Consider the following 111,264-nt stretch of genomic DNA (forward strand, 5'->3'; position numbering starts at 1 on the left):
TACGACCGCTGCCCGATCCTCTTCCTCTCCGCCTGCGCCCTCGCCGCGACTGTCATCTATTGGTTGTGAGTCCTGACCCTAGGGTGTAAGCCGTACTCGTCGTAATCCACTTTGGGTTGATATTGATAACTAAGCGCCAATCTGCAAACGCATGGTAGATATGGGGATCGAGGTCCAAATCCCCAGTGAACGGGGTGACCTGCCCCTCTGGTCGGTAAAGCGGCACATTCCTATTTCTGAAACGAAGGCGATCAAACGATACTATCCGGCCTACATATCCATCATGGGCAAATTCGATCTTTTCGGCAGGGTGCGCCTCCATTGGCAGATTGTCGAGAACCTTGTGGTATTGGCTCATTAACCGATTAAGACCGAAGCCAAGTTCCGACAGGTGGGTTGCTGGCTCCATGCGCACATGGCGTATCTGATATCCACGCATCACTGCGAATTCGTCCAGACGAGGCACGTTGAGGTAGGTGTACTGACTTATCACTCCTGCGGACCAACGTTGAGCTGGCGTCAATTGGCCCTCTAGCCACGAAAGAAAATCAGAGCGTATCTGCCGCAGACGTTCCACAGTGTACTCTTCTTCATTGTCGTCCACAATCTTGTGATGGTCGCGGCAAAGAAGCAGTAAGTTCTCGGGATCATTCCTGTCACCAGCAATATGCGCGCGACCTCGTGAAGCACTGAGCTTTGCGCCAACGATGTGAGCGATTTCACCAATCAGAGAGCGCCCACCAGGCTTAGATTCCCAAGCTAACTTTTTACGACAAATTGCACATCGGGCGGCAAAGAGGCCCCAGATCATTTTTTGCGTGATAACGCTTACAGTCATGGAAGACGGCACCTTAAAGGACACTCAGTGCGAGAGTGCCACTCTCCTACCAAAGAAAAAAGCCCCCGCCTTCCGGCAGGGGCTTTCATTTCGTAGGTCGGGGTTTACCCCGACTCGCCGTCAAAGACCGGTCGACACGTCGATGGTGTTACCCGCTTCGAGCGTCACATAGGCCTTCTTCTTGTCGCTCCGCTCGCCGTTGCGGCCGCGGAACTTCTTGACCTTGCCTTTGGTGATGGTGGTGTTCACCGCCTTCACCTTGACGCCAAAGACCGCCTCGACGGCTTCCTTGATCATCGGCTTGGTCGCGTCCATCGCCACCTGGAAGACAACCGCACCAGCTTCCGAGGCCATGGTGGCCTTTTCCGTGATGACCGGCTTCTTGATCAGGTCGTAGTGTTCGGGTTTCGCGCTCATTTCAGACGAGCCTCCAGGGCTTCGACACCGGCCTTCGTGATCACCAGAGTGTCACGCTTGAGGATGTCATAGACGTTGGCGCCGATGGTCGGCAGCACATCCACCCCTTCGAGGTTGCGGGCGGCCAGCGCGAAATTCGCGTCAACCACAGCACCGTCGATGATCAGGACGCGCTTCCAGCCACGTTCCTTGGCGGTCTTGGCCAGAGTGGCGGTCTTGGCTTCGTTCAGCGCAAGGCTGTCAACGATCACCAGTTCACCGGCTTTGGCCTTGGCCGACAGCGCATGGCGAAGGCCAAGCGCGCGGAACTTCTTCGGCAGGTCATGGGCGTGGCTGCGCGGGGTCGGGCCCTTCACAACACCACCGTGACGGAAGATCGGGGCCTTCTTGGAACCGTGGCGTGCGCCGCCGGTGCCTTTCTGGCGATAGATCTTCTTGGTCGAGTAGGACACTTCGCCACGGGTCAGCACCGAATGGGTGCCGGCCTGTGCCTTGGCCCGCTGCCAGCGCACCACACGGTGCAGGATGTCGGCGCGCGGGTCGAGACCGAACAGCGCTTCGTCCAGATCGATGGAACCGGCAGCGGCCCCATCCAGCGAGATCACATCAAGTTTCATGCTTCACCCCCAGCGGTCGCCACATCGGCAACCGGAGCGGCGGCACGCACGGCGGCCGGTTTCGGCGCGTCGGCATGGGCCGGTTTCTTCACGGCGTCCTTGACGGTAACCCAGCCACCCTTGGAGCCGGGCACAGCGCCCTTCACCATGATCAGGCCGCGGTCGGCGTCGGTGCGCACGATTTGCAGGTTCTGCGTGGTGGTGCGCACGGCGCCAAGATGGCCAGCCATCTTCTTGCCCTTGAACACCTTGCCCGGATCCTGGCACTGGCCGGTCGAACCGTGCGAGCGGTGCGAAACCGACACACCGTGCGAAGCCCGCAGACCGCCGAAGTTGTGCCGCTTCATCGCACCGGCAAAGCCCTTACCGATCGAGGTGCCGGCGATGTCAACGAACTGACCCGCCAGATAGTGGTCGGCGGTGATTTCCGCGCCCACTTCGATCAGGCAATCCGGCGTCACGCGGAATTCCGCGATCTTGCGCTTGGGCGCCACATTCGCCTTGGCGAAGTGGCCACGCTGGGCTGCGGTGGTCCGCTTGGCCTTGGCATTGCCCGCGCCGAGCTGGACGGCAGTATAGCCGTCCTTGTCAGCAGTGCGCTGCGCGACCACTTGCAGATTGTCGAGTTGGAGAACGGTCACCGGAACCTGGGTGCCGTTTTCGAGGAACAGCCGGGTCATGCCCAGCTTCTTTGCGATAACGCCTGAACGCATCTCTCTGTCCCCTTACACTTTGATCTCGACATCCACGCCAGCGGCGAGGTCGAGCTTCATCAGCGCGTCCACGGTCTGGGGGGTCGGATCAACGATGTCGAGAAGACGCTTGTGCGTCCGGATTTCCCACTGGTCGCGCGACTTCTTGTCGATGTGCGGACCACGCAGAACGGTGAATTTCTCGATCTTGTTCGGCAGCGGAATCGGGCCGCGCACGGTGGCGCCGGTGCGCTTTGCCGTGCTGACGATTTCCGCGGTGCTGGCGTCCAGCACCCGGTAATCGAAGGCTTTCAACCGAATGCGGATGGTTTGACCTTGCATCTGTTTTTCCTTCTGAACGTAGGGCGGGCAACAGGCCCGCCCCATAGGTTCACTGTGTTTCAAGGGTAGGCTGGGCAATTTGCCCAGCCTGTTGGTTCATTCGCTTATGCGATGATCTTCGAGACCACGCCGGCGCCGACGGTGCGGCCGCCTTCGCGGATGGCGAAGCGCAGTTTTTCTTCCATGGCGATCGGCGCGATCAGTTCGACGTTGAACTTCAGGTTGTCGCCCGGCATCACCATTTCAGTGCCTTCCGGCAGTTGCACGGTGCCCGTCACGTCCGTCGTGCGGAAGTAGAATTGCGGACGGTAGTTCGCAAAGAACGGCGTGTGACGGCCGCCTTCTTCCTTCGTCAGGATATAGGCTTCGGCTTCGAACTTGGTGTGCGGGTTCACCGACTTCGGCTTGCACAGCACCTGGCCGCGCTCAACGCCGTCACGGTCGATGCCGCGCAGCAGCACGCCGACGTTGTCGCCAGCTTCACCACGATCCAAGAGCTTGCGGAACATCTCGACGCCGGTGCAGACCGACTTCTTGGTGTCACGGATGCCGACGATTTCAACTTCGTCGCCGACGTTGATCACGCCACGCTCGATCCGGCCGGTCACAACCGTGCCGCGGCCCGAGATCGAGAACACGTCTTCGATCGGCATCAGGAACGGCTGGTCAACCGCACGCGCCGGGGTCGGGATATACGAATCGACCGCAGCCAGCAGGGCGCGGATCGAATCTTCACCGATGTCCTTGCGCTCGCCGATCATCGCCTGGTGGGCCGAGCCCTTGATGATCGGAATGTCGTCGCCGGGGTATTCGTAGGACGAGAACAGCTCGCGCAGTTCCATTTCCACCAGCTCGATCAGCTCTTCGTCATCAACAAGGTCAACCTTGTTCATGTAGCAGACCATGTAGGGAATGCCCACCTGACGGCCAAGCAGGATATGCTCGCGGGTCTGCGGCATCGGGCCGTCCGAAGCCGCGCAAACCAGGATCGCGCCGTCCATCTGCGCCGCACCCGTGATCATGTTCTTCACATAGTCGGCGTGGCCGGGGCAATCGACGTGCGCGTAGTGACGGTTCTCCGTCTCATACTCAACGTGCGCCGTCGAAATCGTGATCCCACGAGCCCGCTCTTCCGGCGCACCGTCGATCTGGTCATAGGCGCGGAATTCACCAAAATACTTGGTGATCGCTGCCGTCAGCGTCGTCTTCCCATGGTCAACGTGGCCAATCGTGCCAATGTTGACGTGCGGTTTCGTCCGTTCAAACTTTGCCTTTGCCATGATGGCCTCCTATTTCGGTAGGCGGATGGGCAAATTGCCCATCCTACGGGATGGTAGGATGGGCGATCCGCCCATCCCGCTTATGCGTATTTCTTCTGGATTTCCTGGCTGATGTTTTCCGGCACAGCGTCGTAATGGTCGAATTCCATCGAGAACACAGCCCGGCCCGAGGTCATCGAGCGCAGTTGGTTGATGTAGCCGAACATGTTCGCCAGCGGAACCATCGCGGCGATGACGTTCGCGTTGCCGCGGCTGTCCTGCCCGTTGATCATGCCCCGACGCGAGGTCAGGTCGCCGATGACGCCGCCGGTGTATTCTTCCGGGGTGACGACTTCGACTTTCATGATCGGTTCCAGAAGCTTGGCACCAGCCTTCTTCAGACCGTCGCGCATTGCGGCGCGCGAGGCGATTTCGAAGGCCAGAACCGAGGAGTCAACATCGTGGAAGGCGCCGTCGATCAGTTGCACCTTGAAGTCGATCACCGGGAAGCCTGCAAGCGGACCCGAGTCCATGACCGACTTGATGCCCTTTTCGACGCCGGGGATATATTCCTTCGGCACCGCACCGCCCACGATCTTGGATTCGAACGAATAGCCTTCGCCCGGTTCCGTCGGCGAGATGACCAGCTTCACGCGCGCAAACTGGCCGGTGCCCCCGGTCTGTTTCTTGTGCGTGTAGTCGATCTCATGCTCGCGCGAGATGGTTTCGCGGTAGGCCACCTGCGGCGCACCGATATTCGCCTCGACCTTGAACTCGCGGCGCATACGGTCCACGAGGATGTCGAGGTGAAGTTCGCCCATGCCCTTCATGATGGTCTGACCGCTTTCGAGGTCGGTCTCCACGCGGAAGGACGGGTCTTCGGCAGCCAGACGGGCAAGCGCAATGCCCATCTTTTCCTGGTCGGCCTTGGTCTTCGGTTCCACCGCGATTTCGATAACCGGGACCGGGAAGGTCATGGTTTCGAGAACGACGGGCGCCGCCGGATCACAGAGCGTGTCCCCGGTGGTGGTTTCCTTGAGGCCGCCGAGCGCGATGATGTCGCCGGCGAAGGCTTCGGTGATTTCCTCACGCTCGATGGCGTGCATCATCATCATGCGGCCAACGCGCTCGCGGCGCTGCTTAGTCGCGTTCATCATCGCATCGCCCTTGGCCAGCTTGCCCGAATAGATCCGGGTGAAGGTCAAGGAGCCGACGAAGGGGTCGTTCATGATCTTGAACGCCAGACCCGAGAAGGGCTGGGCATCATCGGCCGAACGGGCGATGTTGCGGGTTTCCGTCTCGTCGCCCGGCGCAAAGCCCATGTAGGGCGGCACGTCCAGCGGCGAAGGCAGATAGTCGATCACGGCGTTCAGAAGGGGCTGCACGCCCTTGTTCTTGAACGAAGAACCAGCCATCACCGGAACGAAGTCGATCGCCAGCGTGCCCTTGCGGATCAGGGCGCGCAGGGTTTCGGCGTCCGGCTCGTTGCCTTCGAGATAGGCTTCCATGGCGTCATCGTCCTGACCCACGGCGGTTTCGATCAGGTTCAGGCGCCATTCGTCGGCGGCATCCTTCAGATCGGCGCGGATCGGCTGACGCTTCCACGAAGCGCCCAGATCTTCGCCCTCATAGACCCATTCTTCCATGGTCACGAGGTCGATGATGCCTTCCAGCTTGTCCTCGGCGCCGATCGGCAGGACGATCGGCATGGCGTTGGCGCCAGTCCGGTCCTTGATCATCTTCACGCATTTGAAGAAGTCGGCGCCGGTCTTGTCCATCTTGTTGACGAACACGATCCGCGGAACCTTGTAGCGGTCAGCCTGACGCCACACGGTTTCGGTCTGCGGTTCCACACCTGCGTTGCCGTCCAGAAGAACGACAGCGCCATCGAGAACGGCCAGCGAACGCTCGACTTCAATGGTGAAGTCAACGTGGCCGGGGGTGTCGATGATGTTGAAACGGAACTTCTTGGACTTGTCCGAAGTGTCCGCGCCGGAATCGATCTGACGGTTCCAGAACGTGGTCGTGGCAGCCGAAGTGATGGTGATGCCGCGCTCTTGTTCTTGCTCCATCCAGTCCATCGTGGCGGCGCCGTCATGGACTTCGCCGATCTTGTGGGACTTGCCGGTGTAGTAAAGGATGCGCTCGGAGGTCGTGGTCTTGCCGGCATCAATGTGCGCAATGATGCCGAAGTTACGATAGCGGTCGAGCGGATAGTCGCGTGCCATGATGCCCTCTTACCAACGGTAGTGGCTGAATGCTTTGTTCGCATCCGCCATCTTGTGGGTATCTTCGCGTTTCTTGACAGCCGTACCACGGTTGTTGACGGCATCCGACAATTCGGCGGCCAGACGCTCTTCCATGGTGTTTTCGTTGCGCTTGCGGGCAGCGATGATCAGCCAGCGGATCGCCAGCGCCTCGCGGCGCTCGGAGCGGACTTCGACCGGAACCTGATAGGTCGCACCGCCGACGCGGCGCGAACGCACTTCAAGCGACGGCTTCACATTGTCCAGCGCCTCGTGAAAGGCTTGGACCGGCTCGCGCTTCAGGCGGGCCTGAACGCGCTCAAGCGCGCCATAGACGATGGACTCGGCGACGGATTTCTTGCCGTCGAGCATCAGGTTGTTCATGAATTTGGTGATAACGCGGTCGCCATATTTGGCGTCCGGGAGAATTTCGCGCTTCTCTGCGGCGTGACGACGGGACATGTTCCGCTACCTCTCCTGGATCACTTCGGACGCTTGGCGCCGTATTTCGAACGACGCTGACGACGATCTTTGACGCCCTGGGTATCCAGAACACCGCGCAGGATGTGGTAACGCACACCCGGAAGGTCTTTCACGCGGCCGCCGCGGATCAGAACCACCGAGTGTTCCTGAAGGTTGTGCTTTTCGCCGGGAATGTAGGAGATCACTTCGAAACCGTTGGTCAGGCGCACCTTGGCAACCTTCCGCATAGCGGAGTTCGGCTTTTTCGGAGTGGTGGTGTAGACGCGGGTGCAAACCCCACGCTTTTGCGGGCAGGATTCCAAGTGCTGCGACTTGGACTTCCGCACGTTCGCTTCCCGCGGTTTGCGGATCAGCTGTTGAATAGTCGGCATTCACGTTCCCCGTGTTGCTCTGTCAATACTCGCACCGGACCCCGGCACGCTGCTTCTCGACGTGTGCCTTGCGCGAATCGCAAAACACAACACCGCATCTGCCCGGATGACCCGAGACGACGCGGTGGAATTCCAGAGGATCGGGGTCGTTCAGGCCCGGATCTTGACCACATCAAGCATTCTGACCCCCACGGCAGAGAATCTCTGCCATGGAAGTGATCGGGGGGATAAGGGGTTCGCCCTGTGATGTCAAGGCGCCGCGCCGGGGTCGGCTTCCCGGGCACGATTGCGATGGATCAGCCACAGATTGCGCGAATAGATCACCACGCCGGGCAATTGGCCCAGGATGATCACCGGCTCAAGCTTCTTGATGCCGTAGATCAGCACGATCAGCCCGCCGATGATCGAGAAATACCAGAAGGCCACCGGCACAACCGAATTTCCCGCCCGTTCGGACGCGAGCCATTGCACCACGAAACGCGCGGTGAACATCAGTTGCCCGGCCAGACCGAAGATCAGCCAGGCCGCCTCGCCGGGGGTTTCGGCGCCGAAAGTGACCAGAAGCCAGTGCATCTATTCCTCCGCCAGCGGCTGCGCCTTTTTGCGCCGCCGGATCAGCCAGGCCACGCCCAGCAGGTCCACCGCCCCCACCGCAGCCCGTTGCAGGTTGGAATAGTTCGAGCGCCCTGCCCCGCGTGGCCGGTGGCTGACATCGACATGGGCGATCTGCCAGCCATCGCGGGCAAACAGCGCAGGAAGATAGCGGTGCATGTGATCGAAATAGGGCAGCGCCAGAAACCCCTCGCGCCGGAACGCCTTGAGCCCGCAGCCGGTGTCGCGGGTGTGGTCATCCAGCACCCAGGCCCGCAGCCGGTTGGCCGCGCGTGACGCCAGCTTCTTGGACCATGTATCCTGCCGCCCGACACGCTGCCCCGCCACCAGCCCGATCCGCCCCGATGCATCGGCCATGAGCGGCGCCACCAGCCCGGGCAGTTCCTCGGGCGGATTCTGGCCGTCACCGTCCAGCGTGCAGACCAGTGGCGCCTGCGCCGCGCGCACGCCGGAATGCACCGCCGCCGATTGCCCGCCGGAACGGTCGTGCCGGATCAGCCGCAAATGCGGCATGGTTTGCGCCCGCGCCCGCAGCACCGCCGCCGTGCTGTCGGTGGACCCGTCATCGACAACGATGATCTCGAACGCGCCGACATCGGTCAGCGCCCGGTCGATCCCCTCGACCAGCGCGACGATGTTCTCGGCCTCGTTCTTGCAGGGGATGACGACGGAAAGCTGGATCATGGGGGCGCCTTGCGCGAAAGCCGCGCCGGTCTCTATAGGGCCAAGACCGCCGCCGTGCAATTGTTCACCCGGCCGCAGCAGCGGCCGCGCGCCGCCGCGCCCGTTCCCGCGTAAGGGTATAAAGCCCTGTTGCCACCACGACCGCCGCGCCGATCAGGGTCAGCCCGTCCGGCAAGGTGCCGAACAGCGCCCAGCCCAGCACGATGGCCCAGAGGAGCGAGGTATAGCGGAACGGCGCCACGACGCCGATATCGCCCACCCGCATCACCATCACCGCCATGAGATAGCCCACCACCAGCGCCAGCGAGGCACAGCCGATTGTTGCCGCCTCGCGCAGCGACAGGGGCTGCCAGCCCTGCACCAGCACCCCCGCCAGCCCCATGCCGGTCACCGCGACCGAAGCCCAGACCGCCACCGCCGCCGAAGGCGTGGCGCGCGACAGGGTGCGCGTCGAAAGATCGCGCACCACCACACAGGCCACCGAAGCCAGCCCCATCAGAGACCAGTGGTCAAACCCCTCGGTCCCCGGACGCACAATCAGCAGGACACCTGCAAAGCCCACACCGATGGCCGACATCCGCCGCCAGCCGATCGGCTCTTTCAGCCAGAGCGCAGCACCCAGCGTCACCGCCAGCGGCAGCGCCTGCAGGATGGCCGAAAGATTGGCCAGCGGCATATGCATCAGCGCCGTCAGGAACAGCGCCGTCGCCACCACCTCGGCGACCGAGCGCAGCGCGATCACCCGGCGGTCGCGCCCGGCGGGAAACAGATTGAATCCCCCCGTCGTCATCCGCGCGATGAAAAGAAGCGCAACCGTTGCCACCAGCCCGCGCAGGGTGATGGCCTGAAACAGCGGCACGGTCTTGGTCGCGGCCTTCATGAAGCTGTCGTTGACCGTAAAGGCCAGCATCGAGCCGCACATCAACAGGATGCCGCGGGCATTGTCGGAAAGGGTCATTGCGGCTCCGTGCCTTGCGCCCGTCCAGACTTAACCGCGCCGCCCGGCAGGCGGAAGACCCCGCTTCCGCCGCAGCGCGGCAATGACAAAGGGCCGCGTGGTTTCCCACGCGGCCCCCTGACCCTGTCGCAGCGATTACTCGCCGCGGCTTTCCACGGTGTCCACCAGACCGGCATCCAGCCCGAAGTCCACCACATCGTCCATCGGCGCAGCCAGAGCGGCGGCCTGTTCGGCCTCGCTGCGGCGGGCGTCGATCACCACCTGATCGCGGTCGGTGGCAATCTTCTTGACGCGGCTGGTTGCCCCGCCGGTGCCTGCCGGGATCAGACGGCCGACGATGACGTTCTCTTTCAGACCGACCAGCTTGTCGCGCTTGCCCTGCACCGAAGCCTCGGTGAGAACCCGCGTGGTTTCCTGGAACGAGGCCGCCGAGATGAAGCTGCGGGTCTGCAGCGACGCCTTGGTGATCCCCAACAGCACCGGCTCGGCCTTGGCCTCGCGCAGGCCGCGGTTGCGGGCCTTGGCATTCTCTTCGTCCAGTTCGATCTTCTCGACCTGCTCGCCCTTCAAAAGCGTGGTGTCCCCGCTGTCGAGGATTTCCAGCTTTTGCAGCATCTGGCGAACAATCACCTCGATGTGCTTGTCGTTGATCTTCACGCCTTGCAGCCGGTAAACGTCCTGCACTTCGTCGATCATGTAGTTGGCAAGCGCCTCGATCCCCATGATCCGCAGGATGTCGTGCGGAGCCGGGTTGCCATCCATGATGTAGTCGCCCTTCTGGACGAAATCACCTTCCTGAACCGGAATGTGCTTGCCCTTGGGGATCATGTATTCCATCGGCTGGATCGTCTCATCGACGGCCTCGATGGTGATGCGGCGCTTGTTCTTGTAGTCCTTGCCGAAGCGCACATAGCCGTCGTTTTCGGCGATGATCGCGTGATCCTTCGGGCGACGGGCTTCGAACAGTTCCGCCACGCGGGGAAGACCCCCGGTGATGTCCTTGGTCTTGGCACCTTCGCGCGGAATACGCGCCACAACGTCGCCGGGCCGCAGTTCCTGACCGTCTTCGACCGACAGAATGGCGTCCACCGACATCGGATAGCTGATCGGATTGCCCGCATCGTTGCGCACGGGGTCGCCGGTCGCCGGGTCCATCACGATGACCTCCGGCTTCAGATCGCCGCCCTTCGGCGCCGAACGCCAGTCGGACACGATCTTCTGCGTCATGCCGGTTGCTTCGTCGGTGTCGTCGCGCACCGAGATACCCGAGATGAGATCCTTGAACCGGGCAACCCCCGCCTTTTCGGCGATGATCGGCAGGGTATAGGGGTCCCATTCGAACAGCTTGGTGCCGCGCTTGACCATCTGGCCTTCCTTGGCGTGAATCTTCGCACCATAGGTCAGCTTGTGGACAGCCCGTTCGCTCCCGGCCTCATCGACGATGGCGATGGACATGTTGCGGCCCACCACGATCTGCTCGCCATTGACGTTGGACAGCAGGTTCGCGTTGCGGAACTCGATCTTGCCCTCCTGGCTGGCTTCGAGGAAAGACTGCTGGCCACCCTGCGCGATACCGCCGATGTGGAAGGTCCGCATCGTCAGCTGGGTGCCGGGCTCGCCGATGGATTGGGCGGCGATGATGCCGACCGCTTCACCGCTGTTGACCAGCGTGCCGCGGGCAAGGTCACGGCCATAGCACATGGCGCAGACGCCTTCCTCGGCCTCGCAGGTCAGCGGGCTGCGGATGCGGGTCGATTGCACCGCCGCGACGTGGATCGCGTCGGCCTTGCGCTCGTCGATCAGCTCGCCCTTGGCCACCAGGATTTCCCCGGTTGCCGGTGCGATGATGTCATCCGCCGCCACCCGGCCCAGCACACGCTCGGCCAGGGTCTGCACCACTTCGCCGTCATTGACGGCGGCTTCGGCGGTGATCGCCCGCTCGGTGCCGCAATCATGCGAACGCACGATGCAGTCCTGCGCCACGTCCACCAGACGACGGGTCAGATAGCCCGAGTTCGCCGTCTTCAGCGCGGTATCCGCGAGGCCCTTCCGGGCGCCGTGGGTCGAGTTGAAGTATTCAAGAACGGTCAGACCTTCCTTGAAGTTCGAGATGATCGGCGTTTCGATGATCTCGCCCGAGGGCTTGGCCATCAGGCCGCGCATCCCGCCAAGCTGCTTCATCTGTGCAGGCGAACCCCGGGCCCCGGAGTGGGACATCATATAGACCGAGTTCGGCTCTTTCTCGGCGCCGGCGTCGTCATAACGCACGGCCGAGATTTCGGCCATCATCTCGCCCGCGACCTTGTCCGAGCATTTCGACCAGGCATCGACAACCTTGTTATACTTCTCGCCCTGAGTGATCAGGCCGTCCATATACTGCTGTTCGAATTCCTTCACCTGATCGCGGACTTCGTTAACGATGGTCCACTTGGTGTCGGGGATCAGCATGTCGTCCTTGCCGAAAGAAATCCCGGCACGGAACGCCTCGCGGAAGCCCAGACCCATGATCTGGTCACAGAAGATCACCGATTCTTTCTGACCGCAGTAGCGGTAGACGGTGTCGATGACGGTCTGCACGTCTTTCTTCCGCAGCAGGCGGTTCACCAGTTCGAACGGCGCCTTGGCATTCAGCGGCAGGAGATTGCCCAGACGCAGACGGCCGGGGGTGGTCTCAAACCGCTTCCAAACGATGTTGCCCTCGTCATCGACCTGACGCAGGCGGGCCTGAATCTTGGCATGCAGATGCACCGCACCGGCGGCCAGCGCGTGTTCGACTTCCTCGATGTCGCGGAAGATCTTGCCTTCGCCGACCATGCCCTTGCGTTCCATGGTGACGTAGTAAAGACCCAACACCATGTCCTGCGACGGCACGATGATCGGCGCACCGTTGGCGGGCGACAGCACGTTGTTGGTGGACATCATCAGCACGCGCGCCTCAAGCTGGGCTTCCAGCGAGAGGGGGACGTGAACAGCCATCTGGTCACCGTCAAAGTCGGCGTTGAAGGCCGAGCAGACCAGCGGGTGAAGCTGGATCGCCTTGCCTTCGATCAGGATCGGCTCAAACGCCTGAATGCCCAGACGGTGCAGCGTCGGCGCGCGGTTCAAAAGAACCGGGTGTTCGCGGATCACTTCGTCAAGGATATCCCAGACCTCGGGACGTTCCTTCTCGACCAGCTTCTTCGCCTGCTTGACGGTGCTGGAAAGCCCCTTGGCCTCAAGCCGCGAATAGATGAACGGCTTGAACAGCTCGAGCGCCATCTTCTTCGGCAGACCGCACTGGTGCAGCTTCAGTTCCGGCCCGGTCACGATGACCGAACGACCGGAGAAGTCCACCCGCTTGCCCAGAAGGTTCTGACGGAAGCGGCCCTGCTTGCCCTTCAGCATGTCCGACAGCGATTTCAGCGGGCGCTTGTTGGTGCCCGTGATGACGCGGCCACGACGGCCGTTGTCGAACAGGGCATCGACAGCTTCCTGCAGCATCCGCTTTTCGTTGCGCACGATGATGTCGGGCGCACGCAACTCGATCAGCCGCTTCAGACGGTTGTTGCGGTTGATGACCCGGCGATACAGGTCGTTCAGGTCGGACGTGGCAAACCGGCCGCCGTCCAGCGGGACCAGCGGGCGCAGTTCCGGCGGGATGACCGGCAGGACGGTCAGGATCATCCATTCCGGCCGGTTGCCCGACTCGAGGAAGGATTCAACGATCTTCAGCCGCTTGATGATCTTCTTCGGCTTCAGTTCGCCGGTCGCTTCCTTGAGGTCTGCGCGCAGCTGCTCGGCAGTCGCGTCCAGATCAATCGCCGCCAGCATTTCGCGGATCGCCTCAGCGCCGATATTGGCGGTGAAGGCATCGGCGCCATACTGGTCCTGCGCGTCGAGGAATTCCTCTTCGGTCATGAGCTGACCATAGGTCAGGTCGGTCAGACCCGGCTCGATCACCACATAGTTTTCAAAGTAGAGGATGCGTTCCAGATCCCGCAGCGTCATGTCCAGCATCAGGCCGATGCGCGAGGGCAGCGACTTGAGGAACCAGATATGGGCGACGGGTGCCGCCAGCTCGATATGGCCCATCCGCTCGCGCCGCACCTTTTGCAGGGTGACTTCCACACCGCATTTTTCGCAGACGACGCCGCGATATTTCATGCGCTTGTATTTGCCGCAGAGGCATTCGTAATCCTTGATCGGGCCAAAGATACGGGCGCAGAACAGACCGTCACGTTCCGGCTTGAACGTGCGGTAGTTGATGGTTTCCGGCTTCTTGATCTCGCCGAACGACCACGACAGGATCCGCTCGGGCGAAGCCAGAGAGATCTTGATCTCGTCAAAGGTCTTGACGGGCGCAACCGGGTTGAACGGGTTGGTGCTGAGTTCCTGGTTCATTTCCAAATCCTTGAAAGAGGGCGCGAGGTAGGATGGGCAATATTGCCCATCCTACGAAGGGTCATCGGACGGTTGGCCCGATCACTCTTCCTCCGCATCCAGGAGTTCCATGTTGAGGCCGAGGCCACGCACTTCCTTGACAAGGACGTTGAACGATTCCGGCACGCCGGCTTCGAAGTTGTCCTCGCCCTTGACGATGCTTTCGTAGACCTTGGTCCGGCCGGCCACGTCGTCCGACTTGACCGTCAGCATTTCCTGCAGGGTATAGGCGGCGCCGTAGGCTTCCAGAGCCCAGACTTCCATTTCCCCAAGACGCTGACCACCGAACTGCGCCTTACCACCCAGCGGCTGCTGCGTGACGAGCGAGTAAGGCCCGGTCGAACGGGCGTGCAGCTTGTCATCGACAAGGTGGTGCAGCTTGAGCATGTATTTCACGCCCACCGTCACCTTGCGCTGGAACTGCTCGCCAGTGCGGCCATCAAAGACCACCGACTGGCCCGAAGTGTCAAAGCCGGCCCGGGTCAGGGCGTCATTGACGTCCTGTTCCTTGGCGCCGTCGAACACCGGGGTCGCAATCGGCACGCCCTTGGTGACGTTGCCGGCAAGCTCCAGGAACTCGCCTTCATCGCGGTCGGCAAAGGCTTCGTCATAGGTCTCGTCGCCGTAGGCCAGACGCATCGCCTCGCGCACCGGGGTCATATCGCCCGAGCGGCGATACTCTTTCAGCGCCTCGTCGATCCGCAGGCCCAGACCGCGCGCGGCCCAGCCCATGTGGGTTTCAAGGATCTGCCCGACGTTCATCCGGCTGGGCACGCCCAGCGGGTTCAGCACGAGGTCAACGGCAGTGCCATCGGCCAGGAAGGGCATGTCTTCCACGGGCACAACCTTGGAAATAACACCCTTGTTGCCGTGACGACCGGCCATCTTGTCGCCCGGTTGCAGCTTGCGCTTCACCGCGACAAAGACCTTGACCATCTTCATCACGCCCGGAGGCAGATCGTCGCCGCGACGGACCTTTTCCACCTTGTCTTCAAAGCGATGGTCGAGCGCGCGTTTCTGCGCCTCGAACTGGTCGTGCAGGGCTTCGACATCCTTCGCCTCGGCCTCTTCGCCAAGAGCAAGCTGCCACCACTGGCCGCGCGACAGCGTGCCCAGCAGTTCGTCGTCGATGGTCGAGCCGGACTTGACGCCCTTCGGACCCTTGACGGCAACCTTGCCCATGATCAGCGTTTTCAGGCGCGAGTAGATGTTGCGCTCAAGGATCGCCAATTCGTCGTCGCGGTCACGGGCCAGACGTTCGACCTCTTCCCGCTCGATCTGCAGGGCGCGTTCGTCCTTGTCCACACCATGGCGGTTGAAGACGCGCACTTCGACGATGGTGCCATAGGCCCCCGGCGGCAGGCGCAGCGAGGTGTCCCGCACGTCCGACGCCTTTTCACCGAAGATGGCGCGCAGCAGCTTTTCTTCCGGCGTCATCGGCGATTCACCCTTGGGGGTGATCTTGCCCACCAGAATGTCGCCCGGCTGCACTTCGGCACCGATGTAAACGATGCCCGCCTCGTCGAGGTTGCGCAGCGCCTCTTCACCGACGTTCGGAATGTCGCGGGTGATTTCTTCCGGACCCAGCTTGGTATCGCGGGCGGCGACTTCGTATTCCTCGATGTGGATGGACGTAAACACGTCATCCTTGAGGATACGTTCCGAAATCAGGATCGAGTCTTCATAGTTGTAGCCGTTCCACGGCATGAAGGCCACGATCACGTTCCGGCCAAGGGCCAGTTCGCCGAAATCGGTGCAGGGGCCGTCGGCCACCACTTCGCCACGCGCCACGGTATCACCCACCTTCACCAGCGGACGCTGGTTGATGCAGGACGACTGGTTGGACCGTTTGAACTTGCGCAGACGGTAGATGTCCACGCCCGGCTCACCCGGTTCCAGCATTTCCGTCGCGCGGATAACGATCCGCTGTGCGTCCACCTGGTCGATCACGCCGGCGCGGCGGGCCATGATGGCCGCACCCGAGTCGCGCGCCACGACCGCTTCAATCCCGGTGCCCACGAAGGGGGCATCGGATTGCAGCAGTGGAACCGCCTGACGTTGCATGTTCGAGCCCATGAGGGCGCGGTTGGCGTCGTCATTTTCAAGGAACGGGATCAGCGAGGCCGCAACCGAAACCAACTGCTTCGGCGACACGTCGATCAGGTCGATGGCATCCGGCGGATTCAGCATGAATTCGCCCGCTTTCCGCGAGGAAATCAGGTCATCCTGGAACCGGCCTTCGCCGTCTTGTGCCGCGTTGGCCTGCGCAACCGTGTGGCGCATTTCTTCGGTGGCCGACATGTAGATGACGTCATCGGTCACCTTGCCGTCGATCACCTTGCGATACGGGGTCTCGATGAAGCCATACTTGTTCACGCGGGCGAAGGTCGCCAGCGAGTTGATCAGACCGATGTTCTGGCCTTCCGGCGTTTCAATCGGGCACATCCGGCCATAGTGGGTCGGGTGAACGTCGCGGACTTCAAAGCCCGCACGTTCACGGGTCAGACCGCCCGGCCCAAGGGCCGAAAGACGGCGCTTGTGGGTGACTTCGGACAGCGGGTTGGTTTGGTCCATGAACTGCGACAACTGCGACGAGCCGAAGAATTCACGCACTGCCGCCGCGGCCGGTTTGGCGTTGATCAGGTCTTGCGGCATGATCGTGTCGATTTCCACCGACGACATACGCTCTTTGATCGCGCGCTCCATGCGGAGCAGGCCGACGCGATACTGGTTCTCCATCAACTCGCCAACCGAACGCACCCGGCGGTTGCCGAGGTGGTCGATGTCGTCGATTTCGCCCTTGCCGTCGCGCAGTTCGGTCAGCGCCTTGATGCAGGCCACGATATCATCGCGGTCCAGCGTGCGCTGGGTGTCCGGCTTGCCCAGATCGAGACGCATGTTCATTTTCACCCGGCCAACAGCCGAGAGATCATAGCGTTCGCTATCAAAGAACAGCGTGTCGAAAAGCTGGCTCGCGGCTTCGACGGTCGGCGGTTCACCCGGGCGCATCACGCGGTAGATGTCCATGAGCGCGGTGTCGCGGCCCATGTTCTTGTCTGCCGCCATGGTGTTGCGGATGTAGGGACCGACGTTCACATTGTCGATGTCGAGAACCGGGATCACCGTTTCGCCCTGATCGAGCAAGAGCTTGACGGTGCCGCCCTTCGGCTCGCCGTCGCGGTCATACTCCATCGTCAGCTCGTCGCCGGCTTCGGCCCAGATCTCGCCGGTTTCCTCGTTGATGATGTCCTTGGCAACATAGCGGCCCAGGATATGATCGAACGGCACCAGAAGCTCGGTGACGGCGCCTTCGTCGCGCCATTTCTTGACCATGCGCGGCGTGGCCTTTTCGCCGGCCTTCAGGATCACTTCGCCGGTGGCGGCATCGACCAGATCATAGGACGGACGGGTGCCGGACACGCGGTTCGGGAAGAACTTGGTGATCCAGCCCTTGTTCTTCACATATTTGAAGGTGATCGTCTCGTAATAGGCATCCATGATGCCTTCCTGATCCATGCCAAGCGCATAGAGCAGCGTCGTCACCGGCAGTTTGCGGCGGCGGTCGATCCGGGCGAACACGATGTCCTTGGCGTCAAACTCGAAGTCCAGCCACGAGCCGCGATACGGGATGATGCGGCAGGCGAACAGCAGTTTGCCCGAGGAATGGGTCTTGCCCTTGTCATGGTCAAAGAACACGCCGGGCGAACGGTGCATCTGCGAAACGATCACCCGCTCGGTGCCGTTCACGATGAAGGTGCCGTTCTGCGTCATCAGGGGCATGTCGCCCATGTAGACGTCCTGTTCCTTGATGTCCTTGACCGACCGGGCGCCGGTGGTTTCATCGACATCGAACACGATCAGACGCAGCGTCACCTTCAGGGGCGCCGCATAGGTCAGGTCGCGCTGCATGCATTCGTCAACGTCATACTTCGGCTTTTCCAGCTCGTATTTCACGAACTCCAGCACGGCAGTTTCGTTGAAGTCCTTGATCGGGAAGACCGACTGGAACGTGCCCTGAATCCCCTCGCCGTCCAGCGGCTTCGGGCTGTCGCCCGAACGCAGGAAGAGATCATAGGAGGATTTCTGAACCTCGATCAGGTTCGGCAGGTCCAGAACCTCACGGATTTTGCCGAAATACCGGCGAATCCGCTTCTGGCCAACATAAGCTTGAGCCATGCTCGTCGTAACCTTTCTTTTCCGCCAACGCGGCTCCGTCGGGTCACGGAGGCGCGCCGCCTGGGCAGAGAGGGGGTGTCGGTTCCATACCTGCCCCCTGTCCCGTCAGGCGGCTCCCGAACCTTGACACCGCGCCTGGGGACGGGCTTTCGCAAAAGCCCCTTCCAAGACGCGATTGGCTGGAGACGGATTGCTCCGTCCCCAGCCTGAAATCATCGCTGCGGGCAGGCCCGCAAGCGCGATTACTTCAGCTCGACCTTGGCGCCAGCCTCTTCGAGCTTCTTCTTCAGGGTCTCGGCGTCGGCCTTGGACACGGCTTCCTTCACCTTGCCACCAGCTTCGACCAGGTCCTTGGCTTCTTTCAGGCCCAGACCGGTGATCGCGCGCACTTCCTTGATCACGTTGATCTTGTTGGCGCCGGCGTCGGTCAGGACGACGTCGAATTCGGTCTGCTCTTCAACCGGAGCAGCCGCAGCGGCCGGACCAGCAGCAACCATCACAGCGCCGCCAGCGGCGGGCTCGATGCCGTACTTGTCCTTCAGGATGGTCTTCAGTTCCTGCGCTTGCAGCAGGGTCAGACCGACGATGTCTTCGGCGAGTTTGTTCAGATCAGCCATTTTGCTCATTCCGTAAGGTTAAGATGGGTTCCAACGGCGTGGGTTCAACCACGCGGGTCCGAAGATCAGGCCGCAGCCTTCTCCTCGATGGTCTTGAGGATGCCAGCGATGTTCGCAGCAGGCGCGCCAATGGCCCCGGCGATGTTCGACGCGGGCGCACCGATGCACGACACGATCTGAGCGATAAGCTCTTCACGCGACGGCATGGAGGCCACGGTTTTCACACCGGCCTGGTCCAGAACCTCGCCGCCCATGGTCCCGCCGAGGATCACGAACTTGTCGTTCCCCTTGGCATAGGCCTCGGTGACCTTGGCCGCAGCCACAGGGTCTTCCGAGAAGGCAAGCACGGTCATGCCCGTGAGAAGGTCACCCATCTTAGAACCGGGCTTCCCTTCAAGGGCGATCTTGGCGAGCTTGTTCTTGGCAACGCGAACGGACCCGCCAACTTCGCGCATTTTCGCGCGCAGGTCCTGCATCTGTGCAACCGTCATACCCGCGTAGTGGGCAACCACTACGACGCCAGAGCTTTCGAAGATCTGGCCGAGTTCATCGACCACTTTCTCTTTCTGGGCTCTATCCACAGTTTCACTCCAAGTGTGGGGGTTTCCCCCCGGCTCATGTTTCGTGAGGGGTCTGTACCCGCCACGTCGGGTCCATGATGTAGTCCCGAGAGCCAGATCACCCGAGGAGCCTCAGGAGAAAGTCGTCTCGAACCCCATCTCAGGCAGGAGATATTAAGGCGTTTGCGCGCCACCCACCGTCTCGGACAAAGCATGCCCAACCTGCGCGACGAATCACGCGGGCGGGGCATAACGGGCTTGTTAGCCCTTTGGCGCGGGGTTTCCAAGCCCTAACGGTAACGGCGGCAGATGCCCTCAGGCCGTCAGCCGCGCCGCAGCCGCCCGGTAGCGCGTGCGCTCCGCCTCGGAAAAGACCGGCCAGTCGGCCCAGTCCTTGATCTTGGGCTTCACCGCATGATGGGGCAGCGCAGCCTGCCACAACAGGAACGGCAGCATCACCTGATCGCGCCGCGTGTGGCTGGTCAGGCTGTGGAACCACGCCTCATTCAACACATCCGTGGCGGGGCTGCCCATGTGTTGCACAAGGCAGGTATTGGCATAAAGCCCGGCCCGGCGCGGGAAACCGGCCTGCGTGAAAGTGGCCATCACATGATCGTGTTGTGCCGGCGTCATATAGCCCAGCCGCAGGCATTCATCCGCCTCGTCCCAGGCACAATCGCGGCGGCGATGGCGGAAGAAGTAACGGCCCGCCGGACGCTCGGGGAATTCCTTGCCGATCTTGTGGACGATCCGCGCGGGCGAGTGCAGCAGCCGGGCATTGTTGTCGATGTAGATCACCCAGTCGAAGCCCTCGAGAAACAGGTGCGGACAAAGCTTGGGCAACCGCGATTGCAGCGCCGGCCCCATCGGATCGGATGGCAGCAGCACGGCCCGGGTGCCAGGTGCCAGCGGCAGTCCCGGGCGGTCGGTAAAGACAAGCGCCTCCACCCCGTCTTGCGTGGTGGCGGCTGCGGCAGGGTTGAATGGCTCATGCTGCCCGAAATGGCAGGAGATCAACGCGATCTTGCCCCCGGCCTGCGGCCTCTGGCGGGCGCCGGGCGGCAGGCCACGGTCAACAAGGGAAAGCGGGGCACTCATGCGGGGGTCCGGGCTGACGATTGCGGCAAGGCTAGCGGCATCGCGCCCGCCCCGCAACGCAAACGGCCGCCCCGAAGGGCGGCCGCAAACCGTAGGATGGGCAATCTGCCCATCGCGCGATCAGGCAGTGGCCGAAGCCAGATCAACCGACACGCCCGGGCCCATGGTGGACGAGAGCGAGACCTTGCGCAGATAGGCACCCTTCGCCCCCGAGGGCTTGGCCCGCGACACGGCGTCGACGAAGGCGCGGATGTTCTGCGCCAGCTTCTCGTCAGTGAACGAGACCTTGCCGACACCGGCATGGATCACGCCGGCCTTTTCGACCTTGAACTGCACTTCGCCGCCCTTGGCGTTGGTCACGGCCGAGGCCACGTCCATCGTCACGGTGCCGACCTTGGGGTTCGGCATCAGGTTGCGCGGGCCGAGGATCTTACCCAGACGGCCGACCAGCGGCATCATGTCCGGGGTGGCAATGCAGCGATCGAAGTCGATCTTGCCCTGCTGGATCTGCTCCATCAGGTCTTCCGCACCGACGATATCTGCACCGGCGGCCTTGGCTTCGTCAGCCTTGGCATTGCGGGCAAAGACGGCGACGCGCACGGTCTTGCCGGTGCCGTTCGGCAGTTGGACCACACCGCGGACCATCTGGTCGGCGTGGCGCGGGTCAACGCCGAGGTTCATCGCAATTTCCAGCGTCTCGTCGAACTTGGCCGAAGCCGCCTTCTTGATCAGCGCCACGGCATCTTCAACCGACAGGTTGGTCTTGCCCACGAACAGCTCTTGCGCCTTGGCGACGCGCTTTGCAACTTTCGCCATGATCTTAGCCCTTCACTTCGATGCCGCAGGACTTCGCCGAACCCAGGATCACCTGCATCGCAGCTTCCACGGTGTTGGCGTTCAGATCCTTCATCTTCGTTTCGGCGATCTTGCGGACCTGTGCCACGGTGATCGTGCCGGCAACGGTGTGACCCGGCTTGACCGAACCCTTGGCGCGGTTGCGCTTGCCGACCGGCGGCAGACCGGCGGCCTGCTTGATCAGGAACGAGGCCGGAGCCGTCTTCAGCTCAAGGCTGAACGACTTGTCCTGATAGTAGGTGATGATCACGGGGGTCGGGGTGCCCGGCGCGATGTCGGCGGTCTTCGCGTTGAATTCCTTCACGAAGGCCATGATGTTCAGGCCGCGCTGACCCAGAGCCGGGCCGACGGGCGGGGACGGGTTGGCTTGACCCGCTTTGACTTGCAGCTTGAGGCTGCCGATAATCTTCTTGGCCATCTGGCCTCTCCTTTGTCACAGCGCCATCTGGCGCGGTTTAGTGGTCCGGCTTGTCACCCGTTGCCGGGCGCGCACCTCCCACGCGATACACTCAGAGCCCTTTGGAGACCTGAGTGAATTCCAGTTCGACGGGGGTCGCCCGTCCGAAGATCGAGACCGAGACCTTCAGGCGGCTGTGGCCCTCGTCCACGTCTTCGACCATGCCGTCAAAGCCCTCGAACGGGCCGTCAGTGACCTTGACCTTCTCGCCCACTTCAAAGCGGATCAGGTTGCGCGGCGCTTCCTGACCTTCTTCGACGCGGTTCAGGATGGTGTTCACCTCGGCATCGCGCATCGGCATCGGCTTGCCCTGCGGACCAAGGAAGCCGGTGACGCGGTTGATTGAGGAAATCAGGTGATAGCCGCGGCTGGTCATTTCCATGCGGACCAGAACATAGCCCGGCATGAAGCGGCGCTCGGAGGTGACCTTCTTGCCGCGGCGGACTTCGATCACTTCCTCGGTCGGCACCAGAACCTCGTCGATCTCCTCCTGGAGACCGGCCTCTTCCACCGCCGTTCTGATCTGCTCGGCAACCTTCTTCTCGAAGTTCGAGAGGACGCTCACCGAATACCACCGTTTGGCCATGCCACTTCCACCTTGTTGCCGGGCGAGGCGCCCGCAGTCTTTGTCCCGAGAACACAAAAGCTGCGCGCATCTCGAATCGAGGCGCGCCGGGTTCCGTGGGTTCGGCGCGGGATAGCCGCACCGGCCCGTGATTTCAAGTGCCTTCCGCCCGCCGGGGCACTGGCCCCGAATCCGCGCCAGAGGGCGGCAGCCCTTAGTTCGCGCCGACGATCAGTTGCAGCCCGAAACGAATGCCCAGATCGACCAGGCTGAAGAAGGTCGCGGTCAGCGCCGCCATGATGAAGACCATGATCGTGGTCAGCACCACTTCGCGCCGCGTCGGCCAGGAAACCTTGGCGACTTCCGAGCGGACCTGCTGGATGAACTGGACGGGATTGGTCTTCGTGGCCATGGGGGCTTCCGCTGAGAGGTTTGCCGGGCGGGATACGCCCTTCGGCGCGCGAATTCAAGCCGCAAGGCGCGGCGCCCCGAAGGGAACAATCGCATTCATGCGGGGATTGGCAGGAGTTGGGGGACTCGAACCCACGACCCTCGGTTTTGGAGACCGATGCTCTACCAGCTGAGCTAAACTCCTATCCTGCGGTGCGGGTTACGGCAGGGGAACGGGGAAATCAAGGGGGAAAGAAACCGTGCCGCAGAAATGGTTGCGTCACCGCGCACCATCCCCGTTCAGGCATTCACCGGACGATAGCAGCGCGGCGGGTTGGTCACCGTATCGGTCGTCGTGGTGACGGTCTCGACAAATCCCGTGCCACGGGGAACCCGCGTTGTCGTCGCGGTCGCCGCCCCCGCAACCAGAACAAGCTGCAGCCGCTGCACCGGCCCTGTTCCGGCGGGAACGTTCTGCTCCACCACCTCGACGATGCCGGACGAGATCACACGGACGACCATCGCCGAATGCTGGGGGTTGCCGCGGGTCTCGGTCGCATCGGTGGTGTTGACCGAGCCGCTGCCATCGGGGTTGGTGACATCAACCGTGATCGAGCGGGTCCAGGAATAGCCGCTGAACTGCAACACGTCGCCCGGCTGCAGCGCCGCCGGCTGCACCACCAGTCCCCAGACATACGAGGACAGGGGCCCAAAATTGGGCGTCTGGCTGCGCGAGGATTTCCCGCCGTTTCCGACAACGGCATCCTCGACCAGGGTCCAACATTCGCCGTCGCCGTAACGCCCGGTTTTTCCGGTGGCAAAGGTGACGGCAGCCGCAGCATCATAGGGCATGGCAAATCCTCGCATGAAAAGGGCAGTCGGGCTTCAATGCGGGAATGATAGCGTGTTGCAGGGCGCCGCGATAGTGGCCCGCGGGGGCAGGCCCAAAGCAAAGGGCCGCCCCGAAGGGCGGCCCAGTAGGATGGGCAATTTGCCCATCCCTTGTTTCTTTGGCTTATGCGATGATCTTCGAGACCACGCCGGCGCCGACGGTGCGGCCGCCTTCGCGGATGGCGAAGCGCAGTTTTTCTTCCATGGCGATCGGCGCGATCAGTTCGACGTTGAACTTCAGGTTGTCGCCCGGCATCACCATTTCAGTGCCTTCCGGCAGTTGCACGGTGCCCGTCACGTCCGTCGTGCGGAAGTAGAATTGCGGACGGTAGTTCGCAAAGAACGGCGTGTGACGGCCGCCTTCTTCCTTCGTCAGGATATAGGCTTCGGCTTCGAACTTGGTGTGCGGGTTCACCGACTTCGGCTTGCACAGCACCTGGCCGCGCTCAACGCCGTCACGGTCGATGCCGCGCAGCAGCACGCCGACGTTGTCGCCAGCTTCACCACGATCCAAGAGCTTGCGGAACATCTCGACGCCGGTGCAGACCGACTTCTTGGTGTCACGGATGCCGACGATTTCAACTTCGTCGCCGACGTTGATCACGCCACGCTCGATCCGGCCGGTCACAACCGTGCCGCGGCCCGAGATCGAGAACACGTCTTCGATCGGCATCAGGAACGGCTGGTCAACCGCACGCGCCGGGGTCGGGATATACGAATCGACCGCAGCCAGCAGGGCGCGGATCGAATCTTCACCGATGTCCTTGCGCTCGCCGATCATCGCCTGGTGGGCCGAGCCCTTGATGATCGGAATGTCGTCGCCGGGGTATTCGTAGGACGAGAACAGCTCGCGCAGTTCCATTTCCACCAGCTCGATCAGCTCTTCGTCATCAACAAGGTCAACCTTGTTCATGTAGCAGACCATGTAGGGAATGCCCACCTGACGGCCAAGCAGGATATGCTCGCGGGTCTGCGGCATCGGGCCGTCCGAAGCCGCGCAAACCAGGATCGCGCCGTCCATCTGCGCCGCACCCGTGATCATGTTCTTCACATAGTCGGCGTGGCCGGGGCAATCGACGTGCGCGTAGTGACGGTTCTCCGTCTCATACTCAACGTGCGCCGTCGAAATCGTGATCCCACGAGCCCGCTCTTCCGGCGCACCGTCGATCTGGTCATAGGCGCGGAATTCACCAAAATACTTGGTGATCGCTGCCGTCAGCGTCGTCTTCCCATGGTCAACGTGGCCAATCGTGCCAATGTTGACGTGCGGTTTCGTCCGTTCAAACTTTGCCTTTGCCATCGCGGGGCGCCCTCGGGTTGGGGGGCCCGGCGACGGGCCCTTCTCTACACGCGCGGCGACTTAGCCCTTGGCCCGGAAGAAATCAAGCCTCAGTTGGCAGGAGCCGGGGCCGGAACGGGTGCCGGGGCCACAGCCACCGGCGCCGCCGCAGGCGCGGGCTTGCTGACCACGGTCGGCGCCGGGGCCGGGGTGGGCCGCTTGATCGGCGGCAGGCCGAACCATTCGGGATTGGTCAGAAGCCATGCCTCGATCTGTTTGACGGCATTGTAGGACAGGATCTCCATCTGCTTTTCCGCAGATTGGGTCAGCCCCGAACCGATGAAGGTATTGGGCGAACCCTTTTCAAAGATGGTGAACTGCTTGCCCTCGGGGTTCAGCTTTGTCTGCGAGGCATCGTCCCAGATATTGGCCGTGACCACCAGAATCGACTTCGGCTTCAGCACCAGCGGCACGCCGGGCGGGGCCAGCGCATAGGCATCAATCGAGATGCCGATGTTGTAAAGCTTGCTGCCGTTATAGCGGCCAAAGCGGTCGGCGACGGCTTTTTCCATCGCCGCTTCCCACATCTCGGGCGTGGCATCGCGCGAAATCGGCACCTTCTTGACGTTCGAGGCCACCGCCACATTCAGGCCAAGCGCGAAATCGCCCATCGGCACCGGCGGCTCGGCCAGATCGTTGGTCTGGCAGGCGGTCAGGGCGGCAAGCCCGATCGTCAGCGCCAGCACCCGGGGAATCGCACGAAAGGGGAATCGCATGGGGGTATCCTTGGAATGCCACCGTTTCGGGATACAGACAGCCGCGCCGCCGCGCAACCATGCCGCCTTTGACGCCACCCCGCCCTGCCCTATCTTGGCTACAGCGCAGAAGCGGAGGGGACCATGGGCCAGCAAGACCAGAGGCAGGACCACGGGCAGGCGGCGGCGGTTCCGGTGCGGGTTCCCTTGGGTGTCCGGCCGCTGGGCGTGCTGGGCACGCTGCGGGCGGGGCAGCGCAATGTGCTGGAACTGATCCCCGAAGTGGCCACCCATGCGCCGATCCTGTCGGGGCATACCGGAAAACGCTGGCATATGCTGATGGACCCCGAGGGGCTGCGGCAGGTGCTGCGCGACCGGGTGAACGATTATCCCAAATCGCTGGTGACCAAGCTGATCCTTGGCCCGGCCATCGGGCAAAGCCTGTTCGTGGCCGAGGGGGAGGATTGGCTCTGGCAACGGCGGGCGGCGGCGCCGGTCTTTACCCACCGCAATGTGGCGGCGCTTGGCCCGGTGATGACCCATGCCGCCGAGCGGGCGGCCGAACGAATCGCCGCCGCCATGGGCCGCGCCGCGGATGTCTATGCCGAGATGGTGACGGCCACGTTTGAGGTGATCACCGATGTCACCTTTTCCGGCGGCGAGGGGTTTGACCGCGCCGCCACCCACCGCGCCATCGAAGCCTATATCGCCCAGACGGCCAAGGTCTCGCTGCTGGATATTCTGGGGGCGCCCGCCTGGGTGCCGCGCCTGCACCGGCTGCGCGGACGTGGGGGAGTGGATGAGATGAAGCGCGTCGCCGATGCCGCCATCGCCCGGCGCGGGCGCGAGGGGACGCGGGCAGTGCCCGATCTGCTGGACCTGTTGCGCCGGGCCGAAGACCCGGCCTCGGGGCGGCAGATGACGCCCGAGGAAATGCGCGACAACCTCTTGACCTTCATCGTCGCCGGGCATGAGACGACCTCGCTGGCGCTGTCCTGGGCGCTCTACCTGTGCGCCTTCGATCCCGCCGTGCAACAGGCCGCCCGGGCCGAGGCGCAGGCGGTGCTGGGCAGCCGCGCGGCAACGGCGGCGGATGTGCCCGCCCTGCCCCTGACCCGCGCCATTCTGGACGAGGCGATGCGGCTTTACCCGCCTGCCGCCTTTCTGTCGCGCACCGCGCAGGCGCCTGACACCCTCTTGGGGCGCGAGGTGCGGCGGGGCGATACCATCATTCTGCCCATCTATGCGCTGCACCGGCACCATGCGCTGTGGAAGACCCCCGACGCCTTTGACCCGTCGCGCTTTGCCGATCCCAAAGCCGTCCCGCGCTATGCCTATCTGCCCTTCGGCGACGGGCCGCGCATCTGCATCGGCGCCTCCTTTGCGCTGCAAGAGGCGGTGATCATCCTGGCCACCCTGCTGGCCCGTTTCCGTTTTGCCCGCATTCCGGGGCGCGATCCCAAGCCGGTGATGATCCTGACGCTGCGGCCCGAAGGCGGGGTCTGGTTGCAGGTTGATCCGGCCTGACCATCTGCCGGGCATTCGGTGATTGCCCCGCGCGGGTCGCCTGCTACTCTGCGACGGACACAGCAAAAGGACCATGCCCGTGACCCGTCTTGCCCTTGCCGCCACGCTTTGCCTTGCCGCCCTGCCCGCCCTTGCCGACACCCCGCGCGTGACACTGCGGATCACCTTCGATCCGGCTGCGGCCAAGGCGCTGGCCGACATGGGCGAGATGGTCACCGTTTCCAGCCATTTCTACGGCTTTCCGAAAGCAGGTGCCACGATGAAGCCCGACGAGATGGGCATGATCACGCTGGGCATCGAGGATATCACCATCCATCCCGCCGATGCCACGCTTGAGGCGGGGGGCCTTCTGATGTCGGCGCCGCTGGATCAGGTCGAAGAGCCGCTGGTGAACGTCAATGTCTACTCGGCCCGCTTCGTGAACGAGAACAACCTTCTGGACTGCAACCTGCTGCCCGAAGAGTCGCTGGCCAAACTGACCGGCCCGCAGGACATCATCTGCAAACTGCTGCCCTGAGAGCGGAGGAACCCCATGTCCAGCCCCGAAGCCCTTGCCCATCACATGGGCCTCGACATTCCCGACTTTGACCGGATCGGCTATTACGGCGCCGATTACGGCACGATGAAACCCTATCACCGGATCGGCTCGCTGCTGTTCCTGTCCGGTCATGTGGCGCAGATCGGCACGCAGATCACCCATAGGGGGCGGCTGGGCGGCAATCTGACGACGGAAGAGGGCTATCAGGCGGCGCGGCAGACCGGGCTGAACCTTCTGGGCGGCATCCGGCAGGCGGTGGGCAGCCTTGACCGGGTGAAATCCATCGTGCGGACGCTGAACTTTGTCGTCTGCACCCCGGAATATGAGGATGTCCACAAGGTCTCTTCCGGTCTGTCGGACCTGCTGGTCGAGGTGTTCGGGCGTGAAATCGGGCTTGGCGGGCGGGCCACCATCGGCGTGATGGCGCTGGCGGGGGGCGTCTGTTTCGAGACATGGGCCACCGTGGAAATTGCGGACTGAGGCGCCATGATCAAGGCTTATCAGCAGGCGGGCGAAGGCTTGGCCGAGGTTGCGGCCGATCAGGTGGCGACGGCGCAGTGGATCGACCTTCTGCAACCCACGGCGGAAGAGGTGGCCATGGTTGCGGCCCTTGGCCTGACCGTGCCACCGCTGTCGGAAATGGAAGAGATCGAGATTTCGAACCGCCTCTACCATGATGACGGCGCCGATTACATGACGCTGGTGCTGCCCGGGCAGGATGTGCAGGGCGAACAGACGGCAGGCCCGGTGACCTTCATCCTGTCGCAGGACCGGCTGATCACCGTGCGCCACCACGCCCCCCGCCCGTTTGAAACTTTCCCGCAGCGGGCGGACCGCTCCGGCCTTGGCTGCCAGACGGCGGACCGGCTATTTCTGGGCCTGTTGCAGGAAATCGTCGGGCGACTGGCCGACCATCTGGAGGGGGTGGGCCGCGCGTTGGACGGCGTGGCGCGGCAGATCTACCGCCCCGGCCCGCGCGGACATCAACCGCAGGCCCTGCAAGAGGCGCTGACCCGCGTCGGCGCCGAGGGTGAGCGGCTGGGCCGGGTGCGGCTGGCGCTGCTGACGCTGGGGCGGGCGCTGAACTATGCCGCGCCCGCCCTTGCCCGCCGCCCCGAGGGGGCCGAACTGGACGCGGCACTGAAGGCCGAACTGCGCGATGTGGACGCGCTGGAGGTTCATGCCGAATTCCTGCACAGCCGGGTGGCGCTGGCTTCGGATGCCACGCTGGGCTCGATTGATCTGGCACAGAATACCACGGTGCGGATCGTGTCGGTCGTGTCCGTGCTGTTCCTGCCGCCGACCCTGATCGCCAGCGTCTATGGCATGAACTTCGCCCGGATGCCGGAACTGGCGCAGCCCTGGGGCTATCCGGCGGCGATCGGGCTGATGCTGGCCTCGGCCCTGATCACCTGGGCGGTGTTTCGGTTGAAAGGCTGGCTCTGATGTCACCGGCGGCGCGGGAGTGAACTCCCGCGCGGGCGCGCCTCAGGCCAGAACCGCCAACAGGTCCATCGCCGTAACCTGATCAAACTGCACATGGCGCTGCATCGCCGCATCGGCACCCGCGCTGTCGCGGGCCACGATCAGCCGCGCGATTTCGCGGTGTTCGCGCGCCGAAGCCGCAATCGCCCCGGCATAGCGGTAGCGCGCGCGGTAATAGGCCAGAAGCTTGCGCGCATTGGTCTTGATCATCTCGGTCAGGAAGGGATTGCCCGCCGCGATGGCCACACTTTCATGGAAGCGCAGGTTCAACTGGTAATAGGCGTCCGGCTCGGCATCGCCATGCCGGGCGGCATGGGCCTCGCAGGCGGACACCGCCGCTTCGAGCGCCGTGGCACCGGCGCGCGACAGCCGGCGCGCGGCAAGGCCGGCCGCCTGCCCTTCAAGCCGGGCGTGAACCTCAAGGATGGCGAGGAACTCTTCCAGCGTCGGGCGGAATACCGTCGCCCCCTTGCGCGGCAGGCGGCGGATCAGGCCCACCGCCTCAAGCTGCAGGATCGCCTCGCGCACCGGGGTCCGCGACACGCCGAATTCGGCGACCAGCGCCCCCTCGTCGATCACATCGCCGGGGTTGAGGCGCCCAAGGTCGATCCATCCGAGGATCGTCGAAAGAAGGGTATCGGTCTGTCCTGCCATGCCCTGATGGAAAGCGGGAAAGCGCGCCCGCGTAAAGGGGGAACCGCCGCTTTTCCCCCGGCGCGCGCCATGCAGCGCGCCTGCAACCAGAGCGGACCCGCCGCCGCCACGCGCTGCGACCGAAGGTGGAAAACCCCGCGCCACCTGTAGCGCGAAAGACTCAATTGGGGCGGAAACCCGGGGAAAATAAGGCATAAATGCACCCTTACCATTGAAACTGCTGGATTTCGCAGCCGCATCGCCGTATCTCTGGCTGCAATCGGCCCCATAACACAGGGGCCTTACAATGAGCCCGGCAACGTCCAGGCATGAGGCGGAGTAGTAAGATGGTTACGGCAATTCAATTTGCCGTCCGCAGTTCTGCGGGCGGAACGCAACATAGCTCTGTGGCCGGCGAGGGCCAGAGCAACTTCATTCAGGTCGGATCGGGAGACAGCGTTTCGCTGAACCTCTCGCGGTCGAGCATCGTGGCCTATGAACAGCAGGGCGGCGATCTGGTGATCAAGCTGGTGGACGGTCGTTCCATCGTGCTGTCGGGCTATTTCAACGAAGCCCCGGGCGACACCAATCACCTCTATCTTTCCTCCGAAGGCGAAATTGTTGAGGTCTTCGTGCAGGAGACCGGCAATGGCGTGCTGTTCGCCGATTACGGCCCGGTTTCGGGCTGGTCGAAGTGGAGCCCGCTGGACGATCTGCGCTATACGACGGCGGATGGCGTGAGCGAGGTTCTGGTCGCCTCGAATGAACCGGCGGGCATGGCGCCGCTGGTCCCGGGTCTGTTGGGTCTGGGTGGTGTGGGCGGCGCTGCGGCCATCATCGGCGGCGCGGTTGTGGTCGGCGGCCTGCATGGCGGCGGCGGCACCAAGCGCACCCCGCCCACCGTCGATGCCCAGCCAGTCACCACGGTGACCACCAACACCGAAGACGGCTCGCTGCATGTGTCCGGCACCGGCCAGTCGGGTGAGACGGTGGCCGTCACCATCGGCACCGTGACGGTGACCACCACCATCGGCACCGATGGCAAATGGGCCGTGACCGTGCCGGAAACCGGCCTGCCGGCCGATGGCAGCTATACCGCGACCGTCGTGGTGACCCCTTCGACCGGCACGCCCGACACGCTGACCGGCCCGAATTTCATCATCGACCTGACGCCTCCGGCCGTCAGCGTCGTCGATGGCACCAAATCGACCGGCGACATTGAAAATCTTGTGGAATATCAGGATGGTGTGACCATCACCGGCCAAGGTGAGGCCGGGGCCACGATCCGGGTGCAGATCGGCACCGCCACCCAGACCACCACTGTTGCCGCCAATGGAAGCTGGTCGGTGACCTTCACCCAAAGCCAGGTTGCAGCGGGCGAATATGAGGTTCCGGTCACCGTCACCGCGACCGACCCCTTGGGCAACCGCACGGTGATCACCGATACGCTGGTGATCGACACCGTGCCGCATCCGATCGCCTTCAACCCGGTCACCGCCGACAATGCGGTGAACCTTGTCGAAAGCCAGAGCGGCCTGACCGTCACCGGCACCTCGACCGCCGGGGCCACGCTGACCGTCACCCTGCAGGGCGTGGTGCAGACCACCACCGTCGGCGCCGATGGCCGCTGGTCGGTGACCTATGCGCCGGGCACCCTGCCGGGCGGCGAATATACCGCCACCCTGACCGCCACCACGGTTGATGTGGCCGGCAACACCTCGTCGGCGACGCACAGCTTTGTCGTGGACACGCTGACCTCGGTGGCCTTCACCGGGCAGGTTGCGGGTGACAACATCGTCAACGCCACCGAAGCGGCAGGCGCCATCATCCTGACCGGCACTGCGCAGGCCGGCTCCACCGTTTCGGTGGCGTGGAACGGCACCACCCTGCCCGCCACCGTAGGCGCCAACGGCACCTGGAGCGTGTCCTTCCCCGGCGCGGCGGGCGGCACCTACAGCTCGACCGCGACCGTGACGGCGACCGATGCCTATGGCAACACCGCCACCGCGACCCGCACCATTCAGGTGGATACCGAAACCTCGGTCGCGGTGAACCCCGGGCAGGCGGGCGGCGACAACACGGTTTCGGGCAGCGAGGCGACCTCGGGCCTGCAACTGACCGGCACCGCCGAAGCGGGCGCCACCGTGCGCGTTACGTTTGAAGGGGTCACCCGCACCGTCACCGCAGGGGCGAACGGCACCTGGACGGCGAACTGGACCGCCGCCGAAGTGCGTCCGGGCAGCTATGCCTCGACCGTGCAGGTCAGCGCGAGCGATGCGGCAGGCAACACCGCCAGCACCTCGTATCAGATCAACGTCGATACCGAGGTGAACCCGTTCCAGCGCAGCACCCTTTCGACCGGCAGCGACCAGATCGTCAATGCGGTCGAGGCTGCGGCAGGTCTGACTGTGACCGGCATCGTCGAGGCAGGCTCCACCGTGATCGTGCGGTTTGGCAGCGGTCAAAGCCGCACTGCCACCGTGGGCGCCGATGGCAAATGGACGCTGACCATTCCGGCGGGCGACATTCCGGCGGGTGAGAACAACGTCACCCTGACCGCAACGGCCACCGACCGCGTCGGCAACACCTCGACCCTGACCGAAACGGTGCGGGTCGATACGACGGTGGTGAACTTTGCCATGACCTCGGGCCGGATCGGCGGCGATGGCATCCTGAACGCCAGCGAAGTTGCGGCGGGCCTGACCCTGACCGGCACGTCGGAAGTGGGGGCGACCGTGGTGGTTCGTCTGGCCAACGGTTCCAGCCGCACCGTCACCGTGGGTGCCGATGGCAACTGGAGCGCCACCTTCGCCGCAGACGACCTGCCCCGCGGCGAAGCGACAAGCGCGGTCACCGTCACGGCGACCGACATTGCCGGCAACACCTCCAGTCTGAGCCAAAACTTCGCCGTCGATACCGTTGCGCCGGCGAACCCCTGGATCACCAATGACGCGGGCACCGGCAACCAGATTTCGGGCATCGCCATCGACGCGCGGGCCGGGGATGTGGATTACTTCACCGTCGCCGCCAATGGTGCCGTGGCCGAAGTCACGCCGCAGGTCAAATTCACCTCGGACGTGAATGTCGATGGCCAGACCGTGCCCAGCGACTGGGCCTTCTTCCCGACGCCGGTGCATGACGGCACCTATCTGGTGATCCGTGATCAGGATGCGGCTGGCAACGAATCCAGCACGCTCTACATCCGCAACACCACGGGCGAAGTGACCGTTGACCTGAACCGTTCGGGGCTGGGTCAGTTCGACTTCGGCACCATCGACCTGACGGCGGCAGATGCCAACCTGACCCTGACCGAGGCGCAGATCCTGCGGCTGGCGGGGGCGGACAAGCAACTGACCATCAGCGGCGATACCGATGATCAGGTCAATCTGGTCGGCGGCACCTATACCGGCACGACGCAGGTGGTGAACGGCGAGACGCTGAAGCTCTATCTCGTCGGTTCGGCCGGGGCTTCGGTCCTGATCGACGACGATATCACCGTCAACACCTCGGGCGTCTGATCGGAGTCCGGGCCATGCCCGCAAGGCAGTCTGATGCCGCAAGGCACGGTGCGGGCGGTGATTTCCGCCCCGCCGCCGCAGCCTTGGCCGCGCTGCTTGTCCTGACCGCCTGCATGGGCGGCCCGGGTGGCGGCGTCGCCTCGAAAGGAACCCTGCGGGCCGATCAGCCCGCAGGCACCTCTGCCCTTGCCGGGCAGGGCAATCCGGCAATCGCCGCCCTTCAGGCCCGCCGGTCGGTTCTGCCGCCGGGCGGCCCCTTTGCCCGCGTGGCCGAAGCCGTGCTGCGTGCCGACAGCGGCGCGGCTGCGGCAGAGTTGCGGATGGCCCGGCTGCGCGCCACCGCCAAGGACAAGAACTGGCTGCCACGGATCGGCCCCTCTGTCACGCTTTCGGCGCTGAACGGGCTGGCCGCCGGGCTGTTGCTGGAACAGGCCATCCTTGACCATGGCCGGCGCCGCGCCGAACGCGCCTATGCCGCCACCGATGTCGAGGTGACGGCGGTCAGTCTGGCGCTGGACATCAATCAACGGGTTTACGAAGGGCTTGTCGCCCATGTGCAGGCCGAACGCGCCCGCGCGCAGGCCGCGATTTCCGCCCGTGCTGCGGCCCGGCTTGCCGAATTCGCCTCGATCATGGCGCAGCGCGTCGAAGGCGGGCTGTCGGACCGCTCGGAAGAGCAAATCATCACCCTGAAACAATCCGAGATGCAGGCCACCCTTGCCGCCGACCGGCAGGCCGAAGCCGCGGCCACCGCCGATCTGGCCGCCATGGCCGATCCTTCGGCCACCGCCGTGCGCGGCATCGACGCCCTGCCCTTGTCCGGGGCGACCGCCGAACCGCTGTCGGTCGCCAAGGCCCGCAGCGAAGGCGCCCGCGCCGTGGCCGAGGCGCAGGTGGCGCGGGCCGATCTGCTGCCCGGCCTGTCGGGCGGGGTGAATGTCGGGTCGGACAGCATCGACCCCACGATCAAACTGGGCGGAGCGGGTCTCTTGGGCCTTGGCACCGGCGACGAGGTGGCGGCCCTTGCCGAAACCGGCGAGGTGATGGCCCGCCGCACCGCCGATGCCGATGAAACCGCCCGCCGCCGCCTTGTTTCGCTGGAGGGGCAGATCGCCATCCTGCGTTCGCGTGAGGCGCAGGGGGCGGCGGTTCTGGCCTCGACCGAGGCGAACCTTTCCCTCTTCACCGAGCAATACAAGGTTGGCCGCCGCACCCTTCTGGAACTGGTCGGCCAGTATGACAGCTTTGCCCGTCTGGAACGCGAACAGGCCGCCATCCGTTATGAGGTGGCGCTGACCGAACTGGAAATCGCCCGCGACCGTGGCCTTCTGGTGGATGGAGCAAGGATGTGACCGACCGCGTTGTCGCCTTCGACATGAATGCCGCGCGGGTGCCCGCCGCTGCTCCGCTTGCGGCGCGGCCCGCGCCCGCCGCCCCTGCCACCCCGCCCCGTCACACCGGACGCGCCCAGACCCGGGCGCATCTGGCCTCGGTCTATGCGGGCATCTTGGGCAGCGAGATTGCCGCTGCCGACCTGATCGAGCAACTGCACCTTGCCGCCGGCCCCGAAGGCGCCCCCGGGCTGGCCGAAATGTCGGCGGCCCTGACCGCCTGCGGCCTGTCCAACCGCGTGGCGCAGGTCGCCAGCCCCGGCAAGGCGCATTGGCCTGCGCTGGCCGAGATGCGTTCCGGTCAGGTCGTTCTGGTGCTGGGTCAGGACGAGCGGGGGATGCAGGTCTATGACATCACCTGCCCCGATATGCGCGCCGATGTGCCCGCCGCCGATTTCGCCCGTGTTTATGCCGGGCGGCTGCTGACCGGGCGCATCGCCCTGCAAGAGCTGGAAAAGCGCCACACCGAGCCGCCCGCCCGCCACTGGTTCTGGGGCGAGTTCCGCCGCTATCACCGCGCGCTGGCCGAGGTGGCCTCGGCCTCGCTGGTGGCCAATATCCTTGCCGTCGCCGTCTCGCTGTTCTCGATGCAGGTCTATGACCGCGTGATCCCCTATCAGTCCGAGCCGACGCTCTGGGTGCTGGCCGGGGGCGCGCTCTTGGCCATCGTGCTGGAAGGGGCGCTGAAACTGGCGCGTTCGGGCCTGATGGACACCACCGGCAAGCGGATCGAGCTTGCGGTGCAGGACAGGCTGATGACCCGCCTTCTGGGCATGAAGGCCAGCCCGGGGCAGAAAAGCCCCTCGCAACTTTTCTCCGCCATGCGTGAGTTTTCGGCGGTGCGCGAATTCTTTACCGCCACCACCATCGGCAGCCTGTCGGACCTGCCGTTCCTGCTGATCTTCCTTGCGCTTGTCGCCTCGATCGGCGGCAATCTGGTCTGGGTGCTGATCGCGGGCGGCATCCTGATGGTGCTGCCGGGCTTCCTTTTGCAAAAGCGGATGATCGCCCTGACCGCCGCCACGCAGGGCGCATCGACCCGCGCGGCGCGGCTGCTCTATGAAGCGATTTTTGAGGCGGAAACGGTCACAACCCAGCGCGGCGAAGACCGGGTGAAGCGGATCTGGACCGAACTGAGCGTGCTGTCGGCGGCCAAATCCTCGGACCAGCGGCACCTGACGGCGATGCTGGGCTATTGGGCGCAGGGTGTGCAACAGGCAACCTATGTGGTGGCCGTGATGTGCGGCGCCTATCTGGTCTTCGCCGGCGAATTCACCGTGGGCACCATCATCGCCATCGGCATTCTGACCGGGCGCACCCTTGGCCCCTTGGCCGCGCTCTCGGGCACCATGGCGCGCTGGACCAATGTGCGCGCCGCGCTTGACGGGCTGGACGCCATCATCCGCTCGAAACAGACCGAAGAGGAAGGCCGCCGCTATCTGCGCCGCGAAAGACTGGGCGGCACCTATGACCTGCGGCAGGTCAGCTTCAGCTATGACCCGCAGGCGGCGCCTTCGGTGGACATTCCGAACCTGACGATCCCGGCGGGGCAGCATGTGGCGGTTCTGGGGGCCAACGGCTCGGGCAAGTCCACGCTGTTGCGGCTGCTGGCCGGGCTTTATGAGCCGGGCCATGGCCGGGTGCTGATCGACGGGGTGGACATGGGGCAGTTGCACCCGCGCGACCTGCGCCGGGGCATCGGCTATCTGGGGCAGGAGGTGCGGCTGTTTGCGGGCAGCCTGCGCGACAACCTGAACCTGACCCAGCTTGAGCGCGACGATAACCGCCTGATGGCGGCGCTGGATTTCGCCGGGCTTGGCCCCTTTGTGCGCAGCCATCCCCGCGGGCTTGACCTTGAAATCCGCGAGATGGGCGAGGGCCTGTCGGTCGGTCAACGTCAGTCGATCGGCTGGGCGCGCATCTGGCTGCAAGACCCGGTGGTCGCCATTCTGGACGAACCCACCGCCGCGCTTGACCAGACGCTGGAAACCACGCTGGTTTCGCGCCTGAAGGGCTGGCTTGAGGGGCGCACGGCCATCATCGCCACCCACCGGGTGCCGATCCTGCAACTGACCAGCCGCACCGTGATCTTGCAGAACGGCAAGCTGGCGGTAGACGGGCCGCGCGATCAGGTGCTGGCGCATCTGGCCAAAGCGCAAGCCGGAGGCAAACCATGACCGCAATCGGCTTTGACGAAGACCTTGCCCTGCGAACCCGCGGCCCCAGCCGGATGATCTGGCTGATCGTGTTCTGCGCCGTGGCCTTCGTGGCCTGGGCCGCCGTCGCTTGGGTGGATGAGATCGTTCACGCGCCGGGGGCGGTTGTTTCGTCGTCGCGGCCGCAGATCATCCAGAACCTTGAAGGCGGTATTCTGGCCGAACTCGACGTGGCCGAGGGCGATATCGTCGAGCCGGGGCAAACGCTGGCGCGGCTTTACGGCACGCAGTATCAGTCCGCGGTGGACGAGTTGGCCGACGAAATCGCCGGTCTGGAAATCCGCCGCCTGCGGCTTGAAGCGGAAATCGCCGGCGCCCCCGATTTCACCGTGCCCGACGAATTCGCCGCCCGGGTGCCCGCCATCGTCGCCTCGGAGCGCGCGCTGCTGACGGCGCGGCAAAGCGAATATGACGCCCGCGTCGCCGGGGCTGAAGCGGTGGCCGAACAGGCGGCCAAAGAACTCGACCTCCTGGAAAAGATGTATAAACGCGAGATTGCCCCGCTGATCGAGGTGACCCGCGCCCGCAAGGCCAATTCCGACGCCCAGAACCAGTTGAGCGAAGCCGTCACCACCACCGGCATGGAGCGCGCGACCGAGTATTCCAAGACGCAAGCCGAACTGGCCAGCCAGCGGCAGAAGCTGAAACTGGCACAGGACCAGTTGGCGCGCACCGTTCTGGTCGCGCCGATGCGCGGCGTGGTCAACAAGCTGTCGGTCACCACCATCGGCGGCGTGGTGCGCCCGGGCGAAGAGATTTTGCAGATCATTCCGCTGGATGACGACTTGTATATCGAGGCGCGGGTCAAGCCGCGCGACATCGCCTCGGTCCGGCAGGGGCAGGATGCGGTGATCAAGCTGTCGGCCTATGACTATACGATCTGGGGCACGCTGAAGGCCCGGGTCACCTTCATTTCCGCCGACACGTTCAAGGACGAACGCTCGCGCGCCGCAGACGGCGATCCGCATTACAAGGTGACGCTGGCCGTGGACCGCAGCCAGTTCACCGAGCGGCAGAAGGGCCTTGAAATCCGCCCCGGGATGCAGGCCGATGTCGAGTTGCAGACCGGCGGCAAGACCATCCTGACCTATCTGCTCAAACCGCTCTACAAAAGCTCCGAGGCGCTGCGCGAGCGCTAAGGCGGCCAAATTCGCTAAAATCCAACCCCTTAAGGCCCTGTAAAGCGCAATGCGCCAGACTGGTCCTTGGGTGTGAGATATGGGTGTGTGAATGGCCGGGCAGTCAAATGCCGCGCCAGTCATCATCAAGCGGAAGAAGATCGTCAAAGGCGAAGGTCACCACGGTGGGGCGTGGAAGGTCGCCTATGCCGATTTCGTGACGGCCATGATGGCCTTCTTCATGCTGATGTGGCTGCTGAACGCGACGACAGAGAAACAGCGCAAGGGGATCGCGGATTACTTCAATCCGACGATTCCGATCAACCGCATCTCGGGCGGCGGCGATGGCGCCTTTGGCGGTGACACGATCTTTTCCGAAGACACGCTGACCCAATCGGGCATCGGTGCCACGGCGCAATACCCCTCCGAAGCCGCCAAGGCCCGGGGCGAGACCGGCGTAGCCGAAAGCGGGGCGCAGAGCGATGCCGGCACCGAACCCGCATATGACACGGTGACCAAGGCGCTGACCGCGCGGGGTGGTGAAAGCATGACGATGCAGGCGCTGCTGCGCCATGTCGTGACCCGCGTCACCGATGAAGGGCTGGTGATCGAGATTTTCGACATCGACGGGCTGCCGCTGTTCACCGCCGACAGTGCCGAACCGACCGCCATCACGCGCGAAATCGCGGCCCTGCTGGTCGAGGTTCTGGGCCTGACCGAAAACGCGCTGGCCGTCGATGGCCATGTCCGCAGCTATCCCGTGACGCTGATCGACAATCCGGGCTGGGATCTGTCGGCGGCCCGGGCGCAGGCGATGCGGGCCCTGCTCACGGCGGGGGGCCTTGATGGCGGGCGCATTGCCCGTATTTCCGGCCATGCCGACCGCAAACCCGCCACCGCAGACCCCACGGCAATCCGCAACAACCGCATCGAGGTGATCCTGCTGCGCCGCGACCGCTAAGACCCGCCGAATCGTTTCGCCATTAGCCCGATCTTAACGCCGAGGGCGCAGGTTCGGTTCCAACCGGGATCGAAGCTGCAGAAAGGCGCAACCGATGACGATTTCCTCTTCGCTGAATGCGGGGGTGGCGGGGCTGAACGCCAATGCCAACAAACTGTCCAGCATCGCCGACAATATCGCCAATTCGGCCACCTATGGCTACAAACGGTCCGAGACGGATTTCTATTCGGTCGTGGTGCAGGGCGGATCGTCCGAATCCTATGCAGCGGGCGGCGTGCGCACCTCATCGGTGCGGCTGATCGACGAACGGGGACCGCTGGTTGCCACCCGCAAGGCCACCGACCTTGCCATTGACGGGCGCGGATTTCTGGCGGTGACCGAACTTTCCGCGGTGGATGGCGGAACCGGCCCCTATCCGATTTCGCTGGTCACCACCGGCTCGTTCCGGGCCGATGACGAAGGAATCCTGCGCACCGATGCCGGTCAGGTGCTGATGGGTTGGCCCGCCAACCCCGACGGAACCACCGGCACCTACCCGCGCGATACCATGGCGGGGCTGGAGCCGGTCCGGCTGGATTCCAACCAATATGTCGGCAATCCGACGACAAAAGTCGTCATGGGCATCAACCTGCCCGCCACGGCCACCGCCAGCACCGCAACTGGCGACCCCGAGGAGCTGACGGTTGAATATTTCGGCAATCTCGGCACGTCCGAGGCGCTGGGGTTCAGCTTTGCCCCGGTCATCCCGGCCTCGGGCGCCTCCAACACCTGGACCATGACGATCACCGATGCGGCCTCGGGCGGGGCGGTGGTGGGGCAATACACCGTCAGCTTCAACAACACCCAGCCGAACGGCGGCACCATCGCCTCGGTCACCACGATTTCGGGCGGCGCCTATGATCCGGCCACCGGCAAGATGGATATTGCCGTGGCAGGCGGCACCATCTCGGTCGAGATCGGCAGACCCAGCGCGCCCAATGGCATGACGCAACTGGCCAACACATTCTCGCCCGTCGGCATCTCGAAGAACGGCTCGACCGTGGCGACGCTCACCTCGGTCGAGGTTGACGATCAAGGCAATCTCTTTGCCATTTATGATCAGGGCTTTACCCGGCAGATCTATCAGATCCCCGTGGTTGACGTGCCCAACCCCAATGGTCTCGTGGCGCTCAACAACCAGACCTATCAGATCTCGCCTGCGTCGGGTCCGTTCTATCTCTGGGACGCGGGCGATGGGCCGACCGGCTCGGTCGTCGGCTATTCGCGCGAGGAATCGGCGACCGATGTTGCGGCAGAACTGACCCAACTGATCCAGACCCAGCGCGCCTATTCGTCAAACGCAAAGGTCATCCAGACGGTTGATGAAATGCTGCAGGAAACCACCAATCTCAAACGCTAGGGGCATGAATGACAATCTCAGGCAGTCTGGCCAGCGCCATTTCCGGCCTCAACGCCGCAAGCCGCAATGTCGAGGTGATCTCGAACAACATCGCCAATGCCGCAACCAAGGGCTATGGCCGCCGCGAACTGGTGACCGAGGCCCGCTCGATCGGGTCGGTGGGACAGGGGGTGCGGGTCGTCGGAGTGCGGCGCGAGAGCGATATGGTCCTGATCGGCGACCGCCGCATAGCGCAGGCCGCGACGGGGGGCGATGCGGTGCGCGCCGCCTATTACCGCAGTCTGGAAAGCGCCATCGGCACGACCGACAGCGCGGTGTCCATCGGCAGCCGGATTGATGCCTTTGACAGCGCGCTGCTTGCCGCCGCGGCCAATCCCGGCAGTTCTGCCCGGCTGGACGCAGCGGTGCAGGCCGCAGATGCGTTGACGCAGCAGATTTCCGATGCCGCGGATGCGGTGCAAGAGTTGCGCCAGCGCGCCGATGGCACCATCGCCGATCAGGTCACGCAGCTCAACGCTGCGCTGCGCCGCGTCTCGGACCTGAATGGCCAGATTCGCGGCCATGCCGGCGGCAACACCGATGCCTCTGCCCTGATGGATCAGCGCCAGCAGGTGATCGACAGCATCGCAGCCATTCTGCCCGTCCGCGAGGTTCAGCGCGAATTCGGTCAGGTGGCGCTTTACGCGCTGAACGGCGCCGCTCTGGTCGAGGGGCCGGCGGCACAGTTCGGCTTTTCGCGGACCGCCGCCATCGGCCCCGATACCTGTCTGGCAGAGGGGGAGCTTTCGGGCCTCACGCTCAACGGTCGTCCGGTCGCATTGAGCGGCGCCAACAGCCCGATTGCCGGCGGCGCGATGGCGGCACAGTTCCAGTTGCGCGACACGCTGGCGGTCGAAAGCCAGACCCAGCTTGATGCCTTGGCCCGCGATCTGGTGGAGCGGTTCTCGGACAGCGGCCTCGACCCCAGCCTGTCCCCGGGCGCTGCGGGGCTTTTCACCGACAATGGCAGCGCTTTCGATCCGCTGGCCGAAACCGGGCTGGCGCAGCGGCTGGGCGTGAATGCCGCCGTCGATCCGGCGCGCGGCGGCGCGCTTTGGCGGCTGCGCGACGGTATCGGCGCGGGCAGCGCCGGGGCGGGCGGCAATGCGCAGCTTCTGGTCGATCTGCAGGCCGCGCTGACCGAACGCCGCGCCACCGCTTCGGGCGGGTTCATGGCCGCCGACCGCAGCTTTTCCGCGCTGCAGGGCGAGATCGTCTCGTCGGTCGCGGCATCGCGGCTGGGGGCCGAGGCGGAGGCCAGCTTTTCCTCCGCCCGCAGCGAAGCCCTTGTGCAAGAGGAAGAGGCAGGCGGCGTCGATACCGATTTCGAACTGCAATCGCTGCTCATGGTCGAACAGGCTTATGCCGCCAATGCCAAGGTCATCCAGATCATCGGGCAGATGATCGACAAGCTGATGGAGATGTAGATGGTTCAGATCAGCTATGGCGACATGGCCCACACCACCTTGCTGCGCCGCCACACCACCGCCACCAAGACCGAGATCACCCGCCTCACCGGCGAGGTGACGACAGGTCTGGCCAGCGACACCGCGCGGCATCTTTCGGGCAATCTGGCGGGCATCACCGCCCTTGACGCCAGTCTTGCACGCCTTGCCGCCTACAAGACGGCGACCACCGAACTGACCTTGCAGACCACGGCGACACAGGCCGGTCTGGGCGTGATTGCCGATCTGGTGCAAACGGCGGCAGGGGCACTTTTGCCCGCCACCGGAATGGCCAATACCGCGCAGGTCGATGCGGCGGCACTGACGGCGCGGCAAGGGTTTGAGACGATGCTGACCACGCTGAACACAAGGCTCGGCGACCGCAGCCTTTTTGCCGGACAGGCTATTGCCGGGGCCGCGGTGACCGATGCCGAAACCCTTCTGACCGGGCTTGAGGCCCTGACGGCCGGGGCGCAAACGGTTGACGAGGTGTCCGCGACCGTCGCCGCCTGGTTCGATGATCCGGCGGGCTATGGCAGCAACGGCTATCTGGGCGGGGCCGCCCTTGCCGCCATTCCCGTGGCCGAAGGCGAAAGCGCCGCCCCCGACGTGACGGCAAATGACCCGGCCCTGCGCGCGGCGATGACCGGGCTTGCCCTTGGCGCCTTGCTGGACCGCGGCCTTTTCGCGGGCCAGCCCGAAGCGCGCCGCGACCTTGCCGGCAGGGCGGGGCAGTCGCTCACCGCGGCGCAGACCGGCTTGACCTATCTCTCGGCCCGGCTTGGTGCGACCGAGGCGCGGATTGCCGATGCCACAACCCGCAACGCCGCCGAGGCCAGCGCCCTTGGCATCGGCCGCAACGACCTTCTGGGGGTCGATGGCTATGACGCCGCGACCCGGCTGCAGGATGCCGAGGCCCGTCTGGACCTGCTCTTTGCCCTTACCGCGCGCCTGTCGCGCCTCAGCCTTGCGGAGTATATCTGATGCTGCGTCCGATGGCCGCCGTTCTGGCACTGTTCATCGCCTGGCCCGCTTGCGGCGGCCCGGTGCGGATCAAGGATCTGGTCGCTTTTGACGGGGTGCGCGGCAATGATCTTGTCGGCTATGGCCTTGTCGTCGGGCTGAACGGCACCGGCGACGGGCTGCGCAACGCGCCCTTCACCGAAGAGATGATGGCCAATCTGCTTGAACGCTTGGGCGTCAATGTCACCGGCGAAGAGTTCCGCCCCAAGAACGTGGCGGCCGTCTTCGTTACCGCCGCGCTGCCGCCCTTTGCCCGGGCTGGCGGACAGTTCGATGTGACCGTTTCGGCCATCGGCGATGCCAAGAGCCTGCTGGGCGGGACTTTGGTGATGACGCCGCTGAACGGCGCCGACGGGCAGATCTATGCCGTGGCCCAGGGCACAATCATCGCCGGCGGCATCAGCGCCGAGGGACAGGCGGCGCGGGTTGTCCAGGGCGTGCCCACCGCCGGCAGCATCCCGGCAGGCGCCCGGGTCGAACGTGAGGTCGAGTTCGATTTCACCGGCCTGCGCGAACTGCGGCTGGCCTTGCGCAGCCCCGATTTCACCACCGCCGCCCTGATCGAGCGGGCGATCAACCAGGAACTTGGCCGTGGCAGCGCGCTGATGCTGGATGCCGGAACGGTGACACTGAACATTGCGGCAACCGGCTCCAACTCTCCTGCGCATGTAATCGCCCGGGTCGAGAACATCGCGGTCGAGCCGCAGACCCGGGCGCGCGTGGTGGTCGATCAGCGGTCGGGCACCATCGTGATGGGCGAAGATGTCCGCATCAGCCGTGTCGCCGTGGCGCAGGGCAACCTGACCCTGCGGATCGAAGAGAATGCAACCGTGGTGCAGCCCAACCCCTTTGCGGAAGGTGAAACCGTGGTCGTGCCGCAAAGCACTGTCGATCTGCAGACCGAGCCGGGGACCGGACTGGCGGAAATCCGGGGGGGCACCTCGCTGTCCGAAGTGGTGGCGGGGCTGAACGCCCTGGGGGTCGCACCGCATGACATGATCGACATCCTGAAAAGCATCAACGCCGCGGGCGCGCTTCATGCCGAGTTCGTGGTGAACTGAACGGGCGCGGCAGCGATGCCGCGCCCCACTACATATAGCTGCGCACCAAAGCGCCCGAAATCAGCGTCCACCCATCCGCCACCACAAAGAACGCCAGCTTGAACGGCAGCGACACCACCGCGGGCGAAACCATCATCATCCCCATCGACATCAGCACGGCCGAGGTCACGAGGTCGATGATCAGGAAGGGCAGATAGATCAGAAAGCCGATCTCGAAGGCACGCTGGATTTCCGACAGAACAAAGGACGGCACCATCACCGAAAGCGGCGCCTCGGCAATCGGCGGGGCCGGGCCGGGTCGCAAGGCTTGCAACGCGGCAAAGGTTTCCGGGTCAAGGCGGGCGGCCATGAAGGCGCGGAACGGCGCGATGGCAGCGGGAATGGCCTGCTGCACATCCATCGTGCCGTTGCTCAAAGGCTCCAGCCCACGCAGCCAGGCTTCGGTGAAAACCGGGTCCATCACGAACCATGTGAGAAACAGCGCCAGACTGACTATCAGCATGTTCGGCGGCGATTGCTGCAGCCCGATGGCCTGCCGCAGGATCGACAACACGGTGACGATGAAGGGAAAACAGGTGATGGTCACCGCCAGCCCCGGCACAAGCCCCAACACCGTCACCAAGAGCAGAAGCTGGATCGAGCGGGCGGCGAGGCTGCCCTCCCCCCCCAGATCGAGCGACAGGTTCTGCGCCAGCGCCGGAGCGGCGATCAGGCTCACCGCCACCGCCAGAACCAGCGCCCGCTTCACAATCCGCCCCGCAGATTGGCGACTTCGGTGAGGCGGACCGCAAGCTGACCTGCCGGTTCCCCCTCAAGCTCCTGCAGCTCGCCGCGGGCGATCAGGCGGTCTCCGACGTAAAGCTCCACCAGATCATCGACCCGCCGGTCCAGCGGCAACACGGCATCGCGGCCCAGCCGCAACAGGTCGCGCACCAGCGGCCGGGCGCGACCGACCGAGATCATCACCTCAATCGGAACATGGGCGAAGGGGTTGCTATCGGCGGGGTCATCCATTTGGCGCCTCCTTTCGGGACAGGGCAAAAAAGTCGCGCACCGCCGCGATGATCTCGGTAATGGCGCGGTCAAGGTCGATGCGGGTTTCCGAAGTGGCAAAGCGCAGATAGGCCTGCCCCTCGCCCAGACTGGGTTCTTCCTCGATCTCGAGCGGCAACCCGGCGTTTTCCGCCAGAACCAGCTCCACCGCCCGGCGCGAGACCGGGTTGATCACCAGCGTCAGCGGCGCGCCGGCCCGCTCTGCCGCCATCGGGCGCAGGGTTTCGACAACCAGTTGGCCCAGCGTTTCCCGGGCAAGGGTCGGCAGAAGGCGGGCAACCATCTCTTTCAAAAGCGGTTCAAGGGCGCGCAGCACATGGTCGCGCGCCTCATGATAGGTGAAGGCCAGCCCCTGCAGATTGCGGGCCAGATCGGCACGGATCCGGTTCTGCTCTTCGGAAAGTGCCGCTGCGGCATCCTCCCAGCCTGCGCTGTAGCCAGCCTCGAACGAGGCAAGCTTGGCCTCTTCCAGATGGCCGGTATCGGTGACCAGCACGTCGGGCCGATCAGTTTCCGCGGCAGTTTCAAAGACTTCCAGACGCAGCGCCATCAGCTCCGCTCCTCTTCCAGTTCCATCCAGCCGCGCAGGATTTCAACCGATTCCGCCTGACGTTCCTCGATCAGACGGCGCAGGCGGGCGACCGGATCGGGCGGCAAAGCCTCGCCCGGAACCAGAGCGGGCCCGTCGTCGATCACCCCGGTCAGCACGCGGGGTTCCTCGCCCGGGATGCCCGGCAGCGCCAGAAGCGGCGCCGGGGCTGGCAGCGCCGCAGGCGCGCGCGCACCGTTCAGCAGCAAGGGCCGCAGCACGAACAACCCCAGGATCAGCGCCACCAGCGCCAGCACAGCAATCTGGATGGCCGACATCAAATCTATCGGCCCCATCTGCGCCGGCAGTCCGGCCTCCACGATCTCACCGGGGGGCAGCGGCATGAAGGCCAGTGACTTGAGCGTCAGAACATCGCCCCGCGCCTCATCAAGCCCGACGGCCGAGGCCACCAGTTCGCGCAGAACCGCGAGTTCCTCCTCGGGCCGGGGCTGTTGCGAAACCGTGCCATCGGCCGCCGTCACCGTCTGCCCATCGACCAGAACTGCCACCGAAAGCCTGCGGACCGCGCCGGGGCTGCGCAGCAATTCGCGTTGGGTTTCCGAGACTTCGTAGTTCACCCGCTCCTTGCTTTCGCTGTTCTGGCTTTTGCCCGCCCCCCCCGCGGCATCACCCGCCGGAAGGTTCGAGGCGACCGTCACATCGCCACCCGGATCGGTGGAGGAACCGCTGCGCTCTTCGGTTTCGGATGAAATGGCGACGCGGCCCTGCGGATCGAACTTGCGCTCGGTAATCTGCTCGCGCTCGGTCACCAGATCGACGGCCACTTCGACCACCGCCTTGCCGGCGCCGACCCGCGCTGCAAGCAAACGCTCGACATTACCGCGAATCTCGGCGGCGCGGGCAGCGGCGGCGGTATCAGGACGCTCGGCCGCATCTTCGCCCGCGATTAACCCGCCAACGGTGTCGATCACCGCCACCGCTTCGGGAACAAGGCCCGGAACGGCGGCGGCGACCAGATGGCGCAGGGCCCGGGCCTGCACTTCGGGCAGGCTGCCCGAAGCGGTGGTCACCGTGATGCTGGCCGTCAGCGCCGCGCCGCTCTGGAACGGCTGGTTGGCCGCCTGCCCGATATGCACCCGCGCCGCGCGAATCTGCGGATTGGCAAGGACGGTGCGGGCAAGCTCCCCCTCCTTGGCGCGCCAATAGGCGGCATCGAACATCTGCGATGTGGTGCCAAATCCGGTCAGCCCGTCCAGCAGTTCGTATCCCACGCCGGAATTCGCCGGCAGCCCCTCTGCCGCCAGCACCATCCGCAGGGTGTCGCGCTGCGATTCGTCCACCCAGATGGAGGCGCCGCGCACCTCATGCGGAACGCCCCGCTGCTCAAGTGCTGCGATCACATCCCCGGCCGCTGCCCCCTCAAGCCCCGAATAGAGCAGGGCCATTCCGGGGCTTGCCGCCATCCGCGACAAGAGGAGAACCGCCACAAAGACCGCCACCGTCGCTCCCGCAACGATCACCCGCCGCTTTGCATCAAGCCCGTTCCAGATTGCCAAGAGGTTCTGCACCATCTGCCTGCATCCTTTGCCGGATCTCAGACCCGGGAATCTCGCGGTCTTCTGACCACAGCCCAGCTTTCGCGCAGCCGTCTTAACAATCGGTTAGTGACCTTCGATCTATTTTCGTTCTCGAAGATGACGGAGAATTGCCGTGGCCGAATCCGACTCGCCGCCAGAGGCGGAACCGAGGAAATCGAAAAAACCCTTGCTGATCGGCGCGGGTCTGGCCGTGCTTTTGGGCGGCGGCGGCTTTTATGCCACCTGGTCCGGCCTGATTCCTGGCGGTGGCCATGCGGAGGCCGTGGCAGAGGTCGCCGACCTGCCCGATATTGCCTTTGTTCCGGTTGAGCCGCTGATCATCTCGCTAGGCCCCGGGGGGGCGAACCGGCACCTGCGCTTTGCCTCGCAGATCGAGGCGAATGGTCCGCATGTCGCCGAGGTCACGCTGCTCTTGCCGCGCATCATTGATGTGATGAACGGCTATCTGCGCGCGCTGGATGCCAAGGTCATGGAGGACCCGGCCGCTCTGGTGCGAATCCGCTCCCAGATGCTGCGCCGCATTCAGATCGTCACCGGAGAGGGCCGGGTGCGCGATCTTCTGATCACAGAATTCGTGCTGAACTAGGGGCAAGCGATGGCGATTATTGCAGATATCCTGATGGCAGCGGGGGCCTTTGGCGCCGCGCTCTATTGCTATGTGCTGGCCGGGCGGCTCAAGCGGTTCGCCACGCTGGAAACCGGCATGGGCGGGGCGATTGCGGTGCTGTCGGCGCAGGTCGATGACATGACCCGGGCGCTGGAAAAGGCGCAGGGCGCCGCCAGCGGCTCGGCAAGCGGGCTTGAGGCACTGACCCTGCGCGCCGAGGCGGTATCGGCGCGGCTGGAGCTTCTGGTGGCCGCGCTGCATGACCTGCCCGAAGCAGAAGCGCCGGCTGCCGGCGCGCCACCGGCCAGTGCCGAAGCCGACCGGCGGTTGCGCGTTCTGCGCCGGCGCAGGGCCGAGGTGGAGGCTGCCGAATGAAACGGCCGCGCATGGGCCGCGGGGCCTTGGTGATTCTTGCCCTGTTTCTGGCCGCATCGGGCGCCTTGCGTCTTGGCGATGGTGTGGGCCGGGCCCTGGCCGAGGTCGGACATACCCCCACCGCCGAAGCGCCGGCCGCCTGCCCCGCCCCGCCCGAGGCGCTTGCCGCCGCCCTTTCCGCGCGAGAGGCAAAGGTCGCCGCGGCCGAAACCGCGCTGGCCGACCGCAAGGCAGCCCTGGAGCTGGCCGATCTCGCGGTGACGCACCGGCTCGATGAACTGAAGACCGCCGAAGATGACCTCAAGCAGGTGCTGGCGATTGCCGATGGCGCGGCGGAAAAAGATCTTGTCCGGCTGACCGCGGTCTATGAGGCGATGAAGCCCGCCGATGCCGCCGCCCTGTTCGGAACGATGTCGCCCGATTTCGCCGCAGGGTTTCTGGCGCGGATGCAGCCCGGTGCCGCCGCCGCCATTCTGTCGGGCATGGCGCCGGACAAGGCTTATGCCATTTCGGCCCTGATCGCAGGGCGCAACGCCCGCGCCCCGAAAAGCTGACCTCTGCTGAGGTTTTCTTAACCCCGCGCTGCGAGGCTCGTCTCAGCAAAAGGAGAGTGCAAGATGTTCGGAATCGTCGGAATCGTGGTCATCCTCGTGATGGTCTTCGGCGGATTCGTGATTCACGGCGGCAATCTGGAACCGATCCTGCACGCCCTACCCTTCGAGATGATCATGATCGGCGGTGCGGCCGTCGGGGCCTTTCTGGTGTCGAACGACCTGCCTTCGGTCAAACACACGCTGCGCGACATGGGCAAGGTGTTCAAGGGCGTGAAATGGAAGCCCGCCGACTACCGCGACCTGCTCTGCCTGCTCTTTGAACTGATCCGCCTTGCCCGCACCAACCCCGTCGGGCTTGAGGAGCATATTGAAAAGCCTGGGGAATCGGCGATCTTCGCCCGCTATGCGGCGATCCAGCATGACCATGAGGCGGTTGACCTGATCTGCGACACCATGCGCGCCGCCTCAATGAATTATGACGATCCGCATCAGGTCGAAGAGATCCTGGACAAGCGGATGGAGGCGACACAGACCCATGCGCTGCATTCCAGCCACGCCCTGCAATCCATGGCCGATGCCCTGCCCGCCCTGGGCATCGTCGCGGCAGTTCTGGGGGTGATCAAGACCATGGGCTCGCTGGATCAGCCGCCCGAGATTCTTGGGCAGATGATCGGTTCGGCGCTGGTCGGCACGTTTCTGGGGGTGTTTCTGGCCTATGGCATCATGGGGCCTTTTGCCGCGCGGGTGAAATCGGTGGTCGAAGAGGATGCCCATTTCTACCAGCTTATCCGTGAGGTTCTGGTCGCCAACCTGCACCGCCATCCGGCCAATATCTGCATCGAGGTGGGGCGCCAGAACACCCCGCACCATGTCCGCCCCACCTTCGGCGATCTGGAAGAGGCGCTGCGCGGCCTCAAGCAGGAGGCGGCATGATCCGCGCTTTGCTCCTGCTGATGGCGCTTTGCTGCGGCGGAACGGCCACCGCCCGTCCCATCACCGTCACCTCGGGCGAGCATGAGGGGTTCACGCGGCTGGTATTCGACTTTGGCACGCCGGTTGACTGGCGTCTGGGACGCAGCGCAGACGGCTATGAAATGACCATCGGTGGCGCCACGCCGGCCTATGATCTGCGCGGCATCTTCAATCTGATCGGCCGCTCGCGGCTTGCCGCGGTCTGGCCCGATCCGCAGACGGGCAACCTTCGTCTTGGCATCGCCTGCGCCTGTCACGCCTTGCCCTTCGAATTCCGACCGGGAATCGTGGTGATCGACCTGCGCGACGGGCCACCGCCCAAAGGATCGTCCTTCGAACTGGCGCTTGAGGGCGGCCCTGCCCCGGACTTGGCTGCTCCCGGCATCGTGCGGCCGCGCGCGCGGCCAGCAACCGCGACCAAGCCCTATGACTGGCTTGATCTGGCATTGAACGCGCCAGAGGAGACCGCGGCTCCGTCATTGCACATCAACGACACGGCGGGCCTCGCGCCGCTGCGCGACATCTTGCTGCAACAGTTGAGCCGAGGCGCCGCGCAGGGCGTCGTTGACATGATCCAGCCCTCCACCGCACCCGGCGGCGCCCGACTGCCTGATTTTGCCTCGGCCCAGGTCCGAATCGCCGGCGGACCCGAAATGGCGATGGGGCCGGCCGGCTCGGTCCGGCCAGAGCTGGGCGCCGAAGGGCAGGCTTGTGTCGCCGATGAGCGGCTCGCCTTCGCGCAATGGGGCACCGATGCCCCCGTCGCCGTGCAATGGGGGCCTGCCATGTCCGGCTTGACCGGCGAATTTGACCGGACAGAGCCGGAAGCCTTGGCGCGCGCCATCCGTTTCCTGCTTTTCCTCGGCTTTGGCGCCGAGGTCAGGCAGGCACTGGCAGCCTTCGCGCAACAGGGGGAAGAGGCCGACCTGTGGAGAGAACTCGCGTTGATCCTTGATGGGGCCCCCGTGGAGGGGGCCGTCCTTGTCGGCCAGATGGCCTGCGACGGCCCGACGGCGCTGTGGTCGTTTCTCGCCCAGCCGCGCATCGCGCCCGGCGAAATCGTGAACGCCGCAGCGGTCCGTCTGGCCTTTTCCGAACTGCCGCTGCATTTGCGGCGCCACCTTGGGCCACCTCTGGCGGAACGCTTTCTGGCGTTGGGGGATACTGAAAGCGCCCGCGCCGTTCAGGACGCGATCCTGCGCGCCGGAGAGGAACAGGGCGGCGAGATTGCCCTGATGCAGGCCGATCTGGCCGCCCAAACAGGCGATTCTGCCGCGGCCGAAGCCCATATCCGCAGCCTGATCGACCAACCCGGACCGGAAACCGCCGATGCGATGACCGCTCTGGTCGAGTTGCGGGCGCGACAGGGGCTGCCGGTGGACCCGGCGATGGTGCCCGCGCTGGAGGCGTCGCTGGCCGAGCGGGCCGGAACCGACGCGGCCCCGACCTTTCGCCGCGCCCTGACGCTGGCCCGCGCCGCCTCGGGCGATCCGGCAGGGGCTTTTGCGGCGCTGCCCGAAACACCCGATGTCGAACCTGTGCTTTGGTTGTTGCTGGCGGGCCTTGGAACGGACGGTCAATTGCTCGATCTGGCCATCCTGCCGCAAGGGGCGACACCTTCGGCAACCGTTGCAACCCGTGAAGCTCTGGCGCGCCGCCTGATGGACCTTGGTTTTGCCGATGCTGCGGCGCTCTGGCTTGCGGCGGCCCAGACTGCGGACCCGCTCTTGCAGGCAAGGGTTGATCTTGCAAGGGATGATCCCCGCGCAGCCTTGCGCAATCTGGCCGGGCGGCAGGATTCCGAAGCACAAAGCCTGCGTCTGGAAGCGTTGAACCGGCTTGGCGCAGCTGCGGACGCCGCAGCGACGCTCCGTTCGACCGGGCAGGATGAGGATGCGACCCGAACCCTTGCCCGCGCCGGTGATTGGGCCTCTGTCGCCGACAGCGCGCCTTCGACCTGGCAGATTCTGGCTCAGGATGCGCTGAGGCCCCCAGCCGAGCCGGCTGCGGCAGAAGGCCCTCTCGCAAACGGGCATCGCCTTACCGAAGCCGCAAGCAGCACCCGCGCCGCTGTTTCGGCGCTGCTGGCGGAAACGCCGCTGCCCGGCATTGCAGCCCCCTGATCCGCTTACCTTTTCGAAAGATTCGCGCTCTAGGATCAAAAGAACGGGCCCGAACGGCCTCTTGAACCGGGTGAAACCCATGCGCCTTTGCTGTCTTGCCCTGCCGGTTCTGGCCGCAGGGGCTGCCATAGCCGAACCGGCCGAGACCTGCGACATCGCGGCCCGTCAGGCCGCATTGATCCATGGCGTGCCCGAACCGGTGATGCTGGCGATCACCCGGGTTGAAACCGGCCGCGATCAGGGCGGAACGCTCACGCCATGGCCTTGGGCGATCAACATGGGGGGCGAAGGCTTTTGGCCCGAGACCCGCGAAAACGCCGTCACGATGGCCCAAACCGCTCTGGAGGAAGGGCGTCAGAACATGGATATCGGCTGTTTTCAGTTGAATATCCGCTGGCACGCCGAAAACTTCGCCTCGCTCGACGACATGTTCGACCCGGTGCAGAACGCGGATTACGCCGCCCGCTTTCTCAGCCGGCTCCATGACGAAACCGGCAGTTGGGTTGCGGCTGTTGCGGCCTATCACTCCCGCAGCCCCGGCCTTGCCGAAGCCTATGTCGCAAGGGTTGAAACGGTTCTTGCCGCAGCCGAACCCTTGCCTGCGGTCGAACCGGCGCTGCCGCGCCCGAATCTGTTTCCCTTGCTGCAACCCGGGCGGGCGGGCAGTCCCGGCTCGCTCGTGCCGGGGCGCGACGGGGCAATCCCGCTTTTTGGCACCGGATCCTGAGCCATGCAGGGGTTTACCGCCGCCACCCTGTTTCGCCCGACGATCCTGCTCGCCCTCGCCCTGATGGCCGTGATCGGGATGATGGTGCTGCCGGTGCCCGCATGGGCGCTGGACCTTGGCCTTGCCCTGTCCTTCGCTCTGGCGATCCTGATGCTGACGGTGACGCTGTTCATCGAACGTCCGCTGGATTTTTCTGCCTTTCCGACCATCCTTCTGGCCTCGCTGATGCTGCGGCTGTCGCTCAACGTGTCCTCGACCAAACTGATCATCGGGCAGGGGCACACAGGCACCGATGCGGCAGGCCATGTCATTGAAGGGTTTGCCGATTTCATCATGGGCGGCAATCTCTTGCTGGGCGTGGTGGTGTTCTGCGTGCTGCTGATCGTCAATTTCGTGGTGATCACCAAGGGCGCGGGCCGCATGGCGGAGGTGGGCGCGCGATTTGCGCTGGACGGGATGCCGGGCAAGCAACTGGCGATCGACGCCGACATGTCGGCGGGCGCCATCAGCCATGCCGAGGCCAAGGCGCGGCGCGAACGCGAACTGGCCGAGACGAATTTTTTCGGCTCGCTCGACGGGGCCTCGAAATTCGTCAAGGGCGATGCGGTTGCCGGCCTGCTCATCACCGCGCTGAACATCGTGATGGGTCTGGTGATGGGGGTCGCCGTCCATGGGATGCCGATTGGTCAAGCCTTTGAAACCTATGCCATTCTGACCGTTGGCGACGGGTTGGTCAGCCAGATTCCCGCCGTGATCATCTCGGTCGCGGCAGCGCTTCTGCTGTCGCGGGGCGGCGGCACAGGGGCAGCGGATGTGTCATTCTTCGCGCAGCTTGGCCGCTATCCGGGCGCGCTCGGAACGGTTGCCGTGCTGATGGCTCTGTTCGCACTGGTGCCCGGGATGCCTTTCCTGCCCTTCATGACGGGCGCGGCGGCCCTGGGCTATCTGGCTTGGCGCGCGGGGCGCCGCGCCGGACAAGGGGCCATCGCCCCAGACGAGACGGCGGCGGAGCCGCCCAAACGCAAGCCCATCGGGGATGTGCTTGATTTCGATGAGATTCATATCGAGTTTGCCCCCAACCTCGTCTCGATGGCACTTGATCCGGCCACCGGGCTTGAAGCGCGGATCACCAATATGCGCAGCCATGTCGCCGCCGCTTTCGGCCTTATCCTGCCCGAGATCCGGCTGACGGATGAGGCTGCGCTGCCTGCCGGAACCTATCGGATCCGGGTGCAGGGGGTTGAGCGGGTGCGCGACCGCCTGATGCCGGACCGCGCGCTTTGCCTTCTGGCCGACGGCATCGAAGCCCCCCCCGGGGAGGATGTGCGCGAGCCGGTCTATGGCGCCCCGGCCCGCTGGATTCGCGCGGATGATCAAGAGCTTGCCGTGCTGCGAGGTCTGACTGTGGTCAGCCCGCCCGAAGTTCTGGCCACCCATCTGCTTGAAATGATCCGCGTCAATCTCTCCCGTCTGCTGAGTCTGCGTGGGTTGCGGCGTCTGTTGGATGAATTCGTCGCAGTTTCGGAACCGACCCGGGCCGAAGCCAACAAGCGCCTGCTGGACGAACTGATTCCCGAGAAGGTGCCGGTTGACATGCTGCTGGCCGTGCTGCGGCTTTTGCTGGAGGAGCGGGTTTCGATCCGCAACCTGCCGCTGATCCTTGAGGCGATTGCCGAAGGCCGTGGTCTGGGCAATCCCGAGGCAGTTTGCGAACATGTTCGGCATCGCCTCGGCTTTCAACTGGTGGCCGAGTTGAAACGCCCCGACGGGACCATTCCCCTGATCCAACTGGCGCCGGAATGGGAAAAGACCTTTGCGCTCTATCAGATCGACGGGGAGCGGGGGACGCGCGACGTCGCCCTGCCGCCCGATCAATTCAGCAAGCTTGCCAATGGTCTGGCTGATCGCCTGAACCGGGCCGCCGAGGGGGGGACGTTTCCGGCGCTGGTCACCTCGACCCTGCGGCGGCGCTTCCTGCGCACGGTTCTGGGCGCCAAGGGGCTGACCGCACCGGTGCTGTCCTATGAAGAGATCGGGCTTGAGGCGCGCCCGGCGATGGTCGGCGTGGTGCCACCGTGAACGAACTCCTCTCGACGCTGCGAGAAGCAACCGGGTTTGGCGCCGAGGCGCTGATCCCGGTCGTGTTGGTGTTCTTGCGGGTCGGGGCGATGATGGCGCTGCTGCCCGCCTTTGGCGAGCATTCGGTGCCCGGGCGGGTGCGACTGGTTCTGACGCTGGCGTTCACGGCCGTCACCGCCCCGGCCATCTGGGACCATCTGCCGACCACACCCGGATTGACCGCCCTGCTGGTCGAGGCCGCCGTTGGCCTGATGCTCGGGGCGGGGTTGCGGCTTTTGGTCATGGCCCTGCAGATGGCCGGAACCATGATCGCGCAGGCCACGTCGCTAGCGCAGATCTTCGGCGGCATGGGAGAGCCGCAGCCGGCCGCCGGCCACCTTCTGACGGCGGCCGGGCTGGCACTGGCGGTAATGGCCGGGCTGCATGTCCGCGTGGCCGAGTTGCTGATCCTGTCTTACAGCCTCTTTCCGCCCGGCGGTCTGCCCGTCGCCGCCGATGTCGCGCGCTGGGGCGTGGCCGAAACCGGCCGCGCCTTTGCCTTGGCTTTCATGCTGGCCGCGCCGTTCACCATCGCGGCCTTGCTCTACAACCTCGCGCTCGGCTTCATCAACCGGGCGATGCCCGCACTGATGGTGTCCTTTGTGGGGGCGCCGGCGCTTTCGGCGGGGGGGCTGGTGCTGCTGGCGCTGGTGGCGCCGATCTTGCTGTCGGTCTGGCAAGAGGCGCTGAACGGCTTTCTCACCGCCCCTTTCACGGTGCCGCCATGAGCGAGGAAGACGACGACAAGCAGCACGAACCCTCTCAGCGCCGCCTCGACGAGGCGCGCAAGCGGGGTGAGGTTCCGCGCTCGGCCGAACTTTCGACGGCTGCGGGCTATGGCGGGCTGCTGCTGGCGCTGACGCTCGCCGGGGTCTGGGCGGTCGAGGGCGTGGGCAGCGCCGGAGCCGTTCTGTTGGGTCAGGCCGACCGGCTTTCGGTCGGGTTTGCCGAGGCGCCCCAAGCACCTTTTGGCGGCGTTCTGAAGGCGATGGGGCTGGCCGTTCTGCCGTTCTTCGCGCTGCCGGCGCTGGCTGTTCTTGGCGCCATTCTGGCCCAGCGCGCCTTGATCTTTGCCCCGGACAAGCTTGCGATGAAATTCAACCGGATTTCGCCCCTTGCCAGTGCCCGGCAGAAATTCGGCCCCGACGGACTGTTCGACTTTGCCAAAAGCGTGCTGAAGATGCTGGTCGTCGGTGCCTTGCTGACCTGGCTTCTGGTCCGGCACGCGTCGGACCTTTTCCTGTCGCCGCATCTGACACCCGCGCAATCGACGGCGCTGATGCTGCAAGTGGTTCTGGGCTTTCTTTTCATCGTCACGCTGTTTTCTGCGGCTGTCGGCGGGCTCGACTATCTCTGGCAGCGCGGGCGTCATCTGCAGCGCAACCGCATGTCGCGCAAGGAAATGATGGATGAGGCCAAGGACAGTGAAGGCGACCCCCATGTAAAGGGGCAGCGACGTCAGAGGGCACAAGAGATTGCAACCAACCGGATGCTGCAGGATGTGGCGACGGCGGATGTGGTGGTGGTGAACCCCACGCATTACGCCGTCGCGCTGAAATGGAAACGCTCGGACCGGCATGCGCCGATCTGTGTCGCCAAAGGGGTGGACGAGCTTGCCGCCCGCATTCGGGAACGTGCGAGCCTGGCCGGGGTGCCGATGCACCGCGATCCGCCCACGGCAAGGGCCCTGCACGCCACGGTGCGCGTCGGTGAGCCGATCCGCCCCGACCACTACCGTGCCGTCGCGGCCTCGATCCGGTTTGCCGAGGCCATGCGCAAGAAAGGAAAGCGTCGATGAGCAAGGAAGATCCGCTGGCACGGCTGGGCACGATCGCCGCCGTTATCCTTGATGGCCGTCTGTCCGAACTGCGCCGTTGTGCGGCGGCACGGGACGAAAGCCTGGCCCAGATTGCCGGCCTGCAATGCGGTCCGGTCACCGCCGGAGATCTCGAAGGGGCCGCGGCCGCGCTGGCCGCCCTAACCTATCAGCGTTGGGCAGATGAACGGCGGCGCACGCTGAACCAGATTCTCGCCCGACAGACCGCGGAATGGATCGACGCGACCGAAGCCGCGCGCAGGGCCTTTGGCCGCGATGAAGCGTTGAAGACCCTTGCCCGCCGCGCCGATCTGACACGACTGGCGCCGGATCAACTGTCCTGACGGGCAATGTCGCTGATCAGCACATCCTGAACCACCTCACCAATGACGCTGCGCGCCTTTTCCAGCAGCGCCTTGCGCAAAAGGATCAGGTTCGATCCATCGGTGAAAGACCCGCGAAAGCCGCCGGCATTGGCATGATCGAACAGCACCTGCAGGAGGGCGTCGCGCAACTTCGGCTCGCGGGAATAGACCTGTTCGGAACTGCCCGTCGCCACCTCGAGACTGAGCGAGACGATCACCATCGAGGCAACCCGCCCGCCCTCCAGCACCGGGATGACGAACTGGTTGTTCATCTTGACATATTCCGGGGGGGTCTCCGCCTCTGCATGGGCCGGTTCGGCCCCGGCGGTTTCGCCATGCGCTGCGGCTTCTGGCGAAGCCGCAGCGGGCTCCTCGCCCGCCGGGCGCAGGAAAAGCCCCGCCGCGCTGCCGATGCCAAGGCCGATGAGGGCAAGAAGAACGGGGATGAGTTTGCGGATCATGGCGCCTCAGAACGGCAAGAGGGCATCGGCGATCTGCTGGCCATAGCGCGGCTGCTGCACATCGGTGATCTGGCCCCGCCCGCCGTAGGAAACCCGGGCGCCGGCGATCTTGTCATAGGTGATCTCATTCTGGCGCGAGATATCGGCTGGGCGGACATAGCCGGTCACGATCAGCTCGCGCAGCTCGAAATTGACCCGCACTTCCTGCTGTCCCTCGATGCGCAACACGCCGTTGGGCAATTCCTCCACCACTGTGGCGGCCACCCGCAGCGTCAGCTTTTCGTTGCGCGAGACATTGCCCGTGCCCTTGTAACTCGACGTGCCGCTGGTATCGACCGCCTCGGCCATGCTGGCCCCCTCGGGCATATCGCCGTCGATCCGCTGCGGAATGCCGAAGAGCGAGGGCGTGCCCATCTTCTCGGACCCGGTGCGACTGCGGCCGGTGGAGTTCTTGATCTCGGCACTGTCGTCGATCTCGATCACCACGGTGAGGATGTCGCCGCGCTGCGCCGCCCGGCGGTCGCCAAAGAGCGATGCCCGGCCCGCCGTCCAGAGCGACGAATCTTCACCGGGGCCGCCTTCGGCCACATCCTCGGGCAGCGGCGTGGAATACATGGCGTGGTGCTGATAGCTGCCTTCCAACGGCGAGAACTCGGGCGCACGGCCCACCTGATCAAGACGACCACAGGCGGCAAGCAGAAAGACGATTGCGAAAAGATTTTTCATTCATGGGCTCTCAGAAGGCGAACCGACGATCACGCTGCCATCTGCGGCGATCTGCCCGGTTACCCTGCTGCGGGAGGTGAGGTTCAGCACCTCGATGATGTCACCCGGGCCGCCGCGGTTCAGCGCGCGGCCCTCGGTCAGAATGGTCAGAGACCCGGCGCGATAGGCCAGCGCCACGACCTGATTGCGCTCTACCACGGCGGCACGACCGAGGTCTGCGGCCCTGATGGCGCGGCCCGGATAAATCGCCACCCGGGTTTCTTGCCCGATGGCCGCCGCCGGATCGCCCAGCGCGCCGGGCAGATCGGCGGCGACAAGAGTGACATCCTCGGCGGCAATCACCGCCTGGGCCGGGATCACCCGCGTCGCCACAAGGCTGTCGGCCAACGCGGGCAACGGCAGCAGGATCAGCGCCAGCCGCCACATCAGCGCAGGCCCGTGGTTGCCGACAGCATCTGATCGGCGGCGGTGATGACCTTGGCGTTCAGCTCATAACCGCGCTGCGCCTTGATCAGTTCGGTCACTTCACGAACCGCATCGACGCTGCTTTCCTCAAGATAGCCCTGACGCAGCACGCCCAGCCCCTCAAGCCCCGGTGTGCCCGTCAGCGGGTTGCCCGAAGCGGGCGTTTCGACGAAGAGGTTCGAGCCGATCGCCTCAAGCCCCTTTTCATTGGCAAAGCCGGTCAGCGTCAGTTGGCCCAGTTGCTGCGGGTCCACCTGATCGGCGAAATAGGCGTAAACCTCGCCATTGGCGTTGATGGAAATCGAATGGGCATCAGACGGAATCGTGATCCCCGGCGCCACCTGATACCCCTCGGACGTCACGATCAGCCCGTCCGCCGTGCGTTGCAGCGCGCCATCGCGGGTATAGGCCGCGCCGCCCGAGGGCAGGGTCACCTCAAGATAGCCCTTGCCCTCGATGGCGACATCCAGATCGCCGTTGGTCTGGGTGGGTGTGCCCTGCGCCAGCACCACCGAAACGGCCGAGGGCCGCACCCCCATGCCCAGTTGCACCCCCGTCGGCAGCACCGAACCATCGGCGGCAGAGATGCTGCCGGGCCGCGCGATCTGGTCGTAATGCAGATCGGCGAAATCGGCGCGGCGGGCGTTGTAGCCGGTGGTGGACATGTTGGCGAGGTTGTTGGACACCACATCCACCCGCATCTGCTGCGCCGCCATGCCCGAGGCGGCAATCTGCAAGGCTTTCATTTTGTTCTACCTTCCCAGAGCCTGAACGACGCCGCGCACCCGCTGATCCTCACGGTCGAGGAAGCCCTGACCAAGTTCGTAGGCGCGTTGCACCTCGATCATGCGGGCCATTTCCGTCACCGGATCGACGTTGCTTTCCTCAAGATGCCGCTGGATCAGCACCGCCCCCTCCGCCGCCGGCTGCAACTCGCCCCCTTCAAAGAGCGTGCCCGCCTGATGGCGCAGCGCCGCCGGATCGGCGGGGGTCCAGAGGCCGATCTGCGCGAAAGGCGCCCCGCCCGCCGAAAGCGTGCCATCCTGCGCCAGCGCAACATCCGTCGCGCCCGGAGGCACGATCACCGGCGCACCGCCGGCATCCAGCAGGCGGTAACCGTCATTGGTCATCAGCTCTCCGTTCGGGCCGGGGGTGAACTGACCCGACCGGGTCAGCCGGTCGCCCGTGGGCGTATCCACCAGAAAGAACCCCTCGCCCCGGATGGCGAAATCAAAAGTGCCGCCGGTCTCGGTCAGGTCGGCCTGGCTCAGGTCCACCAGCCGCGCCGCGCCGCTCGCCATCGAGAGCGAGGGCGCATCGCCCAGGGCGACCACATGTTCGGCGAAGATCACCCCCTCACGCCGGAAACCGGCGGTGGAGATATTGGCAATGTTATTGGCCACCGCCTGCATTTCCCGCATCAGACCAGACTGGCGGGCAAGGGTCACATAGCCGGAACTGTCCATCACGAGCCCCCTGCGATCAGCGGCACCAGCCGGTCAGTGAAAAAACTGACAAGGGTGGCGGTCATGAAGCTCATCGAGACCCAGAAGACGGCGATCATCGCCCCCACCTTGGGCACGAAGGTCAGCGTCATTTCCTGAACCGAGGTCAGGGCCTGAAAAAGGCCGACCAGAACCCCCATCACCAGCGCGACCGCCAGCATCGGGGCCGAGATAAGCACCGCAGCCCAAAGCCCCTGACGCAGCACGTCATAAAGGGTTTCGGCGGTCATACCGGCATCCTCAGGATTTCCTGATAAGCCTCCACCACCTTGTCGCGGACGGTGGCCACGGTTTCGACGGCAAGCTGGCTGTCGGCCAGCGCCTGCACCAGCGCATGGGGATCGGCGCCGCCGGTCATCGCGGCCTTGGCCGTGCGCTCCCCTTCGGTCAGGGTGCTGGCAAAGCTGGCAGCGAAACCGGCAAGAGCCGTCTCGCCGCCATCGGGTTGCGGCAGCACCGCCGGGCGGGCCGCCGCATAGGTCTGGGTTGCAAGGGACGTTCTGACATCCATTCTGGTGTCTCCTATTTACGAAGAAGTTCGAACAGGCCCGCCGTCATCTGCCGCGCCTGATCGAACAGTCGAAGGTTCGCCTCGTAGCTGCGCTGCGCTTCGCGCGCGTCAGCAATTTCGATCACCAGATCGACATTCGAGCCGTCGTGGTGACCTGTTTCATCGGCCAGAGGATGGCCGGGGTCGTAAATGTCCTGCAGCGGGCTCTGATCCAGCCGGACCTTGCCTGCCCTGACCTCACCCGAGCCGACCTCTTCCGCAAAGGAGACCAGCTTGCGGTGATAGCCGGGCGTGTCGGCGTTCGAGATATTTTCGGACACATGGCGCAGCCGCATCGCCTGCGCCTCCATCCCCGAGGCGGAATAGCTGAGAGCCTTGAGAAGATCGCTCATCCCCGCCCCCTATCGGCCAAGGCTGGCGCGGATGATGCCGGAGGTGCTGCGATAGATCGCCAGCGCCATCTCATGCTCCTGCCGGGCGCCGGCGGCCTTGACCATCTCCGCCTCGATCGAGACCGAATTGCCGTTGGGGGAAGCCTGTTCCGCGCTGGCAAAGGCCCGCGCCGCGGCGCCGCCGCCGCCGCCCAGATGCCCCGGCCGCGTGGCGCGCAGGGCCAGTGTGCCGCCCTCATAAACCTGCGCGAAATCGGGGATATCCAGCGCCCGATAGCCGGGCGTGTCGGCATTGGCCACATTCCTTGCGATCAGGCTCATCCTGTCGCCGGCATGGGCTGCCATGGACTGTGCCATGGCGGTGATTTCCAGTTTTCCGAACATCGGGGCTTCTCCCTCGACCGCTTTCACCAAGGCTTAAGGGTGATTCCTTTAGAAACGGTAAGCAGCGAACAAAGGGAGAATCCCATGGCAGATGTTTTTGCGTCGCTCCGCTCGGAAATCGCCCGTATTCCGGTGGCGGCGGCCCTTGGCCGCGTGGTGGCGGTGCGGGGGGGCACCGTGCAGGTTTCGGGCCTGACGCGGCTGGCCTGTCAGGGCGACCGCGTGCAGATCGGCGCCCTGGGCGGCGAGGTTCTGGGGCTGGCGCCCGAGGGGGTGACGGTGCTGACCGATGGCGCACCCGACGGGCTGGCGATCGGCGCCGGCGTCGAACTCTGCGGTGCCACCGGCATCGCGCCGGATGACAGTTGGATCGGCCGCATCGTGGACCCGTTTGGTCGGCCTCTGGACGGGCGGCCCCTCCAGCGCGGCCCTTTGTTGCGCCCGCTGCGGGCCGAGGCGCCCGCCGCCGCCCGCCGCCGCCGGTTGGGCGCGCGTCTGTCAACCGGGGTTGCGGTCTTTGACACGCTCTTGCCGCTGGTGCGGGGGCAGAGGATCGGGCTTTTCGCGGGGTCGGGCGTGGGAAAATCCTCGCTCCTTGCGAAATTCGCCCGCGGGGTCGAGGCGGATGTGGTGGTGATTGCCCTGATCGGCGAGCGGGGACGCGAGCTGCGCGAATTCGCCGAACGGGTTCTGGGGCCAGAGGGCATGGCGCGCTCGGTCATCGTCACCGCCACCTCGGATCAGTCGGCGCTGACGCGGCGGCGCTGCGCCTGGGCGGCGATGGCCGTGGCCGAACACTTCCGTGATCAGGGGCTGCATGTGCTGTTCCTTGCCGATTCGGTCACCCGCTTTGCCGAGGCGCATCGCGAGGTTGCGCTGGCCGCAGGGGAGCCTGCGGCCCTGCGCGGCTATCCCCCGTCGCTGACCCAAGCCATCATGGCACTGGGAGAGCGGGCAGGCCCGGGGCCAGAGGGGGCGGGCGACATCACCGCGGTCTTTTCGGTTCTGGTTGCGGGCTCCGACATGGATGAGCCGGTCGCCGATATCCTGCGCGGCGTGCTGGACGGCCATGTGGTGATGGATCGCAAGATTGCCGAACGCGGGCGCTATCCCGCCATCGACCTCTTGCGCTCGGTCTCGCGCAGCCTGCCGCAAGCGGCGGACGAAGGTGAGAATCTGCTGATCGCCGAGGCGCGGCGGTTGTTGGGTGCCTGGGATCGGGCGGAGCTGATGATTCAGGCCGGACTGTACGCGAAAGGGTCCGATGCGGTGGTGGATGCCGCGATCCGGGTCTTTCCGGCGCTGGATGCCTTTCTGGGCGAGGATGCGCCCGATGGCGGGATTGCAGCCAGTTTCGCCCGCCTCGCCGCAATCCTGCACAATGCGCGGAGCTGATCAGCGGCGGATGTTCTGCAGCAGCGTCAACGCATTCTGGGCGGCACTGGTGCCGCCGCCCAGCGCCGCCACCTCACCCCGGATCAGGAAGCGGCGGAGCAACTTGTCCATCGCATCGGCATTGCCGAGGTCAGAGACCTTGTCGCTGCCCAATTGGCTTTTGGCCTTGGATTTGATCACCGAAAGCTGCTGATCAATATCCAGCGTGCCAAAGGCCGAAGGCAGTCCCAAGGCCGTTTCGAACACCTTGCGCAAAGGCTCGCTGCCCAGAATGCCATACCATTTGGTATTCTCGGAACTGGTCTTGCCCGCCAGATCCTTGAGTTCCCGCTCGGCATTGAGGGCAAGGCGCATGTCGCTGTCCTGCGCGCCCACGGCTGCCTCGAAACTGCGGGCGCGGTAGGCGGTGATGATCTTGTCCGCAAAGTCCGAAATCTGCGTGCTGGGGGTCGAAAAGTTGCCGAAGCCAAAGGTCGATGACAGCTTCTGATAGCTTTTATCCGCCAGTTTGTTGGCCAGTGCATCCCTCTTGAGCGTGCCATCCTCCAGCACTTTGCGGATGAAAAAGCGGTTGGTGATATCAGCTTCAAGGCCAAAGGCGCCGAGCGCCACCTTCAAGAGGCGGCGGTCGGCGACCAGTTGCTCGGCGGTCTTGACCGATCCGATCCTGGCCCGGAAATAGGCTTCATCCGTCTTGATCTCGGGTGAGGCGTTGAAGGCAGCGGTTTGCGCCGGCATCGTGCGCTTGAGCAGCGTCCAGCCGGCATAACCCGAAAGCGGCAATGCCGGTGCAAAGCTCATGCGCGGCCCGCGGCGGCCAGAAGCCGCTCTTCCCGGGGCAAGAGTGCGCGCAGCGCCTTGAGCGCCTGATAATGCTGATCCTCGATCACCGATGCCGTGGCTTGTGTCAAAAGCGCCCGACTGTCGGGATCGGTCAGAACCTGGCTGAGTTGTTCGATCCCGCGCAGAAGCTGCATCCGGGCCAGCCCGATCTCGGCATCGCCCGACAACACCAGTTGCGCGATGTAGCAGACCCGGCGGACGGGGGTGTTCACCTCTTCGGGGTGGATCGCGTCCCGCAGCCGCAGGATATTGGCATTGGGCGTCATGATGGCCAGACGCGAGCGTTTGTCACCGTTCTCCACCACGGCGCCATTGATCAGCACCCGTTCATGGGGTCCGAGTTTAAGGACCAGCCCGCTCATGGCGCACCGCCTTCGCCGCGCAGGCCGCGCATGACGGCGGTATTGATCTCGATCAGAACCTCGGCCGAGGCTTTGCCGCTGCGCACCGCGCGGCTGTGCTGGGCGGTGAATTCGTAAAGGTAGAAAAGCTGCGCCCGCAGTTTCTGCGGCAGACCATTTCCGTCGCCCGAAACATCCGCCGCCAGCGTGGACCAGAGCCGCAGATTGTCGTCCAGCGCGGCCAGAAGCCCGGGCAGGTCGCTCTTGCGGCGGGCCCAGCCCTCGGACAGGCGCTGTGTGATGCGGGCGAGCAATTCGTATTCGATGGCGCGCGGGGTGCGGCCGGGCGCTTCGGGGCGGGCATAGGCGGCACGCGCCGCCGCAAACCGGGCGGTTTGGGGATGTGCAGACACGCGGGGTTCCTCCTGCGGGGGTGGGGTTCAGAAGGGGGGCGGGGGGAGGCTTCCCCCGCCCTGCGATGTCAGCGGAACAGCGACAGGATGTTCTGCGGCGCCTGATTGGCAATCGACAGCGCCTGCGTTGCCAGTTGCTGCTGGACCTGCAGCGCCTGCAACCGGGCCGAGGTTTCTTCCATATCGGCATCCACCATGCTGCCGATCCCCGATTTCAGCGCATCCGACAGGGTCGAGACGAACTTGGCCTGGGTATCCACCCGCGTCTGGGCCGAACCAAAGGCCGAGGCCGCATCGATCGCCGTCTGTTCCAGCCCCTCGATCGCGCCAAGCGCCAGAGCGGCGCCCGATGCGGTCGAAACGTCGATCGTGGCCAGGGCACCCAGCCCGCCCGAGCCGGCGTTGCGATACTGGCCGGAAACCGACAAGTCCTTGGTCCCGTCATTGGTGAACGACAGCGTGCCCGGCGTGCCGGAGTCATAATCCACCGTCAGGCCGGAAATCCCCAGCGAGTCGATGGCGTTCTTCATGCCCACGGCAATCAGGTCGGGCATCGAGTTGGCGCCGCTGTCCACGTCGGAAGAGGTGATCGTGTAAGAGGCGGTCTTGTCCCCGATCCGCATGGTGATCTTGTCCCCGGCGGCCCAGGCATTGGCGCCATCCTGGAACTCGATATCATCGGTGCCGCCGCCCTGATCCAGCGCCAGAACGAAGGTATCGGCATCGGTCGAGATCGTGCCGCCGGTGGACGAGGCAAAGACATCATTGGCCACATAGCCGCCCGTCGAAAGATCCTGCGCGTTGACCGTGATCGACGAGGCCGTCACGCCGGTCGAGCTGCGATCCAGCGAAGCCAGAATATCGACCGAGGTGTTGGAGCCGTTCACAAGGTTCAGCCCGTTATACTGCGCCGCCCCCACGACCGAATTGATCTGGTCGCGCAGCGCGACGATATCGGTCTGGATCTTGCCCCGGTCAACGTTGTCTTCCTGCGCCGCGACGATCTTCTTCTTCATGTCCGACAGAAGATCGGTCACGGTTTCCGATGCCTGCCGCGCCACTTCGACGGTGGACGAGCCGAGCGCCAGGCTGTCAGAGATGCCCTGGAAGCCCTTCACATCCGATTCCATGGTCTTCGAGATGGCCCAGACCGCGGCATTGTCGCGTGCCGTCGCCACCGATTTGCCGGTGGAGATTTCCGACTGGGTCTTGTTGAGGTTGGCGTTGATCGACTTCATGGTCTGAAGGGCAACCATTGCGCTGTTGTTGGTCAGAATGGACGACATGTCCTGCTTCCTGTTCTTGCTGCCGGCACTTCGTGCGGCGGGTTGGACCGGCGGTGGACCGCCGGAAGGTTCGGGCCCTTCGTCCCCTGCCCCGCGTTCCGTTCGGGGCGCCACCCCGTCATGGGATGCAGGGCGATTGAAGCCTGCGAGGTTCTAAGGCTTTCCTAACCGCCAAGACCCGAATGCCTTTCATTTGAGAAAATCTGTCAGAACCGCCGCGCGGGCTGCGGGGCGGTCACGATGTCGGCCGCCTGACCGTTGCGGTCATAGGTGCGCAGGCCAAGCTCCAGCCCCCGCAGTTCCGCCAACCGCCGCCGTCCGGCGCGCAAGCCGCGCAGCGTCGCGTCAAGGCAGGCGGCGTTGCGCTGCGCAAGGGCGGCGACCCTGCGCGCCGCGGCCGGTTCGCGGCGCGCATCAAGGGCCTCCGCCGCGGCTTCGACTGCCGGAGTGAGTGCGGAGAGCGCATTGAAATCGGCGTGGAGTGCCGCCTGATGCAGGTCTTCGAGAAGCGATTCGAGATCGGCCTTCATGTCTGGAACTCGCGGCGCTTGAGGCTGTGAAATATCTGCTCGGCCAGCCCGATGCCGCCATGTTGCACCATTTGCCGGGCCTGCGCGTCGCGCTGGAACGAGGCGAATTGTGTCTCTCCGGCGCCGCCCGAAAAGCTGCCCTCCTGCGCCTCAAGCCCGGCATAGGACAGCATTTCGGCCAGAAAGGCCGCTTCGAGGTCTTGCGCGCGGGAGCGCAATGCCGTGTCGTGCGGTGTTTCGCCGGGGCGGCCCGCCCCCCGCCCCGCAATCTCCAGTGCTGTGATTTCCATTCCGGCCTCCTGACCTGATGATTTTTCCGATCATGGCCGGGCGCGGTAAACAGCCGGTAACTTTCGGCGGCGATAGTCGGGGCCACACGGCAGAAACCGGATGACCATGCTCACAGCCCTCCCCCTTGCGCTGCCCCCCACGGCTGCCCCTGCACCCACTCCGACCGCCGGGGAAGAAGTTGCGACCGAGGGCGGCTTTGCCGCGGAAATGGCAAGAGAGGGCGATCCCCCCCCGGAAGAGGAAGACATCACAGCCATGGCGCTTGCTGCACTGTCCTGGGCACCCCCGCCTGCCGCCTTGACTGCCGCCCCGGTTGAGGGGGGGGCGGTAGAATTGGCAATCACAACAACATCGCCGGCGGTTGCGCCACCTGACCCTTCGCCCCCAGAGGAGGGCGCTCCATCCGAAGGCCCCACCCCGCCCTCTGCCGAGGCGGCGGTGCGGATGCAGATGGCGGATGAGGCCGGAGACAGCACTGACGCGGGTGAAGAGGGAAAAGCAGAAGCGGCACCGAAAGAGACGCCGCGTCCTGCGCCCTCTGTCCCGCCCCTTCTGACCGCCGATACCGCGCCCGCCGCTCAGTCGCCGGTCCCGCTGCCAGCGCCCGCTGCCGCCCATTCCGTCACACATCCCCATGCCGACCCGCCCCCTGCCATGTCCCGTCAGATCACCGAAGGGCTGTCTGCGGCGCTGGCTGACCCTGCGGCGGGTGACCGGATCGAACTTGTCCTGCGCCCCGAAGAGCTGGGCCGTGTCCGGTTCGAGTTGCGCGGAGAGGGGGACCGGCTGATGGTCACGCTCACCGCGGATCGGCCCGAAACCATGGACCTGCTGCGCCGCCATCTGCCCGACCTACTGGCCGAGCTTGAGCAGGCGGGCTACGGCGGCGCCAGTCTCGACTTCGGCCAGCCGGGGCATTCCGGCAATCCGGCCGCGTCAGAGGCCGCAGATACGGTCCACGACACCGCTGATCTTCCAACACCTTTGCCGCCGCAGCCGGGCCTGACGGGCAGCGGCGGCCTTGATCTTCGCTTCTAGAAAGGACGTCCATGGTCACCTCGGTCACCGATACCACCTCTGTCCCCGGCAGGACGACCACCGGCACCGCGACGGTCGTCGGCGGCGATTTCGACACGTTCCTCAAGCTCCTGACAACGCAGATGCAGAATCAGGATCCGCTGAACCCCATCGATTCCACCGATTACGCCACACAACTGGCCACGTTTTCAGGGGTGGAACAGCAGACCCGGACCAATCAGCTTCTGGAAAGCCTTTCGGGGCAGATGAGCCTGATTGGCATGTCGCAGCTTGCCGCATGGGTCGGGCAAGAGGCGCGGACCGATGCCCCGGTCTGGATGGACGGCGATCCGGTCACGGTGCAGGCCGAACCGCGGGCAAGCGCCGACCGGGTGGTGCTGGTGGTCAAGGATGCGCAGGGTGTCATCGTGGCCCGCGACGAGATTGACCCCGCCGGAGGGGAATTCCAGTGGATCGGCACCGATGCCACCGGCGCGGCCCTGCCCGACGGGGTCTATAGCCTGTCTGTGGAAAGCTGGCGCGACGATCAGGTTCTGGGCAGCGACCCGGTGCAATCCTATGGCCGCATCCTTGAGGCGCGCAACGGCACCGCCGGAACCACGCTGGTGCTGGAAGGGGGCGTCGAAGTGGCCAGCGACCGGATCAGCGCGCTGCGTGTGCCGTTCTAGACCGCGTCAGGTTGCATTCCGCGCGCAAGAATCGGAAACTGTCAGCAATCGTGAAAGCCCGGAACTGACTGGCACTCTGCCATCTCCCGGGGCGCTGCCCCGGACCCCGGGATATTTGGGCCAAGATGAAAGCAGCGGCTTAGAGCCCGTGGCCCAGCCATATCCCCATCGCAAAGAGCAGCGCCGCGCCGAAAGCAAGGGCCAGACGCCGCGGCGCGGGGTTGGGGGCAAGGGGTTTGGGCTGTTCTGCCTGCGCAATCAGCAGCGCCTCAACGAGACGCGGCAGGCGGGGGCCGAAACGGCCCAGCACCCGCGCCGTCTGTGCCAGATCGCGCAACAGCGACAGGGGCCCCAGATTGCGGGTGATATAGCTTTCCACAACCGGGCGGGCGACCTGCCAGATGTTGATATGCGGGTCCAGACTGCGCGCCACGCCTTCAACCACCACCATGGTGCGCTGCAACAGGATCAGTTCGGTGCGCGTCTGCATCCCGAAATGCTCGGTCACTTCAAAAAGGAAGGACAAGAGCCGCGCCATCGAGACACGGGAGGCATCCATGCCGAAAATCGGTTCGCCCACCGCGCGCAGGGCGCGGGCAAATTCGTCGATGTCGCGGTCGGGCGGCACATAGCCCGCTTCAAAATGCACCTCGGCGACGCGGCGATAGTCGCGCTTGATGAAGCCATAAAGGATCTCGGCATAGACGCGGCGGGTATATTCGTCGATCCGCCCCATGATGCCGAAGTCATAGGCGATCAGGTCGCCATTGGCCGCCACCTTGAGATTGCCTTGGTGCATGTCGCCGTGAAACAGCCCGTCGCGCAGCGCATGGGACAGGAAAAGCTGCAAGACCCGGGCAGCCAGTGCCACCCGGTCATGGCCCGCAGCATCCAGCGCGGCATTGTCGGCCAGCGAAATCCCTTCGGCCCAGCCAAGTGTCATCACGGCGCGGGCCGACAGCGGCCAGACCGGGGCTGGCACCTGAAAACCTTTATCAGATGCCGTATTGGCCGCAAATTCCGAAGCTGCGGCGGCTTCGAGCCGCAGATCCAACTCTCCCAACACCACGCCCTCGAAATGCGCAATCACATCCACGGGGCGCAGGCGGCGCGAGAAGGGGGCAATGAATTCAATGGTGCGGGCAGCGAAGTAAAAGGCGTCGATGTCGCGGCGAAAGGCGCGTTCGATCCCGGGGCGCAGCACCTTGACCGCCACGTCAGCCCCGGTTTCAGCCACCTGCGCGCGGTGAACCTGCGCGATAGAGGCAGCGGCCACGGGTTCGGAGAATGCGCTGAAAAGGGTTTCCACCGGGGCTCCCAATTCGGCCTCGATCCGCGTGCGGGCCTCGTCCATGGCAAAGGGCGGCAGCTTGTCTTGCAGATAGCGCAACTGGTCGGCCAATTCGGGCGTGACGATATCGGGCCGGGTCGAAAGGATCTGGCCGAACTTGATATAGGCGGGACCAAGTGCGGTCAGCGCCCGGGTCAAGGGGGGCAGGTCGGGATCGCCCTTCAGCCCCAACGCCTTGAACGGCCAGCCCAGAAGCCGCGCGGCAAAGCGCAGCCGGGGCGGGGCATTCATTGCCGCCAGAACAACGGCCATCGCCCCGGTGCGTTCAAACGTGGCGCCGGTGCGGATCAGCCGCCAGATGTTGTGCGGCCCGCGCATCAGATCTTCCAGCCGGAATGCAGCGCGGCGATGCCCAGCGTCAGGTTGCGGTATTTCACCTGACCGAAGCCCGCCTGCCGGATCATGCCGGCAAAAACCTCTTGCTCGGGGAATTTGCGGATCGATTCGACAAGGTATTGATAGCTGTCCCGGTCGCCCGCCACGATCTGTCCCATCACCGGGATGATATTGAAGGAATAGAGGTCATAGGCCTTTTGCAGCATCTCGTTCGGAATCTGGCTGAACTCCAGCACCATGAGCCGTCCACCGGGACGCAGCACGCGGTGGGCCTCACGCAGAGCATCAGGAATGCGGGTGACGTTCCGAATGCCGAAGGAAATCGTGTAAACGTCGAACGTATTGTCGGCAAAGGGCAGCGCCATCGCATCGCCCACCACCCAATCAAGGCTTTCGGCCATCTTGCCGGCTTCGGCGCGTTGACGCCCCTCGACCAGCATCGATTCGGTCATGTCCAGAACGGTCGCCGTCGCCCCCGGCGCGCGGCCGAGGAAGCGGAAAGAGACATCGCCCGTGCCTCCGGCCACATCGAGGAGCTTTTGCCCCGGGCGCGGCGCGAGCCAATCCATCATCGCATCTTTCCAGACGCGGTGGATACCCATCGACATCAGGTCATTCATCACATCGTATTTCGAGGCGACGCGGGTAAAGACGCCATGCACCATCCCGGCCTTGTCGGCCTCTGGCACGGTCTGAAAGCCGAAATGGGTGGTGCTGTCATCGGTCATTTGGGCTTGCCGTCCTTCGCTGTTGGCCACCTTATAGGGCGCTGCCCCCCCCACCTCAACCTGCGTCCCTGTCACATGCCCGAACTGCCCGAAGTCGAGACCGTCCGCATGGGGCTTTTGCCCGTGATGGAGGGGCGCGTGATCGAAACTGCGCAGGTGAACCGCGAGGGGTTGCGCTGGCCCTTCCCGCCGCAGATGGCGCAACGGCTGACTGGGGCAAGGGTGCTGGGGCTGCGGCGGCGTTCGAAATATATTCTGGGCGATCTGGATACCGGCGAGACGCTGCTGATCCATCTGGGCATGTCGGGGCGGATGCTGATTTCCGGGGCGATGCTGGGCGCGTTTCACCACGACCACCCGGCGCCGCAGAAGCATGACCATGTGGTGCTGATGATGGAGGGCGGGGCGCGGGTGACCTTCAACGACGCCCGCCGATTTGGCGCGATGGACCTGATGGCAACCGGAGCAGCCGAGGCGCATCCGCTGCTTGCACCGCTGGGGCCGGAGCCTTTGGGCAACGGCTTTTCCGAAAGCTATCTGGCCGGGCGTCTGGCGGGCAAGGCAACGCCGGTCAAATCGGCGCTGCTGGATCAGCATATCGTCGCCGGTCTGGGCAATATCTATGTCTGTGAGGTGCTGCACCGCGCCGGAATCAGCCCGCTGCGCCTTGCCCGTGACCTTACGTCACAAGAGGCGGCGCGGCTGGTTCCCCTGATCCGCGAAGTTCTGGCCGAGGCGATTGCGGCGGGGGGTTCGTCCTTGCGCGATTACCGGCAGGCAGATGGGGAACTGGGCTATTTTCAGCACAATTTCCGGGTTTACGACCGGGAGGGCGCGCCCTGCCCCACGCCCGGCTGTCCCGGCACAATCCTGCGCACGGTGCAGGCGGGGCGCTCATCCTTCCATTGCCCCGACTGCCAGAGGTGACTTGATAACGCCCGCGTTACTGCTAGGAGTCCGGCCAAAACCAAGGGAGCCACTGCCATGGCCTATGAGACGCTGATCGTCGAGATCGAGGATTATACCTGCCTGATCCGGCTGAACCGCCCCGAGGCGATGAACGCCCTGAACGCACGCCTGATGCAGGAACTGGCCGATGCCGTCAGCGCCGCCGACCGCAATGACAAGGTGCGCTGCATCGTTCTGACCGGCTCGGACAAGGCTTTTGCCGCCGGGGCGGATGTCAAGGAAATGGCGGCGAAATCCTATGCGGATGTGATGTTCGAAGACCTCTTCGGCGCCGAGGCCGAGGCGATTGCGCGGGTGCGCAAGCCGATGATCGCGGCGGTTGCGGGCTATTGCCTGGGCGGCGGCTGCGAGCTTGCCATGATGTGCGATTTCATCATTGCCGCCGATACCGCCAAATTCGGCCAGCCCGAAATCAATCTGGGCATCGTGGCCGGTATGGGCGGCACACAGCGGCTGACCCGGCTGGTGGGCAAGGCCAAGGCGATGGACATGAACCTGACCGGACGTTTCATGGATGCCGCCGAGGCAGAGCGTTCGGGGCTGGCCAGCCGCGTGGTGCCGGCCGCCACACTGAAGGACGAGGCGCTGAAATGCGCGGCCAAGATCGCCGAAAAGTCGGCCATCACCGCGATGGCCGTCAAAGAATCGGTCAACCGCGCCTATGAGACCACGCTGCGCGAGGGCCTGTTGTTTGAACGGCGCAGCTTTCATGCGATGTTCGCCACCGCCGATCAGAAGGAAGGCATGGCCGCCTTCATCGAAAAGCGCCAGCCGCAGTTCCGCGACCGCTGATTCCCTGTTCCCTTTCGCCGGAAACTCCCCTATAGGCCGCCCCACATGCGCGTGGGCCCGCTTAGGCAAGATGATTCCCGTTCCCGAAACGGGGCCTTTGGGTTTTCGTGCGACCATATGCAACTGCAGACCCTAGGAACCACAGCCCCATGGCAAATACCGCCCAGTCCAAGAAACGCGCCCGTCAGTCCGAAGCCCGCTATGCGGTGAACAAGGCCCGCCGTTCGCGCATCCGCACCTTCCTGCGCAAGGTTGAAGAAGCGCTGGCCAGCGGCGATGCCGCCGTCGCCGCCGAGGCGCTGAAGGCTGCCCAGCCGGAACTGGCCCGTGGCGTGACCAAGGGCGTGCTGCACGCCAACACCGTTTCGCGCAAGATTTCGCGTCTGAACTCCCGTGTGAAGACCCTCGCCGTCAAGGTCTGAGGTCTCGCGCACCGATTGCAAAGGGCGCTGCCTGTGGGCGGCGCCCTTTGTCATTTCCGCCCCGCACCAAGGGGTGCCGTTGCCGATTTGCACGGGCTTCGGGATTCGCTGGGTCAAACATCTGTCAAGCGCATAGTTCGGTTGCGGAGGCTTGGCGCGGCTTGCTAGCGTCTTCTTGCGATTCACTTCGTCCTGGGGGACATGACGCGATCGCAAGCTGGAGGAGATGTGGAGCGGGCGCTGCCAATTGCCTGAAACCCACAGAATTCGTGCTTGAGATCAAAGCGTTAAGCAAGGCACGCCACAAGCGCACCTGCTTGGCGATGTAAAGGTGGCACCGGCCCTGGCCAGGTGGTCTTTTGCGTTGCCTGTTCCACGGCCTGCCCAATCGGCCCCTGTCCGCCGCGTTTCGGCCGGGCAGCGGCTTGTCCGGGCAGCCACCCCAGAGAGGCGTTTCGCAGCGGGAACGACAATCAAAATCAAGGCGCTGCCGCAGATGCGGAAGGTGTCTGGGGACGGAATGAAAAAAATGACCAACGACGCCTGGGGCAGGGTGCGCGAGCAGTTGATCACTCAGATCGGCCGCAACAACTACACCACCTGGATCGAACCGATCCGGCTGGCCACACTGGAAGAAGAGGTCGCCCGATTCGAGGTGCCCACCAGCTTTTTCGGCGATTGGGTCTCGCGCAATTTTGCCGAGCATATCCTGCATCACCTGAAGCAGGGCGGCAATGCCGTCGCCCGGGTCGAGTTCTTCGTGCCCGCCCGCCCGATGACTGCGGCCAATGATGCACCGCGCAAGGCGCCCGCGCCCCGCGCCCTGCGCGCCCGTGCCGTCGCCGACGAAGATCTGCCGGGCGCCACGCTGGATGCCCGCTTTACCTTTGACAGTTTCGTGGTTGGTAAGCCGAACGAGCTGGCCCATGCCGCCGCCCGCCGGGTGGCCGAGGGCGGGCCGGTTACCTTCAACCCGCTGTTCCTTTATGGCGGTGTCGGCCTTGGCAAGACCCACCTGATGCACGCCATCGCGCATGAATTGCAGGCGCAACAGCCGCAGCTTCGCGTGCTGTATCTTTCCGCCGAACAGTTCATGTATCGCTTCGTGCAAGCGTTGCGCGACAAGCAGATCATGGATTTCAAAGAGCTTTTCCGCTCGGTCGATGTGCTGATGGTCGATGATGTGCAGTTCATCGCCGGCAAGGATTCCACCCAAGAGGAATTCTTCCACACTTTCAACGCGCTGATCGACCAGAACAAGCAGATCGTCATTTCCGCCGACCGCGCCCCGGGCGAGATCAAGGATCTTGAGGATCGTATCAAGTCCCGCCTGCAATGCGGGCTGGTGGTGGACCTGCATCCGACCGATTATGAGTTGCGCCTTGGCATCCTGCAACAAAAGGTCGAATTCTATCGCAGTCAATACAAGGGGTTGCAGCTTGCCCCCGGCGTGCTGGAGTTTCTCGCGCACCGCATCACCACCAATGTCCGCGTTCTGGAAGGGGCGCTGACCCGGCTTTTCGCGTTCGCTTCGCTGGTGGGCCGCGAGATCAGTCTGGAACTGACGCAGGATTGCCTTGCCGATATCCTGCGCGCCTCGGACCGTAAGCTGACCATCGAAGAAATCCAGCGCAAGGTGGCCGAGCATTATAACATCCGCCTGTCCGACATGATCGGGCCAAAACGGCTGCGCAACATCGCCCGGCCCCGGCAGGTGGCGATGTATCTGGCCAAGCAACTGACCCCGCGTAGCCTGCCGGAAATCGGCCGCCGCTTTGGCGGGCGCGATCACACCACGATCATGCATGGCGTGCGCAAGATCGAAGAGCTGATGGCCACCGACAGCCAGTTGACTGACGACCTGCAGCTTCTGCGCCGTCTGCTTCAGGGCTGATTCACAGCAGATTGGGCGGCTTGACGGGATTGTGAAAGCCCCGCAATGTCGCCCGGACAGTTGGAACCGGCGGCAGCCGGATTGATCGGTGTCCGCTGGTGACGCGGCCCGGCATGGGGATGGAACGATGAAGCTCTCGATCGAACGCGGAACGCTGCTCAAGGCGCTGGCACAGGCGCAATCGGTTGTCGAACGCCGCAACACCATTCCGATTCTGGCCAATGTGCTGATCGAGGCCGAGGGCAATCAGGTCAGCTTCCGCGCCACCGATCTGGACATCGAGGTGGTGGACCGCGCGCCTGCCATGGTGGAACGGTCGGGCGCCACCACGGTTTCCGCCGTGATGCTGCATGAAATCGTGCGCAAGCTGCCCGATGGCGCGCTGGTGAACCTGACCGAGGATGCCGCCTCGGGCCGGCTGACGATTGCCGCCGGGCGCTCGACCTTCTCGCTGGCGACGCTGCCCAAGGAAGATTTCCCGGTGATGGCGACATCGGAATATTCGTCGAATTTCTCTGCCCCGGCCAAGGTGCTGCGGCGGCTGTTCGACAAGGCGAAATTTGCCATTTCGACCGAAGAAACGCGTTATTATCTGAACGGCGTCTATATGCACACCGCCACGGGCGAAGACGGGCCGACGCTGCGCTGCGTGGCGACCGACGGCCACCGGCTGGCGCGGATCGACGCGCCCCTGCCCGAAGGGGCCGCCGGGATGCCCGGGGTGATCGTGCCGCGCAAGACGGTGAACGAATTGCGCAAGCTGCTGGATGATGACGAGGCGACGATTGCCGTGTCGGTCAGTGAAACCAAGGTGCGCTTTGCGACGCCGCTGATCACCCTGACCTCAAAAGTGATCGACGGCACCTTCCCCGATTACACCCGCGTCATTCCGATGAACAACACCCGCCGGCTTGAGGTGGATGCCAGCGAATTTGCCAAGGCTGTGGACCGGGTGGCAACCGTGTCTTCCGAGCGGTCGCGTGCGGTGAAACTCAGCCTGGACGAAGACCGGCTGATCCTCTCGGTCAACGCCCCCGATTCGGGCGCCGCGGAAGAGGAACTGGCCGTTGCCTATGGCGACGAGCGGCTGGAGATCGGCTTTAACGCCAAGTATTTGCTGGAAATCGCCAGCCAGGTGGACCGCGAGAATGCGGTGTTCCTGTTCAACTCTTCCGGCGATCCGACCCTGATGCGCGAGGGCAACGACACCTCGGCGGTCTATGTCGTGATGCCGATGCGCGTCTGATCGGCGGCCGGGGGCCAGCCCCCGGACCCCCGGGATATTTTTGCCACGATGAAAGGGCCGGGACGTGAGCGGGCTTGCCATCACCTCGCTGTCCCTGTCGCATTTCCGCAGCCACCGCGCGACGCGGCTGACCTTCGATGGGCGGCCAGTGGCGATTGTCGGGCCGAACGGGGCGGGTAAGACCAATATTCTTGAGGCGGTTTCGCTCTTGTCGCCCGGGCGGGGGTTACGGCGGGCGGCGGGGGATGAGTTGGCGCGGAGGCCAGAAGCCCTAGGCTGGCGGATCACGGCTGCCGTGCGCGGGCTGGCCGCCGACCATGACATCGAAACCGGCGCAGAAGGGGCCGAAGCGCGGCATCTGCGGATCGACGGCAAGGCAGCGGCACAACTGGCACTGGGGCGTATCCTGCGGGTGCTGTGGCTGGTGCCTGCGATGGACAGGCTGTGGATCGAGGCCGCCGAGGGGCGGCGGCGGTTTCTGGACCGTCTTACACTGTCGTTCTTTCCCGATCATGCCGAGGCGGTGCTGGCCTATGACAAGGCCATGCGCGAGCGGAACCGGCTGCTGAAAGAGGGGGTTTCCGATGCCCGCTGGTATGGCGCGCTGGAAGGGCAGATGGCCGAGGCGGCGGTCAGCCTGATGGCTAATCGGGCTTTGGCGCTGGCACGTCTGGCCGCAGCGCAGGAAGGGGCGGAAACCGCCTTTCCCCGCGCCGACCTGTCGCTGACCGCGCCCGAGGGTGAGGCCGAGGCCGGGGCGTTGCCTGCCCTTTGGGCCGAGGGGCGGCGGCGCGACATGGCGGCGGGGCGTACGCTGATCGGGCCGCACCGCACCGATCTGGCGGCGGTCTATGCCGCCAAGTCCACCCCCGCCGCCCAATGTTCGACCGGCGAGCAGAAGGCGCTGCTGATCAGCCTGATCCTTGCCAATGCCCGCGCGCTGGCCGCCGATCTGGGCCGCGCGCCGGTTCTTTTGCTGGATGAGGTGGCGGCGCATCTCGACAGCGCCCGGCGCGCCGCCCTTTATGACGAGATCTGCGCCTTGGGGGCGCAGGCGCTGATGACCGGAACCGAGGCGGCGCTGTTCGATCCTTTGGGAGATCGGGCACAAACCCTTCATATCCATGATGAAAACGGACAATCGAGGATCGAGCCATGACAGCGCAGCGCGTCACCCTGATCACCCTTGGCGTGAAGGATCTTTCCGCCGCCCGCGGCTTTTATGCTGCGCTCGGCTGGCGTGAACATGGCGAAAGCCAGCCCGGGGTGGCGTTCTACCAGATGCATGGCGCGGCACTTGCGCTGTTCGGGCGCGACGATCTTGCCGCCGATCAGGGGCGCCCGGGCGCGGCCCTTGGCACCGGCGCGATGACATTGGCGCAGAATTTCACCACCGAGGCAGAGGTGGACGCGGCCTATGCCGCCGCCCTCGCTGCCGGGGCAACACCGCTGAAAGCACCCGAAAAGGTGTTCTGGGGCGGCTATTCCGGCTATTGGGCCGACCCGGACGGCCATGTCTGGGAGGTGGCGATGAACCCGTTCTGGCCTTTGGCCGCAGATGGCAGCCTGACCCTGCCCGGAGGGCCGGCATGACCATAACGCTGACACAACTCGGGCTTTATGCCCTTGGCATGGCCGGTCTTTGGGCGGTTCCCGGGCCGGTCTGGGTCGCCCTGATGGCGCGGGCGCTGTCGGGTGGCTTTGCTGCGGCCTGGCCTTTGGCGATCGGCGTGGCGATGGGCGACATGATCTGGCCGCTGACCGCGATCCTTGGCCTGAGCTGGATCGAAAGCGCCTGGGGCGATGTGCTGTCCTTGCTGCGCTGGGTGGCGGCGGTGGTGTTCCTGTTCATGGGGGTCATGCTGATCCGCAAGCCCGCCGCAGCGCCCAATGCCGACAGCCGCCTGACCCGCCCCGGCGTCTGGGCGGGGTTGAGCGTGGGCTTTGCCGTGGTGATCGGCAATCCCAAAGCGATCCTGTTCTACATGGGCGCCCTGCCCGGCTTTTTCACATTGGGCAGCCTGACCACGCTGGACATCGTGGCGATTCTGGCGGTTTCCATGGCGGTGCCGACCCTGGGCAATCTGGGGCTGGCGCTGTTTCTGGACCGCGCCCGGCAGCTTCTGTCCAGCCCGCAGGCCATCCGGCGGCTGAATGTCACTTCGGGATGTCTGCTGATCGGGGTCGGGCTGGTCATCCCGCTGCTTTGACCGCAACATCTGGGGGGTGGGGGTGACATTCCCCCCCCTGTCCGCTATAAGTTGCGGGCAATATGAAGGGTTCTCCACGCATGGCCGAAGCCGCCCGCAAACCCGCCGAATACGGCGCGGATTCCATTAAGGTTCTCAAGGGGTTGGAGGCGGTTCGCAAACGCCCCGGCATGTATATCGGCGATACCGATGACGGCTCGGGCCTGCATCATATGGTCTATGAGGTTGTGGACAACGGCATTGACGAGGCGCTGGCCGGTCACGCCACCGCCGTCACGGTGATCATCCATGCCGACGACTCGGTTTCGGTGCGCGACAATGGCCGTGGCATCCCGGTGGACATCCATGCCGAAGAGGGTGTTTCCGCTGCCGAAGTGATCATGACGCAGCTTCACGCCGGCGGGAAATTCAACAACACCGACGAGGGCGGCAACGCCTACAAGGTGTCGGGCGGGTTGCATGGCGTGGGCGTTTCGGTGGTCAACGCGCTGTCGGAATGGCTGGAACTGACCGTCTGGCGCGACGAAAAGGAATACCGCGCCCGGTTCGAACATGGCGAATGCGTGGTGCATGTGCATGAGGTCGGCCCCGCCCCCGGAATGCGCGGAACCGAGGTGCGCTTTCTGGCCAGCGCCAAGACGAATATCCCCGAGGGCACCTTTTCGAACCTTGATTACAGCTTCAAGGTGCTGGAAACCCGCCTACGCGAACTGGCTTTCCTGAACTCGGGCGTGCGCATCATCATCGAGGATGCCCGCCACGCCGAACCGCTGCGCACCGAGCTTTACTATGATGGCGGCGTGAAGGAATTCGTCAAATACCTCGACCGCTCAAAGACTTCGGTGATGCCAGAGCCGATCTACATGCTGGGCGAAAAGAACGGCATCGGCGTGGAAGTGGCGATGTGGTGGAACGACAGCTACCACGAAACCGTGCTGCCCTTTACCAACAACATCCCGCAGCGCGACGGCGGCACCCATCTTGCGGGCTTTCGCGGCGCGCTGACGCGCACGATCAACAGCTATGCCCAGACCTCGGGCATTGCCAAGAAAGAAAAGGTCGATTTCACCGGCGATGATGCGCGCGAGGGGCTGACTTGCGTGCTGTCGGTCAAGGTGCCGGACCCGAAATTCTCGTCCCAGACCAAGGACAAACTGGTGTCCTCGGAGGTCCGTCCGGCGGTCGAGAATCTGGTGAACGAAAAGCTGGCCGAATGGTTTGAGGAAAACCCCGGCCCGGCCAAGATCATCGTCGGCAAGATCATCGAAGCCGCCCTGGCCCGTGAGGCCGCCCGCAAGGCGCGCGAACTGACACGCCGCAAGACTGCGCTGGACGTGGCAAGCCTGCCGGGCAAGCTGGCAGATTGCCAAGAGCGTGACCCCGCCAAGTCGGAACTGTTCCTTGTCGAGGGGGATTCGGCAGGTGGCTCGGCCAAGCAGGGGCGCAGCCGCTCCAATCAGGCGGTGCTGCCGCTGCGGGGCAAGATCCTGAACGTGGAACGCGCGCGGTTTGACCGGATGCTCGCATCGCAGGAAATCGGCACGCTCTTGACGGCGCTCGGCACCTCGATCGGTTCGGAATTCGACATTTCCAAGCTGCGCTACCACAAGATCGTCATCATGACCGATGCTGACGTGGATGGCGCGCATATCCGCACCCTGCTCTTGACCTTCCTGTTCCGTCATCTGCGGCCCCTGGTCGATGCCGGGCACGTCTATATCGCGCAGCCGCCGCTTTATAAGGTCGCGCGCGGCAAGTCCGAGGTCTACCTCAAGGATCAGGCAGCACTTGAAGATTATCTGGTGGAAATGGGTGTCGAAGGCGCCGTGCTGCGGCTGGCCGATGGCGTGGAAATCGCCGGGGCGGACCTTGCCCGGGTGATCGAGGGCGCGCGCCAGTTCCGCCGCGTGCTGGACGCTTTCCCCACCCATTACCCGCGCGGCATTCTGGAACAGGCGGCGCTGGCCGGCGCCTTTGACCCGGGCCGCGCCGATGCCGACCTGCAACTGGTGGCCGATACCGTCGCCCAGCGCCTGAACATGATCGCGGTCGAATACGAACGCGGCTGGTCCGGCCGCATCACGCAAGACCATGGCATCCGCCTTTCGCGCGTGCTGCGCGGGGTTGAGGAGTTGCGCACGCTCGACGGTGCTGTCCTGCGCTCGGGCGAGGCGCGGCGGCTGTCGCAGGTGGCTGGCCAGACCCGTGACATCTATCGCAACCCCGGTCGCCTGATCCGCAAGGACCGCGAGCAGATAGTCCATGGCCCGATTGACCTCTTGAAATCGGTACTGGCCGAGGGGGAAAAGGGCCTGACCCTGCAACGCTACAAGGGTCTGGGCGAAATGAACCCCGAGCAGCTTTGGGAAACCACACTCGACCCCGAGGCGCGCACCCTGTTGCAGGTCAAGATCGACGATCTGGCCGAGGCCGACGACATCTTCTCGAAACTGATGGGCGATGTGGTGGAACCCCGCCGCGAGTTCATCCAGCAAAACGCCTTGAGCGTCGAGAATCTCGACTTCTAGCGATTTGCACCTTTTGAAATACTCCCGCCGGAGGCATCTGCGGCCTGCGGCGGGCGCAATGCGGGAAAACTGGTGACCCCGGCGGGACTTGAACCTGCAACCTTCCCCTTAGGAGGGGGACGCTCTATCCGTTGAGCTACGGAGCCACGCGGCCTTTTTGCTTGGAAACCCGCGCCATGGCAACCGGGCAAAGCGGGCCGGCAAAAGAAAAGGGGGAGTGAATTTTGGCCCACACTCCCCCTCCGGTCTCCGTTGCGTCTGGGTTGAGAGCTTGCAGGACGCGCGGGATATGGCCAGTGCGTTGTGACACGCGGCTGTTAGCGATAACGTAGAGCAACATCCGGCATTGGACAAGCCCTGTTTCGGGCGCTAACAATTGAACATACATCACAGGCAGGCATCGCACCGTGACAAAGACCGCAGCATTCGACCCCCGGCGCCCCCTGACCCTGCGCGACGTTTCCGAAGCGTCGGGCGTCAGCGAGATGACGGTCAGCCGGGTGCTGCGCAACCGGGGCGATGTGTCGGAAGCCACCCGGGAAAAGGTGCTGGAGGCGGCGCGCACCCTTGGCTATGTGCCCAACAAGATCGCGGGCGCACTGGCCAGCCAGCGGGTCAATCTGGTGGGGGTGATCATCCCTTCGCTGTCGAACATGGTCTTCCCCGAAGTATTGACCGGCATTTCCGAAGTGCTTGAGGATACCGGCCTGCAGCCGGTGATCGGCGTCAGCAATTATTCACCCGACCGCGAAGAAGCGGTGCTGTATGAAATGCTGAGTTGGCGCCCCTCGGGTGTGATCCTCGCCGGGCTGGAGCATACGCCCGCGGCGGCGGCGATGCTGTCGCAGGCCGGTGTACCGATTGTCGAGATCATGGATATCGACGGAACCGCCGTCGATTCCGCCGTTGGCATTTCACATCGCCGCGCCGGCCGGAAGATGGCCGAGGCGATCATCGCGGCGGGCTATCGCCGCATTGCCTTCCTTGGCACCCAGATGCCGAATGACCACCGCGCCCGCAAGCGGCTTGAGGGGTTCGAGGATGCGCTGGCGCGGCAGGGTCTGGCCTTGGCGGACCGGGAATTTTATTCTGGCGGATCGGCGCTCCTGAAGGGCCGCGAGATGACCGAGGCGGTGTTGAAGCGCAGCCCGGATGTTGATTTCCTGTATTATTCCAATGATATGATCGGGGCGGGCGGCCTGCTCTACTGTCTGGATGCGGGGCTGGATGTGCCCGGTAAAATCGGGCTGGCCGGGTTCAACGGTGTGGAACTGCTCGACGGTCTGCCGCGGCGGCTGGCGACGATGGATGCCTGCCGGCTGGAGATCGGGCGCAAGGCGGCCGAGATCATCGCCGGGCGCGGCCATGGCGGGGTGATCGGCGGCGAGGTGATCGAGCTTTTCCCGACGCTGCAACCGGGCGACACCATCCGCAAGGCGCCATAGGTGATCCGTTGGCCGCGCCCCTGCGTATCCTGACCATTGCGCAGGAGAGTGCCATGCCCCTTGCCCGTTTCGCCCTTGCCTTGATCCTTGTGGCGGCGCCCGCTCTGGCCGCCGAACCCGGCTTTACCTTCCGCAGCATTGACGGAGGCAGCTATGACAGTGCCGACTGGCGCGGCAAGCCGGTGCTGGTGGTGAACACCGCCTCGCTTTGCGGTTTTGCGCCGCAACTTGCCGATCTGCAAAGCCTGTCCGATGCCTATGCCGGGCGGGCCGTGGTCCTTGCAGTGCCCTCGGACGATTTCAACCAAGAGCTTGGTTCGGAAGCCGAGGTGAAGGAATTCTGCGCCCTCAACTATGACCTGACGCTGCCGATGACCACGATCGAACATGTCGCCAAAGGCAAGCTGCATCCGTTCTATGCTTGGGTGAAGGCCGAGCATGGCTTTACCCCCGGCTGGAACTTCAACAAGGTGCTGATCGGCCCGGACGGACAGTTCATCAAGGCGTGGGGCGCGGTGACCAATCCCGGTTCGGCGGCCATCACCTCGGAAATCGACGCGCTGCTGAACTAGAGGCTGGCTGCCAGTCGTGCCCCCTGATTGATGGCGCGCTTGGCGTCCAGTTCGGCCGCAACATCGGCACCGCCAATCACATGCGCCGCGATGCCCGCCGCCGCCAGCCGGTCAGCCAGCCCGCGCTCGGGCAACTGGCCCGCGCAAAGAACCACCGTGTCGGCGGGGATCAGTTCAGGCTGGCCATCGCGGGTGATCCAGAGGCCCTCTTCGCTGATCCGGTCATAGCTGCAGCCGCCCAGCATCTTCACCCGCTTGGCCGCAAGCGCCGCCCGGTGAATCCAGCCGGTGGTCTTGCCAAGGCCGCGCCCCGGCTTTTCCGGCTTGCGCTGCAAGAGCCACACGGCGCGGGCGGGCGGCTCGGGAGCCGGGTCGGCAAGGCCGCCGGGGCTGGTGGCCGGATCGCCCACGCCCCATTCCCGCCGCCAGAGATCAGGCGCGACCGTTGGCGAATGCCCCCCGGCCACCAGAAACTCGGCCACGTCAAACCCGATACCGCCGGCACCTATCACCGCCACGCGCTTGCCCACGGGCGCGCCGCGCAGCACGTCGATATAGCTGAGTGCCCGTTCCTGCCCCGGAATGCCCGGGTCGCGCGGGGCAACGCCGGTGGCCACGATCACCTCGTCAAAGCCCTGAAGATCCCGAACATCGGCGGTCTGGCCAAGCCAGGTTGTGATGCCCAAACGGGCCACCTCGGCGCGGAACCAATCGACAAGGCCGTGAAATTCTTCCTTGCCCGGCACCTGTTTTGCAAGGTTCAACTGCCCGCCCACTTCGGCCGCCCGATCGAACAGCGTCACGGAATGGCCGCGACCGGCGGCCACCATGGCCGACATCAGGCCCGCCGGACCGGCCCCCACCACGGCAATGCGCTTGGGGGCGGCGGCAGGCGCATAGATCAGCTCCGTCTCATGGCAGGCGCGCGGGTTGACGAGGCAGGTGGTCAGCTTGCCCGCGAAAGTGTGGTCAAGGCAGGCCTGATTGCAGGCGATGCAGGGCGCGATTTCCGAAGCCCGGCCAGCAGCGGCCTTGGCGACGAAATCGGGGTCGGCAAGGAAGGGCCGCGCCATCGACACCATATCCGCCTGCCCATCGGCCAAAAGCGCCTCGGCCACCTCGGGCGTGTTGATCCGGTTCGAGGTGATGACCGGGATCGAGACTTCGGGCCGCAGCCGGGCCGTCAGATGGGCAAAGGCCGCCCGCGGAACCGAAGTGGCAATGGTCGGCACCCGCGCCTCGTGCCAGCCGATGCCGGTGTTCAGCACCGAAGCCCCCGCAGCCTCAACCGCACGGGCCAGTTGCACCACCTCGTCCCAGGTGGAGCCACTGGGGATCAGGTCGATCAGGGAAATCCGGTAGATCAGAATGGCTTCGGGACCAAGGGCGGCCCGCACCCGCCGCACCACCTCCACCGGCAGGCGCATCCGGTTTTCATAAGCGCCGCCCCAATGGTCGGTCCGGTGATTGGTATGGCGCACAAGGAACTGGTTCAGGAAATAGCCCTCTGACCCCATCACCTCCACCCCGTCATAGCCTGCGGCGCGGGCACGCGCGGCGGCGGTGGCGATATCGGCGATCTGCTTTTCGATGCCCTCTTCATCCAGCTCGCGCGGCACAAAGGGCGAGATCGGCGATTTGATGGCCGAGGCCGAAACGCAATCCTTGCCATAGGCATAGCGCCCGGCATGCAGGATCTGCATGGCAATCCGCCCGCCTTCGGCATGGACGGCATCGGTCACCCGGCGGTGATTTTCGATATCCTTGCCGCCGTGCAGACCCGAAGCGCCGGGAAAAACTCCGCCCTCGCGGTTGGGCGCCATGCCGCCCGTCACGATCAACCCCACCCCGCCGCGCGCCCGGGCCGCGTAAAAGGCCGCCACCCGGCCCCAATCGCCGGTTTCCTCAAGATTGGTGTGCATCGAGCCCATCAACACACGGTTGCGCAGGGTGATGGCGCCCAATGTCAGCGGGGCGAGCAGGTGGGGATATTGGGTCATGCGGTCCTCCGTCCGGCGACAATGCCCTGCGGCAAGGCGGGCGTCACCTGAAACGCGGCGTCATGGTCTTGTGCGACGGCGGGGGCGCGGTTAGGCAGGCGATGTCCTTGTGTCCGGCGGCAGAACCGGGGGTTTCACACCCCCGGACCCCCGTGGGATATTTGGAGACAGATGAAAGGGGCCAGAATGCCGGAGTTGTTCGCCTATACCGATGGCGCCTGTTCGGGCAATCCCGGCCCCGGTGGCTGGGGCGTGCTGATGATTGCGCGCGAAGGCGGCGCGGTTGTGCGCGAGCGGGAATTGTCCGGCGGCGAGGCACAGACCACCAACAACCGGATGGAGCTGATGGCCGCGATTTCCGCGCTTGAGGCGCTGACCAAGCCGGTCGAAATCACCATCGTCACCGACAGCGCCTATGTGAAGAATGGCGTGACGGAATGGATTCACGCCTGGAAGCGCAACGGCTGGAAAACGGCGGCACGGGCGCCAGTGAAGAATGTCGAACTGTGGCAGCGGCTGGATGCGGCGCAGGCGCGGCACAAGGTGGTCTGGCGCTGGATCAAGGGTCATGCCGGCCATGCCGAGAACGAGCGGGCCGATGCGCTGGCCCGGGCCGGGATGGCGCCGTTCAAGGCGGGTTAAGCCCGGCTTTCAAGCGTCGGGCGCCATCGTGGCAAGCTGGCCTTCGCGCTTGCGGATCTTGCGTTTGAGCGCGCGGATCACATCGCCCCGGTCGGGGGCGATATGCTGGCAGTCCTTCAGACGCTGCCGCAGCGTGGCAAGGTCGATCTCAAAATTGCGTCGGGTTTCCTCTTCGCCTTCGCCGCGGTCAAAAGACAGGCCGATGCCGCGGCGATAGCGCAGCAAACGGTCGTTCACATAGCCGACATCCCCCAGAAGCCGGGCGCGGAAGTAGAACACCCGATCCTCGAACAGCCCGGTTTCGGTGATCGGGCCAAAGGCGCGGACCAGACGCGCATCCCAGGCACAGGAGGCGCCGATGCAGTTGTTCTTGGTTGTCGCCACCTCGTCCAGCGGTTTGGCCGCCAGATGGTCATGGCGCCCGCGTTCACGCTGACGCGGCAGGGGGGCACCATCGGGGCCAATGTCGGTGACATTGGAATGGACCAGTGCCGGGCGCCCGGCGGCCCAGACTGCGTGAAGGCGGGCGACGCGATCCGGCTCTGACAGGTCATCACCGGCGTTGTAGACGATCAGCTCCCCCCCCGCCAATTCGAAGACTCGGTTGATATGGCCGATCAACCCAAGATTGGCCGGGTTGCGGTTCAGCGTGATCCGGTGCGGCCCGGAATAGGCTGCCGCCATGTCTTGCATCACCGCAAAACTGCCATCGGGCGAGGCATCGTCCGACAGCAAGATCTCAAGCGGCTGATAGGTCTGGGCAAAGGCGGCCGCGATGGTCTCGCGCAGCAGGCCCTCTTGCCGCCACGCCATCACGACCAGCGTGACCAGCGTGCCGGTCACTCTTCCAGCGCCTCTTCCGGTTTCACCCCGATCACCTCACACATCCGCGCCGCATAAGAGCCGGGCATCGGCGCATTCTTGCGCCACCAAGGCCGGGTGCCGTTGGTGTAAAGGTGAACCGACAGCGTGCTGTCGGTGAAATGCCCTTCAACGTTGCAATGCGGATCATAGAACACATCGTTCAACTGGAACGGCACCGGGTAGAGATAGTCATAGGTCAGCGCCTTGTCGAAATCGCCGGTCTGCTGGGCAAACCAGGTGAAGGCTTGCGGGCCAAAGGCGGTGCGTTCGGCATTGTAGATGCGGACGGCTTGCGGCAGGTGCGCCTCTTGTTTTTCGATGCGCTTGCGTTGCTGCTTGTTGAACCAGGCCGGGGCGGCGGGCAGGTTTTCATAGTAATCAAGCAGTTGCGCCATCAACTCGCCCTTCGGCGGGATATAGACCACGCCACAGTTCAGCGCCCCGCGAAAGCCATGCCCGGCATAGATGTTCTGCATCTCATCCGGGAAGGGTTTGTGGCAATAGGCGTCACAGTCGATCCAGACGGCATCGGTGGCCTGGATCATCTTGTAGCGGAAAACGTTCGACAGGAAGGATTCCGAAGTCTGACGGACAATATCCATGTCGATCGCCATGATATCGGTCGCCGGTTTGACGATCACCCCTTCGGGGACGTTCGATACTTTGTCGGTGCAATAAAGCGTGGTCGGATGCCCGGCGCGGACATGGGACAAGAGGCACAACTGGTTAAGGTAGTGCAGCTTCTCGCCGATCCAGAGCGAGGCGACGGGGCGGCGGACGGGGGTGGACATGGGAACTCCTGCCTCAGGCGTTATTGTTTCTTTTCAGTGGACAATGCCGAAGCGGTCCGGCTCTGTCCAGCGTCACTCGGGCGCGTCGCCGCTGTCGCCATCGTCACTCAGATGCCAGACCCGCGCCTGCACCGGGGCGAAACTGTCATCGGGCCGATAGCCGAGACCGGAAAGCAATGCGCCAACCCCGCCCAACTCGCGGTGCCATGCCACCAGCAGACGGCCATGCAGCACGATCAGTTTCGGCACGGGCAGCGGCAACGCGGGCAAAAGCCGCGTCAGAACCTCGGGCGCAAGGCGCGGGTCGGACAGGATCAGCAGGTCGGGCTTCTGCGCGGTGATCAGCGCCGCCGCATCGCTGGCTGCATCGGCGCCCAGCGGTTGCTCGGACAGCGCGAAACGATCCGACAGGCTGCGCCCGCTGGCCGCACAGACCCGCCGCAGGATCAGGGCAAGTCCCGCATCCTCCTCTTGCAGCGTCACCCGCAGGTCGGCGCGGGTATTGGCCAGATTGACCCCCTGAAATCCCGCGCCTGCGCCGATTTCCAGCACCCGCGCCGCCTTGGGCGCGATCTGCGGCAGCTTGCGCGCCAGAACCCGGTCGAACTTGCCCTTGGCGATCTGGTCCAGCGCCTGCGCGGTGAAGACGCGGAAATCCAGCGGCAGTTTCACCGCATGGTTCGCCACATAATCCATCGGCAAATCCGCCGTCACCTCCAGCGGACCGGCCAGATAATGCACCTCGGGCAGCGGCTCTTTCGGTTCCTTGAGCTTTTCCTTGCGCTCGGCCTTGGCCTTTTCGCCACGCAGCTTTTCCACATCCGACATCAGCGCCGCGATCTTGTCCTTGTCGCGCGCCACAGGCGGCTTGGCGACGATCTGCGACAGCGGCACAGCCGAAGCCTTGGCCAGATCGGCGACAAGCTGATGATAGGCTTCGGTCTGGCGCAATTCCGCAAGCCGCGCTTCGGCCCGGGCGACGGCGGCATGGTGCAGCCGTTGCAGCACCGGGTCTTGCAGAAGCTGGGCGATCAGCGCATCGCGGCGGGGTTTGTAGCGCAGCATCGTGTCGTCGCGCACCTCGTTACGGTCCTGCAAGCTCCAGTAATCGCTGTTGTATTTGTCTTTCTTGTTATTGACGTTGCCCCGCATCTTGCGGATGGCATAGCTGTCAACCGACTTCACCGCATAGTGGTTCAACTGCACCCAGTCATAGCCCACCGTCCGGGTGATCGACCGCCAGCCGCGAAACTTGAAGTAGTCCTCCATCTCACGGCCCGACCCGTTCAGCCATTTGATCTGATCGGGGTAGTCGGTCTTGATCCATTTCGACTTCATCTTGGGCCGGTGGATGCCCAGCTTCCAATGGTCGGGGTCGAACTGGAACAGGGTTTTGACGCCCCATCCCTTGTTCCAGCTTTGCGGCGCGGCCAGCAGATATTGCTCGGTCACCGGGGCGCGGCTCCACTCCACCACCCCGCCTGAACCGAAAATCCGCCAGGTCACCACAATGCCATTGGCGCCTTGTGCCTTGGTTGCCGTCAACAGATCGTCCAGCGTGCCATCGCCGTAGCGGATCGACAGGAATTCGTCGGCGTCAAACACCATCACCCAGTCGGACAGACCCGCCACCGGCTCCTCCTGCGCATAGTTCAGCGCCGAGGGTTGCGGCCGGATGCCTTCGGGAATCACATTGCGGCGGTGGTGGCACAGACCCAGCTCTTCCAGCCGGATCAGCATGTCATCGGTGCCATCCGAACAATCGTTCGTATAGACCACAAGATCGGTGAACCCCACCGCCAGATGATGCGCCACCCATTCGATGACAAAGGGCCCTTCGTCCTTCATCATCGACACGGCCGTCACCTGCCCATGCGGGCTGATATGGCGTTTCAGCGGGAAATCGACGGTGCCCCAGAGCGGCGCCGCGCCGCGCGGGCGGTCCTGCTCTGCGGTCAGGGATTTGCGCTTTGCCTGTGCCACCACTTGCCCTTTGGACGGCCCGTTGTTTCCATTCTGCACCCGACCCCGAGCCTGATCCGGCGCTTTGCGCGATCTTAGCGGGCCTCGCAGGCCGGCAGCAAGGCTGTTCCCACAGGAACCCCGGCCCTCCCCCGGCGTTTCGCGCTGCTTTTGTTGCAATTTTGGCGACATTCGCCGCGGCGGCCCCGCTTTCCCGGTGACAGCCCCGCCCGCCCCCGGCATAGTCGGGCCAGCATTCGTTTCAGCCTGCAAGGTTCCATGTCGCCGCGCCTGACCGTCTTCTTCATCGTCGAGCCGCCGCGCTTTGACCTGATGGCCTGCCATCTGGCCGCTTCGCTGCGCGAACAGTTCGGCGATACGGTGGCCTTGGTCGGTTACTGCCCCGACACCAAGATCGACCTTATCTCGCCCGAGGTGATCGAGGTGCTGCGGCGAATGGGCTGCGAGGTGCGGCCCTTCAAGGTCGAGGGCCGCTTCACCCCCGAATATCCCCATGGCAACAAGCTCCTGGCCACGCTGGAACCCCGTGACACCGAGTTTTCCGCCTTTTTCGACAGCGACATCCTGTGCCTGCGCCCCAATGCGGTGGAGAATATCGTGAAAGAGGGGCATGTCAGCCTGACCCCGGCCGCTTCGATGGTCTGGGGCAATTCGCAGACATGGGAGATGATCTATGCCGCCTGCGGTATGGAGGTGCCCGAAGACCGCATCCGCCTGATGCGCCAATCTGGCAAACGCGAGCGTATCCCCTATTTCTCTTCGGGCCTTTTCACCTTCCCCGAACAGCACCGCAATGACGCGGGCAAGAGTTTCCCCGAGGTCTGGATGGAGATGGCGCAGATGCTGGACGCCAACCCCGATGTGCCCGGCCGCCGCCCCTATCTTGACCAGATCAGCCTGCCTCTGGCCATTCAGCGCGCCGGGCTGAAATGGAATATCCTGCCCGAGGAGCAGCACTATATCCTTGGCGGGTCGCTGCGGGGCGAACCCCTGCCAAGCGACCGCGAGATTTTCACCATCCATTACCGCAAATGGGAAATCATCAGGGAAATCGGCCTGTCAAAGACCGGCAAGGACATGCTGGAACGTCACGCCGGGGTGCGGCGGATTGACCATGTGGCGCGCAAGAACAAGGATCGCGGCGACCACGCGGCATGAGCGCTTGAAATAACCGAATATTCGGTCATCCTTGCGCCATGTCCCGCACCCGCACCCTGCCCGATACGGAAATCTATGCTCAGGTTCTGACCGCGCTTGAAACGCACGGCGAAAAATCCGTCAGTTTCGGCAATCTGTCTCGGGCCACGGGCCTTGCGCCGGCGACCCTTGCACAGCGCTATGGCAGCGTGGACGGAATGCTGCGCGCGGCCCTCACCTCCGAATGGGCGCGGCTGACAGAGGCGCTGGAAACAGCGGTGCTTGATACGTCAAAGGGCGCTCAGGGCCTCTTGAAAACGCTGCCCTGCCCCAGTGCCGCCGTTCTGGCCAGCAGCCTGCGCGACCCCGAGTTGCGTGCCCAAGCAGCTGATTGGCGGGCCCGGGTCGAGGCGCTGCTTTCGGTCCGGCGCGGCGGCGGCCCGAAAGGCGCCGAGGCCGCCGCGCTGATCTTTGCCGCATGGCAGGGGCGTCAGATGTGGGAGGCCGCTGGCGGCAAAAGCTTCCGCCTTGCCGAAGTGATCAAACGGCTGGGTTAGCGCGCGAACCGCCGCCACAGCCAGATCAGCAAAAGCGCGCCCATCACCGCGCCGACGAATCCGGCCATCCAGCCTGCCATCATCAACAGCGCCCGCAGGGCAAAGCCACCCAGAAGCGCGCCCGCCACCCCGATGACGATGGTGGTCGGTATATCCGCCTCCCAGCGCATCAGCCGGGTTGCCAGAAACCCAGCCGCCGCGCCGACGATGATCAGAAGGACGATGCCCATTGCCCGGTCTCCGCTGCTTCCCCCGCAATATGGGGGCTTGCGGCGGCATTTGGAATGCCCTGCATCGCGCGGGCGATCACTGCAAAATCGCGGCGGCTGATCTCGCGGTGGCCATAGCGGAACACCATGCCCCAACCCGCCTGCCCGCGCGTCAGGTCAAGCTGTTCAAGCAGCGGGCGGATCGGCGCCGGCGGCAGATCCTGCCAGATCACCTGCCGCCGCCACGGCACAAAGCCACCCCCCATGTCATGCTGCCACGCCGCCCCTTCGGCAACCCGGCCGATGGCGGTAAAGGCCATCACCGGCGCACCGCCCTGCCGGCTGTCGCGCGGCGAATAGATCACCACGCCGTCGCCCGGCATCATCCGCCCCAAGGGCGCCACCTTGCCATGGCAGGCTTGCACGATCCCTTCGCCCCGCCCCCGCGCCGCATGATCGGCCGAGGCGGTCACCACCCAATAGCGTTCCATAAGACCCTCCGTTTCCCGATGAGTCTAACGTCATGCCCCTGTCAGAACCTGTCAGGATCAGCCCAGAACCGGCGGCAATTGCAGGCCGTTCAGGATGTCGCGCGCCGGTGCGGGCCGCTTGCCCTCGCGTTGCGCCTCGGTCACCTCGACCGCGCCATGGCCGCAGGCCACTGTAAAACCATGCAGCACCTGCCCCGGGGTGCCCTGTCCCTCGACCAGGCGGGAGCGGAGCAGCTTCACCCGCTCGCCGCGGATCTCGCACCAAGCGCCGGGAAAAGGCGACAGACCGCGGATTTGCCGGTCCACCTCAACCGCGGGGCGGCTCCAGTCGATCCGCGCCTCGGCCTTGTCGATCTTGGCGGCATAGGTCACGCCCGCCTCGGCCTGCGGCACCGCAGGCAAGGGCAGCGCGGCCAGCGCCCGCAGAATGGCCGCAGCACCCAGCGCCGAAAGCCGGTCATGCAATTCCGCCGTGGTCTCTTCGGCGCCGATCCGCACCGCCTCGCGCAACAGCACCGGCCCGGTATCCAGCCCCGCCTCCATCTGCATGATGCAGATGCCGGTTTCGGCATCCCCCGCCATGATCGCGCGGTGGATCGGCGCCGCCCCGCGCCAGCCCGGCAGCAGGCTGGCATGGATGTTCAGGCAGCCAAGGCGCGGCGCATCCAGAACCACCTGCGGCAGGATCAGCCCATAGGCCACCACCACCGCCACATCGGCGTTCAGCGCGGCGAATTCCGCCTGCACCGCGCCGTCGCGCAGGCTGACCGGATGGCGCACCGGCAGGCCCAGTTGCAAGGCGCGGGCGTGAACCGCCGTCGGCCTGTCGGCCTTGCCCCGCCCGGCCGGGCGCGGCGGCTGGCAATAGACGGCGACAACCTCATGGGCGGCATGAAGCGCCTCAAGCACCGGAACCGAAAACTCCGGCGAGCCCATGAAGACCACTCTCATCCGCGCTTCCTGACCTTTTCCGCCTTGGCAATCAGCATCTTGCGTTTCAGGGGCGAGAGGTGGTCGAAATACATCTTCCCCGCCAGATGGTCGATCTGATGCTGCACCGAGGTCGCCCAGAGGTTCACGAAATCCCGTTCCTCCAGCACGCCTGCCGCATTCAGGAACCGCACCGTCACCGCCCGGGGCCGCCGGATCACCGCCGAGACGCCTGGCAGGTTCGGGCTGGCCTCTTCATGTTCGCGGAACTGGACCGAGGCGTGCAACACCTCGGGGTTGGCCATCAGCACCGCCTCGCCCCGGGCCTCGGAGCAATCGACCACGGCCAGCCGCAGCGGCACGCCGATCTGCACCGCGGCCAGACCATAGCCCGGCATCGCCTCCATCGTGTCCACCATATCGGCCCAGACCGCACGCACCGCATCGGTGATTTCGGCGACATCGGCAGCGGGTTGGCGCAGAACCTGCGCGGGCCATGGCAGACAAGGGCGGGCGGTCATTGCAAAGCCTCTTCGGCGGCGGCCCGTTCGGCCGGGGAAATCCGGTCCAGCGTCAGGATACCGTCCAGATGGTCATATTCATGCTGGGCACAGATTGCGGCAAATCCGGTCAGGGTTTCTTCCCGCGCCGCGCCATCCAGATCGCTCCACCGCAGACGGATTTCCTTCGCCCGCTCAACCCGCGTGGTCACCCCGGGCAGCGACAGGCAGCCCTCTTCACCCCAGACCCGTTGCGGCGCGCGCCATGTGATCAGGGGGTTCACCATGACCTGCGGCGCCCGGACGCCCTGTTTCCATGTCGCATCCATCACGAACAGCCGCAGCAAAACTCCCACCTGCGGCGCAGCAAGCCCGCGCCCCGGTGCGGCATACATGGTTTCCAGCATATCCGCCGCCAGCGCCGCAACATCGCCCGTGACCGGGGCACAGCGCGTCTCAAGCCGCTCATCCGGCCAGCGCAGGATCGGCAAAACCGCCATCAGCCCTGCCGCGCCCGCTCACGCTTGAGCTTTTCCATCTTGCGCGTGATCATCTGCCGCTTTAGCGGGCCGAGATAGTCGATGAAAAGCTTGCCTTCCAGATGGTCGATCTCATGCTGCACGCAGGTCGCCCAGAGGCCGGAAAACTCCCGCTCCTGCTGCGTGCCGTCCAAGGCGATCCACTCCACCCGCACCAAGGCCGGGCGCTTTACCTCGGCATATTGATCGGGGATCGACAGGCACCCCTCCTCATAGGTGGTCACATCTTCCGAAGCCCAGACCACACGGGGGTTGATCAGCACCACAGGCTCAGGCGGGCCATCCTTGATGCAATCCATCACGATCAGGCGCTTGGTGACACCGACCTGCGGCGCGGCAAGGCCGACGCCCGGCGCATCATACATTGTTTCCAGCATATCCGCCGCCAGATCGCGGATTTCGGGCGTGATCTCGCCCACAGCCTCGCAAGGCTTCTTGAGGCGCGGGTCGGGATGGATGAGGATGGGCCGGATCATATCGGCGATTTACGGCGCCAAGGGGTTTGGCGCAAGAGGAAGGCACCGGCACGGCGCGAAGACCATTATCCGAACAGACTTCCTGATCTGAACACAAAATCGGCATGATGTTCCGATTTTTCGATCAAATCAGGAATGACTTCCCGACAACCATGATATAATCAGAACAAACGACGCGACACCACAGGCAGGATCACCATGGATTTCGACACTCCGATCAACCGTTTCGGCACCCATTCCGTGAAATGGGATTCGATGGAGGGCCTCTATGGCGTGCCCGCCTCGGACGGGATCGCAATGTGGGTTGCCGATATGGATTTCCGCCCGCCAGCCTGCGTGCAGCGCACGCTGGAAGGGATGCTGGCCCATGGCGTCTATGGCTATTACGGCGAGGATGGCGCCTATCTTGACGCGATCCGCTGGTGGATGGCCGAACGGCACGGCTGGTCTGTCGAACGTGAACAGGTGTTCACCACGCATGGTCTGGTCAACGGCACCGCCATGTGCATCGACAGTTTTTCCAAACCGGGTGACCGGATCGTGCTGACTACGCCGGTCTATCACGCCTTCGCACGCATCATCAAAGCGGCGGGGCGTGAAGTGGCCGAAATGCCGCTTGCCAATGTGAACGGTCGTTATGAAATGGATTTTGCCGCATGGGATGCGGCGATGACCGGCCGCGAAACCATGATGATCCTCTGCTCGCCACACAATCCGGGCGGTCGGGTCTGGACCGCGGCCGAGTTGCGGGGCGTGGCTGATTTTGCCAAGCGCCACAACCTGATCCTTGTGTCGGATGAAATCCACCACGATCTGGTGATGCCGGGCCACAAGCATATCCCGATGACGCTGGCCGCACCCGATATCGCCGACCGTCTGGTGATGATGACGGCCACGACCAAGACCTTCAACATCGCAGGCGCCCATTCCGGCAATGTGATCATCGCCGATCCGCTGCTGCGCAAACGCTTTGCCGATCGCATGATGGCAATGGGCGTTTCGCCCAACAGCTTTGGCCTTTTCATGGCCACTGCCGCCTATTCCCCCGAAGGTGCCGCCTGGGTCGATGCACTGACCACCTATCTTGACGGCAACCGCAAGCTCTTCGATGCCGGGATCGCCGGTATTCCGGGCCTTGCCTCGATGCCGCTTGAGGCGACCTATCTGGCTTGGGTCGATTTCGCCGGCACCGGCATGACGCAGGCCGAATTCATTGAACGCGTGCAGAAAGGCGCCCGCATCGCCACCAACCATGGCAGCGCCTTCGGCACGGGCGGGGAAAGCTTCCTGCGTTTCAACCTCGCTACACCTCGGGCCACTGTCGCGCGGGCGGTGGAACGGCTGCAAAAGGCCTTCGCCGATCTGCAATGAGGCGGCTGGCGCAGATTTTTGCGACGCTCGCCCTGCTGGCCGTGACCGGGCTGGGGCTTGCGGCGTTATATCTGCGCCCGGCCCCGATGCCCCTGCCGCCGCTGACCGGCCAGATCGAAAGGATCGTGATCGAAAAGGCGGCGCGGCGGATGGTTCTGGTCCAAAATGGAATAATCGTTCGGGAATACAGCATCGCCCTTGGTTTCGCTCCGCAGGGCGACAAAAGCCGTCAGGGCGACGGCCGCACGCCCGAGGGGGTTTTCCGCATCGACCGGCGCAATGATCGGTCGGCCTATCACCTGTCGCTCGGCCTTGATTACCCCCGCCCGCAGGATCGCGCCCGCGCGGCGGCGGGCGGGTTTGACCCCGGCGGCGACATTATGATTCATGGCCAGCCCAATGCGCTGCCCGATACGGCGGTGCTGAAAGGCGACTGGACGGCGGGCTGTATCGCCGTCTCGAATGCCGAAATGCGTGAAATCTGGGCCGTGACCGCAACGGGAACCGAGGTGGAGATTCGCCCCTAGGCTTTGGGCAGATAGCCCACCGGGGCGTTTTCATCCCGCCAATAGTCCAACGCGGGTTTTTCCGTCACCGCCGTTGCCCGCTTGAAGCTGCAAACCAGCTCGCCCCCCTCAACCTCCGAGGCGATGATCAGGCATTGCAGCACATGCCGCGCGCCGTCGAACACATCGACCAGACCGCGCAGATGGCTGATGGCCCCGGCCTCAAGCGCCATGCCATCCACCCAAAGCCGCAAGATGGGATGCTCCACCTCACCCACCCGCAGGCGCAGCCGCGAGCGGCGCCTTGCCCGGCTGACCTGAGCGGCATGAAGCCCGTCGCTGATCTCTTTCGGCAGGAATTCCAGCATGATCGCCTCCCTGACCCTATCCTGTCGCAGGAAAAGGTTAACACCATGACAGCCAAGCACATGTTGCCGAAATGCTGTGCGCACGTTGCATCTATGCAACAAAATCGTGCAGCAGCCCCTGTTGCCTTTGGCCGCCGGATCGGCTTTCACTCCCGCGCCGCTGCCAAGGAATGCGCCGATGACCGCCCTTCTGCTGATCCCCGCGATGATTCTCGACGCAGCCCTTGGCGAGCCGCGCAGCATCTGGAGCCGCTGGCCGCATCCCGCCGTGCTGATGGGCCGGCTGATCGCGGCGCTGGATCAGCGTTTCAACCGCGGGGATCAGCGGCGGGCGCGGGGCATCGCGGTGATGGCCGCGCTGGCGCTGGCGGCGATTGCGCTGGGGATGGCGATTGCCGCCCTGCCGGGGGGATGGGCGCTGCAAATCGTGGTGGCCGCGGTCCTTCTGGCACAGAAAAGCCTTGTGCAGCATGTGCAGGCGGTCGGCGACGCGCTGCGCCTGTCACTGGGTGACGGGCAGCGGGCCGTGGCGATGATCGTCGGGCGCGATACCGCCGTGCTGGATCGTTCGGGCGTGGCGCGTTCGGCCATCGAAAGTGCAGCCGAGAATTTCTCGGACGGGGTGATTGCCCCGGCCTTCTGGTTTCTGATCGGTGGGCTGCCGGGGCTTTTGCTTTGCAAGATCACCAACACCGCCGACAGCATGATCGGCCACCGCACCCCCCGGCATGAAGAGTTCGGCTGGGCCGCCGCCCGGTTCGACGACCTCTTGAACCTGATCCCGGCGCGGTTGTCGGCACTGCTGCTGGCCCTTAGCCATGGCTGGACCGATCCGCGCCCGATCCTGCGCGATGCGCCGCTGCACCGTTCGCCCAATGCCGGCTGGCCCGAGGCGGCGATGGCCATGGTGCTGGACGTGGCGATTGCCGGCCCGCGCAGCTATCACGGCAAGCTGACCGATTACCCCTGGGTCTGGCCTGAGGGACGGCATGACCTGAACCCCGATGACATCGACCGCACGGTCGCGGCGCTTTGGCGCGGCTGGCTGGCAATGCTGGCGCTGACCGCCATCGTGGCGGTTGTCGTCTGATGTTTGAGGTTGCAACCGAACTGGCGCTGATCCTGATGGCCGCCGCTTTTCTGGCGGGCTTTGTCGATGCCATTGCCGGGGGTGGCGGACTGATCACCGTGCCGGTGCTGCTGTTGTCCGGCGCCCCGCCGGTGGTGGCGCTGGCCACCAACAAGTTGCAGGGCACCTTCGGCGCAGCCACCGCAACGCTGGCCTATGCGCGCGCCGGGCAGGTCCGGCTGGCCGATCAATGGTCCATGGCGCTGGTCGCGGCAGGGGCGGGAGCCGGGGGCGCCCTAATCGCCCATCAGGTGCCCGCCGATGTCCTGCGGCTGATCATGCCGGTGGTTCTGGTGGCCATCGCGGCCTTTTTCGCGCTGAAACCGGGGCTGACCGACGCCGACCGGGTGCAGCGCATGGCGCCGGGGCTGTTCACGGTGACCGCCGTGCCACTGATTGCCGCTTATGACGGGTTCTTCGGGCCGGGCACCGGCAGCTTCTTCATGCTGGCTTTCGTGATGCTGGCAGGCTTCGGCGTGCTGAAGGCAACGGCGCATACCAAATTGCTGAACTTCGCCTCCAATCTCGGCTCACTGGTGGTCTTCGCTCTGGGCGGCGCGATCTGGTGGAAGCTGGGGCTGGTCATGGCCGTGGCACAGGTCGCGGGGGCGGCACTGGGCGCCCGGCTGGCGATGCGGGTGGGGGCACGGCTGATCAAGCCGCTGCTGGTGGTGACATCCTCGGCCCTTGCGGCGCGGCTGATCTGGCAGGTTTGGGCGGCATAGCGGGGATGGGCAGATTGCCCATCCTACGGAGCAGGTTGTGCATGTGTTGCGTAGGATGGGCAATCTGCCCATCCTCCCCGTCAGTTGAACCGATTGTCCCGCGGGAAGCCGCGCGGCGCCATCCGGCCCACCCCGGCACGGGCACCTTCCCATTCCGTCAGGTCGGTCTCGGTGCGGGTGCGGCCCGCCGGGTCTTTCCACGCCAGACCCGCCGCCTTGACGAAGGTGGTGGCATCCGACAGCCCGCCGTCCTTGTATTTCTGCAACCGCACGCCCTTGCCCTTGGCCATTTCCGGCAGTTCGGCCAGCGGGAAGACCAAGAGCTTGCGGTTGTCGCCCACCACCGCCACCCAATCGCCCGCCACCCGGCGGCAAAGCGCGGTCTTCACACCCGCGCCAAGTGACAGCACCTGTTTGCCGCTGCGGGTCTGGGCCAGCACCTCGTCCGAGACCACCACGAAACCATCCCCCGCCGTCGAGGCGACCAGCAGCTTTTCCCCGGGGCGGAAGATCGTCAGATCGACGATTTCGGTGTCATTGGGCAGGTCCACCATCAGGCGCACCGGCTCCCCCATGCCGCGGCCGCCGGGCAGGCTGGCACCCAAGAGCGTATAGAACCGCCCGTTCGCCGCAATCAGCAGGATCTTGTCTGTCGTCTCGGCGTGGAAGGCAAAGCGGGCGCTGTCGCCATCCTTGAACTTCTGTTCGGTCGCCAGATCGACATGGCCCTTCATCGCCCGGATCCAGCCCATGGTGGAACAGATCACCGTGATCGGCTCACGCTCGATCATCGCCTCATAGGGCACTTCTTCGGCCTCACCGGCCTCGGCAAAGCTGCTGCGGCGGCGGCCCAGAACGGTCTCCTTGCCGAATTGCTTGCGGATATCCTCAAGCTCGGCGCCGATCTTCTTCCACTGGCGCCGGTCGCTTTCCAGAAGGTCGGCCAGATCGGCGCGCTCCTTCATCAGGGCGTCCCGCTCGCGGATCAGTTCCAGCTCTTCCAGACGGCGCAAGCTGCGCAGCCGCATGTTGAGGATGGATTCGGCCTGCAACTCGGTCAGTTCACCCGCCCCCGGCGCGGGCGGGACATAATCCTTTTCGCTGGTGGCGCGGCGGTGTTTGACGCTCCAGTCCTCGGCCATCAGGGCGGCCTTGGGATCGTCGTCATAGCGGATGATGTCGATCACCCGGTCAAGGTTCAGGAAGGTCAGGATGAAGCCTTCCAGCACCTCAAGCCGGTGGTCGATCTTCTCGACACGGTGGGTCGAACGGCGGCGCAGCACCTCGCGCCGGTGGTCAAGGAAGGCTCGCAGCACCTCTTTCAGGCTGCAAACCTTCGGCACCTTGCCGTCGATCAGCACGTTCATGTTCAGGCTGAAACGGGTTTCAAGATCGCTGTTCTTGAACAGCGCCCCCATCAGCATGTCAGGCTCTACCGTGCGGTTGCGCGGCTCGATCACGATGCGCACGTCATCCGCGCTTTCGTCGCGGATATCGGCCAGAAGCGGCACCTTTTTCAGGTTGATCAGTTCGGCCAGCTTTTCGATCAGCTTCGACTTCTGCACCTGATAGGGAATTTCGGTGACGATGATCTGCCACATGCCGCGGCCCAGATCCTCGACATTCCATTTGGCCCGGGTGCGGAAGGCGCCGCGCCCGGTGCGATAGGCTTCCAGAATGGCCTCGCGGCTTTCCACGATCACCCCGCCGGTGGGGAAATCGGGGCCGGGGATCAGCTTCACCAGCGCCTCATCCGACAGTTCCGGGTCGGCGATCATGGCATGGCAGCCCTGAATCAGCTCATCCAGATTGTGCGGCGGAATGTTGGTGGCCATGCCCACCGCAATGCCGCTGGAGCCATTGGCCAGAAGGTTCGGAAAGGCCGCGGGCATCACCACCGGCTCTTCCAGCGTGCCGTCGTAATTCGGGCGGAAGTCCACGGCGTTTTCCGCCAGCCCTTCCATCAGCGTCTCGGCAATCGCGGTCAGGCGGGCTTCGGTATAGCGGCTTGCGGCAGGGTTATCGCCGTCGATGTTCCCAAAGTTGCCCTGCCCGTCCACCAGCGGATAGCGGACGTTGAAATCCTGCGCCAGACGGGCCATCGCATCGTAAATCGCGGCATCGCCATGCGGGTGATAGTTGCCCATCACATCGCCGGAAATCTTGGCCGACTTGCGGAAGCCCCCGGTGGCCGACAGCCGCAATTCGCGCATCGCGTAAAGAATCCGGCGATGCACGGGTTTCAGCCCGTCACGCGCATCGGGCAGGGCGCGGTGCATGATGGTGGACAGCGCATAGGTCAGATAGCGCTCGCCGATTGCGCGGGCGAGCGGCTCGGCAACCAGCACGGGCTCGGTCTTGGGGGCGTCGGGTGTCTTGGCCATAGCGGCTGTGTAAGGGGCGGCGGATTTCCGGTCCAGTCCGAAAAGCACCCCTTGGCGGCAAGGGGGAAGAAGTCGCTGTTTTTCCACCGGACTCCGGCGCGAATCGTGCTAGATGAAGGCAGTGAGTTAAAGGGCCCTGCCATGTTCCGGCTGACATTTCTGCTTTGTGCGTCTTTGTTCATTGCATTGCTTATCGGGGGGCAAGACCGTGGCCAGACCCGCTTTGGCCTGATGCCGCAGCCCGAGGTGGCGCCGCCTGTGGTTCTGGCAGCCCCCGCCACGCCTGCCCCGGTTGCGGCCGATGTGGTGCCCGCCGCCTTTGTTCCGGCGGCCCCCGTCATGCAGCCGCGCCCCGCACCTGCCCCCGCCCCCGCCCCCGCAGTTGCGCCGCAACCTGCGGCACCCTCGGGCCGCGTTGCCATCGTCAACACCCGCTCGGCCAATGTGCGCAGTGGCCCGGGCAAAGACCACGATGTGGTCGCCCGTCTGGCGCGCGGCGAAGAGGTTCTGGTGGTGGTCGAGGCCGATGCCCCTGACGGCTGGGCCCTTGTGCGGATCGAAGGCGATGGCGTCGAAGGCTATGTCGCCGCCCGGCTGCTGAACGAATAGCCCTTCCCGCCCCCGGCGGCGCCCCGTAGAACGGGGCAAAACGGCGGAGGCGGGCAGATGAATACGCGGTCGGTGCTGATCACCGGATGCTCTTCGGGGATCGGTCTGGATGCGGCGCGCGGCCTGAAGGCGCGCGGCTGGCGCGTCTTTGCCACCTGCCGGCAAGAGGCCGATTGCGTCCAGCTGCGCGCCGAAGGGCTGGAAAGCTTTCCGCTGGATTATGCCGACGAGGCCAGCATCGCCGCTGCGGTGGACGAGGTTGTCGCGCGCACCGGCGGCACGCTGGATGCGCTTTACAACAACGGCGCCTTCGCCTGCCCCGGTCTGGTGGAAGACCTGCCGCGCGGCGCGCTGCGCGCGATCTTTGAAACCAATCTCTTCGGCTATCACGACCTTACCCGCCGGATCATTCCCTTGATGCGGGCGCAGGGGCACGGGCGGATCGTGAACTGTTCCTCTGTGCTGGGCTTGGTGGCGGCGCAATGGCGTGGCGCCTATGTGGCGACGAAATTCGCCATGGAGGGGCTGACGGATGTGCTGCGGATCGAGATGTGCGGCACCGGCATCCACATCATCCTGATCGAACCGGGGCCGGTCACCTCTTCGATCCGCGAAAAGGCCATTCCGCATTTCGAGAAATGGATCAACTGGGAGGCATCGCCCCGCGCCGCCGATTACCGCAGCCTGCTGGACCGGCTTTACACCAGCCGCGGCCCCGACCGTTTTGAACTGCCCGCTTCGGCCGTCACGGCCAAACTGATCCACGCGCTTGAGGCGCCCCGGCCCCGGGCGCGCTATTATGTGACCACGCCGCCCCATATCGCGGGCATCCTGCGCCGGATCATGCCCACGCGGGCGCTCGACTGGTTCCTGACCAAAGGCTGACGTTGCCCCGCCCGGGCTTTGGCCGTAAAAGCGGGCCAAATGCCTTGGGAGCCCCATGATGTCGGCGAAAAAACCTGTCGTTCTGTGCATTCTGGATGGCTGGGGGATCGGGCCGGACCCGGCCACCTCGGCCCCGGCGCAGGCCGATGTGCCCAACTTCAACCGGCTCTGGGCGACCTGCCCGCATTCCACGCTGACCACCTTCGGCCCCGATGTCGGCCTGCCGACCGGGCAGATGGGCAACTCCGAGGTGGGCCACACCAATATCGGCGCGGGCCGCGTCGTGGCGATGGACCTTGGCGCGATTGATCTGGCGGTCGAGGATGGCAGCTTTGCCGTCAATCCCGCGCTGCTGGACTTTGCCGCGCGGGTCAAGGCGGCGGGCGGCGCGGCGCATCTGATGGGCGTGGTTTCAAACGGCGGGGTGCATGGCCATATCGCCCATGTGATTGCCGCCTGCCGCGCGGTCACCGCGCTGGGTGTGCCGGTCTGGCTGCATGCGATCACCGACGGGCGCGATGTGGCGCCTTCCTCTGCCGTCACCTTCATCGCCGATCTTGAAGCACAACTGCCGGTCGGCGCCCGCGTTGCCACCGTCACCGGCCGCTATTGGGCGATGGACCGTGACAACCGCTGGGAACGGGTCAGCCGTGCCTATGCCGCGATGGTCAACGCGACCGGAGAAGCAGCCAGCACCCCGGGCGAGGCTGTGGCGCGCTCCTATGCCAAGGGCGAAACCGATGAATTCCTCGCCCCCACCGTCATCGGCGCTTACAAAGGTGCGCGCGATGGCGATGGCCTGTTCTGCCTGAACTTCCGTGCCGACCGCGCGCGCGAAATCCTCTCGGCCCTTGCCGCGCCCGATTTCACCGGGTTTGACACGGGCAAGCGCCCGCAATGGTCGGCCCTTCTGGGCATGGTCGAATATTCCGACGCCCACAGCACCTTTATGGCCACCGCCTTCCCCAAACGAGTGATTGTCAATTGCCTTGGCGAATGGGTGGCCAAACAGGGCCTGCGCCAGTTCCGTCTGGCCGAGACCGAGAAATACCCGCATGTCACCTTCTTCCTGAACGGCGGCCGCGAAGTGCCGTTCGATGGCGAGGCGCGCTATATGGCCCCCTCGCCCAAGGTGGCCACCTATGACCTGCAACCGGAAATGAGCGCGGCGGAGGTGGCTGACCAACTGGTGGGTGCCATTCAGGACGGGTTTGACCTGATCGTGGTGAACTTTGCCAACCCCGATATGGTGGGCCACACCGGCAGCCTGCCCGCCGCGATTGCCGCCTGCGAGGCGGTGGACGCCGGCCTTGGCCGGGCACTGGCGGCATTGCAAGCGGCGGGCGGCGCGATGATCGTCACCGCCGACCACGGCAATTGCGAAACCATGGTCGATCCCATCACCGGCGGCCCGCATACCGCCCACACCACCAACCCGGTGCCGGTCATTCTGGTCGGCGGCCCGGCAGGGGCAAAGCTGCGCGACGGCGGGCGCCTGTCCGATCTGGCGCCGACGGTGCTTGACCTGATGGGCCTGCCCCTGCCGCCCGAAATGACCGGCAAGAGCCTGCTGCAACCGTGATCCGCAGCGCCCTCTTCGCGCTGGCGCTTTGCCTTGCCGCCCCGGCGGCCCGGGCGGGCGTGGCCGAAGAGGCGGCAAAAGCCTCATCCGACCTGCAGGCGGCAGTCGAGGCGCTGGACAAGGCGGTCGAGGCGAAAGACCGCATCGCCGCCCTGACCCAGACCATCCGCGCCTATGAACAGGGCCTTGGGGCATTGCGTGAGGCGCTGCGGCAGGCCGAACTGCGCGAGGCGCAGCTTGTGGCGCAGTTTCAGGCCAAGCGCGACCGCGTGGCACAGCTTCTGGGCGTCCTTTCCACGATTGAGGGCGAGCCGGGGCCGATGCTGCTTCTGCACCCCGACGGGCCTTTGGGCACCGTCCGGTCGGGCATGATCCTGTCCGATGTCACCCCGGCCCTGCAGGCCGAGGCCGAAACGCTGAAAACCCAGTTGACCGAGCTGCGCGACCTTCGCGCCTTGCAGGTTTCGGCGGGCCAGACGTTGCAGAACGGGCTGACGGCGGCGCAGGATGCCCGCTCGGCCCTGTCGCAGGCGATGTCGGACCGCACCGAACTGCCCCGCCGCTTTACCGAAGACCCCGAGGTGCTGCGCGGCCTTCTGGAAAGCGCCGATACGCTGGATGCTTTTGCCGCGGGCCTTGCCGTTGACAGCGAAACCGGCACCGATTTCACCGATGCCATCGGCGCGCTGGACCTGCCGGTGCTGGGCCGGCTGATCCTGCGCCCGGGCGAGACCGATGCCCGCGGCGTCACCCGCCCCGGCATGGTGCTGGCCACAGGGCCGGGCGCGCTGGTCACCGCGCCTTGGCCCGGAACCATCCGCTACCGCGGCCCGCTGCTCGACTACGGAAACGTGATCATCCTCGAGCCCGGAGGCGGTTATCTGTTGATCCTGGGCGGCCTTGCCGAAGTCTATGGCGAGGTCGGCGAGGTGGTGGCACGCGGCGCGGCTCTGGGCCTGATGGGGGGGGCAGAGGCGGGGCTTGCCGACTTCCTCGTGAGCGCCCAAGAAGGTGGTGGCGTGCGCGACACGGAAACGCTTTACTTGGAAATGAGGCAGGGCGCCGATCCGGTGAACCCGATGGACTGGTTTGCGGCCACGGCCGATCTGAAGGAATGACGGTGCAATGAAACGACTTCTGATGGCCGCGCTGGGCGGCACCTTGGCGGGAACGCTGCTGACCACGCAGGTCGCCGGCCCGCTGATCGCGCAAGAGGCGGCGCAGAATAGCTCTGTCTATGAACAGCTTGACCTGTTCGGCGACATTTTCGAGCGTATCCGCGCCCAATATGTCGAAGAGGTGGACAGCAAGAAGCTGATCGAAGCCGCGATCAACGGCATGTTGACCTCGCTTGACCCGCATTCCAGCTATCTCAACGAAGAAGCCTTTGGCGACATGCAGGTGCAGACCCGCGGCCAGTTCGGCGGTCTGGGCATCGAAGTGACGCAGGAAGACGGCTTTGTGAAGGTGGTCTCGCCCATGGACGGCACCCCGGCCGATGCGGCGGGCATCCAGTCGGGCGATTTCATCACCCATGTCAACGGCGAGGCGATGCTGGGCCTGACGCTGGACGATGCGGTTGAACGGATGCGCGGCGAGGTCGGCAGCGAAATCGTCATCACCATCGTCCGGGAGGGGGTGGCCGATCCGTTCGACGTCTCGCTGATCCGCGACACCATCAAGATGGTCGCGGTCAAGCCGCGGCTGGTGGGCAATACCGTGGTGCTGCGGATTTCCACCTTCAACGACCAGACCTTCCCGGGCGTTCAGGAGGGCATCAAAAAGATGGTCGAAGAGGCGGGCGGCATCGACAAGGTGAATGGCTTTGTGATTGACCTGCGCAACAACCCGGGCGGCTTGCTCAATCAGGCGATTGCGGTGTCGGATGCCTTCCTTGAAACCGGCGAGATCGTCTCGACCCGGGGCCGCAACCCGGCGGATGGCGAACGGTTCAATGCAACGGCGGGCGATCTGGCACAGGGCAAGCCGGTTGTCGTGCTGATCAACGGCGGCTCGGCTTCGGCCTCGGAAATCGTGTCGGGCGCCTTGCAGGACCACCGCCGGGCGATCGTGGTCGGCACCAAGAGCTTTGGCAAAGGCTCGGTCCAGACCCTTATCCCGATGAAGGGCGAAGGCGCCATGCGTCTGACCACGGCGCGGTATTATACGCCTTCGGGCCGCTCGATTCAGGCGCTGGGGGTGATGCCCGATATCGTGGTCAAGCAACCGCTGGTCGATCCGGCCGCCGAAACGGCGACGGAAGAGGAAACCGCCGCGGCGCAACGTTCAGAAGCCGATCTGCGCGGCGTGCTGTCGAATGACTCGATGTCCGAGGATGAAAAGAAGCTTCTGGAAGAAGAGCGGGCGCGCACCGAAGAGGCGGCCAAGCTGCGGGACGAGGATTACCAACTGGCCTATGCCGTTGATATCCTGCGCGGACTTGCCGCCGTCGCCCCGAAGCCCTGATCCGCGAAGCGGGGCGGCGGATTTGCCAGCAAATCCGCCGCCCCGCCCGCTCCTGCCCGAGGCACCCATGGCTGACACTACGACCGACCTGCCCTATCGCCCCTGCGTGGGCGTGATGCTGATCAACGCCGAGGGGCTGGTTTTCGCCGGCCAGCGGCTGGATAACCCCGCGCCCGCCTGGCAGATGCCGCAGGGCGGCATCGACGACGGCGAAAAGCCGCGCGAGGCCGCCTACCGCGAATTGTGGGAGGAAACCGGCATCCCGCGCGAGTTGGTGGAGTTCATCGGCAAGACCCATGGCTGGGTCACCTATGACCTGCCGCCCGAATTGCTGGGCAAGGTCTGGGGCGGCAAGTATCGGGGGCAAAAGCAGAAATGGTTCCTGCTGCGCTATCTCGGCCGCGACGATCAGGTGGATATAGCCACCGAACACCCCGAATTTGCCAAATGGCGCTGGATCGCGGCGGACGACATGCTCGCCTCGATCGTGCCGTTCAAACGCGCGGTTTATGAAGAGGTGATCCGCAGTTTCCGGGCGCACCTGGCTTAACCGGGGGAGCCTCCGGCGGGGATATTTGGGCCAAGATGAATGGGTTAGTGAAACAGCCCCAAGATGGCCGGGGCGATGAAGGCGGTCAGCACCGCGTTCAGGCCCATGCCAAGGCCGGCAAAGGCCCCCGCCGTAGGATGCACCTGCAGAGCGCGGGCGGTGCCGATGCCATGGGCGGCGACGCCGACAGAAAATCCCCTTGCGCGCCAGTCCTTTAGGCCCAGAAGGTTCAGAAGCGGCGTGGCCACGACGGCCCCGATGATGCCCGTCAGGATCACCAGAACCGCCGTCAGCGTGGGCGATCCGCCGATGGCTTCGGAAATGCCGATGGCCACGGGTGCCGTGGCCGATTTCGGGGCGAGCGAGGCGAGCATTCCGCCCTGCAACCCCAGCATCCAGGCGATGCCGAGGGCCGAGGCCACAGCGGTTGTGGAGCCCGCGACAAGCGCCGCCAGCATCGGCAACGCCGCCTTGCGCACCCGCGGCAGGTTTTGCCAGAGCGGCAGGGCAAGGCAGACTGTGGCCGGGCCGAGGAGGAAGTGGACGAACTGGGCGCCCTCGAAATAGGTGGCATAGGGGGTGCCGGTGAGCCAGAGGAGCGGGGCGAGGATGGCCACAGCGATCAGGACCGGATTGGCAATCGGGCGGCGTCCTGCGGCAATAAACAGCGTGTTTCCAATGGCATAGGCAGCAAGGGTTGCGGTCAGCCAAAGCAGGGGCGCGCGGCTGAGGTAGGTCCATATTTCGGCGAAATCAGTCATCATCGCGGCTTCCGATAAGGCGGGCGACGCCGGCGAAGGTCAGGGCGCCGGCGGCGATGGCCAGCACGGTGGAGCCGAGCAGCGCCAGAAAGACCGGCACGCCATCCGCGCCCAGAGTGGCGATGTGGCCCACAACACCTGCCCCTGCGGGCACGAAAAGCAACGACATATGGGAGAGGATGCCCTGCGCCACCGGCTGCACCAAGGCCGCCAGACGCGGCGACAGGACCAGCGCCAGCACCATCAGCACCATCCCCAAGACCGGCCCCGGAAGCGGCAGCGAGAGGGCGCGGGCAATGGCCTCTCCGGCGAGTTGGCAGGAGAAGATGGCGAGAAGGGCGGGGATCATGGGCGCTCCTTGCGGAAGGTGATCGAGGTGGGGTTTGCATAGCCTTTATGGGCGGTGCGGGCGGTTTCGGCAAAGCCCATCGCACGGAAAGCCTGTTGATTTTCAATCAGTTCGATGCGGGTTTGCAGTTCAACCCCGGCCAGGCCGAGGGTGGCGGCTCGTTCTTCGGCCAAGGTGACGAGACGGCGGGCGAGGCCCTGTCCGCGATGGCCGGCGGCCACGGCAAGCTTGCCGAGGTAGAGGAAATTATCCTTTGGTGTCAGCACCATGCAGGCCACTGGCGGATCGCCCAGCGCCCAGACTTCCGGTGCGGCGGCCAAAGTCTGTTCCGTCAGGTCGCGCATTGAGGAGGGCGGGTCGATCCGGCCCTCCATATAGGCGAATTCGGACTGGATCAGGCGCAGGACCGGGCCGAAATCTGCGGCTTTATCAAGAAGATAGGGCATCATCTGTTGGGCAGTCCGTCGGCAAGGTGCAACCAGGACAGGGCCTGATCGCGGTGGAAATGTTCGGTCGGGGCATAGGCTTCGGGTGTGTCGAGCGTGGCGGCGTAGAAGTGCCGCTCACCGGGAAAACGGGCGGAGTGATAGGACATCGGTGTGCCGCAACGCGGGCAGAAACTGCGCCAAGTGTCTGGAGATGATAGATATTCCTGCGGCGCTGCGCCCGTCCACTCCCAAGCGCCGTCGGCCATGCCAAAAAACGAGGCCAGCGCCGAGGCGGTGGCGCGGCGGCAACTGGCGCAGTGGCAATGCCCCTGCCAGAGCGGCGGCGCGGTGCAGCGGTAGCGGGTGGCGCCGCAGAGACAGCCGCCGGAAAAGGGTGGGATCATGGGCACCTCCGCCGCCATCAAAAGCGCGCGGCGGGCGAAGGGCAAGGGGATTGTCGGCCTGCTGCCGATGAGTCCAGATTCGGCGTAGTTTCTGCGTAACTTTCCCGTATTTCTTTCGTATTTTTTCTGTAGATACAGGCAGGATACGCCCCGCCGGCGGCGGTGAAAACAATATCTTGGGGATAAGCGGCGGGAACCCGCCAGATGCTGCTGCGGGACGGTTGACTCACCCCACGCTTGGGCCACAGTGGGAAATCGACCCCATGGAGGCCCCTTGCGTTTTTCCCGGCTGCGCCTGAACGGCTTCAAGAGCTTTGTCGATCCCACGGATCTGGTGATCCATGAGGGGCTGACCGGCGTTGTCGGGCCGAACGGCTGCGGCAAGTCGAACCTCTTGGAGGCGCTGCGGTGGGTGATGGGCGAGAACCGTCCGACGGCGATGCGCGGCGGCGGGATGGAAGATGTGATCTTCAACGGCGCGGCCACCCGGGGCGCGCGGCATTTCGCGGAAGTGGCGCTGGTCTTGGACAATGCCGACCGTCTGGCACCCTCGGGCTTCAACGACACGGATCAGATCGAGATCGTGCGGCGGATCACCCGCGAGGCCGGTTCGGCCTATAAGCTGAACGGCAAGGATCTGCGGGCGCGCGATGTGCAGATGCTGTTCGCCGATGCCTCGACCGGGGCGCATTCTCCGGCGCTGGTCCGGCAGGGGCAGATTTCTGAACTGATCAATGCCAAGCCCAAGGCGCGGCGGCGGGTGCTGGAGGATGCGGCGGGGATCGCGGGCCTGTATCAGCGGCGGCACGAGGCAGAGCTGAAGCTGCAGGGCGCCGAGCAAAACCTGCTGCGGGTGGATGATGTGCTGGAGCAACTGGCGCAGCAATTGTCCACGCTGACCCGGCAGGCGCGGCAGGCGGCGCGCTACCGCGAAATCGGCGACGAGTTGCGGCGCAGCGAGGGGATGCTGTTGCTGCGCCGCTGGCGCGAGGCGGATCAGGCGCGCGAAGAGGCCGAGCGGGCGTTGCGGCTGCGGCTGGTTGAGGCGGTGCAGGCCGAGGCGGCGGCGCGGGCGGCGGGCAAGGCCGTGGCGGCGGCAGAAGATGCCCTGCCGCCCAAGCGCGAGGAAGAGGCGATTGCGGCGGCCATCCTGCAGCGGCTCAACGTGGCGCGCGACGGGCTGAACGATCAGGAGGCGCGGGCGCGGCAGTTGATCGACACGCTGCGGGGCCGGATTGCCGAACTTGACCGCGATGCCGAACGGGAAGGCGGGCTGAACCGCGATGCGGGCGAGGTGATTGCCCGGCTGGACTGGGAGGTGGAGCAACTGGCCCGCGCCCATGAGGGCCATGAGGAGCGGCTGGCAGAAGCCTCGGACGCGGCGCGCGAGGCGGGGGCGGCGCTGACCGGGCGCGAGGCGGTGCTGTCGGAGGCGACCGAGGATGCGGCGCGGCTGGCGGCGCGGCACCAGTCGGCGCAGCGGATGCTGGGCGACAGCCGGGCCGGTCTGGCGCGGGCCGAAGCCGAGGCCGCCCGGGCGGGTGAGGCGGTGCGGGCGGCCGAGGTCGCCTTTGCGGCGGCGGGCGAGGCGATGGAGGGCGCGGAAGAGGCGCAGGAAGCGGCGGTTGCCGCGGCAGAAGCGGCGGATGAGGCGCTGGCCCGGGCCGAAGAGGCGCGCGGTGCCGTGCAGGGCCGTGAGGCGGATGCCCGTGCGGCGCGGTCCGAGGCCGAGGGCGAGGCGAATGCGCTGCGGGCCGAGGTGGCGGCGCTGGCGCGGCTGGTGGCGCGTGAGGCGTCGAGCGGGCATCAGCTCTTGGACCGGCTGGAGGTGGAACCGGGGTTCGAGCAGGCGCTGGGGGCGGCGCTGGCCGATGACCTGCGGGCGGCGGAAGTGGCGGGGGATCAGCCCTCGGGCTGGGTCGCCTTGCCGGGCTATGACGATGCAGCGGCGCTGCCGGCGGGCGCCCTGCCGCTGGCGGGCCATGTGGGGGCGCCTGCGGTGCTGGCGCGGCGGCTGTCGCAGATCGGGCTGGTGGCGCGGGGCGACGGCGCGCGGTTGCAGGCCGATTTGCAGCCGGGGCAGCGGCTGGTCAGCCGCGAGGGCGACCTCTGGCGCTGGGACGGGTTCCGCGCCGGGGCCGAGGATGCACCACAGGCGAGTGCCTTGCGGTTGCAGCAGTTGAACAAGTTGACCCGGCTGAAACGTGATCTGGAAGAGGTGGCGGCGCGGGCCGAAGGGGCGCGTCTGGCGCATGAGGATTTGCAGGCGCAGCTTGCCGCGCTGGCCCGCGCCGACCAGTTGGCCCGCGAGGCGCGGCGCGCGGCGGATGCGCGGGTCGCCGAGGCGAACCGGGCGGCGGCGCGGGCCGAGGCGGACCGTTCGATCTCGGAGGGCAAGCTTGAGGCGGCCCGGGCCGCTGTGCGGCGCCATGCCGACGATCTGGCCGAAGCGCAGGAGCGGCTGGAAGAGGCGGTCGCGGCGCTGGAGGATCTGGGCGATCTCGATGCCGCGCGGGCGGCGGTGGAGGCCGCGCGCATGGGGGTGGAGGGCGCCCGCATCACCATGATGGCGCGTCGCGCCGCGCAGGACGAGTTGCGCCGCGAGGGCGAGGCGCGGGTGCGGCGGCGGCAGGAAGCGGTCAAGGAAATCTCGGGCTGGAAGCACCGGCTGGAAACGGCGGGGCGGCGGATTGCCGAACTCGCCGCCCGCAAGACCGAAACCGAGGAGGAGCTTGACGAGGCCAGTGCCGCGCCCGAGGAAATCGCCATCAAGCGCGAGGAGCTTTCGGACGCCATCACCAGCGCCGAGGCCCGCCGCACCGAGGCGGCCGAGGCGCTGTCGCAGGCCGAAGCCGCCCTGCGGGCTGCCCGCGATGCCGAGCGCGAGGCGGAACGCGCAGCCGGCGAAGCGCGGGAGGCCCGCGCCCGTGCCGAGGCCCGCGCCGAAGCGGCGCGCGAGACCTGCAACCTGACCGTCGAGCGGCTGCGCGAAGAGATGGGCGCGAGCCCCGGCGAGTTGATGGACACGCTGCGGCTTGACCCCGACAAGATGCCCCCAGCCGAGGCGCTGGATGTCGAGGTGCAGCGCCTGAA

113 protein-coding genes and 2 tRNA genes (1 of these 115 only partly in view) are annotated in these 111,264 nt (G+C 65.0%); 51 read left to right on the forward strand and 64 right to left on the reverse strand.

The window, feature by feature from the left end; all coding sequences use genetic code 11:
• Nucleotides 1–52 precede the first annotated feature (52 nt).
• The 25 genes from HS053_RS12015 to HS053_RS12135 form a co-directional block, all read right to left on the reverse strand.
• Nucleotides 53–838, reverse strand: coding sequence for an HNH endonuclease (locus tag HS053_RS12015; protein ID WP_174211499.1), 786 nt, complete (start codon nt 836–838; stop codon nt 53–55).
• Between the two features lie 120 nt (nt 839–958).
• Nucleotides 959–1,255, reverse strand: coding sequence for a 50S ribosomal protein L23 (locus HS053_RS12020; protein ID WP_174211500.1), 297 nt, complete (start codon nt 1,253–1,255; stop codon nt 959–961).
• Nucleotides 1,252–1,872, reverse strand: a complete 621-nt coding sequence (gene rplD, locus HS053_RS12025) for a 50S ribosomal protein L4 (protein WP_174211501.1) — start codon at nt 1,870–1,872, stop codon at nt 1,252–1,254. Before rplD ends, HS053_RS12020 begins: the two co-directional genes overlap by 4 nt.
• Nucleotides 1,869–2,585 (reverse strand): 50S ribosomal protein L3, encoded by a 717-nt coding sequence (gene rplC, locus HS053_RS12030; protein ID WP_174211502.1) that lies wholly within the window; start codon nt 2,583–2,585, stop codon nt 1,869–1,871. The genes rplD and rplC overlap by 4 nt, the downstream gene beginning before the upstream one ends.
• A gap of 12 nt (nt 2,586–2,597) precedes the next feature.
• Nucleotides 2,598–2,906, reverse strand: a complete 309-nt coding sequence (rpsJ, locus tag HS053_RS12035; protein ID WP_054006329.1) for a 30S ribosomal protein S10 — start codon at nt 2,904–2,906, stop codon at nt 2,598–2,600.
• Nucleotides 2,907–3,010: 104 nt separating this feature from the next.
• Nucleotides 3,011–4,186 carry an elongation factor Tu gene (gene tuf, locus HS053_RS12040; RefSeq protein WP_174211503.1) on the reverse strand — a complete coding sequence of 392 codons (1,176 nt, stop codon included), beginning with the start codon at nt 4,184–4,186 and terminating at the stop codon, nt 3,011–3,013.
• 80 nt (nt 4,187–4,266) lie between these two features.
• A complete protein-coding gene (gene fusA / locus HS053_RS12045) occupies nt 4,267–6,393 on the reverse strand; it encodes an elongation factor G (RefSeq protein WP_174211504.1) in 2,127 nt (708 codons plus the stop codon).
• Between the two features lie 9 nt (nt 6,394–6,402).
• Complete coding sequence (gene rpsG / locus HS053_RS12050) at nt 6,403–6,873, reverse strand: 30S ribosomal protein S7 (protein ID WP_174211505.1); 471 nt, start codon at nt 6,871–6,873, stop codon at nt 6,403–6,405.
• Between the two features lie 20 nt (nt 6,874–6,893).
• Nucleotides 6,894–7,265 carry a 30S ribosomal protein S12 gene (gene rpsL, locus HS053_RS12055; protein WP_165014620.1) on the reverse strand — a complete coding sequence of 124 codons (372 nt, stop codon included), beginning with the start codon at nt 7,263–7,265 and terminating at the stop codon, nt 6,894–6,896.
• Nucleotides 7,266–7,514: 249 nt separating this feature from the next.
• A complete protein-coding gene (locus HS053_RS12060; RefSeq protein ID WP_174211506.1) occupies nt 7,515–7,838 on the reverse strand; it encodes a lipid-A-disaccharide synthase N-terminal domain-containing protein in 324 nt (107 codons plus the stop codon).
• On the reverse strand, nt 7,839–8,561 hold the full coding sequence (locus HS053_RS12065) for a glycosyltransferase family 2 protein (RefSeq protein ID WP_174211507.1): 723 nt from the start codon (nt 8,559–8,561) through the stop codon (nt 7,839–7,841).
• Between the two features lie 64 nt (nt 8,562–8,625).
• Nucleotides 8,626–9,519, reverse strand: a complete 894-nt coding sequence (locus tag HS053_RS12070) for a DMT family transporter (protein WP_174211508.1) — start codon at nt 9,517–9,519, stop codon at nt 8,626–8,628.
• A gap of 135 nt (nt 9,520–9,654) precedes the next feature.
• Nucleotides 9,655–13,899, reverse strand: a complete 4,245-nt coding sequence (gene rpoC, locus HS053_RS12075; protein ID WP_174211509.1) for a DNA-directed RNA polymerase subunit beta' — start codon at nt 13,897–13,899, stop codon at nt 9,655–9,657.
• An 81-nt stretch (nt 13,900–13,980) separates the two neighbouring features.
• Nucleotides 13,981–18,114 carry a DNA-directed RNA polymerase subunit beta gene (gene rpoB, locus HS053_RS12080; RefSeq protein ID WP_174211510.1) on the reverse strand — a complete coding sequence of 1,378 codons (4,134 nt, stop codon included), beginning with the start codon at nt 18,112–18,114 and terminating at the stop codon, nt 13,981–13,983.
• A gap of 242 nt (nt 18,115–18,356) precedes the next feature.
• Complete coding sequence (gene rplL, locus HS053_RS12085) at nt 18,357–18,731, reverse strand: 50S ribosomal protein L7/L12 (protein WP_174211511.1); 375 nt, start codon at nt 18,729–18,731, stop codon at nt 18,357–18,359.
• Between the two features lie 65 nt (nt 18,732–18,796).
• Nucleotides 18,797–19,312, reverse strand: a complete 516-nt coding sequence (gene rplJ, locus HS053_RS12090; protein WP_174211512.1) for a 50S ribosomal protein L10 — start codon at nt 19,310–19,312, stop codon at nt 18,797–18,799.
• 294 nt (nt 19,313–19,606) lie between these two features.
• Nucleotides 19,607–20,389, reverse strand: coding sequence for a glycosyltransferase domain-containing protein (locus HS053_RS12095; RefSeq protein WP_174211513.1), 783 nt, complete (start codon nt 20,387–20,389; stop codon nt 19,607–19,609).
• A 120-nt stretch (nt 20,390–20,509) separates the two neighbouring features.
• Entirely contained in the window at nt 20,510–21,205 is a 696-nt protein-coding gene (gene rplA / locus HS053_RS12100; protein WP_174211514.1) for a 50S ribosomal protein L1, read from the reverse strand.
• A 4-nt stretch (nt 21,206–21,209) separates the two neighbouring features.
• Nucleotides 21,210–21,662: a 50S ribosomal protein L11 gene (gene rplK, locus HS053_RS12105; RefSeq protein WP_174211515.1), complete on the reverse strand. Its 453-nt coding sequence runs from the start codon at nt 21,660–21,662 to the stop codon at nt 21,210–21,212.
• Nucleotides 21,663–21,753: 91 nt separating this feature from the next.
• Entirely contained in the window at nt 21,754–22,287 is a 534-nt protein-coding gene (gene nusG / locus HS053_RS12110; protein ID WP_174211516.1) for a transcription termination/antitermination protein NusG, read from the reverse strand.
• 193 nt (nt 22,288–22,480) lie between these two features.
• On the reverse strand, nt 22,481–22,678 hold the full coding sequence (gene secE / locus HS053_RS12115; protein ID WP_174211517.1) for a preprotein translocase subunit SecE: 198 nt from the start codon (nt 22,676–22,678) through the stop codon (nt 22,481–22,483).
• A gap of 107 nt (nt 22,679–22,785) precedes the next feature.
• Nucleotides 22,786–22,861: transfer RNA gene (locus tag HS053_RS12120), tRNA-Trp, on the reverse strand.
• A gap of 95 nt (nt 22,862–22,956) precedes the next feature.
• Nucleotides 22,957–23,523 (reverse strand): hypothetical protein, encoded by a 567-nt coding sequence (locus tag HS053_RS12125; protein WP_174211518.1) that lies wholly within the window; start codon nt 23,521–23,523, stop codon nt 22,957–22,959.
• 148 nt (nt 23,524–23,671) lie between these two features.
• Complete coding sequence (tuf, locus tag HS053_RS12130) at nt 23,672–24,847, reverse strand: elongation factor Tu (RefSeq protein ID WP_174211503.1); 1,176 nt, start codon at nt 24,845–24,847, stop codon at nt 23,672–23,674.
• Nucleotides 24,848–24,936: 89 nt separating this feature from the next.
• The gene (locus tag HS053_RS12135; RefSeq protein WP_241699846.1) at nt 24,937–25,602 is read right to left on the reverse strand and encodes a hypothetical protein; all 666 of its coding nucleotides are present in this window, start codon (nt 25,600–25,602) and stop codon (nt 24,937–24,939) included.
• Nucleotides 25,603–25,725: 123 nt separating this feature from the next.
• On the opposite strand from HS053_RS12135, the gene HS053_RS12140 reads away from it, so the two are divergent.
• The 4 genes from HS053_RS12140 to HS053_RS12155 all read left to right on the forward strand — a co-directional run bounded on the left by HS053_RS12140 (nt 25,726) and on the right by HS053_RS12155 (nt 29,092).
• Nucleotides 25,726–27,108, forward strand: a complete 1,383-nt coding sequence (locus HS053_RS12140) for a cytochrome P450 (RefSeq protein ID WP_174211519.1) — start codon at nt 25,726–25,728, stop codon at nt 27,106–27,108.
• Nucleotides 27,109–27,181: 73 nt separating this feature from the next.
• Nucleotides 27,182–27,625: a hypothetical protein gene (locus HS053_RS12145; protein WP_174211520.1), complete on the forward strand. Its 444-nt coding sequence runs from the start codon at nt 27,182–27,184 to the stop codon at nt 27,623–27,625.
• A 15-nt stretch (nt 27,626–27,640) separates the two neighbouring features.
• Nucleotides 27,641–28,126, forward strand: a complete 486-nt coding sequence (locus HS053_RS12150; RefSeq protein WP_206677602.1) for a RidA family protein — start codon at nt 27,641–27,643, stop codon at nt 28,124–28,126.
• A gap of 6 nt (nt 28,127–28,132) precedes the next feature.
• Nucleotides 28,133–29,092 carry a magnesium transporter CorA family protein gene (locus tag HS053_RS12155; protein WP_174211521.1) on the forward strand — a complete coding sequence of 320 codons (960 nt, stop codon included), beginning with the start codon at nt 28,133–28,135 and terminating at the stop codon, nt 29,090–29,092.
• Between the two features lie 42 nt (nt 29,093–29,134).
• Here the strand turns inward: HS053_RS12155 and HS053_RS12160 are convergent, their stop codons facing one another.
• Nucleotides 29,135–29,785, reverse strand: a complete 651-nt coding sequence (locus tag HS053_RS12160) for a GntR family transcriptional regulator (RefSeq protein WP_174211522.1) — start codon at nt 29,783–29,785, stop codon at nt 29,135–29,137.
• Nucleotides 29,786–30,171: 386 nt separating this feature from the next.
• Between HS053_RS12160 and HS053_RS12165 the strand changes: the two genes are divergently transcribed.
• The 9 genes from HS053_RS12165 to HS053_RS12205 all read left to right on the forward strand — a co-directional run bounded on the left by HS053_RS12165 (nt 30,172) and on the right by HS053_RS12205 (nt 43,935).
• Nucleotides 30,172–33,282, forward strand: a complete 3,111-nt coding sequence (locus tag HS053_RS12165; RefSeq protein ID WP_174211523.1) for an Ig-like domain-containing protein — start codon at nt 30,172–30,174, stop codon at nt 33,280–33,282.
• Between the two features lie 14 nt (nt 33,283–33,296).
• Nucleotides 33,297–34,634 carry a TolC family protein gene (locus HS053_RS12170; protein ID WP_174211524.1) on the forward strand — a complete coding sequence of 446 codons (1,338 nt, stop codon included), beginning with the start codon at nt 33,297–33,299 and terminating at the stop codon, nt 34,632–34,634.
• Nucleotides 34,635–34,657: 23 nt separating this feature from the next.
• Nucleotides 34,658–36,850: an ATP-binding cassette domain-containing protein gene (locus HS053_RS12175; RefSeq protein ID WP_174211787.1), complete on the forward strand. Its 2,193-nt coding sequence runs from the start codon at nt 34,658–34,660 to the stop codon at nt 36,848–36,850.
• Entirely contained in the window at nt 36,847–38,028 is a 1,182-nt protein-coding gene (locus tag HS053_RS12180) for an HlyD family type I secretion periplasmic adaptor subunit (RefSeq protein ID WP_174211525.1), read from the forward strand. Before HS053_RS12175 ends, HS053_RS12180 begins: the two co-directional genes overlap by 4 nt.
• A 91-nt stretch (nt 38,029–38,119) precedes the next feature.
• Entirely contained in the window at nt 38,120–38,968 is an 849-nt protein-coding gene (locus tag HS053_RS12185; protein WP_174211526.1) for a flagellar motor protein MotB, read from the forward strand.
• A gap of 94 nt (nt 38,969–39,062) precedes the next feature.
• Nucleotides 39,063–40,367 (forward strand): flagellar hook protein FlgE, encoded by a 1,305-nt coding sequence (locus HS053_RS12190; protein ID WP_174211527.1) that lies wholly within the window; start codon nt 39,063–39,065, stop codon nt 40,365–40,367.
• An 8-nt stretch (nt 40,368–40,375) separates the two neighbouring features.
• A complete protein-coding gene (gene flgK / locus HS053_RS12195; protein ID WP_174211528.1) occupies nt 40,376–41,833 on the forward strand; it encodes a flagellar hook-associated protein FlgK in 1,458 nt (485 codons plus the stop codon).
• Nucleotides 41,834–42,835, forward strand: a complete 1,002-nt coding sequence (locus tag HS053_RS12200; RefSeq protein WP_174211529.1) for a flagellin — start codon at nt 41,834–41,836, stop codon at nt 42,833–42,835. It abuts the gene before it with no gap.
• Between the two features lie 11 nt (nt 42,836–42,846).
• Entirely contained in the window at nt 42,847–43,935 is a 1,089-nt protein-coding gene (locus tag HS053_RS12205) for a flagellar basal body P-ring protein FlgI (RefSeq protein ID WP_241699855.1), read from the forward strand.
• 28 nt (nt 43,936–43,963) lie between these two features.
• On the opposite strand, the gene fliP is transcribed toward HS053_RS12205, so the two are convergent.
• Genes fliP through fliF form a run of 4 tightly spaced genes read right to left on the reverse strand, consistent with a single transcriptional unit; the run spans nt 43,964 to nt 47,109 of the window.
• Nucleotides 43,964–44,683 carry a flagellar type III secretion system pore protein FliP gene (gene fliP / locus HS053_RS12210; RefSeq protein WP_174211531.1) on the reverse strand — a complete coding sequence of 240 codons (720 nt, stop codon included), beginning with the start codon at nt 44,681–44,683 and terminating at the stop codon, nt 43,964–43,966.
• Nucleotides 44,680–44,949 carry a FliM/FliN family flagellar motor switch protein gene (locus tag HS053_RS12215; RefSeq protein WP_174211532.1) on the reverse strand — a complete coding sequence of 90 codons (270 nt, stop codon included), beginning with the start codon at nt 44,947–44,949 and terminating at the stop codon, nt 44,680–44,682. Before HS053_RS12215 ends, fliP begins: the two co-directional genes overlap by 4 nt.
• The gene (locus HS053_RS12220) at nt 44,942–45,538 is read right to left on the reverse strand and encodes a FliH/SctL family protein (RefSeq protein ID WP_174211533.1); all 597 of its coding nucleotides are present in this window, start codon (nt 45,536–45,538) and stop codon (nt 44,942–44,944) included. Before HS053_RS12220 ends, HS053_RS12215 begins: the two co-directional genes overlap by 8 nt.
• A complete protein-coding gene (gene fliF, locus HS053_RS12225; protein WP_174211534.1) occupies nt 45,538–47,109 on the reverse strand; it encodes a flagellar basal-body MS-ring/collar protein FliF in 1,572 nt (523 codons plus the stop codon). The genes HS053_RS12220 and fliF overlap by 1 nt, the downstream gene beginning before the upstream one ends.
• A gap of 139 nt (nt 47,110–47,248) precedes the next feature.
• Between fliF and HS053_RS12230 the strand changes: the two genes are divergently transcribed.
• The 10 genes from HS053_RS12230 to HS053_RS12275 all read left to right on the forward strand — a co-directional run bounded on the left by HS053_RS12230 (nt 47,249) and on the right by HS053_RS12275 (nt 56,772).
• Nucleotides 47,249–47,722, forward strand: a complete 474-nt coding sequence (locus HS053_RS12230) for a flagellar basal body-associated FliL family protein (protein WP_174211535.1) — start codon at nt 47,249–47,251, stop codon at nt 47,720–47,722.
• Nucleotides 47,723–47,731: 9 nt separating this feature from the next.
• On the forward strand, nt 47,732–48,118 hold the full coding sequence (locus HS053_RS12235) for a hypothetical protein (RefSeq protein WP_174211536.1): 387 nt from the start codon (nt 47,732–47,734) through the stop codon (nt 48,116–48,118).
• Entirely contained in the window at nt 48,115–48,672 is a 558-nt protein-coding gene (locus tag HS053_RS12240) for a MotE family protein (protein WP_174211537.1), read from the forward strand. Before HS053_RS12235 ends, HS053_RS12240 begins: the two co-directional genes overlap by 4 nt.
• 63 nt (nt 48,673–48,735) lie before the next feature.
• Nucleotides 48,736–49,605 (forward strand): flagellar motor stator protein MotA, encoded by an 870-nt coding sequence (motA, locus tag HS053_RS12245; protein WP_174211538.1) that lies wholly within the window; start codon nt 48,736–48,738, stop codon nt 49,603–49,605.
• Complete coding sequence (locus HS053_RS12250; RefSeq protein WP_174211539.1) at nt 49,602–51,767, forward strand: tetratricopeptide repeat protein; 2,166 nt, start codon at nt 49,602–49,604, stop codon at nt 51,765–51,767. Before motA ends, HS053_RS12250 begins: the two co-directional genes overlap by 4 nt.
• Before the next feature lie 79 nt (nt 51,768–51,846).
• Nucleotides 51,847–52,494, forward strand: a complete 648-nt coding sequence (locus HS053_RS12255) for a transglycosylase SLT domain-containing protein (RefSeq protein ID WP_174211540.1) — start codon at nt 51,847–51,849, stop codon at nt 52,492–52,494.
• 3 nt (nt 52,495–52,497) lie between these two features.
• Nucleotides 52,498–54,573 (forward strand): flagellar biosynthesis protein FlhA, encoded by a 2,076-nt coding sequence (gene flhA / locus HS053_RS12260; protein ID WP_174211541.1) that lies wholly within the window; start codon nt 52,498–52,500, stop codon nt 54,571–54,573.
• Complete coding sequence (locus tag HS053_RS12265; RefSeq protein ID WP_174211542.1) at nt 54,570–55,340, forward strand: flagellar biosynthetic protein FliR; 771 nt, start codon at nt 54,570–54,572, stop codon at nt 55,338–55,340. The genes flhA and HS053_RS12265 overlap by 4 nt, the downstream gene beginning before the upstream one ends.
• Nucleotides 55,337–56,410 (forward strand): EscU/YscU/HrcU family type III secretion system export apparatus switch protein, encoded by a 1,074-nt coding sequence (locus HS053_RS12270; RefSeq protein WP_174211543.1) that lies wholly within the window; start codon nt 55,337–55,339, stop codon nt 56,408–56,410. Before HS053_RS12265 ends, HS053_RS12270 begins: the two co-directional genes overlap by 4 nt.
• Nucleotides 56,407–56,772, forward strand: a complete 366-nt coding sequence (locus tag HS053_RS12275; protein WP_174211544.1) for a hypothetical protein — start codon at nt 56,407–56,409, stop codon at nt 56,770–56,772. Before HS053_RS12270 ends, HS053_RS12275 begins: the two co-directional genes overlap by 4 nt.
• Here HS053_RS12275 and HS053_RS12280 read toward each other — a convergent pair.
• The 9 genes from HS053_RS12280 to HS053_RS12320 are packed head-to-tail and all read right to left on the reverse strand — an operon-like array spanning nt 56,760 to nt 61,237.
• Nucleotides 56,760–57,254 carry a flagellar basal body-associated FliL family protein gene (locus tag HS053_RS12280; RefSeq protein WP_174211545.1) on the reverse strand — a complete coding sequence of 165 codons (495 nt, stop codon included), beginning with the start codon at nt 57,252–57,254 and terminating at the stop codon, nt 56,760–56,762. The two genes, HS053_RS12275 and HS053_RS12280, sit on opposite strands and share 13 nt — an antisense overlap.
• Nucleotides 57,255–57,260: 6 nt before the next feature.
• On the reverse strand, nt 57,261–57,980 hold the full coding sequence (gene flgH / locus HS053_RS12285) for a flagellar basal body L-ring protein FlgH (RefSeq protein WP_174211546.1): 720 nt from the start codon (nt 57,978–57,980) through the stop codon (nt 57,261–57,263).
• Complete coding sequence (gene flgA / locus HS053_RS12290) at nt 57,981–58,406, reverse strand: flagellar basal body P-ring formation chaperone FlgA (protein WP_174211547.1); 426 nt, start codon at nt 58,404–58,406, stop codon at nt 57,981–57,983.
• Nucleotides 58,406–59,191 (reverse strand): flagellar basal-body rod protein FlgG, encoded by a 786-nt coding sequence (flgG, locus tag HS053_RS12295; protein WP_174211548.1) that lies wholly within the window; start codon nt 59,189–59,191, stop codon nt 58,406–58,408. The genes flgA and flgG overlap by 1 nt, the downstream gene beginning before the upstream one ends.
• A gap of 6 nt (nt 59,192–59,197) precedes the next feature.
• Entirely contained in the window at nt 59,198–59,911 is a 714-nt protein-coding gene (locus HS053_RS12300) for a flagellar hook-basal body complex protein (RefSeq protein ID WP_174211549.1), read from the reverse strand.
• Nucleotides 59,911–60,180 carry a flagellar biosynthetic protein FliQ gene (locus HS053_RS12305; RefSeq protein WP_174211550.1) on the reverse strand — a complete coding sequence of 90 codons (270 nt, stop codon included), beginning with the start codon at nt 60,178–60,180 and terminating at the stop codon, nt 59,911–59,913. Before HS053_RS12305 ends, HS053_RS12300 begins: the two co-directional genes overlap by 1 nt.
• A complete protein-coding gene (gene fliE / locus HS053_RS12310) occupies nt 60,177–60,461 on the reverse strand; it encodes a flagellar hook-basal body complex protein FliE (RefSeq protein ID WP_174211551.1) in 285 nt (94 codons plus the stop codon). The genes HS053_RS12305 and fliE overlap by 4 nt, the downstream gene beginning before the upstream one ends.
• A gap of 11 nt (nt 60,462–60,472) precedes the next feature.
• Nucleotides 60,473–60,853, reverse strand: a complete 381-nt coding sequence (gene flgC, locus HS053_RS12315) for a flagellar basal body rod protein FlgC (protein ID WP_174211552.1) — start codon at nt 60,851–60,853, stop codon at nt 60,473–60,475.
• Nucleotides 60,854–60,862: 9 nt separating this feature from the next.
• Complete coding sequence (locus HS053_RS12320; RefSeq protein ID WP_174211553.1) at nt 60,863–61,237, reverse strand: FlgB family protein; 375 nt, start codon at nt 61,235–61,237, stop codon at nt 60,863–60,865.
• Between the two features lie 84 nt (nt 61,238–61,321).
• Here HS053_RS12320 and HS053_RS12325 point away from each other — a divergent pair, with 84 nt between their 5' ends.
• Complete coding sequence (locus HS053_RS12325) at nt 61,322–62,632, forward strand: FliI/YscN family ATPase (RefSeq protein WP_174211554.1); 1,311 nt, start codon at nt 61,322–61,324, stop codon at nt 62,630–62,632.
• On the opposite strand, the gene HS053_RS12330 is transcribed toward HS053_RS12325, so the two are convergent.
• From HS053_RS12330 to HS053_RS12355, 6 genes are all read right to left on the reverse strand, one after another.
• On the reverse strand, nt 62,633–63,433 hold the full coding sequence (locus HS053_RS12330) for a DUF1217 domain-containing protein (protein ID WP_174211555.1): 801 nt from the start codon (nt 63,431–63,433) through the stop codon (nt 62,633–62,635).
• Nucleotides 63,430–63,837, reverse strand: a complete 408-nt coding sequence (gene flbT, locus HS053_RS12335) for a flagellar biosynthesis repressor FlbT (protein WP_174211556.1) — start codon at nt 63,835–63,837, stop codon at nt 63,430–63,432. Before flbT ends, HS053_RS12330 begins: the two co-directional genes overlap by 4 nt.
• On the reverse strand, nt 63,834–64,229 hold the full coding sequence (gene flaF, locus HS053_RS12340; protein WP_174211557.1) for a flagellar biosynthesis regulator FlaF: 396 nt from the start codon (nt 64,227–64,229) through the stop codon (nt 63,834–63,836). Before flaF ends, flbT begins: the two co-directional genes overlap by 4 nt.
• A gap of 68 nt (nt 64,230–64,297) precedes the next feature.
• On the reverse strand, nt 64,298–65,515 hold the full coding sequence (locus HS053_RS12345) for a flagellin N-terminal helical domain-containing protein (protein ID WP_174211558.1): 1,218 nt from the start codon (nt 65,513–65,515) through the stop codon (nt 64,298–64,300).
• 206 nt (nt 65,516–65,721) lie between these two features.
• Nucleotides 65,722–66,045 carry a hypothetical protein gene (locus HS053_RS12350; protein WP_174211559.1) on the reverse strand — a complete coding sequence of 108 codons (324 nt, stop codon included), beginning with the start codon at nt 66,043–66,045 and terminating at the stop codon, nt 65,722–65,724.
• On the reverse strand, nt 66,042–66,335 hold the full coding sequence (locus HS053_RS12355; protein WP_174211560.1) for a rod-binding protein: 294 nt from the start codon (nt 66,333–66,335) through the stop codon (nt 66,042–66,044). Before HS053_RS12355 ends, HS053_RS12350 begins: the two co-directional genes overlap by 4 nt.
• 655 nt (nt 66,336–66,990) lie before the next feature.
• On the opposite strand from HS053_RS12355, the gene HS053_RS12360 reads away from it, so the two are divergent.
• Together HS053_RS12360 and HS053_RS12365 are read left to right on the forward strand one after the other, a co-directional pair.
• Nucleotides 66,991–67,374 (forward strand): flagellar hook-length control protein FliK, encoded by a 384-nt coding sequence (locus tag HS053_RS12360; RefSeq protein ID WP_174211561.1) that lies wholly within the window; start codon nt 66,991–66,993, stop codon nt 67,372–67,374.
• A gap of 11 nt (nt 67,375–67,385) precedes the next feature.
• On the forward strand, nt 67,386–68,042 hold the full coding sequence (locus HS053_RS12365; protein WP_174211562.1) for a flagellar hook capping FlgD N-terminal domain-containing protein: 657 nt from the start codon (nt 67,386–67,388) through the stop codon (nt 68,040–68,042).
• A 139-nt stretch (nt 68,043–68,181) separates the two neighbouring features.
• Here the strand turns inward: HS053_RS12365 and ubiB are convergent, their stop codons facing one another.
• Nucleotides 68,182–69,711 carry a 2-polyprenylphenol 6-hydroxylase gene (ubiB, locus tag HS053_RS12370; protein WP_174211563.1) on the reverse strand — a complete coding sequence of 510 codons (1,530 nt, stop codon included), beginning with the start codon at nt 69,709–69,711 and terminating at the stop codon, nt 68,182–68,184.
• Nucleotides 69,711–70,457, reverse strand: coding sequence for a bifunctional demethylmenaquinone methyltransferase/2-methoxy-6-polyprenyl-1,4-benzoquinol methylase UbiE (gene ubiE / locus HS053_RS12375; protein WP_174211564.1), 747 nt, complete (start codon nt 70,455–70,457; stop codon nt 69,711–69,713). The genes ubiB and ubiE overlap by 1 nt, the downstream gene beginning before the upstream one ends.
• 75 nt (nt 70,458–70,532) lie before the next feature.
• Here ubiE and mutM point away from each other — a divergent pair, with 75 nt between their 5' ends.
• The 9 genes from mutM to gyrB all read left to right on the forward strand — a co-directional run bounded on the left by mutM (nt 70,533) and on the right by gyrB (nt 80,518).
• Complete coding sequence (gene mutM, locus HS053_RS12380; RefSeq protein WP_174211565.1) at nt 70,533–71,384, forward strand: bifunctional DNA-formamidopyrimidine glycosylase/DNA-(apurinic or apyrimidinic site) lyase; 852 nt, start codon at nt 70,533–70,535, stop codon at nt 71,382–71,384.
• A gap of 57 nt (nt 71,385–71,441) precedes the next feature.
• Nucleotides 71,442–72,218 (forward strand): enoyl-CoA hydratase, encoded by a 777-nt coding sequence (locus HS053_RS12385; protein WP_174211566.1) that lies wholly within the window; start codon nt 71,442–71,444, stop codon nt 72,216–72,218.
• Nucleotides 72,219–72,367: 149 nt separating this feature from the next.
• Nucleotides 72,368–72,640 carry a 30S ribosomal protein S20 gene (gene rpsT / locus HS053_RS12390; RefSeq protein WP_174211567.1) on the forward strand — a complete coding sequence of 91 codons (273 nt, stop codon included), beginning with the start codon at nt 72,368–72,370 and terminating at the stop codon, nt 72,638–72,640.
• A gap of 529 nt (nt 72,641–73,169) precedes the next feature.
• A complete protein-coding gene (gene dnaA, locus HS053_RS12395; protein ID WP_241699847.1) occupies nt 73,170–74,534 on the forward strand; it encodes a chromosomal replication initiator protein DnaA in 1,365 nt (454 codons plus the stop codon).
• Nucleotides 74,535–74,661: 127 nt separating this feature from the next.
• Nucleotides 74,662–75,780: a DNA polymerase III subunit beta gene (gene dnaN / locus HS053_RS12400; protein WP_174211569.1), complete on the forward strand. Its 1,119-nt coding sequence runs from the start codon at nt 74,662–74,664 to the stop codon at nt 75,778–75,780.
• A 64-nt stretch (nt 75,781–75,844) separates the two neighbouring features.
• Complete coding sequence (recF, locus tag HS053_RS12405) at nt 75,845–76,939, forward strand: DNA replication/repair protein RecF (RefSeq protein WP_174211570.1); 1,095 nt, start codon at nt 75,845–75,847, stop codon at nt 76,937–76,939.
• A complete protein-coding gene (locus HS053_RS12410) occupies nt 76,936–77,373 on the forward strand; it encodes a VOC family protein (protein WP_174211571.1) in 438 nt (145 codons plus the stop codon). Before recF ends, HS053_RS12410 begins: the two co-directional genes overlap by 4 nt.
• The gene (locus HS053_RS12415) at nt 77,370–77,990 is read left to right on the forward strand and encodes a LysE family translocator (protein WP_174211572.1); all 621 of its coding nucleotides are present in this window, start codon (nt 77,370–77,372) and stop codon (nt 77,988–77,990) included. Before HS053_RS12410 ends, HS053_RS12415 begins: the two co-directional genes overlap by 4 nt.
• A gap of 80 nt (nt 77,991–78,070) precedes the next feature.
• Complete coding sequence (gene gyrB, locus HS053_RS12420; RefSeq protein ID WP_174211573.1) at nt 78,071–80,518, forward strand: DNA topoisomerase (ATP-hydrolyzing) subunit B; 2,448 nt, start codon at nt 78,071–78,073, stop codon at nt 80,516–80,518.
• Nucleotides 80,519–80,588: 70 nt separating this feature from the next.
• On the opposite strand, the gene HS053_RS12425 is transcribed toward gyrB, so the two are convergent.
• Nucleotides 80,589–80,664: transfer RNA gene (locus HS053_RS12425), tRNA-Arg, on the reverse strand.
• A 261-nt stretch (nt 80,665–80,925) separates the two neighbouring features.
• Between HS053_RS12425 and HS053_RS12430 the strand changes: the two genes are divergently transcribed.
• Nucleotides 80,926–81,963, forward strand: coding sequence for a LacI family DNA-binding transcriptional regulator (locus HS053_RS12430; RefSeq protein WP_347233323.1), 1,038 nt, complete (start codon nt 80,926–80,928; stop codon nt 81,961–81,963).
• A 53-nt stretch (nt 81,964–82,016) separates the two neighbouring features.
• Nucleotides 82,017–82,535 carry a glutathione peroxidase gene (locus tag HS053_RS12435; protein WP_174211574.1) on the forward strand — a complete coding sequence of 173 codons (519 nt, stop codon included), beginning with the start codon at nt 82,017–82,019 and terminating at the stop codon, nt 82,533–82,535.
• On the opposite strand, the gene HS053_RS12440 is transcribed toward HS053_RS12435, so the two are convergent.
• Nucleotides 82,532–84,535, reverse strand: a complete 2,004-nt coding sequence (locus HS053_RS12440) for an NADPH-dependent 2,4-dienoyl-CoA reductase (protein WP_174211575.1) — start codon at nt 84,533–84,535, stop codon at nt 82,532–82,534. The two genes, HS053_RS12435 and HS053_RS12440, sit on opposite strands and share 4 nt — an antisense overlap.
• Before the next feature lie 186 nt (nt 84,536–84,721).
• On the opposite strand from HS053_RS12440, the gene rnhA reads away from it, so the two are divergent.
• Nucleotides 84,722–85,177, forward strand: a complete 456-nt coding sequence (rnhA, locus tag HS053_RS12445) for a ribonuclease HI (RefSeq protein WP_174211576.1) — start codon at nt 84,722–84,724, stop codon at nt 85,175–85,177.
• Between the two features lie 9 nt (nt 85,178–85,186).
• Here rnhA and HS053_RS12450 read toward each other — a convergent pair whose 3' ends face one another.
• From HS053_RS12450 to HS053_RS12460, 3 genes are all read right to left on the reverse strand, one after another.
• Nucleotides 85,187–86,020, reverse strand: coding sequence for a glycosyltransferase (locus HS053_RS12450; RefSeq protein WP_174211577.1), 834 nt, complete (start codon nt 86,018–86,020; stop codon nt 85,187–85,189).
• A complete protein-coding gene (locus HS053_RS12455) occupies nt 86,017–86,832 on the reverse strand; it encodes a hypothetical protein (RefSeq protein ID WP_174211578.1) in 816 nt (271 codons plus the stop codon). The genes HS053_RS12450 and HS053_RS12455 overlap by 4 nt, the downstream gene beginning before the upstream one ends.
• Before the next feature lie 72 nt (nt 86,833–86,904).
• Entirely contained in the window at nt 86,905–88,815 is a 1,911-nt protein-coding gene (locus HS053_RS12460) for a glycosyltransferase family 2 protein (RefSeq protein ID WP_347233324.1), read from the reverse strand.
• Nucleotides 88,816–89,073: 258 nt separating this feature from the next.
• Here HS053_RS12460 and HS053_RS12465 point away from each other — a divergent pair, with 258 nt between their 5' ends.
• Nucleotides 89,074–89,973 (forward strand): hypothetical protein, encoded by a 900-nt coding sequence (locus tag HS053_RS12465; RefSeq protein WP_174211579.1) that lies wholly within the window; start codon nt 89,074–89,076, stop codon nt 89,971–89,973.
• A 38-nt stretch (nt 89,974–90,011) separates the two neighbouring features.
• The gene (locus HS053_RS12470; protein ID WP_174211580.1) at nt 90,012–90,509 is read left to right on the forward strand and encodes a transcriptional regulator; all 498 of its coding nucleotides are present in this window, start codon (nt 90,012–90,014) and stop codon (nt 90,507–90,509) included.
• Here the strand turns inward: HS053_RS12470 and HS053_RS12475 are convergent.
• Genes HS053_RS12475 through def (HS053_RS12500) form a run of 6 tightly spaced genes read right to left on the reverse strand, consistent with a single transcriptional unit; the run spans nt 90,506 to nt 93,654 of the window.
• The gene (locus HS053_RS12475) at nt 90,506–90,739 is read right to left on the reverse strand and encodes a GlsB/YeaQ/YmgE family stress response membrane protein (protein ID WP_174211581.1); all 234 of its coding nucleotides are present in this window, start codon (nt 90,737–90,739) and stop codon (nt 90,506–90,508) included. The two genes, HS053_RS12470 and HS053_RS12475, sit on opposite strands and share 4 nt — an antisense overlap.
• Nucleotides 90,721–91,209, reverse strand: a complete 489-nt coding sequence (locus HS053_RS12480; protein WP_174211582.1) for an EVE domain-containing protein — start codon at nt 91,207–91,209, stop codon at nt 90,721–90,723. The genes HS053_RS12475 and HS053_RS12480 overlap by 19 nt, the downstream gene beginning before the upstream one ends.
• 57 nt (nt 91,210–91,266) lie before the next feature.
• A complete protein-coding gene (gene fmt, locus HS053_RS12485) occupies nt 91,267–92,160 on the reverse strand; it encodes a methionyl-tRNA formyltransferase (protein WP_174211583.1) in 894 nt (297 codons plus the stop codon).
• Nucleotides 92,157–92,660 carry a peptide deformylase gene (gene def / locus HS053_RS12490; protein ID WP_174211584.1) on the reverse strand — a complete coding sequence of 168 codons (504 nt, stop codon included), beginning with the start codon at nt 92,658–92,660 and terminating at the stop codon, nt 92,157–92,159. Before def (HS053_RS12490) ends, fmt begins: the two co-directional genes overlap by 4 nt.
• Nucleotides 92,657–93,139, reverse strand: a complete 483-nt coding sequence (gene def / locus HS053_RS12495) for a peptide deformylase (RefSeq protein WP_174211585.1) — start codon at nt 93,137–93,139, stop codon at nt 92,657–92,659. Before def (HS053_RS12495) ends, def (HS053_RS12490) begins: the two co-directional genes overlap by 4 nt.
• Entirely contained in the window at nt 93,139–93,654 is a 516-nt protein-coding gene (gene def / locus HS053_RS12500) for a peptide deformylase (RefSeq protein ID WP_174211586.1), read from the reverse strand. The genes def (HS053_RS12495) and def (HS053_RS12500) overlap by 1 nt, the downstream gene beginning before the upstream one ends.
• A gap of 198 nt (nt 93,655–93,852) precedes the next feature.
• On the opposite strand from def (HS053_RS12500), the gene HS053_RS12505 reads away from it, so the two are divergent.
• Together HS053_RS12505 and HS053_RS12510 are read left to right on the forward strand one after the other, a co-directional pair.
• Nucleotides 93,853–95,025, forward strand: a complete 1,173-nt coding sequence (locus tag HS053_RS12505) for a MalY/PatB family protein (RefSeq protein WP_174211587.1) — start codon at nt 93,853–93,855, stop codon at nt 95,023–95,025.
• Nucleotides 95,022–95,552, forward strand: coding sequence for a L,D-transpeptidase family protein (locus HS053_RS12510; protein ID WP_174211588.1), 531 nt, complete (start codon nt 95,022–95,024; stop codon nt 95,550–95,552). Before HS053_RS12505 ends, HS053_RS12510 begins: the two co-directional genes overlap by 4 nt.
• Here the strand turns inward: HS053_RS12510 and HS053_RS12515 are convergent.
• Nucleotides 95,549–95,899: a hypothetical protein gene (locus tag HS053_RS12515; protein ID WP_174211589.1), complete on the reverse strand. Its 351-nt coding sequence runs from the start codon at nt 95,897–95,899 to the stop codon at nt 95,549–95,551. The genes HS053_RS12510 and HS053_RS12515 overlap by 4 nt on opposite strands.
• Before the next feature lie 178 nt (nt 95,900–96,077).
• On the opposite strand from HS053_RS12515, the gene cbiB reads away from it, so the two are divergent.
• Entirely contained in the window at nt 96,078–96,989 is a 912-nt protein-coding gene (gene cbiB, locus HS053_RS12520; RefSeq protein WP_174211590.1) for an adenosylcobinamide-phosphate synthase CbiB, read from the forward strand.
• Nucleotides 96,989–97,753 carry a TSUP family transporter gene (locus HS053_RS12525; RefSeq protein WP_174211591.1) on the forward strand — a complete coding sequence of 255 codons (765 nt, stop codon included), beginning with the start codon at nt 96,989–96,991 and terminating at the stop codon, nt 97,751–97,753. The genes cbiB and HS053_RS12525 overlap by 1 nt, the downstream gene beginning before the upstream one ends.
• 80 nt (nt 97,754–97,833) lie before the next feature.
• Here HS053_RS12525 and HS053_RS12530 read toward each other — a convergent pair whose 3' ends face one another.
• The gene (locus tag HS053_RS12530; RefSeq protein ID WP_174211592.1) at nt 97,834–100,137 is read right to left on the reverse strand and encodes a DNA topoisomerase IV subunit A; all 2,304 of its coding nucleotides are present in this window, start codon (nt 100,135–100,137) and stop codon (nt 97,834–97,836) included.
• 231 nt (nt 100,138–100,368) lie between these two features.
• On the opposite strand from HS053_RS12530, the gene HS053_RS12535 reads away from it, so the two are divergent.
• The 6 genes from HS053_RS12535 (at nt 100,369) to HS053_RS12560 (ending at nt 106,229) form a co-directional block, all read left to right on the forward strand.
• Entirely contained in the window at nt 100,369–100,746 is a 378-nt protein-coding gene (locus HS053_RS12535) for an SH3 domain-containing protein (RefSeq protein ID WP_241699848.1), read from the forward strand.
• Nucleotides 100,747–100,803: 57 nt separating this feature from the next.
• Nucleotides 100,804–101,631: an SDR family NAD(P)-dependent oxidoreductase gene (locus tag HS053_RS12540; protein ID WP_174211594.1), complete on the forward strand. Its 828-nt coding sequence runs from the start codon at nt 100,804–100,806 to the stop codon at nt 101,629–101,631.
• Nucleotides 101,632–101,689: 58 nt separating this feature from the next.
• Nucleotides 101,690–103,213, forward strand: coding sequence for a 2,3-bisphosphoglycerate-independent phosphoglycerate mutase (gene gpmI / locus HS053_RS12545; RefSeq protein ID WP_174211595.1), 1,524 nt, complete (start codon nt 101,690–101,692; stop codon nt 103,211–103,213).
• Nucleotides 103,210–104,331 carry a peptidoglycan DD-metalloendopeptidase family protein gene (locus HS053_RS12550; RefSeq protein ID WP_174211596.1) on the forward strand — a complete coding sequence of 374 codons (1,122 nt, stop codon included), beginning with the start codon at nt 103,210–103,212 and terminating at the stop codon, nt 104,329–104,331. Before gpmI ends, HS053_RS12550 begins: the two co-directional genes overlap by 4 nt.
• A gap of 7 nt (nt 104,332–104,338) precedes the next feature.
• On the forward strand, nt 104,339–105,679 hold the full coding sequence (locus HS053_RS12555; RefSeq protein ID WP_174211597.1) for a S41 family peptidase: 1,341 nt from the start codon (nt 104,339–104,341) through the stop codon (nt 105,677–105,679).
• 67 nt (nt 105,680–105,746) lie between these two features.
• Nucleotides 105,747–106,229 (forward strand): RNA pyrophosphohydrolase, encoded by a 483-nt coding sequence (locus tag HS053_RS12560; RefSeq protein ID WP_174211598.1) that lies wholly within the window; start codon nt 105,747–105,749, stop codon nt 106,227–106,229.
• Nucleotides 106,230–106,273: 44 nt separating this feature from the next.
• Here HS053_RS12560 and HS053_RS12565 read toward each other — a convergent pair whose 3' ends face one another.
• Genes HS053_RS12565 through HS053_RS12580 form a run of 4 tightly spaced genes read right to left on the reverse strand, consistent with a single transcriptional unit; the run spans nt 106,274 to nt 108,171 of the window.
• On the reverse strand, nt 106,274–106,990 hold the full coding sequence (locus tag HS053_RS12565; RefSeq protein WP_174211790.1) for an LrgB family protein: 717 nt from the start codon (nt 106,988–106,990) through the stop codon (nt 106,274–106,276).
• Nucleotides 106,983–107,339, reverse strand: coding sequence for a CidA/LrgA family protein (locus HS053_RS12570; RefSeq protein ID WP_174211599.1), 357 nt, complete (start codon nt 107,337–107,339; stop codon nt 106,983–106,985). The genes HS053_RS12565 and HS053_RS12570 overlap by 8 nt, the downstream gene beginning before the upstream one ends.
• Nucleotides 107,336–107,788, reverse strand: a complete 453-nt coding sequence (locus HS053_RS12575; RefSeq protein WP_174211600.1) for a GNAT family N-acetyltransferase — start codon at nt 107,786–107,788, stop codon at nt 107,336–107,338. Before HS053_RS12575 ends, HS053_RS12570 begins: the two co-directional genes overlap by 4 nt.
• Nucleotides 107,785–108,171: a GFA family protein gene (locus HS053_RS12580; RefSeq protein ID WP_174211601.1), complete on the reverse strand. Its 387-nt coding sequence runs from the start codon at nt 108,169–108,171 to the stop codon at nt 107,785–107,787. The genes HS053_RS12575 and HS053_RS12580 overlap by 4 nt, the downstream gene beginning before the upstream one ends.
• Nucleotides 108,172–108,445: 274 nt before the next feature.
• Between HS053_RS12580 and HS053_RS12585 the strand changes: the two genes are divergently transcribed.
• On the forward strand, nt 108,446–111,264 hold the 5' portion of the coding sequence (locus tag HS053_RS12585; RefSeq protein WP_174211602.1) for a chromosome segregation SMC family protein. The gene runs 637 nt beyond the window's last position; 2,819 of the gene's 3,456 nt are visible here — the first part of the coding sequence; it begins with the start codon at nt 108,446–108,448; the stop codon falls past the right edge of the window.

This window comes from Tabrizicola fusiformis (assembly GCF_013328815.1).
Lineage (GTDB): Bacteria > Pseudomonadota > Alphaproteobacteria > Rhodobacterales > Rhodobacteraceae > Fuscibacter.

Coding starts and splice junctions, on each gene's coding strand:
- HS053_RS12565 (WP_174211790.1), bottom strand. CDS start 106,990: ATGACTGATTTCGCCGAAATATGGACCTACCTCAGCCGCGCGCCCCTG.
- HS053_RS12385 (WP_174211566.1), top strand. CDS start 71,442: ATGGCCTATGAGACGCTGATCGTCGAGATCGAGGATTATACCTGCCTG.
- ubiB (WP_174211563.1), bottom strand. CDS start 69,711: ATGCGCGGGCCGCACAACATCTGGCGGCTGATCCGCACCGGCGCCACG.
- HS053_RS12325 (WP_174211554.1), top strand. CDS start 61,322: ATGGCAGATGTTTTTGCGTCGCTCCGCTCGGAAATCGCCCGTATTCCG.
- HS053_RS12300 (WP_174211549.1), bottom strand. CDS start 59,911: ATGGACAGTTCCGGCTATGTGACCCTTGCCCGCCAGTCTGGTCTGATG.
- flgC (WP_174211552.1), bottom strand. CDS start 60,853: ATGAGCGATCTTCTCAAGGCTCTCAGCTATTCCGCCTCGGGGATGGAG.
- HS053_RS12530 (WP_174211592.1), bottom strand. CDS start 100,137: ATGGCCAAGACACCCGACGCCCCCAAGACCGAGCCCGTGCTGGTTGCC.
- tuf (WP_174211503.1), bottom strand. CDS start 24,847: ATGGCAAAGGCAAAGTTTGAACGGACGAAACCGCACGTCAACATTGGC.
- HS053_RS12510 (WP_174211588.1), top strand. CDS start 95,022: ATGAGGCGGCTGGCGCAGATTTTTGCGACGCTCGCCCTGCTGGCCGTG.
- gpmI (WP_174211595.1), top strand. CDS start 101,690: ATGTCGGCGAAAAAACCTGTCGTTCTGTGCATTCTGGATGGCTGGGGG.
- dnaA (WP_241699847.1), top strand. CDS start 73,170: ATGACCAACGACGCCTGGGGCAGGGTGCGCGAGCAGTTGATCACTCAG.
- HS053_RS12020 (WP_174211500.1), bottom strand. CDS start 1,255: ATGAGCGCGAAACCCGAACACTACGACCTGATCAAGAAGCCGGTCATC.
- fliF (WP_174211534.1), bottom strand. CDS start 47,109: ATGGTGCAGAACCTCTTGGCAATCTGGAACGGGCTTGATGCAAAGCGG.
- HS053_RS12135 (WP_241699846.1), bottom strand. CDS start 25,602: ATGCGATTCCCCTTTCGTGCGATTCCCCGGGTGCTGGCGCTGACGATC.
- flgG (WP_174211548.1), bottom strand. CDS start 59,191: ATGAAAGCCTTGCAGATTGCCGCCTCGGGCATGGCGGCGCAGCAGATG.
- HS053_RS12320 (WP_174211553.1), bottom strand. CDS start 61,237: ATGTTCGGAAAACTGGAAATCACCGCCATGGCACAGTCCATGGCAGCC.
- HS053_RS12505 (WP_174211587.1), top strand. CDS start 93,853: ATGGATTTCGACACTCCGATCAACCGTTTCGGCACCCATTCCGTGAAA.
- flgK (WP_174211528.1), top strand. CDS start 40,376: ATGACAATCTCAGGCAGTCTGGCCAGCGCCATTTCCGGCCTCAACGCC.
- HS053_RS12525 (WP_174211591.1), top strand. CDS start 96,989: ATGTTTGAGGTTGCAACCGAACTGGCGCTGATCCTGATGGCCGCCGCT.
- fliE (WP_174211551.1), bottom strand. CDS start 60,461: ATGGATGTCAGAACGTCCCTTGCAACCCAGACCTATGCGGCGGCCCGC.
- HS053_RS12465 (WP_174211579.1), top strand. CDS start 89,074: ATGTCGCCGCGCCTGACCGTCTTCTTCATCGTCGAGCCGCCGCGCTTT.
- tuf (WP_174211503.1), bottom strand. CDS start 4,186: ATGGCAAAGGCAAAGTTTGAACGGACGAAACCGCACGTCAACATTGGC.
- rpsJ (WP_054006329.1), bottom strand. CDS start 2,906: ATGCAAGGTCAAACCATCCGCATTCGGTTGAAAGCCTTCGATTACCGG.
- HS053_RS12185 (WP_174211526.1), top strand. CDS start 38,120: ATGGCCGGGCAGTCAAATGCCGCGCCAGTCATCATCAAGCGGAAGAAG.
- HS053_RS12280 (WP_174211545.1), bottom strand. CDS start 57,254: ATGATCCGCAAACTCATCCCCGTTCTTCTTGCCCTCATCGGCCTTGGC.
- HS053_RS12180 (WP_174211525.1), top strand. CDS start 36,847: ATGACCGCAATCGGCTTTGACGAAGACCTTGCCCTGCGAACCCGCGGC.
- rpoC (WP_174211509.1), bottom strand. CDS start 13,899: ATGAACCAGGAACTCAGCACCAACCCGTTCAACCCGGTTGCGCCCGTC.
- flhA (WP_174211541.1), top strand. CDS start 52,498: ATGCAGGGGTTTACCGCCGCCACCCTGTTTCGCCCGACGATCCTGCTC.
- HS053_RS12470 (WP_174211580.1), top strand. CDS start 90,012: ATGTCCCGCACCCGCACCCTGCCCGATACGGAAATCTATGCTCAGGTT.
- fusA (WP_174211504.1), bottom strand. CDS start 6,393: ATGGCACGCGACTATCCGCTCGACCGCTATCGTAACTTCGGCATCATT.
- HS053_RS12305 (WP_174211550.1), bottom strand. CDS start 60,180: ATGACCGCCGAAACCCTTTATGACGTGCTGCGTCAGGGGCTTTGGGCT.
- rplC (WP_174211502.1), bottom strand. CDS start 2,585: ATGCGTTCAGGCGTTATCGCAAAGAAGCTGGGCATGACCCGGCTGTTC.
- HS053_RS12160 (WP_174211522.1), bottom strand. CDS start 29,785: ATGGCAGGACAGACCGATACCCTTCTTTCGACGATCCTCGGATGGATC.
- HS053_RS12560 (WP_174211598.1), top strand. CDS start 105,747: ATGGCTGACACTACGACCGACCTGCCCTATCGCCCCTGCGTGGGCGTG.
- HS053_RS12175 (WP_174211787.1), top strand. CDS start 34,658: ATGAATGCCGCGCGGGTGCCCGCCGCTGCTCCGCTTGCGGCGCGGCCC.
- HS053_RS12060 (WP_174211506.1), bottom strand. CDS start 7,838: ATGCACTGGCTTCTGGTCACTTTCGGCGCCGAAACCCCCGGCGAGGCG.
- nusG (WP_174211516.1), bottom strand. CDS start 22,287: ATGGCCAAACGGTGGTATTCGGTGAGCGTCCTCTCGAACTTCGAGAAG.
- flgH (WP_174211546.1), bottom strand. CDS start 57,980: ATGAAAAATCTTTTCGCAATCGTCTTTCTGCTTGCCGCCTGTGGTCGT.
- HS053_RS12200 (WP_174211529.1), top strand. CDS start 41,834: ATGGTTCAGATCAGCTATGGCGACATGGCCCACACCACCTTGCTGCGC.
- cbiB (WP_174211590.1), top strand. CDS start 96,078: ATGACCGCCCTTCTGCTGATCCCCGCGATGATTCTCGACGCAGCCCTT.
- def (WP_174211585.1), bottom strand. CDS start 93,139: ATGGCGGTTTTGCCGATCCTGCGCTGGCCGGATGAGCGGCTTGAGACG.
- HS053_RS12535 (WP_241699848.1), top strand. CDS start 100,369: ATGCCGCAGCCCGAGGTGGCGCCGCCTGTGGTTCTGGCAGCCCCCGCC.
- rpsL (WP_165014620.1), bottom strand. CDS start 7,265: ATGCCGACTATTCAACAGCTGATCCGCAAACCGCGGGAAGCGAACGTG.
- def (WP_174211584.1), bottom strand. CDS start 92,660: ATGACCGCCCGCCCTTGTCTGCCATGGCCCGCGCAGGTTCTGCGCCAA.
- rplL (WP_174211511.1), bottom strand. CDS start 18,731: ATGGCTGATCTGAACAAACTCGCCGAAGACATCGTCGGTCTGACCCTG.
- HS053_RS12475 (WP_174211581.1), bottom strand. CDS start 90,739: ATGGGCATCGTCCTTCTGATCATCGTCGGCGCGGCGGCTGGGTTTCTG.
- HS053_RS12250 (WP_174211539.1), top strand. CDS start 49,602: ATGATCCGCGCTTTGCTCCTGCTGATGGCGCTTTGCTGCGGCGGAACG.
- HS053_RS12220 (WP_174211533.1), bottom strand. CDS start 45,538: ATGGCGCTGCGTCTGGAAGTCTTTGAAACTGCCGCGGAAACTGATCGG.
- HS053_RS12125 (WP_174211518.1), bottom strand. CDS start 23,523: ATGCGAGGATTTGCCATGCCCTATGATGCTGCGGCTGCCGTCACCTTT.
- rplA (WP_174211514.1), bottom strand. CDS start 21,205: ATGGCGAAAGTTGCAAAGCGCGTCGCCAAGGCGCAAGAGCTGTTCGTG.
- HS053_RS12575 (WP_174211600.1), bottom strand. CDS start 107,788: ATGATGCCCTATCTTCTTGATAAAGCCGCAGATTTCGGCCCGGTCCTG.
- rplK (WP_174211515.1), bottom strand. CDS start 21,662: ATGGCCAAGAAGATTATCGGCAGCCTCAAGCTGCAAGTCAAAGCGGGT.
- rnhA (WP_174211576.1), top strand. CDS start 84,722: ATGCCGGAGTTGTTCGCCTATACCGATGGCGCCTGTTCGGGCAATCCC.
- HS053_RS12095 (WP_174211513.1), bottom strand. CDS start 20,389: ATGAGTGCCCCGCTTTCCCTTGTTGACCGTGGCCTGCCGCCCGGCGCC.
- HS053_RS12555 (WP_174211597.1), top strand. CDS start 104,339: ATGAAACGACTTCTGATGGCCGCGCTGGGCGGCACCTTGGCGGGAACG.
- def (WP_174211586.1), bottom strand. CDS start 93,654: ATGATCCGGCCCATCCTCATCCATCCCGACCCGCGCCTCAAGAAGCCT.
- HS053_RS12415 (WP_174211572.1), top strand. CDS start 77,370: ATGACCATAACGCTGACACAACTCGGGCTTTATGCCCTTGGCATGGCC.
- HS053_RS12235 (WP_174211536.1), top strand. CDS start 47,732: ATGGCGATTATTGCAGATATCCTGATGGCAGCGGGGGCCTTTGGCGCC.
- HS053_RS12350 (WP_174211559.1), bottom strand. CDS start 66,045: ATGAAGGCCGATCTCGAATCGCTTCTCGAAGACCTGCATCAGGCGGCA.
- HS053_RS12410 (WP_174211571.1), top strand. CDS start 76,936: ATGACAGCGCAGCGCGTCACCCTGATCACCCTTGGCGTGAAGGATCTT.
- rpoB (WP_174211510.1), bottom strand. CDS start 18,114: ATGGCTCAAGCTTATGTTGGCCAGAAGCGGATTCGCCGGTATTTCGGC.
- HS053_RS12435 (WP_174211574.1), top strand. CDS start 82,017: ATGCCCCTTGCCCGTTTCGCCCTTGCCTTGATCCTTGTGGCGGCGCCC.
- HS053_RS12440 (WP_174211575.1), bottom strand. CDS start 84,535: ATGACCCAATATCCCCACCTGCTCGCCCCGCTGACATTGGGCGCCATC.
- flgA (WP_174211547.1), bottom strand. CDS start 58,406: ATGTGGCGGCTGGCGCTGATCCTGCTGCCGTTGCCCGCGTTGGCCGAC.
- ubiE (WP_174211564.1), bottom strand. CDS start 70,457: ATGACCGATGACAGCACCACCCATTTCGGCTTTCAGACCGTGCCAGAG.
- HS053_RS12355 (WP_174211560.1), bottom strand. CDS start 66,335: ATGGAAATCACAGCACTGGAGATTGCGGGGCGGGGGGCGGGCCGCCCC.
- HS053_RS12190 (WP_174211527.1), top strand. CDS start 39,063: ATGACGATTTCCTCTTCGCTGAATGCGGGGGTGGCGGGGCTGAACGCC.
- gyrB (WP_174211573.1), top strand. CDS start 78,071: ATGGCCGAAGCCGCCCGCAAACCCGCCGAATACGGCGCGGATTCCATT.
- HS053_RS12365 (WP_174211562.1), top strand. CDS start 67,386: ATGGTCACCTCGGTCACCGATACCACCTCTGTCCCCGGCAGGACGACC.
- mutM (WP_174211565.1), top strand. CDS start 70,533: ATGCCCGAACTGCCCGAAGTCGAGACCGTCCGCATGGGGCTTTTGCCC.
- HS053_RS12345 (WP_174211558.1), bottom strand. CDS start 65,515: ATGTCGTCCATTCTGACCAACAACAGCGCAATGGTTGCCCTTCAGACC.
- motA (WP_174211538.1), top strand. CDS start 48,736: ATGTTCGGAATCGTCGGAATCGTGGTCATCCTCGTGATGGTCTTCGGC.
- rplD (WP_174211501.1), bottom strand. CDS start 1,872: ATGAAACTTGATGTGATCTCGCTGGATGGGGCCGCTGCCGGTTCCATC.
- HS053_RS12150 (WP_206677602.1), top strand. CDS start 27,641: ATGTCCAGCCCCGAAGCCCTTGCCCATCACATGGGCCTCGACATTCCC.
- HS053_RS12270 (WP_174211543.1), top strand. CDS start 55,337: ATGAGCGAGGAAGACGACGACAAGCAGCACGAACCCTCTCAGCGCCGC.
- HS053_RS12240 (WP_174211537.1), top strand. CDS start 48,115: ATGAAACGGCCGCGCATGGGCCGCGGGGCCTTGGTGATTCTTGCCCTG.
- secE (WP_174211517.1), bottom strand. CDS start 22,678: ATGGCCACGAAGACCAATCCCGTCCAGTTCATCCAGCAGGTCCGCTCG.
- HS053_RS12015 (WP_174211499.1), bottom strand. CDS start 838: ATGACTGTAAGCGTTATCACGCAAAAAATGATCTGGGGCCTCTTTGCC.
- flbT (WP_174211556.1), bottom strand. CDS start 63,837: ATGAGCGGGCTGGTCCTTAAACTCGGACCCCATGAACGGGTGCTGATC.
- HS053_RS12275 (WP_174211544.1), top strand. CDS start 56,407: ATGAGCAAGGAAGATCCGCTGGCACGGCTGGGCACGATCGCCGCCGTT.
- HS053_RS12155 (WP_174211521.1), top strand. CDS start 28,133: ATGATCAAGGCTTATCAGCAGGCGGGCGAAGGCTTGGCCGAGGTTGCG.
- HS053_RS12570 (WP_174211599.1), bottom strand. CDS start 107,339: ATGATCCCCGCCCTTCTCGCCATCTTCTCCTGCCAACTCGCCGGAGAG.
- HS053_RS12065 (WP_174211507.1), bottom strand. CDS start 8,561: ATGATCCAGCTTTCCGTCGTCATCCCCTGCAAGAACGAGGCCGAGAAC.
- HS053_RS12580 (WP_174211601.1), bottom strand. CDS start 108,171: ATGATCCCACCCTTTTCCGGCGGCTGTCTCTGCGGCGCCACCCGCTAC.
- HS053_RS12070 (WP_174211508.1), bottom strand. CDS start 9,519: ATGACCCTTTCCGACAATGCCCGCGGCATCCTGTTGATGTGCGGCTCG.
- rpsG (WP_174211505.1), bottom strand. CDS start 6,873: ATGTCCCGTCGTCACGCCGCAGAGAAGCGCGAAATTCTCCCGGACGCC.
- HS053_RS12360 (WP_174211561.1), top strand. CDS start 66,991: ATGTCCCGTCAGATCACCGAAGGGCTGTCTGCGGCGCTGGCTGACCCT.
- dnaN (WP_174211569.1), top strand. CDS start 74,662: ATGAAGCTCTCGATCGAACGCGGAACGCTGCTCAAGGCGCTGGCACAG.
- HS053_RS12215 (WP_174211532.1), bottom strand. CDS start 44,949: ATGGATGACCCCGCCGATAGCAACCCCTTCGCCCATGTTCCGATTGAG.
- HS053_RS12330 (WP_174211555.1), bottom strand. CDS start 63,433: ATGAGCTTTGCACCGGCATTGCCGCTTTCGGGTTATGCCGGCTGGACG.
- rpsT (WP_174211567.1), top strand. CDS start 72,368: ATGGCAAATACCGCCCAGTCCAAGAAACGCGCCCGTCAGTCCGAAGCC.
- fmt (WP_174211583.1), bottom strand. CDS start 92,160: ATGAGAGTGGTCTTCATGGGCTCGCCGGAGTTTTCGGTTCCGGTGCTT.
- HS053_RS12170 (WP_174211524.1), top strand. CDS start 33,297: ATGCCCGCAAGGCAGTCTGATGCCGCAAGGCACGGTGCGGGCGGTGAT.
- HS053_RS12255 (WP_174211540.1), top strand. CDS start 51,847: ATGCGCCTTTGCTGTCTTGCCCTGCCGGTTCTGGCCGCAGGGGCTGCC.
- HS053_RS12540 (WP_174211594.1), top strand. CDS start 100,804: ATGAATACGCGGTCGGTGCTGATCACCGGATGCTCTTCGGGGATCGGT.
- HS053_RS12145 (WP_174211520.1), top strand. CDS start 27,182: ATGCCCGTGACCCGTCTTGCCCTTGCCGCCACGCTTTGCCTTGCCGCC.
- HS053_RS12480 (WP_174211582.1), bottom strand. CDS start 91,209: ATGGAACGCTATTGGGTGGTGACCGCCTCGGCCGATCATGCGGCGCGG.
- HS053_RS12455 (WP_174211578.1), bottom strand. CDS start 86,832: ATGTCCACCCCCGTCCGCCGCCCCGTCGCCTCGCTCTGGATCGGCGAG.
- HS053_RS12515 (WP_174211589.1), bottom strand. CDS start 95,899: ATGCTGGAATTCCTGCCGAAAGAGATCAGCGACGGGCTTCATGCCGCT.
- HS053_RS12140 (WP_174211519.1), top strand. CDS start 25,726: ATGGGCCAGCAAGACCAGAGGCAGGACCACGGGCAGGCGGCGGCGGTT.
- HS053_RS12205 (WP_241699855.1), top strand. CDS start 42,847: ATGGCCGCCGTTCTGGCACTGTTCATCGCCTGGCCCGCTTGCGGCGGC.